The sequence below is a fragment of the Labrenzia sp. OB1 genome (genome assembly GCF_001624695.1).
Taxonomy (GTDB): domain Bacteria; phylum Pseudomonadota; class Alphaproteobacteria; order Rhizobiales; family Stappiaceae; genus Roseibium.
On sequence record NZ_JSEP01000009.1, the window covers coordinates 55,832 to 170,320 of the forward strand.

At 59.2% G+C, this 114,489-nt stretch carries 108 protein-coding genes, 1 tRNA gene and 1 pseudogene (1 of these 110 running past the window's edge); 66 read left to right on the plus strand and 44 right to left on the minus strand.

Going from position 1 to position 114,489, the window contains the following annotated elements; all coding sequences use genetic code 11:
• Together OA90_RS13790 and OA90_RS29775 are read right to left on the minus strand one after the other, a co-directional pair.
• A protein-coding gene (locus OA90_RS13790) for a LysR substrate-binding domain-containing protein (protein ID WP_068412550.1) crosses the window boundary here: on the minus strand, positions 1-282 show its 5' portion. The gene continues 642 nt to the left of window position 1, outside the view; 282 of the gene's 924 nt are visible here — the first part of the coding sequence; the start codon lies at positions 280-282; the stop codon falls past the left edge of the window.
• Positions 283-435: 153 nt separating this feature from the next.
• The gene (locus OA90_RS29775; protein ID WP_279625814.1) at positions 436-564 is read right to left on the minus strand and encodes a hypothetical protein; all 129 of its coding nucleotides are present in this window, start codon (positions 562-564) and stop codon (positions 436-438) included.
• A 27-nt stretch (positions 565-591) separates the two neighbouring features.
• Between OA90_RS29775 and OA90_RS13795 the strand changes: the two genes are divergently transcribed.
• From OA90_RS13795 to OA90_RS13830, 9 genes and pseudogenes are all read left to right on the plus strand, one after another.
• Positions 592-885, plus strand: coding sequence for a (2Fe-2S)-binding protein (locus tag OA90_RS13795; RefSeq protein ID WP_068412553.1), 294 nt, complete (start codon positions 592-594; stop codon positions 883-885).
• A complete protein-coding gene (locus tag OA90_RS13800) occupies positions 882-2,282 on the plus strand; it encodes an FAD/NAD(P)-binding oxidoreductase (protein ID WP_068412556.1) in 1,401 nt (466 codons plus the stop codon). The genes OA90_RS13795 and OA90_RS13800 overlap by 4 nt, the downstream gene beginning before the upstream one ends.
• Positions 2,279-3,409: an FAD-dependent oxidoreductase gene (locus OA90_RS13805; protein ID WP_068412559.1), complete on the plus strand. Its 1,131-nt coding sequence runs from the start codon at positions 2,279-2,281 to the stop codon at positions 3,407-3,409. Before OA90_RS13800 ends, OA90_RS13805 begins: the two co-directional genes overlap by 4 nt.
• A gap of 90 nt (positions 3,410-3,499) precedes the next feature.
• Positions 3,500-5,539, plus strand: coding sequence for a hydantoinase/oxoprolinase family protein (locus OA90_RS13810; RefSeq protein ID WP_068412560.1), 2,040 nt, complete (start codon positions 3,500-3,502; stop codon positions 5,537-5,539).
• A gap of 11 nt (positions 5,540-5,550) precedes the next feature.
• Positions 5,551-7,314, plus strand: coding sequence for a hydantoinase B/oxoprolinase family protein (locus OA90_RS13815; RefSeq protein WP_068412563.1), 1,764 nt, complete (start codon positions 5,551-5,553; stop codon positions 7,312-7,314).
• A gap of 68 nt (positions 7,315-7,382) precedes the next feature.
• Complete coding sequence (locus OA90_RS13820) at positions 7,383-8,921, plus strand: ABC transporter substrate-binding protein (protein WP_068412566.1); 1,539 nt, start codon at positions 7,383-7,385, stop codon at positions 8,919-8,921.
• A 53-nt stretch (positions 8,922-8,974) separates the two neighbouring features.
• Positions 8,975-9,925 (plus strand): ABC transporter permease, encoded by a 951-nt coding sequence (locus OA90_RS13825; RefSeq protein ID WP_068412568.1) that lies wholly within the window; start codon positions 8,975-8,977, stop codon positions 9,923-9,925.
• Between the two features lie 125 nt (positions 9,926-10,050).
• A pseudogene (locus OA90_RS29510) lies at positions 10,051-10,737 on the plus strand (ABC transporter permease); the annotation flags it as partial.
• 129 nt (positions 10,738-10,866) lie between these two features.
• Positions 10,867-12,708, plus strand: coding sequence for an ABC transporter ATP-binding protein (locus tag OA90_RS13830; protein WP_347876836.1), 1,842 nt, complete (start codon positions 10,867-10,869; stop codon positions 12,706-12,708).
• A 133-nt stretch (positions 12,709-12,841) separates the two neighbouring features.
• On the opposite strand, the gene OA90_RS28030 is transcribed toward OA90_RS13830, so the two are convergent.
• Positions 12,842-13,201 (minus strand): excalibur calcium-binding domain-containing protein, encoded by a 360-nt coding sequence (locus OA90_RS28030; protein WP_082837044.1) that lies wholly within the window; start codon positions 13,199-13,201, stop codon positions 12,842-12,844.
• A gap of 49 nt (positions 13,202-13,250) precedes the next feature.
• Positions 13,251-13,739, minus strand: coding sequence for a helix-turn-helix transcriptional regulator (locus OA90_RS13835; RefSeq protein ID WP_082837045.1), 489 nt, complete (start codon positions 13,737-13,739; stop codon positions 13,251-13,253).
• Positions 13,740-13,934: 195 nt separating this feature from the next.
• Between OA90_RS13835 and OA90_RS13840 the strand changes: the two genes are divergently transcribed.
• The 13 genes from OA90_RS13840 (at position 13,935) to OA90_RS13900 (ending at position 22,869) form a co-directional block, all read left to right on the plus strand.
• A complete protein-coding gene (locus tag OA90_RS13840; protein ID WP_068412571.1) occupies positions 13,935-14,246 on the plus strand; it encodes a helix-turn-helix transcriptional regulator in 312 nt (103 codons plus the stop codon).
• Between the two features lie 134 nt (positions 14,247-14,380).
• On the plus strand, positions 14,381-15,223 hold the full coding sequence (locus OA90_RS13845) for a ParB N-terminal domain-containing protein (protein ID WP_068412574.1): 843 nt from the start codon (positions 14,381-14,383) through the stop codon (positions 15,221-15,223).
• Positions 15,216-15,680, plus strand: a complete 465-nt coding sequence (locus OA90_RS13850) for a hypothetical protein (RefSeq protein WP_208986128.1) — start codon at positions 15,216-15,218, stop codon at positions 15,678-15,680. Before OA90_RS13845 ends, OA90_RS13850 begins: the two co-directional genes overlap by 8 nt.
• Positions 15,677-17,836 (plus strand): DDE-type integrase/transposase/recombinase, encoded by a 2,160-nt coding sequence (locus OA90_RS13855; RefSeq protein WP_068412577.1) that lies wholly within the window; start codon positions 15,677-15,679, stop codon positions 17,834-17,836. Before OA90_RS13850 ends, OA90_RS13855 begins: the two co-directional genes overlap by 4 nt.
• 71 nt (positions 17,837-17,907) lie before the next feature.
• Positions 17,908-18,672 carry an AAA family ATPase gene (locus tag OA90_RS13860; RefSeq protein WP_068412580.1) on the plus strand — a complete coding sequence of 255 codons (765 nt, stop codon included), beginning with the start codon at positions 17,908-17,910 and terminating at the stop codon, positions 18,670-18,672.
• A complete protein-coding gene (locus OA90_RS13865; RefSeq protein ID WP_068412583.1) occupies positions 18,672-19,313 on the plus strand; it encodes a hypothetical protein in 642 nt (213 codons plus the stop codon). Before OA90_RS13860 ends, OA90_RS13865 begins: the two co-directional genes overlap by 1 nt.
• Entirely contained in the window at positions 19,310-19,693 is a 384-nt protein-coding gene (locus tag OA90_RS13870; RefSeq protein ID WP_068412586.1) for a transcriptional regulator, read from the plus strand. The genes OA90_RS13865 and OA90_RS13870 overlap by 4 nt, the downstream gene beginning before the upstream one ends.
• The gene (locus OA90_RS13875) at positions 19,686-20,015 is read left to right on the plus strand and encodes a hypothetical protein (RefSeq protein WP_208986130.1); all 330 of its coding nucleotides are present in this window, start codon (positions 19,686-19,688) and stop codon (positions 20,013-20,015) included. The genes OA90_RS13870 and OA90_RS13875 overlap by 8 nt, the downstream gene beginning before the upstream one ends.
• Positions 20,016-20,059: 44 nt before the next feature.
• Positions 20,060-20,515, plus strand: coding sequence for a DUF3164 family protein (locus OA90_RS13880; RefSeq protein ID WP_208986131.1), 456 nt, complete (start codon positions 20,060-20,062; stop codon positions 20,513-20,515).
• Positions 20,512-20,766, plus strand: coding sequence for a hypothetical protein (locus OA90_RS13885; protein WP_068412593.1), 255 nt, complete (start codon positions 20,512-20,514; stop codon positions 20,764-20,766). Before OA90_RS13880 ends, OA90_RS13885 begins: the two co-directional genes overlap by 4 nt.
• Positions 20,763-21,383: a regulatory protein GemA gene (locus tag OA90_RS13890; protein ID WP_068412596.1), complete on the plus strand. Its 621-nt coding sequence runs from the start codon at positions 20,763-20,765 to the stop codon at positions 21,381-21,383. Before OA90_RS13885 ends, OA90_RS13890 begins: the two co-directional genes overlap by 4 nt.
• On the plus strand, positions 21,380-21,823 hold the full coding sequence (locus OA90_RS13895) for a hypothetical protein (RefSeq protein WP_068412599.1): 444 nt from the start codon (positions 21,380-21,382) through the stop codon (positions 21,821-21,823). The genes OA90_RS13890 and OA90_RS13895 overlap by 4 nt, the downstream gene beginning before the upstream one ends.
• A gap of 647 nt (positions 21,824-22,470) precedes the next feature.
• Positions 22,471-22,869, plus strand: coding sequence for a hypothetical protein (locus OA90_RS13900; protein WP_068412602.1), 399 nt, complete (start codon positions 22,471-22,473; stop codon positions 22,867-22,869).
• 276 nt (positions 22,870-23,145) lie between these two features.
• On the opposite strand, the gene OA90_RS13905 is transcribed toward OA90_RS13900, so the two are convergent.
• A complete protein-coding gene (locus tag OA90_RS13905; protein WP_068412999.1) occupies positions 23,146-23,481 on the minus strand; it encodes a hypothetical protein in 336 nt (111 codons plus the stop codon).
• Positions 23,482-23,622: 141 nt separating this feature from the next.
• Between OA90_RS13905 and OA90_RS13910 the strand changes: the two genes are divergently transcribed.
• From OA90_RS13910 to OA90_RS13920, 3 genes are read left to right on the plus strand one after another with little or no spacing between them, the layout of a single operon-like run.
• Positions 23,623-25,194: a recombinase family protein gene (locus OA90_RS13910; RefSeq protein ID WP_279625815.1), complete on the plus strand. Its 1,572-nt coding sequence runs from the start codon at positions 23,623-23,625 to the stop codon at positions 25,192-25,194.
• On the plus strand, positions 25,195-26,067 hold the full coding sequence (locus tag OA90_RS13915; protein WP_068412605.1) for a plasmid partitioning protein RepB C-terminal domain-containing protein: 873 nt from the start codon (positions 25,195-25,197) through the stop codon (positions 26,065-26,067).
• Positions 26,064-26,966, plus strand: a complete 903-nt coding sequence (locus tag OA90_RS13920; protein WP_068412608.1) for a plasmid partitioning protein RepB C-terminal domain-containing protein — start codon at positions 26,064-26,066, stop codon at positions 26,964-26,966. Before OA90_RS13915 ends, OA90_RS13920 begins: the two co-directional genes overlap by 4 nt.
• 621 nt (positions 26,967-27,587) lie before the next feature.
• Here OA90_RS13920 and OA90_RS13925 read toward each other — a convergent pair.
• The 6 genes from OA90_RS13925 to OA90_RS13950 form a co-directional block, all read right to left on the minus strand.
• Positions 27,588-28,034, minus strand: a complete 447-nt coding sequence (locus tag OA90_RS13925) for a GNAT family N-acetyltransferase (RefSeq protein WP_068412613.1) — start codon at positions 28,032-28,034, stop codon at positions 27,588-27,590.
• 217 nt (positions 28,035-28,251) lie between these two features.
• Positions 28,252-28,986, minus strand: a complete 735-nt coding sequence (locus tag OA90_RS13930; RefSeq protein ID WP_199823710.1) for a hypothetical protein — start codon at positions 28,984-28,986, stop codon at positions 28,252-28,254.
• Between the two features lie 7 nt (positions 28,987-28,993).
• A complete protein-coding gene (locus tag OA90_RS13935) occupies positions 28,994-29,851 on the minus strand; it encodes a hypothetical protein (protein WP_156510498.1) in 858 nt (285 codons plus the stop codon).
• A gap of 158 nt (positions 29,852-30,009) precedes the next feature.
• Positions 30,010-31,875, minus strand: coding sequence for a molecular chaperone HtpG (gene htpG, locus OA90_RS13940; protein ID WP_068412622.1), 1,866 nt, complete (start codon positions 31,873-31,875; stop codon positions 30,010-30,012).
• A 405-nt stretch (positions 31,876-32,280) separates the two neighbouring features.
• Positions 32,281-35,718 carry a YhaN family protein gene (locus OA90_RS13945; protein ID WP_082837046.1) on the minus strand — a complete coding sequence of 1,146 codons (3,438 nt, stop codon included), beginning with the start codon at positions 35,716-35,718 and terminating at the stop codon, positions 32,281-32,283.
• Complete coding sequence (locus OA90_RS13950) at positions 35,715-36,953, minus strand: DNA repair exonuclease (RefSeq protein ID WP_068412625.1); 1,239 nt, start codon at positions 36,951-36,953, stop codon at positions 35,715-35,717. Before OA90_RS13950 ends, OA90_RS13945 begins: the two co-directional genes overlap by 4 nt.
• 165 nt (positions 36,954-37,118) lie before the next feature.
• Between OA90_RS13950 and OA90_RS13955 the strand changes: the two genes are divergently transcribed.
• Complete coding sequence (locus OA90_RS13955; RefSeq protein WP_068412628.1) at positions 37,119-37,967, plus strand: ParB N-terminal domain-containing protein; 849 nt, start codon at positions 37,119-37,121, stop codon at positions 37,965-37,967.
• A 321-nt stretch (positions 37,968-38,288) separates the two neighbouring features.
• Here the strand turns inward: OA90_RS13955 and OA90_RS13960 are convergent, their stop codons facing one another.
• From OA90_RS13960 to mnmA, 5 genes are all read right to left on the minus strand, one after another.
• Positions 38,289-39,275, minus strand: a complete 987-nt coding sequence (locus OA90_RS13960; RefSeq protein ID WP_199823711.1) for a DUF2971 domain-containing protein — start codon at positions 39,273-39,275, stop codon at positions 38,289-38,291.
• 424 nt (positions 39,276-39,699) lie between these two features.
• Entirely contained in the window at positions 39,700-41,040 is a 1,341-nt protein-coding gene (locus OA90_RS13965; protein WP_068412631.1) for an FRG domain-containing protein, read from the minus strand.
• A gap of 411 nt (positions 41,041-41,451) precedes the next feature.
• A complete protein-coding gene (locus tag OA90_RS13970) occupies positions 41,452-42,234 on the minus strand; it encodes a hypothetical protein (protein WP_068412634.1) in 783 nt (260 codons plus the stop codon).
• Positions 42,235-42,775: 541 nt separating this feature from the next.
• Positions 42,776-42,852, minus strand: a tRNA-Met gene (locus OA90_RS13975).
• A 112-nt stretch (positions 42,853-42,964) separates the two neighbouring features.
• Positions 42,965-44,146: a tRNA 2-thiouridine(34) synthase MnmA gene (mnmA, locus tag OA90_RS13980; protein WP_208986132.1), complete on the minus strand. Its 1,182-nt coding sequence runs from the start codon at positions 44,144-44,146 to the stop codon at positions 42,965-42,967.
• A gap of 339 nt (positions 44,147-44,485) precedes the next feature.
• Between mnmA and OA90_RS13985 the strand changes: the two genes are divergently transcribed.
• The 9 genes from OA90_RS13985 to flhA all read left to right on the plus strand — a co-directional run bounded on the left by OA90_RS13985 (position 44,486) and on the right by flhA (position 55,725).
• Positions 44,486-46,354, plus strand: coding sequence for a flagellar hook-length control protein FliK (locus tag OA90_RS13985; protein WP_156510499.1), 1,869 nt, complete (start codon positions 44,486-44,488; stop codon positions 46,352-46,354).
• A gap of 31 nt (positions 46,355-46,385) precedes the next feature.
• Positions 46,386-47,045 carry a flagellar hook capping FlgD N-terminal domain-containing protein gene (locus OA90_RS13990; RefSeq protein WP_068412643.1) on the plus strand — a complete coding sequence of 220 codons (660 nt, stop codon included), beginning with the start codon at positions 46,386-46,388 and terminating at the stop codon, positions 47,043-47,045.
• Positions 47,046-47,694: 649 nt separating this feature from the next.
• Complete coding sequence (locus tag OA90_RS14000; protein WP_068412649.1) at positions 47,695-47,970, plus strand: DUF1153 domain-containing protein; 276 nt, start codon at positions 47,695-47,697, stop codon at positions 47,968-47,970.
• Positions 47,971-48,279: 309 nt separating this feature from the next.
• On the plus strand, positions 48,280-49,896 hold the full coding sequence (fliF, locus tag OA90_RS14005; protein ID WP_082837047.1) for a flagellar basal-body MS-ring/collar protein FliF: 1,617 nt from the start codon (positions 48,280-48,282) through the stop codon (positions 49,894-49,896).
• Between the two features lie 2 nt (positions 49,897-49,898).
• Positions 49,899-50,945 (plus strand): flagellar motor switch protein FliG, encoded by a 1,047-nt coding sequence (gene fliG, locus OA90_RS14010; protein WP_068412655.1) that lies wholly within the window; start codon positions 49,899-49,901, stop codon positions 50,943-50,945.
• 29 nt (positions 50,946-50,974) lie between these two features.
• Positions 50,975-51,676: a FliH/SctL family protein gene (locus OA90_RS14015; protein WP_208986133.1), complete on the plus strand. Its 702-nt coding sequence runs from the start codon at positions 50,975-50,977 to the stop codon at positions 51,674-51,676.
• Positions 51,673-52,008, plus strand: a complete 336-nt coding sequence (fliN, locus tag OA90_RS14020) for a flagellar motor switch protein FliN (protein WP_068412661.1) — start codon at positions 51,673-51,675, stop codon at positions 52,006-52,008. The genes OA90_RS14015 and fliN overlap by 4 nt, the downstream gene beginning before the upstream one ends.
• Before the next feature lie 12 nt (positions 52,009-52,020).
• On the plus strand, positions 52,021-53,373 hold the full coding sequence (locus tag OA90_RS14025; RefSeq protein ID WP_068412664.1) for a sigma-54 dependent transcriptional regulator: 1,353 nt from the start codon (positions 52,021-52,023) through the stop codon (positions 53,371-53,373).
• A gap of 168 nt (positions 53,374-53,541) precedes the next feature.
• A complete protein-coding gene (gene flhA, locus OA90_RS14035) occupies positions 53,542-55,725 on the plus strand; it encodes a flagellar biosynthesis protein FlhA (RefSeq protein ID WP_068413016.1) in 2,184 nt (727 codons plus the stop codon).
• Positions 55,726-55,750: 25 nt separating this feature from the next.
• On the opposite strand, the gene OA90_RS14040 is transcribed toward flhA, so the two are convergent.
• The gene (locus OA90_RS14040; RefSeq protein WP_068412671.1) at positions 55,751-56,026 is read right to left on the minus strand and encodes a hypothetical protein; all 276 of its coding nucleotides are present in this window, start codon (positions 56,024-56,026) and stop codon (positions 55,751-55,753) included.
• A 178-nt stretch (positions 56,027-56,204) separates the two neighbouring features.
• Here OA90_RS14040 and OA90_RS14045 point away from each other — a divergent pair, with 178 nt between their 5' ends.
• Entirely contained in the window at positions 56,205-56,816 is a 612-nt protein-coding gene (locus OA90_RS14045; RefSeq protein ID WP_068412682.1) for a GNAT family N-acetyltransferase, read from the plus strand.
• Positions 56,817-56,835: 19 nt separating this feature from the next.
• Here the strand turns inward: OA90_RS14045 and mtnA are convergent, their stop codons facing one another.
• On the minus strand, positions 56,836-57,942 hold the full coding sequence (mtnA, locus tag OA90_RS14050) for an S-methyl-5-thioribose-1-phosphate isomerase (protein WP_068412685.1): 1,107 nt from the start codon (positions 57,940-57,942) through the stop codon (positions 56,836-56,838).
• Positions 57,943-58,183: 241 nt separating this feature from the next.
• On the opposite strand from mtnA, the gene OA90_RS14055 reads away from it, so the two are divergent.
• The gene (locus OA90_RS14055; protein ID WP_068412688.1) at positions 58,184-58,765 is read left to right on the plus strand and encodes a hypothetical protein; all 582 of its coding nucleotides are present in this window, start codon (positions 58,184-58,186) and stop codon (positions 58,763-58,765) included.
• 29 nt (positions 58,766-58,794) lie between these two features.
• On the opposite strand, the gene OA90_RS14060 is transcribed toward OA90_RS14055, so the two are convergent.
• From OA90_RS14060 to OA90_RS29785, 3 genes are all read right to left on the minus strand, one after another.
• The gene (locus OA90_RS14060; protein WP_068412691.1) at positions 58,795-59,724 is read right to left on the minus strand and encodes a metallophosphoesterase; all 930 of its coding nucleotides are present in this window, start codon (positions 59,722-59,724) and stop codon (positions 58,795-58,797) included.
• Between the two features lie 80 nt (positions 59,725-59,804).
• Positions 59,805-59,930 carry a hypothetical protein gene (locus OA90_RS29780; RefSeq protein ID WP_279625816.1) on the minus strand — a complete coding sequence of 42 codons (126 nt, stop codon included), beginning with the start codon at positions 59,928-59,930 and terminating at the stop codon, positions 59,805-59,807.
• Between the two features lie 32 nt (positions 59,931-59,962).
• On the minus strand, positions 59,963-60,085 hold the full coding sequence (locus OA90_RS29785; RefSeq protein WP_279625817.1) for a hypothetical protein: 123 nt from the start codon (positions 60,083-60,085) through the stop codon (positions 59,963-59,965).
• A gap of 175 nt (positions 60,086-60,260) precedes the next feature.
• On the opposite strand from OA90_RS29785, the gene OA90_RS14065 reads away from it, so the two are divergent.
• A complete protein-coding gene (locus tag OA90_RS14065) occupies positions 60,261-60,743 on the plus strand; it encodes an NUDIX domain-containing protein (RefSeq protein WP_082837048.1) in 483 nt (160 codons plus the stop codon).
• A gap of 247 nt (positions 60,744-60,990) precedes the next feature.
• Here the strand turns inward: OA90_RS14065 and OA90_RS14070 are convergent, their stop codons facing one another.
• Entirely contained in the window at positions 60,991-61,965 is a 975-nt protein-coding gene (locus OA90_RS14070) for a glutathione S-transferase family protein (protein ID WP_068412693.1), read from the minus strand.
• Positions 61,966-62,427: 462 nt separating this feature from the next.
• Here OA90_RS14070 and OA90_RS14075 point away from each other — a divergent pair, with 462 nt between their 5' ends.
• Positions 62,428-62,925 (plus strand): N-acetyltransferase, encoded by a 498-nt coding sequence (locus tag OA90_RS14075; protein ID WP_068412696.1) that lies wholly within the window; start codon positions 62,428-62,430, stop codon positions 62,923-62,925.
• Between the two features lie 48 nt (positions 62,926-62,973).
• Here the strand turns inward: OA90_RS14075 and OA90_RS14080 are convergent, their stop codons facing one another.
• Genes OA90_RS14080 through OA90_RS14095 form a run of 4 tightly spaced genes read right to left on the minus strand, consistent with a single transcriptional unit; the run spans position 62,974 to position 69,856 of the window.
• Complete coding sequence (locus OA90_RS14080) at positions 62,974-65,049, minus strand: hypothetical protein (RefSeq protein WP_068412710.1); 2,076 nt, start codon at positions 65,047-65,049, stop codon at positions 62,974-62,976.
• A gap of 8 nt (positions 65,050-65,057) precedes the next feature.
• A complete protein-coding gene (locus OA90_RS14085) occupies positions 65,058-67,877 on the minus strand; it encodes a DUF4159 domain-containing protein (protein ID WP_068412712.1) in 2,820 nt (939 codons plus the stop codon).
• Positions 67,878-67,880: 3 nt separating this feature from the next.
• Complete coding sequence (locus OA90_RS14090) at positions 67,881-68,804, minus strand: DUF58 domain-containing protein (protein WP_068412715.1); 924 nt, start codon at positions 68,802-68,804, stop codon at positions 67,881-67,883.
• A gap of 32 nt (positions 68,805-68,836) precedes the next feature.
• The gene (locus OA90_RS14095) at positions 68,837-69,856 is read right to left on the minus strand and encodes a MoxR family ATPase (protein WP_068412717.1); all 1,020 of its coding nucleotides are present in this window, start codon (positions 69,854-69,856) and stop codon (positions 68,837-68,839) included.
• Positions 69,857-70,231: 375 nt separating this feature from the next.
• On the opposite strand from OA90_RS14095, the gene OA90_RS14100 reads away from it, so the two are divergent.
• The 5 genes from OA90_RS14100 (at position 70,232) to OA90_RS14120 (ending at position 74,221) form a co-directional block, all read left to right on the plus strand.
• Positions 70,232-70,807 (plus strand): DUF1285 domain-containing protein, encoded by a 576-nt coding sequence (locus tag OA90_RS14100; protein ID WP_068413021.1) that lies wholly within the window; start codon positions 70,232-70,234, stop codon positions 70,805-70,807.
• 38 nt (positions 70,808-70,845) lie between these two features.
• Positions 70,846-71,496, plus strand: a complete 651-nt coding sequence (locus tag OA90_RS14105) for a CoA pyrophosphatase (RefSeq protein WP_068412719.1) — start codon at positions 70,846-70,848, stop codon at positions 71,494-71,496.
• Positions 71,487-71,756, plus strand: a complete 270-nt coding sequence (locus tag OA90_RS14110) for a DUF6111 family protein (RefSeq protein WP_208986134.1) — start codon at positions 71,487-71,489, stop codon at positions 71,754-71,756. The genes OA90_RS14105 and OA90_RS14110 overlap by 10 nt, the downstream gene beginning before the upstream one ends.
• Before the next feature lie 4 nt (positions 71,757-71,760).
• Positions 71,761-73,005, plus strand: a complete 1,245-nt coding sequence (locus OA90_RS14115; protein ID WP_068412721.1) for a CCA tRNA nucleotidyltransferase — start codon at positions 71,761-71,763, stop codon at positions 73,003-73,005.
• Positions 73,006-73,108: 103 nt separating this feature from the next.
• Entirely contained in the window at positions 73,109-74,221 is a 1,113-nt protein-coding gene (locus OA90_RS14120; protein WP_068413025.1) for an HD domain-containing phosphohydrolase, read from the plus strand.
• A 27-nt stretch (positions 74,222-74,248) separates the two neighbouring features.
• On the opposite strand, the gene hemF is transcribed toward OA90_RS14120, so the two are convergent.
• Together hemF and OA90_RS14130 are read right to left on the minus strand one after the other, a co-directional pair.
• Positions 74,249-75,175, minus strand: a complete 927-nt coding sequence (hemF, locus tag OA90_RS14125) for an oxygen-dependent coproporphyrinogen oxidase (protein WP_068412723.1) — start codon at positions 75,173-75,175, stop codon at positions 74,249-74,251.
• A gap of 45 nt (positions 75,176-75,220) precedes the next feature.
• Positions 75,221-75,691 carry a tRNA (cytidine(34)-2'-O)-methyltransferase gene (locus OA90_RS14130; RefSeq protein ID WP_068412725.1) on the minus strand — a complete coding sequence of 157 codons (471 nt, stop codon included), beginning with the start codon at positions 75,689-75,691 and terminating at the stop codon, positions 75,221-75,223.
• Between the two features lie 167 nt (positions 75,692-75,858).
• Here OA90_RS14130 and OA90_RS14135 point away from each other — a divergent pair, with 167 nt between their 5' ends.
• The 14 genes from OA90_RS14135 (at position 75,859) to OA90_RS14200 (ending at position 90,738) form a co-directional block, all read left to right on the plus strand.
• Complete coding sequence (locus tag OA90_RS14135; RefSeq protein ID WP_347876835.1) at positions 75,859-77,712, plus strand: ABC transporter ATP-binding protein; 1,854 nt, start codon at positions 75,859-75,861, stop codon at positions 77,710-77,712.
• Between the two features lie 132 nt (positions 77,713-77,844).
• On the plus strand, positions 77,845-78,246 hold the full coding sequence (locus OA90_RS14140; protein WP_068412730.1) for a DUF2177 family protein: 402 nt from the start codon (positions 77,845-77,847) through the stop codon (positions 78,244-78,246).
• A 253-nt stretch (positions 78,247-78,499) separates the two neighbouring features.
• A complete protein-coding gene (locus tag OA90_RS14145; protein WP_199823712.1) occupies positions 78,500-80,332 on the plus strand; it encodes an EAL domain-containing protein in 1,833 nt (610 codons plus the stop codon).
• 380 nt (positions 80,333-80,712) lie between these two features.
• Entirely contained in the window at positions 80,713-81,141 is a 429-nt protein-coding gene (locus OA90_RS14150) for a hypothetical protein (RefSeq protein ID WP_068412736.1), read from the plus strand.
• A 2-nt stretch (positions 81,142-81,143) separates the two neighbouring features.
• Positions 81,144-82,982 (plus strand): ABC transporter ATP-binding protein, encoded by a 1,839-nt coding sequence (locus tag OA90_RS14155; protein ID WP_068412742.1) that lies wholly within the window; start codon positions 81,144-81,146, stop codon positions 82,980-82,982.
• 315 nt (positions 82,983-83,297) lie between these two features.
• A complete protein-coding gene (petA, locus tag OA90_RS14160; protein ID WP_068412744.1) occupies positions 83,298-83,858 on the plus strand; it encodes a ubiquinol-cytochrome c reductase iron-sulfur subunit in 561 nt (186 codons plus the stop codon).
• Positions 83,859-83,883: 25 nt separating this feature from the next.
• Positions 83,884-85,149 (plus strand): cytochrome b/b6, encoded by a 1,266-nt coding sequence (locus OA90_RS14165; RefSeq protein WP_068412754.1) that lies wholly within the window; start codon positions 83,884-83,886, stop codon positions 85,147-85,149.
• Positions 85,150-85,179: 30 nt separating this feature from the next.
• Positions 85,180-86,064 (plus strand): cytochrome c1, encoded by an 885-nt coding sequence (locus tag OA90_RS14170; protein ID WP_068412756.1) that lies wholly within the window; start codon positions 85,180-85,182, stop codon positions 86,062-86,064.
• 69 nt (positions 86,065-86,133) lie between these two features.
• Positions 86,134-86,625, plus strand: a complete 492-nt coding sequence (locus tag OA90_RS14175) for a heme-binding protein (RefSeq protein ID WP_068412769.1) — start codon at positions 86,134-86,136, stop codon at positions 86,623-86,625.
• A 68-nt stretch (positions 86,626-86,693) separates the two neighbouring features.
• Positions 86,694-87,575: an S-methyl-5'-thioadenosine phosphorylase gene (locus tag OA90_RS14180; protein ID WP_068412771.1), complete on the plus strand. Its 882-nt coding sequence runs from the start codon at positions 86,694-86,696 to the stop codon at positions 87,573-87,575.
• A gap of 152 nt (positions 87,576-87,727) precedes the next feature.
• On the plus strand, positions 87,728-88,276 hold the full coding sequence (locus tag OA90_RS14185) for an adenine phosphoribosyltransferase (protein WP_068413028.1): 549 nt from the start codon (positions 87,728-87,730) through the stop codon (positions 88,274-88,276).
• Positions 88,277-88,282: 6 nt separating this feature from the next.
• Positions 88,283-88,945 (plus strand): 5,6-dimethylbenzimidazole synthase, encoded by a 663-nt coding sequence (bluB, locus tag OA90_RS14190; RefSeq protein ID WP_068412773.1) that lies wholly within the window; start codon positions 88,283-88,285, stop codon positions 88,943-88,945.
• Between the two features lie 112 nt (positions 88,946-89,057).
• Positions 89,058-89,537, plus strand: a complete 480-nt coding sequence (locus OA90_RS14195) for a GNAT family N-acetyltransferase (protein ID WP_068412774.1) — start codon at positions 89,058-89,060, stop codon at positions 89,535-89,537.
• Between the two features lie 178 nt (positions 89,538-89,715).
• On the plus strand, positions 89,716-90,738 hold the full coding sequence (locus OA90_RS14200) for a methyltransferase (protein WP_068412775.1): 1,023 nt from the start codon (positions 89,716-89,718) through the stop codon (positions 90,736-90,738).
• A 47-nt stretch (positions 90,739-90,785) separates the two neighbouring features.
• Here OA90_RS14200 and OA90_RS14205 read toward each other — a convergent pair whose 3' ends face one another.
• The 6 genes from OA90_RS14205 to OA90_RS14230 form a co-directional block, all read right to left on the minus strand.
• On the minus strand, positions 90,786-91,265 hold the full coding sequence (locus tag OA90_RS14205) for a MaoC family dehydratase (protein ID WP_068412778.1): 480 nt from the start codon (positions 91,263-91,265) through the stop codon (positions 90,786-90,788).
• Entirely contained in the window at positions 91,262-91,720 is a 459-nt protein-coding gene (locus OA90_RS14210) for a MaoC family dehydratase (RefSeq protein ID WP_068412785.1), read from the minus strand. The genes OA90_RS14205 and OA90_RS14210 overlap by 4 nt, the downstream gene beginning before the upstream one ends.
• 75 nt (positions 91,721-91,795) lie before the next feature.
• The gene (locus OA90_RS14215) at positions 91,796-92,158 is read right to left on the minus strand and encodes a hypothetical protein (RefSeq protein WP_068412788.1); all 363 of its coding nucleotides are present in this window, start codon (positions 92,156-92,158) and stop codon (positions 91,796-91,798) included.
• A gap of 128 nt (positions 92,159-92,286) precedes the next feature.
• Positions 92,287-93,186, minus strand: coding sequence for an NAD(P)-dependent oxidoreductase (locus OA90_RS14220; protein ID WP_068412791.1), 900 nt, complete (start codon positions 93,184-93,186; stop codon positions 92,287-92,289).
• A 261-nt stretch (positions 93,187-93,447) separates the two neighbouring features.
• Positions 93,448-95,223: an SLC13 family permease gene (locus tag OA90_RS14225; RefSeq protein WP_068412798.1), complete on the minus strand. Its 1,776-nt coding sequence runs from the start codon at positions 95,221-95,223 to the stop codon at positions 93,448-93,450.
• 334 nt (positions 95,224-95,557) lie between these two features.
• Positions 95,558-96,244 carry a fumarylacetoacetate hydrolase family protein gene (locus OA90_RS14230; protein ID WP_068412800.1) on the minus strand — a complete coding sequence of 229 codons (687 nt, stop codon included), beginning with the start codon at positions 96,242-96,244 and terminating at the stop codon, positions 95,558-95,560.
• A 194-nt stretch (positions 96,245-96,438) separates the two neighbouring features.
• Between OA90_RS14230 and OA90_RS14235 the strand changes: the two genes are divergently transcribed.
• From OA90_RS14235 to OA90_RS14255, 5 genes are all read left to right on the plus strand, one after another.
• On the plus strand, positions 96,439-97,128 hold the full coding sequence (locus OA90_RS14235) for an FCD domain-containing protein (protein ID WP_068413031.1): 690 nt from the start codon (positions 96,439-96,441) through the stop codon (positions 97,126-97,128).
• A gap of 95 nt (positions 97,129-97,223) precedes the next feature.
• Entirely contained in the window at positions 97,224-98,201 is a 978-nt protein-coding gene (locus OA90_RS14240) for an ABC transporter substrate-binding protein (RefSeq protein WP_068412805.1), read from the plus strand.
• A 69-nt stretch (positions 98,202-98,270) separates the two neighbouring features.
• Positions 98,271-99,032 (plus strand): ABC transporter permease subunit, encoded by a 762-nt coding sequence (locus OA90_RS14245; RefSeq protein WP_068413033.1) that lies wholly within the window; start codon positions 98,271-98,273, stop codon positions 99,030-99,032.
• 19 nt (positions 99,033-99,051) lie between these two features.
• Complete coding sequence (locus tag OA90_RS14250) at positions 99,052-99,819, plus strand: ABC transporter ATP-binding protein (protein ID WP_244274630.1); 768 nt, start codon at positions 99,052-99,054, stop codon at positions 99,817-99,819.
• Positions 99,820-99,828: 9 nt separating this feature from the next.
• On the plus strand, positions 99,829-100,581 hold the full coding sequence (locus OA90_RS14255; RefSeq protein WP_068412813.1) for an ABC transporter permease subunit: 753 nt from the start codon (positions 99,829-99,831) through the stop codon (positions 100,579-100,581).
• Positions 100,582-100,594: 13 nt separating this feature from the next.
• Here OA90_RS14255 and OA90_RS14260 read toward each other — a convergent pair whose 3' ends face one another.
• The 4 genes from OA90_RS14260 to OA90_RS14275 all read right to left on the minus strand — a co-directional run bounded on the left by OA90_RS14260 (position 100,595) and on the right by OA90_RS14275 (position 104,762).
• Entirely contained in the window at positions 100,595-101,863 is a 1,269-nt protein-coding gene (locus tag OA90_RS14260) for an MFS transporter (protein ID WP_068412819.1), read from the minus strand.
• 187 nt (positions 101,864-102,050) lie between these two features.
• The gene (gene ychF, locus OA90_RS14265; RefSeq protein ID WP_068413037.1) at positions 102,051-103,151 is read right to left on the minus strand and encodes a redox-regulated ATPase YchF; all 1,101 of its coding nucleotides are present in this window, start codon (positions 103,149-103,151) and stop codon (positions 102,051-102,053) included.
• A gap of 120 nt (positions 103,152-103,271) precedes the next feature.
• Positions 103,272-104,015 carry an aminoacyl-tRNA hydrolase gene (gene pth, locus OA90_RS14270; protein WP_068412824.1) on the minus strand — a complete coding sequence of 248 codons (744 nt, stop codon included), beginning with the start codon at positions 104,013-104,015 and terminating at the stop codon, positions 103,272-103,274.
• A gap of 123 nt (positions 104,016-104,138) precedes the next feature.
• Complete coding sequence (locus OA90_RS14275) at positions 104,139-104,762, minus strand: 50S ribosomal protein L25/general stress protein Ctc (RefSeq protein WP_068412827.1); 624 nt, start codon at positions 104,760-104,762, stop codon at positions 104,139-104,141.
• 461 nt (positions 104,763-105,223) lie between these two features.
• On the opposite strand from OA90_RS14275, the gene OA90_RS14280 reads away from it, so the two are divergent.
• Complete coding sequence (locus OA90_RS14280; RefSeq protein WP_068412834.1) at positions 105,224-105,793, plus strand: hypothetical protein; 570 nt, start codon at positions 105,224-105,226, stop codon at positions 105,791-105,793.
• A gap of 55 nt (positions 105,794-105,848) precedes the next feature.
• Positions 105,849-107,975: a methyl-accepting chemotaxis protein gene (locus OA90_RS14285; RefSeq protein WP_068412836.1), complete on the plus strand. Its 2,127-nt coding sequence runs from the start codon at positions 105,849-105,851 to the stop codon at positions 107,973-107,975.
• 96 nt (positions 107,976-108,071) lie between these two features.
• Here the strand turns inward: OA90_RS14285 and OA90_RS14290 are convergent, their stop codons facing one another.
• The 6 genes from OA90_RS14290 to lgt all read right to left on the minus strand — a co-directional run bounded on the left by OA90_RS14290 (position 108,072) and on the right by lgt (position 113,940).
• Positions 108,072-109,004 (minus strand): ribose-phosphate pyrophosphokinase, encoded by a 933-nt coding sequence (locus OA90_RS14290; RefSeq protein ID WP_068413041.1) that lies wholly within the window; start codon positions 109,002-109,004, stop codon positions 108,072-108,074.
• A 337-nt stretch (positions 109,005-109,341) separates the two neighbouring features.
• Positions 109,342-109,863, minus strand: a complete 522-nt coding sequence (locus OA90_RS14295) for a hypothetical protein (protein ID WP_068412844.1) — start codon at positions 109,861-109,863, stop codon at positions 109,342-109,344.
• A 93-nt stretch (positions 109,864-109,956) separates the two neighbouring features.
• Positions 109,957-111,114, minus strand: coding sequence for a Xaa-Pro peptidase family protein (locus OA90_RS14300; protein ID WP_068412846.1), 1,158 nt, complete (start codon positions 111,112-111,114; stop codon positions 109,957-109,959).
• A 10-nt stretch (positions 111,115-111,124) separates the two neighbouring features.
• Positions 111,125-111,889 (minus strand): peptidoglycan editing factor PgeF, encoded by a 765-nt coding sequence (gene pgeF, locus OA90_RS14305; protein ID WP_068412849.1) that lies wholly within the window; start codon positions 111,887-111,889, stop codon positions 111,125-111,127.
• Positions 111,890-112,007: 118 nt separating this feature from the next.
• Positions 112,008-113,102, minus strand: a complete 1,095-nt coding sequence (locus OA90_RS14310) for a class I SAM-dependent methyltransferase (RefSeq protein ID WP_068412852.1) — start codon at positions 113,100-113,102, stop codon at positions 112,008-112,010.
• A gap of 4 nt (positions 113,103-113,106) precedes the next feature.
• Positions 113,107-113,940, minus strand: coding sequence for a prolipoprotein diacylglyceryl transferase (lgt, locus tag OA90_RS14315; protein ID WP_208986135.1), 834 nt, complete (start codon positions 113,938-113,940; stop codon positions 113,107-113,109).
• A 168-nt stretch (positions 113,941-114,108) separates the two neighbouring features.
• Between lgt and OA90_RS14320 the strand changes: the two genes are divergently transcribed.
• Entirely contained in the window at positions 114,109-114,375 is a 267-nt protein-coding gene (locus tag OA90_RS14320) for an accessory factor UbiK family protein (RefSeq protein WP_068413047.1), read from the plus strand.
• The last annotated feature ends 114 nt before the right edge of the window (positions 114,376-114,489 follow it).

The following is a 114,489-nucleotide window of genomic DNA, read 5'->3' on the forward strand; positions in this document are numbered from 1 at the left end:
CTGATCCTCGCGCCGGATCAGCGCAATTGCACTTTCCACCTGCCGCACGCCCGCGAAAATGCGTTCCACTTCATCGTAAAGGTGCAGGCTTTGGGTCGTGGGCACCAATCGGCCTTTTTGCCGGGAAAACAGCTGAAGGCCGTTTTCCCTTTCCAACTGCATCAGAAGCTTGCTGGCTGCAGGCTGTGAAATATTCAGGACGTCCGCCGCCTGGCTGACGGTTCCATATTCCATCACGGCCTTGAAGATTTCGATCTGACGAAGATTGAGTGCACGTGCCATTCTATAACTTCCAGAATATGATATGTGATTTTTACTATTGGACATTATAGGTTCTCAATTCTTACCCTTGTCAACAACGGGGTAAGAACATGTTGCAGAATATCGGTTTCATAGCTCTGGAAGCATCTGGTCCGACAAAGGACCGCGATCTGGTTACCGGGTTTGCCGGGCGACAATGGCATGGGCCATCGTCACTGCCGTGCAGCTTGATCGCAGACTGTCTCGGGTACGGGAGGCCATGTCCGGGATCGGGAAAGTCGGCGCGCCGCGATCTGCTGTCATCGACATTTTCCCGTGTGGGGCCGGCCGATGTTTAGAAAGCTGCAGAGCCTCGACGAAGAAGTCACGGTCTATGTGGACGGTGTTGCCGTTCCCGCCGAGGCCAACGAGAGCGTTGCGGCCGTCCTCCTGCGGCAGTCGCCGGTCTGGGCCCGCACTGCTCCCGTATCCTGTTCGCGCCGGGCACCCTATTGCATGATGGGCGTTTGTTTCGACTGTCTGGCGACGGTTGACGGAATTGCCTCTACCCAGACATGTCTGACCCCTGTACGCGACGGCATGCTGGTTTTGCGGCAAAAGGGCCGCCGGAGTGTGCGGCCATGACAGGGGGGCCTGATCTTCTGATTGTGGGTGCGGGGCCGGCAGGCATGTCAGCGGCCGTTGTGGCGCGGCGTCATGGGCTCGACGTTCTCGTGGTCGACGAGCAGTCCGCACCCGGCGGGCAGATCTGGCGGAACATCGAGACGGCCGCCGATACTTCCCGGGCTGGCATTCTCGGTAAGGCCTACAGCGACGGCGCGGACGTGGTCCGCCGGTTCCGTGCAAGCGGGGCCGGCTATCTACCTGGGGCCAGGGTCTGGCACCTCGAACCAGGTCCGCGCGCCTTCATTGCGCAAAACGGAGTGGCGCGTTGCATTGATGCAAACGCTATCCTCCTGGCAACGGGCGCGCAGGAGCGTCCGTTGCCGTTTCCCGGCTGGACCTTGCCGGGCGTGATGACGGTAGGCGCCGCGCAGATCCTTCTCAAATCTTCAGGTCAGATTCCCGATGAGCCGGTCTGGATTGCCGGCACTGGACCGCTCTCCCTGCTTTACGCCATTCAGCTTCTGAAAGCCGGAGGCCGGATTGCCGGGTTTCTCGACACCGCACCGTCCGCAAACCTGGCAGGCGCTTTTCGGGAACTGGCGGGCGCCTTTCTTGGTGCGCCCGGTGACATGCTGAAAGGTTTTGGCTGGCTGATGGCTCTCCGCCGGCAGGTTCGCTTTATCGGCAACGTCAAAGAAATCGAAGCCATCGGCAACGAAGCGCTCGAACGTCTCCGGTACATAACCGCCAACGGCAGGTCGGCAACGGTTGATGCGCGCCTGCTCTTCGTTCATGAGGGCATTGTTCCCACGATCCATCCGACTCTCGCACTTGGGTGCAAGCACATCTGGAATGCTGCTCAGGACAGCTTCGCGCCGGATCTGGACACATGGGGTGAAACCTCCGTATCCGATGTGTTCGTCGCCGGGGATGGTGCGAGGATCGGCGGAGCCCAAGCGGCATGCCATCTTGGTGAGTTGGCGGCCCTGCGAGTTGCTGCCAAGGCAGGCCGTCTTTCCCGTGCGCAGTTGGCCGCCGTGGCCGCCCCGGTTCGCAAGCGGCTGAAAGCAGCCCTGGCCATCAGGCCCTTTCTGGACCGGCTTTATCGTCCACGTTCCGCGGTCTTTGTGCCGCCAGAGGCAACGCTCGTGTGCCGCTGCGAAGAGGTGAGCGCAGCCAGGATACTGGAACAGGCGGCAGCCGGCCGGCCGGACCCCAATCAGGTAAAAGCGTTCACGCGGGCGGGTATGGGCCCCTGCCAGGGCAGGCAATGCAGTTACACTGTCGCCAGTCTCCTGGCGGCGAAGGAGGGACGGACGGTCCCGGATGTCGGCCTATACCGGGTCCGTCCGCCCTTCAAGCCAATCACTCTTGCCGAGCTTGCAGCACTCGACGCGGGAGCTGTGATCCCATGAGCGGACCTGTCCTCGATACAATCATCATCGGTGGCGGCCTGATGGGGCTTTCTGCCGGACTGCATCTTGCGCGCTCGGGAAAACGAGTTGCCATTCTGGAGAAATCCTGGGTGGGCCGGCACGCGTCAGGCGCATCGGCCGCGGGCGTCCGGACACTGAACCGGGCCTTGGAAGAGTTGCCGATTTCGCTGGAAGCGATGGACATGTGGCGCAACATCGAGACGATTGTCGGCGATGGTTGCGGCTTCCACTCCCATGGTCAGGTGATGGTTGCCGAAAAGCGCAGTGATGTTCCGGTCCTTGAAAAGCGGTTGGCAAAAACCCGCAATGCCGGCTGCGGCCACGAGGAACTGATTGACCGGGATGAATTGCTGAGGCTTGTGCCGGCGCTTTCTCCCTATTGCGCCGCGGCGCTGATTGTCCGGACGGATGGGGCGGCGGATCCGCACAGAACCCTGCGGGCGTTTCGGCGCAGTGCCGAGGCGGCGGGTGTCACCATACACGAAGGCTGCGGCGTCACGGCGATCGATCCGCTAGGGTCCGATTGGCGGGTACGCGCCGGCGAGCGGGAATTCGTCGCCCCTACCGTGGTGAATATGGCCGGGGCCTGGGCGAAAACCATTGCCGCTATGGTCGGCGACGATATCCCGCTCGGCCACAAGGCCTCGATGATGATCGTCACAGAACGTGTCGCACCGCTTCTCAAGCCTGTCGTCAGCCTTGTCGGGCGGCCACTCTCCTTCAAGCAGACCGATCAGGGAACTCTGGTAATCGGCGGTGGGCTGCAGGGCCGTGCCGACATCGAAGCCGAGCAAAGCTTTGTCGATTTCATGGAACTGTCCAGGAGTGCGCGGGCAGTGATCGATCTTTTTCCCACGACCGGTTCCTTGCGCATCGTTCGCACCTGGGCCGGCATGGAGGCAAAGACGTCGGATCTTCTGCCCGTCATCGGACCTTCGCCGCGCGCGGCGGGTGTTTTTCACGCATTCGGTTTCTCCGGACATGGATTCCAACTCGTTCCGATCGTGGGCGCCATCATGGCCGACCTGATCATCGCGGGAGGCACCAGGAAGCAGATCGCAAGTTTCACGGCGGAACGGCTGATGCAGAGGCAAGCAGTCGCATGAGGCCGGCCGGATATGCAAAAGCGCCAAAGGTTCCGGACCGGCTTCGCCGGCAGATGGATCCGGCGACGTTAATCAAGGAGCAAAAAGGTAATGTATAGAATTGGCGTCGATGTTGGCGGCACCTTTACCGATTTCGTGATGCTGGATACCGAGGGTGAGTCCACCGCGTTCCACAAGGTGCCCTCGACCCCGGACGATCCTTCCCGAGCGATTGCCGCCGGGATCAATGAGATTCTGGAACTCAACAAGGTGGACCCGGCCAAGGTCGGCTATGTCGGCCACGGCACCACGGTCGCGACCAATATGGTGATCGAGGGCAGAGGTGTGCCCACGGGCCTGCTCACGACGAAAGGGTTTCGTGACGTCCTTGCCATCGGGCGCCAGACCAGGCCTTCTCTTTATGACTGGTCGGTGCGCAAGCCCGAGCCACTGGTCGAGCGCTACCGCCGTATAGAGGTCGACGAGCGCTTGGACAAAGACGGCAATCCGCTGACTGTTCCCGATATCAAGGCGGTCATGGAATTGGTGACAGCGTTGAAGGACAGCGGCGTCGAAGCTGTTGCCATTGGATTTTTGCACTCCTACCGCAATCCGGAGCACGAGCGGGTAGTGCGCGATCTCATCAATGAGATTGCTCCCGATCTCTATGTCAGCATTTCCTCCGATGTTGTGGCTGAGTTTCGGGAATTCGAACGGATTTCAACCACAGCGCTCAATGCCTATGTCGGTCCGCGCACGCAAAAATACCTGCACCGCTTGCGGAGCAGGATCGCCGATGCCGGGATCCGGATAGAACCGCTGACGTTTCATTCCAACGGAGGGTTGCTGCCGGTACAGACAGTCGAGGAACTGCCTGTTCTGACCTGTCTGTCAGGACCGGCCGCTGGGGTGATCGGGTCCGCCCACATCGGCACCGAAATAAGCGAAACGGAAATCATCACCTTCGACGTCGGCGGAACCAGCACCGATGTGTCCCTGATTACCAAGGGACAGCCGCAGTTCACTTCAAGCCGACTGGTCGCGGGCCATCCGGTGCGCATGCCCATGGTCGATATTCATGTCATCGGCGCAGGCGGCGGCAGCATTGCCAGAATTGATGACGCGGGAGCCTTGAAAGTCGGGCCGACCAGCGCCGGCGCGGTACCAGGACCGATTTCCTATTTGCAGGGTGGCGGAGATGTGACCCTGACCGATGCGAATATCGTTCTGGGCCGGCTCAATCCGGTCGCGCTGCTGGAAGGGCGCATGAAGGTCGATCGGGGGCTTGCCGAAGAGGCAATCAAGAAACAGATCGCCGGTCCCCTGGGACTTTCGGTCGAAGAAGCCTCCTACGGGATCCTCAGTATTGCGACGGCCAATATGAGCCGTGCGATCCGGTCGGTCTCGACGGAACATGGTCATGACCTCAGCAATTTCACGCTGTTTTCATTCGGCGGTGCAGGATCGTTGCACGCAGCCGAAGTGGCGGAGGAATGCGGCCTGCGAAAAATCGTCGTGCCGAGGGAGCCAGGAACCTTGTGCGCCCGAGGTGTGTTGCTGTCGGACCTCAGCCGTGACTATGTCCGCACGGCGCTCGTCGTGGCGAGACCGGAAACCTGGCGGCAGGTCGTCGGCCTCGGGGACGAGATGGCGGAAAACGGCAAGGATTGGCTGGCCACCGAGGCGCTCCCCGGAGCCGCTCAGGAGCTGCAGGTTTCTCTCGATGCCCGTTATTTCGGCCAGAGCCACTCCATCCCGATCGCGCTTCAAGAGCTGAACGAGGACGTCCTGGAAGCGTTCGTTCAAAAATTCCATCAAGCCCATGCCGATCAATACGGTTACAGGCTGGACGATCACGGGATCGAGATTGTGAACGTGCGCCTGAAGGCGGTCTGCCACGTGAAAAAGGGCAATGCCGTACCGAGGATCCAGGGTGGCTCTCTTCAGAAGGCGCTTCTTGAAACTCGCAAGGTCTTTTTCGGAACGAGCTGGAAGGACACTCCCGTTTACCGCCGGGCGCTGTTAGCTGCCGGGGTGCCCTTTAGCGGGCCGGCTATCGTCGAGGAGATGAGCGGCACAACCGTGATCCTGCCAGGGCAGACCGCCGAGCTCGATGCGTTCGGCAATATTCACATCTCTCTCAAGAGCTGAGGCGAAAGAACATGAACAAGCAGATTTCTTCAGCCGGAATGATTGGCGGGTTCGACGCGATTGCCATGGAGGTCTTCGCCAACCGCCTGCTGTCCATCACCGAGTCGATGGCCATAAACATGATGCGGTCGTCGTTTTCCACGCAGATCAAGGAACGCCGCGACTTCTCGGTCGGTCTGTTCGACGGATACGGTCGGCTCGTGGCGCAAGGCACTCATATTCCGGTCCATCTCGGCTCGCTCATGGGGGCAGTCGACGCCCTTCTGGCGCGGTATCCCCGCGACCAGATCAGGCCTGGAGATGCGTTCATCTGCAATGACCCTTATGCGGCGGGCGGCACCCATCTGCCCGATATCTCGATTGCGACACCGTTGTTCATCGGAGACAGTCTGGTCGCCTTCATGGTCAATATCGGCCATCACAACGATGTCGGCGGCAGGGTTCCCGGTTCAACGGCGGCAACCGCTGAATCGATCTTCGAGGAAGGTTTGCGGATTCCCTCCATGCGGGTCCGCCGGGAGGGGGAGGTCGACGAGGACCTTCTGAACATGATCAGCTTGAACACACGTCTGCCCGAAGAGCGCGTGCTGGATCTGAAGGTGCAAGTCGCAACCAACGACCGGGGCGGTGAAGAAGCCCGCAAGCTGATCGACCGGATGGGTATCTGCGGGTTTGAGGCGCGGATCCAGGATCTCCTGGACTACACCCGGCGGCGCCTGGAACTGCGTATCGCCGAGCTGCGCACGAGTGCTCCCAGCACCTTCACCACCTATCTGGATGACGACGGCCTCCCAGGTGGAGATCGCGTACCGCTGAAGGTCACCGTCAGCGTCGAGGACGGCAAGCTGATCCTGGATTTCGAGGGCAGCGGGCTGGAGGCACGGGGCGCGTTGAATATCGCCCAGAACGCTCTCAGGGCCACCGCATATTATTGCGTCAAGGCGCTGCTCGATCCGGAGCTGATGGCCAATTCAGGCATGATGGAGTCGATTGTCCTGCGAGCACCGGTGGGCACGATTGTCAATCCGCGCGATCCGGCGCCGGTCGGGTCGAGAACGATTGCCTGTCAACGTCTCGCTGGCGCGATCTTTGGTGCTTTCCAGCCGCTGATCGATCCTGAAGGGCGCATGGCATCCAGTTATGACGTGCTGCCGTCCTACGTCTTTTCGGGGCTCAATCCGCAGACTGGCAAATACTATATTTGCGGCGAGACGATTGGCGGCGGCGGCGGGGCGCGTTGCGACAGCGACGGCATGGATGGCGTTCATGTTCACATCACCAACTCGCTCAACCTTCCGATTGAATCCATGGAAAACGAGTATCCGCTGATCTGCGAGGAATACGCGTTGCTGCAAAACTCCGGCGGTCTCGGCCGGTGGCGCGGCGGTATGGGTATCACCCGTACCATACGGGCGTTGCACGATAATACGACTGTCTCCGCCCGCTCCGACAGACACAATCACGGGGCGCCAGGCGCGGAAGGCGGTGAACCGGGGGGAATGGGCCGGTTGATCCGCAATCCGGGTGCCGACGGGGAGGAAATGCTGCCCTCGAAAGTCACACAGACGATTTTCCGGGCAGGCGACACGCTGCGCATTGAAATCCCGGGTGGTGGTGGTTTCGGTAGACCCACGAACCGGCCGGTCGGGATGATAGCAGCCGATCTGCGCGACGAAATCATATCCGAGGACCACGCTCGCAAAGGTTATGGCGACACTCTCGTCGACGCTGCGCTGGCGCTGCTGCACGGGGGGGAGAAACAGACCGCAGCCTGACCGGAAAATAACAATAACAAGCATACCGGGAAATCCCGGTTACGAAAACAAAGCAAAAGGGGAACATAATGAGTGAATTCATGAAAAACAGCTTCCTGCTCTCCCGGCGGGGTTTTGTCGCCGCATCGGGAGCTGCGCTAGGCACGCTCGCGCTGCCGCGCGTGGTGCGCGCCCAGGATCCGGACGTTTTGAGATACGCTCTCTCAGCCTATCCTCCCGGGTTGGACCCGTTCAAGCACGAAGGCGCGGCGGCAGTCACCGTCAAGCTGCAGGTGTTCCGTGGTCTTCTCGGGCTTGACGGCGATGGGAAAGTTGTCGGCGAACTGGCCGAGAAATGGGAGGAGTCTGGGACTGGATATATCTTCCATATCCGCGAGAACGCGAAGTTCCAGAACGGCGAACCGGTCACGGCGGCAGATGTCATCTGGTCGCTCAAGCAGATCAGCCGGGAAGGATCGACAGCTTATTTCGTCAAGGATCTCAAGGTGATTTCCAAGGTCGACGCTATTGACGAGAAGACGGTGGGGATCACCCTGAGCGATCCGACACCGGCGTTCGCCAAGTTGCTGGCGACCGCCTACGTCCCGATTCTCTCGGAGAAGGCAGGCATGGAAAAGCCTGTCGGTGCCGGTCCCTACAAGATCACCAGTATCGAGGAAGGCGTGTCCATCGATCTCGAGGCCTTCGAGGATTATTACAAAGATGGCTATCCGAAGATCAGGAAAATCAAGATGATCGCCTACAAGGACGAAAGTCTTCGGGTCGCCGCGCTGGAATCCGGCGATGTCGATATCATCGAATATGTTCCCTGGCAGAGCATGACCAAGATCGAGGAAAGTCCAAGCCTGGTCCTGACGGAGACCACCGGGCCGAACATGATCATCAACTTCAATGTCGAACGGCCGCCGTTCAACGATGCCCGGGTCAGGCAAGCGGTTGCCTATGCCGTCAAACGTGAGGACATCGTTGCGGCCGCTTTCTACGGGCGCGGCAAACCTCTTTACGGTCTGCCATTGGACGAGAATTCCGAAGCCGCCAACGACAAGACCGAGCAGCTGTGGGGCTATGATCCGGAAAAAGCCAAGGCCCTGCTTGAAGAGGCGGGTGTGGTCGGACAGAAGGTCAAGCTTCTTTCGAGCTCCACCTACTCGATGCACCAGGACACAGCCCTTATCGTGCAGCAATACCTGAACGCGGTGGGTCTCGAAGTCGAACTGGATCTGCCCGAATGGGGTGCCCGCGTCGAGCAGGGCAACAAGGGCCAGTATCAGTTCGCAATCAACGGCAGCTCTACCGTGGTCAATGATCCGGATGGGCTGACGGCGATGATCGGAAGCGGCACGCCGACCTACAAGCGGTCGTTCGGCTACTCCAATTCGAAGATTGACCTCTTGCTGTCACAGGGACGGCGTGAGCTGGATCGGGAAAAGCGGATCGCGATCTACGATGAAGTCGCGGAACTGGTTCAGCAGGATGTTCCGCTGTGCTCGCTCACTCGGCGCACGCAGGGCTACGGCTTGCGCGATAATGTGCAGGATTTCCATGCTCTTGTCGGCAGCAGTAACTTGTATACCGGATTCGGGCTCGAAGAAGTTACGTTCGGCTGATCTACTTGCCGGGCGCGAAACCGCGCCCGGCCCTTTCCTGGGCGAATTGAACAATGCTTAGCTATGTCATCAAGCGGACCCTGACAGCGGTCATGCTCGCCGTCGCGGTCGCCTCGATCGTTTTCCTGGCGCTCTATCTCGTACCCGGCGATCCCGCCGAAGTGCTCCTGTCGAGTGGTGGGGTCGAACCGCCGGCGGAAGCCGTGCGCGCCTTGAGAGTCGATCTGGGACTGGATCGGCCGATCTTCTGGCAGTATCTGGTTTTTCTCGCAGACCTTATGCGGGGAGACCTCGGACAGTCCTTTAGCAACGGTAACCCGGTTTGGGACACCATCATGGTGCGGCTGCCGCGGACGCTGGAACTGATCTTCTGCGCCACGATCATCTCCTTGATTGTCGGCATTCCCTGCGGCCTGATCGCTGCGATCCGCCAGGGAGAAGCAACAGACCGGGTTCTGTCCCTCCTGGCGAGCGTCGCCATGTCGCTGCCGATCTTCGTGGTCGGAACCGCGATGGTCTATGTCTTCGCGCAGAAATTCCACCTGGTCCCGGCAGGCGGTTATGTGGCCTTTTCCGAGGACCCGGGAAAGCATCTGCTCTTGTTGCTGATGCCATCGATTGCCATCGCAATCGGCTTTTCAGCGACTGTCTTTCGCATGTCGCGCGCAACGGTCGCAATGGTTCTGACCAAGGACTGGGTTCGCACCGCGCGCTCGAAGGGGATCAGCGAACGGCAGGTGATGACCTGGCACATTGTGCGTAATGCACTTGGTCCGGTGGTGACCGTCGTCGGTCTGCAGATGGGCAACCTCCTGGGTGGGTCGGTCCTTGTTGAATATGTCTTCAACTGGCCCGGACTCAGCGGCTATCTCGTCACCGCCATCGAGCATCGCGACTATCCGAGTGTTCGCGGCATCGTGCTCGTGGTCGCGACTCTCTTCATCTTCATCAATCTGGTTGTTGACATGATCTACATGATCCTGGATCCAAGGGTGCGTCACTGATGACTGTGCTGGCAAATCTGATACGCAGGCCCGTTGGCTCGCTCGAATTGAACCTGTGGCTGCTCGGTACTCTGATTGGAGCGGCTGTTCTGGGCCCTTTGATCTGGCGCGTCGATCCGACCGCCATGGATATCGTCGGCCGCTTTTCCGGGCCCTCCGCCAGTCATCCACTCGGCCAGGACGCGTTCGGCCGCGACGAGCTGTCACGGCTGCTGTACGGCGCTCGCACCTCACTGAGCATTGCCTTTCTAACGGCTGTTTTCGCCGGCGTGATCGGAACGCTCGCGGGTGTTGTCGGCGGCTATTTCGGCAGATACTGGGAGTTCGTGACCCTGAGGGTCTCCGATGTGCTGCTGGCCTTCCCGCCGATCCTTATGGCGCTTTTGATTGTTGCGTTGTTCGGACCCAGCGCCACGACACTAATCGTCTGCCTCACGATCCTCTATATGCCCAACTTCGCGCGAATTACCTATGGAGAGACCCTGTCCGTCAAACAGATGGAATATATCGAGGCGCAAAAATCCCTGGGTGCGAGGAGTCCACGTATTCTGCTGCGGACATTGCTGCCTAACATCATGGGTCCCATTCTCGTTCAGTTTTCCCTTACGGCGTCCCATGCGATCATCGTCGAGGCCGGGCTGAGCTTCCTCGGGCTTGGCATCGTGCCGCCGACCCCGTCCTGGGGGCTCATGATCCGGTCCGCGCGGGCGCAGCTTGAGATCAATCCTTTGGGTCTGCTCTGGCCGAGCCTCTGTCTGGTTCTGACTGTCTTCGTCGTTAACCGCTTGTGCGACGCTCTGCAGGCCCGGTTCGACCCGCGGACCGCAACATCGGTAAAAAAAGCTAAATGGGAGAGCCTGAAGGGGGCGGCTTCCGGGCGTTCCGGTGAACTGCCGGACATCAGGGAAGAGAGCGATGAGCGGGACGTGAAGGTGCTGGAGGTGAAAAACCTGCGCACGCAGTTTATGACGCCTGATGGACCGGTAACAGCCGTGGACGATGTCTCGTTCACTATTGAAGCGGGCAAGACTGTGGCGATCGTGGGAGAATCCGGTTCCGGCAAGAGCGTCACCTCGCTCTCTATCATGCGGTTGAACACGCCCGGGTCGAGCCGGACGGAAGGGTCGGTCAAACTCAACGGAAAAGAGTTGATGACCCTGTCGGATGATGAGTTCCGTGCCATCCGCGGCAATGAGATCGCGATGATCTTTCAGGAACCGATGACCGCTCTCAATCCGGTGTTGACGGTGGGGTATCAGATTTCCGAAGCCCTGATCGCCCATCGCGGCCTGTCGCGCGTCGAGGCAAAAGCGGAGGCCGTCCGACTGCTGGAGCGTGTTCACATTCCCTCGGCGGAATCGCGACTCAATCAGTATCCGCATAATTTCTCGGGCGGTATGCGCCAGCGTGTCATGATCGCCATGGCGCTTGCCTGCAAGCCTAAACTGCTGATCGCGGACGAGCCTACCACTGCTCTCGACGTGACAATCCAGGCGCAGATCCTCGAACTCATCAAGGAACTTCAGGAGGAAGAGGGCATGTCCGTCCTCTTCATCACTCATGACATGGGCGTCGTTGCCGAGATCGCCGACAAGACCGTCGTCATGTATGATGGCAAGGTCGTGGAGACCGGCGATACGGTAGATATTTTCGCCCGGCCGAAACACCCCTACACAAGGGCTTTGCTGTCCGCTGTGCCGAAGCTCGGGTCGATGAAGGGCAGCAGGAACCCGATGCGGTTTCCGGTGGTCGACCGGACCACGGGCGAATCCGACGTTCCGGAAATGGTGCCGGACACAGTCAAGCATTCCGAGCCTCCTGTTCTTCTGGTGGCGGATCTCGTCAAGCGCTTTGAAATCCGGTCGGGCCTGCTGTCACCTGTCACGGGACGGGTGCATGCGGCCGAGAAGCTTTCCTTCAACGTGAAAGCCGGCGAAACGCTCTCGATTGTTGGCGAGTCCGGCTGCGGCAAGTCGACAACCGGGCGTGCGGTGACACGGCTGACGGAAGCCGATTCAGGCTCCGTGCGGCTGGATGGCGTCGATGTGCTCAAGCTTTCCCAGCGCGAACTCCGCGAGCAGCGCAGGCATATGCAGATGATCTTCCAGGATCCCTTCGCGAGCCTCACCCCGACCCAGAAGGTCGGCGCGGCGATCGCCGAGCCGCAGATCATCAACAACCTGGCCACAAAAAGAGAAGCCGGCGACAAGGTAGCCGAACTGCTGGTGCGCGTGGGCCTGAAACCGGAGATGGCCAACCGCTACCCGCACGAATTCTCGGGAGGCCAGCGGCAACGCATCTGCATCGCGCGGGCGCTTTCGCTCGAGCCAAGACTGATTGTCGCGGATGAAGCCGTCTCGGCCCTCGACGTCTCCGTGAAGGCTCAGGTGGTCAATCTGATGCTGGATCTGCAGGCCAGCATGGGCCTTGCCTATCTCTTCATTTCGCACGACATGGCCGTCGTCGAACGGGTCAGTCACCGTGTAGCGGTGATGTATCTCGGCGAGATCGTCGAGATAGGGCCCCGAGATGCGATTTTCCAGAACCCGCAGCATCCCTATACGCGCAAGTTGCTGTCGGCTGTACCGATAGCGGACCCCTCGCGCAGCCGGCAAAGGCACAAGGTCTCATATGACGAGATCAAGAGCCCGGTTCGCTCCCCTGACTATGTGACACCGGAGCGTCTCTATCGCGAGGTTTCTGCGGGCCACACGGTCATGGTCGCGGATGAGGAATGGCCAGAACCGGTAACCAGGCCGGAGCCCTCCAGGGTCATGGCCTGATGGCGCTGGACACTTTGCCGCTGCTGATACCCTGCAAGCCGCGCAAGCGTGGTTTGCGACCATGTCTGATTGGCCAAGACAATCCACTTTCTTGGTCAGTCCACTATTTCACTATAAACGAGGCGAGGCAGTGCTAACGTGGAAAAGGCTCACAAGCTATCCCATCGCGATCGGCGTCAAGCTTTGACCAATACCCAGGTTCGCCGCGATTAGCCGGGGCTAAGCCAACGGCGCGGGCGGTATCGCAGTTAGCGAAGGAAACAATGTGGCGCAAGGTGACATTGCGTGGCCAGGGGCTAAATATTGGCAATGCAAAATAAACGGCAGCGACGAGCGCGACGGCTACAGCGAGAAGCTTGATCCAGCCGTGCCGCGCAGGCGAAGCGCTTGAGCGAAAGCTCTTGTTTGATACTGCTTTAAAGCGGTCTTTTAGGCGCCGTGCGTTTCGGTCCGGATGATCACGATCGCGATTTGGTGGTTTTCGCAAGGGCATGGTCAGTTCGTTTTCAACGTTCGAGGACGGCGCTTGGTCTAAATAGCCATCAAGCCTGTTGTTGCCCGGTTTCTGGTGCGACGGCGGTTGCCTTGAGGGATCTTCGGAGGCGAGCTTCGAGCCAGGGAATTAGGCTAAGCAATTCTTCAGTGTCCGACGGGTTTTCTGCGCGCTTAATCAGGGCATTGTAGGCACTGGCCTGTTCGTCCAAGAGAACGTCAGCCGGGAGCTTCACGCTTTCGTCCTTGTAGACTTTGATGACCAGAAGGCCGACCTGGCTGAAAACGGTTTGATCGATTGTTCGAAGGTTTGAGCTGGCCGGGAGTTTCATCGCGTCGGCGAACATTTCTCCTTCGCCTGTTATAAGCCAAGAAATACTCGCGCCGAAGACTGAATTGTATGCCTTCAGTACAGATGCTGATGGCTCTCTTTCTCCTCGCTCGTATCGAGCAAGGCTATTGGCGCTCAAACCCAATTTTTTTGCGAATACGTCACGCTCAAGATCGCCGACTGAACGTCGCACATCGCGCAATCGCATAGCTAGCGGCGTCTGTGGCTCGCTCTCAGGTCTGGCCAATACATCACCAATAAATACCCAAATGGATGTTTACAAAAAATCCAAACGGGTATAAACCTATCTTGTCGGCTCGAACCTTCGCGCCGAGTTGTCACAACAAAACCTAAGAAAACGGCTTGCTGCAACAAACCGTTTTCCACTTCAGAGAGGCCCCTCATGCCAAAGCCGATCGAGCTTCCCCCGAACGGATGGGACAAGGACTACATCATAGGCGAGCTTCACCGTCAGGGCATGACCCTGAGAAGGCTCGCTGAAATCCAGGGCATGCACCCCAACAGCTTTTCCCATGTCTGGACCCGTCCGGTGCGCAAGGCTGAAGCTGCGATTGCAGAGTTTCTGGAAACGCCGCCGCAGGATCTGTGGCCCGACCGGTATCCCATCAGGACCGCTCGAATCCTTTCTAGCAAATACGAGAAGCTGAACGCCAGCCAGAAACGCAGGGCCGCTCCGGACAGGAAGGCCGCGTGACACTGCGGCCTGGGTCCGGACATTCCGGCCCCGCCGTCACGGATTTTCTTCCTCCCCACCTTGCCGGGCGGTCCAAGTGACCGCAGAGCCGCAGCCGCCCGGTCTCTTTTTTTCGAAAAAATCTGAGGTCTGACTTGAGCGCGTATTCCTCCATCAAGGTTTCCCTGATCGATATTCCTGACGGACGGCTTCGGGGCGTGGATCCGGATTGGGCCGAGTGCCTGTCGGCCATGTTCCGGGAGACCGGCCAGAAAACTCCCATCGACGTCGTTGCGAATGGCAAACGTTTTTCGCTTGTTGCCGGTGCCCACCGCCTGGAAGCAGCAAAGCGCGCCAAGTGGCGTGAGATTGAAGCTCGTATTCTGGAACCATCGGCCGAACACGCTGCCGACGAGCTGCGCCTTCACGAGATCCTGGAGAACCTCGGCCGCAAGGATCTCAATGCCCTGGAGCGCTGCGAGGCACTGAGCGAACTGAAGCGGGTCTATGAGGCGTTGCATCCGCAAACAAAGCGCGGCGGCGATCGCAAGAGCCAAGCCGCTAGAAACAAAAAAGAAAATCAAACGGAAATTGTTTCCTTTTGTTTTTCCGCTGCCGAGACCACGGGATTAACAGACCGTGCAATCCGCATGGCTATCGCTATCTTCAACGGCCTTTCCCCGGAAACCCGCGAGCGCCTGAAAGGCAGTGTCTTCGCCGAAAAACAATCCGACCTGAAAGCTCTCGCGGACCTCGACGCCGAAGTCCAGGCGAAGGTCCTGGACCTCATCCTGGGCGAGCTCCCCAAAGCCAGGACCATCGCAGACGCCTTGCTGATACTCGACGGCCGCGACCCGGAAACCGCCACCGACCGGGTGTTGCGGTCCGCCTGCGACAATCTCAGCAAGCTGCCCAGAGCCGGCCGCATGGTCGTCTTCAAGCTCCACCGCAAGGAGATCGTCGAGCTGGTCAGGCGGGAGGGCTGGCTCGATGAGTAGAAAGACCCCGCGCGACGACTTCACCATCGACATGTTCAACGGCTGGAAGCCACCGAAAGTGTCGGTTGGATTTGAACCTGGAACAATCTCCGGCAACCGGCTGTCCTCGCGGATCAGCCGCGCCATCGCCAAAGCTCTCAAGGAGTGCGGCAAGGACCGGATCACCGTCGCCGGGCTGATGAGCGCGCGGCTCGGGCATAAAGTCACCAAGGACATGCTGGAGGCCTATGCCTCGGAAGCGAAAACCGGAAACAACATCACGGTGGAACGCTTTCTGGCGCTGATCCACGCCACCGGCAAGACGGAACTCCTGGGCTTTATCGCTGAGGACTTCGACATGGCGGTGGTGCCGCGCAAATACGAAAACGTCATCGAGCTGGCCTTGATCGAAGACCACGAGCGCATGGTCGCGACCCGCAAGAAAACACTCCAGATGCAGATCCGGAGTGCCAAATGAAGCTCTGGCTGACCGCTCAGGAAATCGCCGATCTCAGACTGGAGGGCTTTCCGGCAACCAAACGCGGTGTGCAACTGATCGCGGCGCGGGGCAACTGGGCGGATAGTCCGCTTGCCCGCAAACGTCAGGGCAGGGAAGGGGGCGGTGGGCTTGAGTACCACATGAACCTTCTGCCCCAATTCCAGCGACTGGATTATGCCGCCACCTTCGTGCGCATCGAGCCACAAGACTATCGGACAGAGACCAGCCGGGATCTGACCACGCGCGAGCGCAACACACGCGATGCCAAGCTGGTTGTCCTGAAGGTCGCCGATCGCTTCAAGAAAAGCTGCGAGCTGACCACCAGCCCTTCCGACGATCTGTTCGCGGAGCTTTATGAGGACGGCAAGGTCCCGGTTCCCGAATGGGTCAGCGAGCTCGTCAAGCGCCTTTCCGGCCGCACGCTTGCCCGTTGGCGCAAGGACATGCGGGCGGACATTAATCGCCTTGCGCATGATCCGTCCAAGGCCCGCAAAGGAACAGGGATTCTCGATACGGCCGAAGGTGGACAGCTGCGCGCCTATTGTCTGGCGCTTTATGTCTCCAATCAGTTCCTGAGCGCCAAGCACATTCGCACCACGGCGATCGCGAAGTTCGGCGAAACGGTTCTGGTGGAGACCGCCAAAGGTCAGGTCCGCAAAAAAATGCCGCCTTTAAGGACCTTTCAAAACGCTCTTAAAGTCTGGAAAGAGGGCGACAGAAACGCTCTCCTGAAGATCACCGATCCGGATGCCTACAAGTCCAAGGTCCGGTTTGCGGCTTCCGGCGCAAACCGGGTCGACCGGCTGAACGAGCGCTGGGAGATCGACGCCTCGCCGTCCGATGTCATGACCACCGACGGGCGCATGAACATCTATGTGGCGATCGATCTTTATTCCCGGCGCACCATCATCATGGTGACCACCACCCCGCGCGCCGCCGCTGTCGGTCTCCTGATCCGCAAATGCCTGATTGCCTGGGGCGTGCCGGAACTGATCAAAACCGACAACGGCTCGGATTTTTCTGCCCATGCAACGGTTCGGTTGCTGGATGCCCTCGGCATTGAACAGGACTTCTCAACGCCCTATTCGCCCGAGCAAAAGGGAATGGTTGAGCGCGTCATCGGCACCTTCCAGCGCGATTGCGCCGCGACCCTGCCCGGGTTCATCGGCCACTCGGTCGCCGATCGGAAGGTGATTGAGGCGCGCAAGGCCTTCTCCGCGCGGCTCGGCACCGACGATGCCAAGTTGTTCAATGTGACCCTCTCAGCCCTTGAGCTTCAGCGCGAGGCTGACCGTTGGGCGGAGGAGCAATACGCACACACGCCCCACGAAGGCTTGAAGCGCCAAACCCCCTTTGAGGTTGCTGCCCGTTGGTCCGGGCCAATCCGGGCGATCGACGATCAGGCGGCGCTCGATGTTCTGCTGGCGCCGGTCGCCGGCCAGGACGGCAAGCGCCGCGTTACCAATCAGGGCATCCGGATCGACGGTGAATTCTATTACACCGGCGATGTCATGCCCGGCCGGGATGTTCTTGTCCGCCACGATCCTGAAGATCTCGGCCGGGTCTGGCTCTTTGAGCCGGATGGAGAAACCTACCTCGGACAGGCGGTCAATCCGATGCTGGCCGGTCTCGACCCGGCTGCAACGATCGCCCAGGTCCGCGCCAAACAGAAGGCGTTTGAAGACGGTGCGCTTGCCGACATCCGCAAGCAAAAGCGGCTCATCACGCCGCGCACCGTCGCGGAGGCACAGCGCGCGGCCTATCAGTCCAACGCCGACATTCTGAGCTTTCCAAAACTCACCGAGAAGCACGAAACGGCAAAGACAAGGGCCGCTGCCACCGTCAAGGAAAAGCGCGCTCCCAGGCCGCTGTCAGACGCCGAGCAGAAGGTGATGGAGCAGTTGAGCACCACCCCTGTCACCTCGGCCAATGTGCGGCCTCTCAAATCAAAGGAAACAGCGGAAGACCGCTTTGAACGCGCCAAGCGCTTCAAGGCGCGGATCGCCAACGGCGAAGCCTTGAGCGACCCGGATGCGATCTGGCTGACCGGCTATCAGGCCGGACCGGAATACCGTGCGCGCAACCTCCTCTGGGAGGAAAGCAAGAAGCGCAAGGCAAACGTACCGCCCGCGTAAGCCTGGGCAAGAGAAAGGCCCCGAAAGCTGCAACTTCCGAGGCCCGGCATTCAAGTTTGAAGGACTGAAGAATGACGAACGCAAACCCTGAAGTCAATCGGGTGACAAGCTCAGGAGGCCTGGCAGCCCTGAAGAACGTCGCCCGCTGTCTCACCCTTGTCGAAACCTTGCGCACCCGTGGACCGCATCTGCCCGGCCTTGGCGTCTTCCATGGCTATTCCGGCTTCGGCAAGACCTATGCCGCGCTCTACGTCCAGAACATCACCGGTGCGCTTCGGGTTGAGGTTGGCGACAGCTGGACCCGGAAGTCCCTGCTGCAAAACATCTTGCGCGAAGCCAACCAGGAGCCGCGCGGCACCATCGCCCACATGACCGAATGCGCGATCATGGCGCTCGGTGATGACTTCAACCGCCCCTTGATCATCGACGAGGCGGACAAGCTTGCCGACAAGGGCATGCTGGAGCTTGTCCGGGAAATCCATGAGCACAGCCAGGCGCCGATCGTTCTGATCGGCGAAGAGCAGCTGCCGGCGAAAATCCTGCAGGTGGAGCGGGTTCACAACCGGGTTCTGGACTGGGTGCCGGCGGAACCCTGCGATCATGAGGATGCGCGTGCCCTGGCGGATCTGTTCTGCCCGAAGCTTTCCATCTCCGATGATCTGATCGACCTGCTTGTTCAGAAGTCCGCCGGCAAGGCACGGCGCATTCACGTCAATCTGAACCGGATCCTGGAGCACTCCCGCCGGTCAGGCGAAGACAGCTTTTGCGTGGGGTCCTTTGAACAGGGCTGGTTCTTCACCGGCGAGCCGCCGCGCCGCATCCGGAGGGCTGCGTGATGCCGATCCAGATGGAACTGAAGGTCACGAGCGGCAAACCGATCTACCGGGGCCACGATCACTATTGGAGCGTGATCAAGGATCTGGGCAAGGACAACAAGCTATTCACCCGCCACGAAGTCGCCCTTCGCTCGAACGACCGGGATGATTATTCGGTCGCCGATTACATCAAGCGGCTGCATGCGGCCGGCTTTCTGGAAATGATCGAGCAGCGGCTCCAGGTCAATCGCGGTGCCGGCAACTCGGTCTATAACGTCTACCGGCTGATAAAGCGCCAGGCCCTGGCGCCGGTCGTCAACCGGGACGGGACGCTCGGAAAACAGGGGCTTGCCCAGCTTCAGATCTGGAATGCGATGCGGGCTCTTCCAGGCTTCTCCCTGGTGGAACTTGCTGTCACTGCCTCAACGCCTGACGTTGAGATCCCGCGCGAGACCGCCAAACGGTATGTGACCCATTTGAACCGGGCCGGATATCTGCAGGTGCTGCGGGAAAGCAGCAACCGGGTGCAAGGCATGTGGCGGCTGAAGCCTTCGATGAACACCGGTCCGAACCCGCCGAAAATCCTGAAGACCAAACTCGTCTACGATCCCAACCGCAAGGAAATCATGGGTGCTCCCTTGGCTGAGGAGTGCGCCGCATGAGCACCGCTTCCAACATGCAGCAAAAGGCCGAGGCTGCCTGGGGTGGAACCCCGCCGGACTGGATCGCCGAGCTTGCCCGGTTGGCAGCCGCCAGGGGCCTGAATGCCTGCGCCCAGCGGCTTGGCTATTCGCCGACCACCATCAGCCAGACTCTCGGCAACAAGTATCCGGGCGATCTCACGAAGGTCGAGGAGAAGGTGAGGGGAGCCCTGATGGGGTCCACCGTCGCTTGTCCGGTTCTGGGTGTTATCGGCCGGCACACCTGCCTCGACTGGCAGGCCAAGCCCCGTGCCGTCACCAACTCGACCCGCTCCAAAGTCTACCGCGCCTGCCGGAACGGCTGCCCGCACTCCCGCCTGAAAGGATCTCATGATGCTTAGCTCTGATCTGCGCCTGCTTTCGCGCCAGCTCAACGAGTGGAAAGATGACAGGGGTGCGCTGAGCCTCTGCGCGCAAACCGCCTCCCGGGTCGAGCAGATCCTCGACGAATGCATCTCCATTGCCCGGCACCTGGAGGCCTCAAGGGTTCAGCGCTCGCCCATCATCATCGATCTGTCCGATCCGAAGATCGCGCTGTTCCCGATCGCCCGCCGGCCCATTCCGGTCGTGGAGCCGGTCGCCCCCGGGACCACCCCGGTCTCGGCCCCTGCAACGGCCACCCCTGTCACGCCGAGCTACTTCGACGACGACGGCGCCGCTTAAGCCTTTTTGTTCTGCGTTTAACGAGACTGCAAAAGGACTTTGAAATGACTGCTTCAATCCTCTCCACCCTCGTCCCCGAAGAAGGCATCAACACGGCCGGCACCGGCATCGAGGTCATCAACGGCCAAAACTACATGCGCGATGCCAAGGGCAACCTGGTGCCGCTGGAAAACGTCAAACCCCAGCACAAGCTGGAAGACGAGACCGTGCGCAAGATCGTCGGCTTTGCGGAAACCCTCTCGGCCCAGATCAGCCGGTTCCGCACTCACACCTTTGCCGATCTGCTGAGCCTGACAGCCTTGCTTGCCCAGGAATACAACTCCACCAAGGGCGGGCGGAAAGGCAACTCGACCTTCCAGACCATCGACGGCTGCCTGAAGGTCCAGGTGCAGGTCTCCGACTTCATCGACTTCGGCCCGGAGATCCAGATCGCCAAGAGCCTGATCGATGAGTGCCTGAATGAATGGGCTGCCGATACCCTACAAGGATTGAGACCATGAGTTACCGCGAACGCATTGCCTTTGCGATGTTCAAAACCTCCTATCCGGACAACATCGCCGCAAATATGTCGCTTGAGAGCATGCCGGTCACCCGCACCCGGATCGACGCCCACCTGGTTCAGGAAGTCGATACCCGCCTCGACTGGGGAAAGAAGCGGGATCGCTATCTCAAGCTTGCCGATGCCGCCCTTCTGGAGATCGACGCACTCGCACATGAGGCCGATCAAAACCGCCAGGGAAGAAAACAATGACCGCACTTGCCAAGATCCATGTCCTCAAATCCAAAGCCTGTCTCGATGACGACACCTATCGCGACATCCTGGAGCGGGAGACCGGCAAGCGGTCTTCCAAAGGTATGAACCAGGTCGAGCAGCTCAAGGTGATCACCGCCCTTCAAGCCATCGCCCCCAGGCAGGTCGGCCAGACGGTCGCCGGGTCCTTTGCGAAGAAGCTGCAGGCGCTCTGGATTGCCGGCTACAATCTCGGTGTCGTCGATGACAGGTCGGACAAGGCCATGGTTGCCTTCCTGAGACGGCAGACCGGGCTGGACCATCACCGCTTCCTGCAAGATCCGGCGGACGCCAACAAGGCAATCGATGCGTTGAAACTCTGGATCCGCAGGTCCACCGGCAATCAGGATCTCTTCACAAGGGATCAGAGCCAGCCGGCGCTTTACAACGATCACCGCTTCCAGGTGTGCAGTCACATCTGGTCAGAGCTGGTCAAACAGGACCGGACGCCTGTCGGGACATTGACCGCGTATCTGGTCGAGCGCAGCGGTCACAGCGACATTCTTCAGCAGACGTCCTCCGACTGGATCTCGGCCATGAACGCCCTTGGCACCTTGTTGAGGGCGTGCAAGCGGTGAGCGACGAGCTTCCAGGCCTGCTCGGTGATCTCGCCAGGATCGTCGGACTTGCGCCTGCCCTTGCCATCGCCGAACGTGTGGGCGGCACGCGGGTCTCCATCCCGGCGCGGGCGCCCCAGAACCACTGGCTGGTGGAGACGGTCGGCCGGGATGCGGCCGACACGATCTGCGACTACTTCCGCATCCTGACACCCGAAGGCCGGGAGAGCGGCGCAAGTCATGTGGTCATTCCCCGCGGCCCAACCGGCTGTCTGGCAAAAGCCCGGCGACGCCTCGCCCGGGAACTGGATGCCGGCACAAGCGCGAGAGAGGCAGCCCGGCGCGCAGGTGTCTCGGAGCGGGCTGCGTTCCGCATGCGGGCGCGCCGGCGCACTGCCGATGATGGGCAGGGAGATCTGTTCCTGCAAGATATGGGAAAAGTAAGTGACGGGAGGACGTGACCCCTCGCGGTCGCATTCGACCGGCACCATCGACTTTGCGCCGCCACGCATAACAAGATGCCCTGATTTTCTGGTCCTGGCAAATCCAGGTCAAAAGGCGGCATTGCACTGCCAGACCAAGACCCCCGAAAAAGTCGCCGTGGAGGCCGTTTGTGTTGCCGGTGGTCCAATGCCCTATAAAAATTCATGAACGCGCTCGGTGCTGTTTAATGCCTGTTTAATTTTGATCCTGTTCGTGGACCTCGACTGCAACAGACGACATTCTGATATTCCAGTGCTGCAAACACGCAGTGAAGGTCGCTGAAGGCCGACACACCACCTGCGGACAACGTCCTTCGAAAAAATCGCCGTGGAGGCCGCTTCCAGGTGTCGGAGGTCCAATCCCCTATAAAATTCCCTGAAGGCGCTCGGCGCTGTTCAAACCCCGTTTAAAATCGATCCTGGTCGCCGCCTCCACCTGCAATTGTCAGCTGGCGCTCTCAAATCCGGTCTGATAGGGTCAAACTCTTCCTGAAATTGTGAATTCTCCACCTTGGCTGACGACCGTCAGCCCTGACATCTGTCATCCGTCCGCTAGCGTTCTGACATCGCAAACGGGCCGCTCTCGTTTGCGGCTTTCCTCAGACAGTCAGAATGGAGCCCGTCCGATGAACGATGACCTTCTTCCAGGTGTCCTTGGTGAAATCGCAGACGTTGCCGGCATCCCCGCAGCCTTGGCACTCGCGGATAAGGTCGGCGGGACCAGGATCAATATTCCGGCGAGAGCCCAGGACGATCATTGGCTGGTCGAGACAGTCGGGCGTAAGGCTGCCGATGAGATCTGCGATTACTTCCGCACACTCTCCGCAGAGCACCGGGAAGCCGGCGCGCGGCATATCGTGATCCCGCTTGGCGCTACCGGGCCGATGGCGCAGGCGCGGCGGACGCTCATCACAGAGCTGGAGAATGGCACCAGTGCGCGGCAGGCGGCGCGCAAGGCAGGCGTGTCGGAGAGGACGGCGTTCCGGATGAGGGCGAATTTGAAGGAGGGGAAGAGGGCGGCGTGAGGCTGGTTGTTTAATGGTTGGCGGTAAATAGAGCAATTTGTGCAGATGCTGTTGCTCGTCGCTGTATGACAGACCGTGGCACTGGAGAATACTAGGGTTGGAAATGCTACAAATAGCATTTTTGTAATTCAATGAGTCTAGAATTACTCGTGCTACTGCACCTGTCTGCTCCTGTGAAATTTAATTTTCTTGTGAGAAGATTGGCACACGCGAATATTGGTCTTTGGCGCACAAGATGAACGTAATCTGCTTTGGCTTAGGGCCTTTGTCCGACCTCTAGTAGCTCTCGTGGCGCGGTACGTCCAACACGCTGTCGATGGCTGCAATCGCGGCAACGAGTTTCGCTCGGACTTGCAAGAGCTGGAAATCAACGATCACACGCTCCCGCCCGGCCATAATAAGGAAGGCTTCGAGAACAGTATCCGAGTGCTGCGCCAGCATCGCCAAGTGCGGGCCGCTTGGTCCCGTTTCTGCATTAAGCCAGTTGGTTGCTGTCCGTTCTGCTGCTCCAGTCCACCTGCGGATCGTCTTCACAGCCCTATGGGTTTGCCCGAGCTCTGACTTCAGTGCTGATGCGACAATAGCGGCGTAGGAATCGGGTGTGTATGGCATCGTCAAGACCTCCTGCAAAAGGTTGCCTGTTTTCTGCAATATGTTACCGGCGCCCAGCGGTTATGATTGACGCCACGGCGGTCACACGCAGAGCCCCATTCACCTCGAGCTCGTGTCCGTAACGAAGACTGGCGAGGCGACGTGTCCAACTTTGACCGTAACGCGCATAGAGACAACACGCATGACGCCGGTTTTGTGCGGGCGGTCGAATATGTCCGCATGTCGACCGAACATCAGAAATATTCGACCGAAAATCAGTCCGATGTAATCCGCCGTTACGCGGCAAATCGAGGCTTTGAGATTATCCGCACCTACAAGGATGCGGGGCGCAGCGGCTTGAACTTGGCTGGTCGCTCCGGTCTGAAGCAATTGATTGCAGACATTGAAAGCGCGAAAGCCGATTTTTCAATTGTGCTCGTCTATGACATCAGTCGTTGGGGACGTTTTCAGGATGCGGATGAAAGCGCCTATTATGAATATCGCTGCCGGCGTGCGGGTGTGCGTGTCGAATACTGTGCCGAACCATTTGAAAATGACGGTAGTATCGGCTCCGACGTGCAAAAGGTCGTCAAACGGAGCATGGCTGCTGAATACAGCCGAGAGCTCTCGACAAAAGTGTTCGCGGGCCAGTGTCGCTTGATTGAGATGGGTTATCGCCAGGGCGGCATGGCCGGGTTTGGCCTGCGTCGCGAACTGCGCGATGAACATGGTCGCCCCAAAGCTATCCTCGCACTGGGAGAGAAAAAGAGCATTCAAACAGACAGGGTTGTACTTGTCCCTGGTCCTGCAGAAGAAGTCGCTATCGTCCGCTGGATTTACCGACGTTTTGTCGATGATAGGCGCAATGAAGCGCAGATTGCGGACGAGTTGAACGAGCGCGGTGTTGTTACTGACCTGGACCGGCTCTGGACCAAGGGCACGGTGCACCAAATTCTCACCAACGAGAAATACATCGGCAACAATGTCTGGAACCATAACTCGTTCAAGCTGAAGCAAAAGCGGGTTTCAAACGACAGCGCCATGTGGGTGCGGGCCGATGGGGCCTTTGCCGCGATTGTTGAGACGACGGAGTTTGATGCAGCACGTTCAATTATCGAGGCGCGCACGCGGCATCTTACAAACGATGAATTGCTGGGTATGCTCCGCAGCCTGTATGAGCGGACGGGCATGCTCTCTGGTCTGATTATTGATGAAGCAGAGGATTGCCCTCCCAGTAGCGCATTTCACCACAGGTTTGGGGGGCTGCTCAAAGCGTATCAGCTTATTGGCTACACCCCGAAACGCGACTACCGCTTTATTGAAGTCAACAAGGCATTGAGAAAGCGGCACGCCGTCGTGGTTGACGAGACTATCCAGGGAATTGAACAAGTAGGTGGAACGGTGCGACGTGACCCACTGACCGATATTCTTACGATCAATCGAGAGTTTACTGTGTCTCTCACAGTTGCGCGTTGCCTACAAACGCAGGCGGGCTCACTGAGGTGGAAAGTGCGTCTGGATTGCGGTCTCGTACCGGACATCACGCTTGCCGTGCGCATGAGCTCAGAAAACAGCGCCGTGCGGGATTACCTGATTTTGCCGATGTTTCAGATGAATCGCTCTGTCTTGCGACTTGCGGAACGAAACGGGATTTGGTTCGACAGCTATCGCTTTGACACCCTTGACCCTCTGTTTGAGTTGGCTGAGCGCCTACCAATTCCGGAGGCCGCGTAGATGGATCTCCAGGACAAACGGATCGAACTAATTCCACTTGATCAAATTGCGATCCTCAATCCAAGAGATCGCAACCAAAAGGTTTTCCGTGAAATTGTTACCAGCATTGCCGAGGTTGGCCTAAAGCGACCAATCACGGTCACAAAGAACGGCAGCACTTATGCGCTTGTTTGCGGACAAGGGCGACTTGAAGCACTCCGCGAATTGGGTCAATCCGAAATCCCGGCCTTTGTCATTGAGGCCGACACCCAAACCTCGCTCATCAAAAGCCTGGTGGAAAACTGCGCCCGGCGCCACCATCCGGCGTTAGATCTTTTGCACGATATCGGCGGTATGAAAGAGCGCGGCTATTCAAACAGTGAAATCGCAAAAAAGACCGGCCTCTCACAAGAATACATCAAGGGCGTCGGTAAGCTTTTACGGCACGGTGAACAGCGGCTTTTGCATTCGGTCGAGGCAGGACAAATCCCGGTCAGTGTCGCTGTGGAAATTATCGATGCGGATGATGTCGGTATTCAGGAAGCACTACAGCAAGCCTATGAAAGCAACGTTTTGCGAGGCAGAAAACTGTCTATCGCTAAACGAGTGATTGAAAACCGGCATCGCAAAGGTAAAGGGCTCGCTCGTCCTAGGCGTGGCAGCCAAAAAGTTTCTTCGAACGCACTCGTGAAGGCTTATCAGGAAGATACGGACAGAAAGAAAATCCTGATCCGCACATCGGAAGCGACACGCAGCCGTCTCCTTTTCATCACACATGCGTTGCGAGAACTCTTGCAAGATGAGGACTTCCTTGCTGTGCTGGAGATCGCCGACCTTGGGACAATTCCCAAGCGATTGATTGATCGCATCGAGACGCAAGAATTGAAGCCATGAGCAATGCTGTAGTGCAAGCAGTTTCACTTGCGTTCGAACGGGACACTGTGACTTTGGCGCTGTCTGACATTGTGCCGCTTCGTTTGGTCTCGAATACGATCAAGAAATCCGCGAAATACGCGCAGATACGCTCCTCTATCTTTTATTCCGGCCTGGCTGAACTACCAGTCGTCGTGCGCAATCAAAATGATCAGGGCAAGTACCTTCTCTTGGATGGTCATATCCGGCTAGCTGTGCTTCAGGAATTTGGCGAGGATCATGTGACCTGCCTCGTTGCCAAAGACGATGAAGCTTACACATACAATAAGCGCGTGAATCGGCTTGCCACGATTCAGGAGCATCAGATGATCCTGAAAGCCCTTGAAAAAGGTGTGTCCGAGGAAGTTCTAGCGAAGGTCTTGAATGTCAATATCGGGAATATACGCAGAAAGCGGACTCTATTGCGTGGCATTTGCGTGGAAGTCGCAGAACTCTTGAAAGACAAGCATGTTCCGATCAATACGTTCAGAGAGCTGCGGAAGTTAAAACCTCTGCGTCAAATTCAAGCGGCAGAACTGATGATTGCTATGAACAAGTATTCCAATAATTTCGCAAAATCCTTTGTCGGCGCGACGCCTGCACTGCAACTCGTTGAGCCTGAAAAATCGAAAAAGATTAGCGGCCTTAGCGATGAGCAAATTGCGCTCATGGAGCAAGAATCAGAAAAACTGGATCGGGAATTCCGCCTCCTTGAGGAGACATTCGGACAGGATAACCTAGATTTGGTCGTTGCAACTGGTTACGTGAAGCGCCTGATCGAAAATGCGCAAGTCGTCAGGTATCTCGCAAAGAACTTTCCGGAACTGTTAGCCGAGTTTCAGAAGATTGCAGACAGTGCCGACTTGAATGGGATGGCGTAAGTCCACTCGCGCCGAATGTCTGGATGAAGCGATTTGCGTTGTCGACAGTTTGGAGCGCAGAGCCGAATTCAGATGTGACAGATCAAGAGACGACAACAGCCTTTCGTAGCAATTTACAGCAATCGCCCAAGCCATTGCCGGGCATCGACCGTACGAACTTGCCGACGCGCCACTAGGACCTGCTCATTGCCCGAATCAGGAAACCTTGGTGGAAGTACAGGTTTTCTAGGGCGGGACCTCGACACTGGTTCGCTTTCGCCACTTTGAAACCGTCTTCGGATCTGTCCCGTAAGTCGTGCTCAGTTCACTGGCAGAAGCTGTCAATCGCCGTGTTTCCGCTTTCTTCACAACGCAGTATTCGACACAAAGTCAGGTGACATACCTTTTGCAGCGGCTTGAACGAAGGACAAGAAGGGGCTCGACAGCTGACTGGCAGGTCTCGGCTGTCGATCCGAAGAAACAGACATTCAAAGGAGCGGCGGACACCGTCACTTCCGTCCCTAATCGGTCATTCGCCTACTGATATTCTGCTGCACTGCAATTCGCTGAAGCCGACATTCGTTACAGCCGCGAAGACGATTGTCCGCCAGATGCCGGCAGTGAGGGCGGAACTGCCAGTCATCAAATAAGAGGCTTCTCGAAATACACGCGATTGAAGCCGTTTTCGCATCTCCGAGCCACCTCGGAATATCCAAGTCTCAGATAAATCGACAGGTTCTCCTCCATCTTCTCGTTCGTATAGAGGCGGACTGCGCGTTTTCCGCTATTCCGCGCCTCCCTTTCACAGAAAGCAATGAGGGCCTTACCCACCCCACTGCCTGCTGATCTTGGCAAAACGGCAACGTTCTCCAAGAGAATATGATCGCCCTCAGCGTAAAAAACGATGAAGCCTTGGAAATCGCCTTCGTCAGTTGAGGCTATATAAACCTGACCAGACCCGATCTGCTCAACGAAGTCAGCGACCATGGGTGCAGGCTTGCGCCCAATTAGCGGTACATAGCGGGCATACGCCAGTTCGGCGCATTCCCTGATTCTCAGTTCGTCGCTGGCTGTGGCCTTCCGGATCATGGGCGCTCTTTTGTGTTGAAGTGGTGTCTTTCTGTGCCGGCAACTCTGCTGTAGCAATGATTGCTATCGGGCCTGAACTGCCGTTCACTGCCAATTCACGATGCTAAAACCAGCCGCAATAAATAAGACCCTATTTGACCATGACATGAGAGCGTTCCGCGAGGAGCGTGTCGCAGGGCGATGCGGGGCATCGGCCAAGACGCGCGACACTGCGCCATCAGACCACAACGTCAACAATCGCCTCTTCTCCACTGTCAGTCGTCATGAAGGTCATTGAGACGGCTTGCGCTTCACTGTCCGAAAGCCGATTGAAAATTCTGTCGCGACTGTTGGCGGGATGCCCGTCGATATAGAACTGAGAGGTCAGGACCTCTCGTCCGTCCTCGAATACTTTAACGTGAATGTGCGGCGTGCGGCCGGGATAGGTCACGGGCTTGATCGTGCGAAATTCATAGCTGCCGTCGAGGCCGGAGATATCGTGACCAAAACCCTGAAAAGCCGGATCGAAATCAATCGCTTGGCGGTCGTCAGTATGAAGGTACCTGCCGTTCATATCGCATTGCCAAATCTCGATCCGCCGATCCACAAGTGGCGCGCCGGACCTGTTGAGCACACGGCCTTTCAAGACGAAGACCTCGCCACCAGCCTCCTGGACGGTCCCTAGAATTTTGACAAGATCATTGTCCACATCGGCCCTTCGCATCGCAGAGGTCGGATAGAAAGGCCCTTCGGTCGCTCGTGGCGTCAGGTCGGCAGCGAGCGCCGGTTTCGCCAAAGCCGAAAGGCCGAGAACGCCAAGGGTTCCACCGACAAAGCTACGGCGCGATTGATTTGATTTTTCCATCTCTTGATATCCGGGCTGACGCGAGTGGGTCTTATACCATCCGCATTTGATAGGAAGCCATTCGGGAGTTGTCCGCCGTCTTGCAGCAAAAAAGACGGCCCAGGCCATCGTCAAATCATTTCAATCCGTTCCAATAGTCTGACGCAGAACCGGTTCCGGACATGGAGAAAAAGACGCCGTTATCGCTCTCAGCGCTCTTTGGCTTCTGCCGGTACTTGATCCTCAAAGCCTCTGCTGCAATCGAAGCCCCAACCTCAAGGTTTGAATGGTGTTCACCCAGGTTTGGATCAATCAGGCCATGCTGGTAACGGTCGACAAGCGCTTCAGGGAGATCAACCAGCCAGAAGTTTTCATCCGAATGGAAGGACAGAAGGATCGTATAAGGCTCAATCCCGTGCTCTTTGATCATTGCCTCAAGCAAAACCGTGCCGTCATCTCGTGAAAGGCCCAGCTCATCTCGAATGGTCTCGGATGCCACTGTGTATCTGTAGGCGGGTGGCGCCTTGCGCGGCAGTCGAAAGAACAACGGTGGCTTTTCAAGCAGGCTGGGGCAAAGGGCACCGACCTTTTCGATGAAGACGTTTCCGACGCCGAAGTCATCTCCATGAAGGGCAACCATGTGCTCAACCGATTTGTAGGCAATGTGTTCGTGCCCCGCGAATTCGGCTGAATTCCCGTCGCCGATCCAAACGTCGTTCTGGTAATCGACATCCAAAAGCGTGAATTCACATCCGGTGATCCCGATGCTGAAATTCCATTGGTGCTCGAAAAGCCGGTTTTCGTCGCCCGGATTGGACATCAGGATCTTGATCCCGACGACACCAAAGGGCGCTTCGCGTGAGATCATTTTTTCAACGGCGCCGTCCCGGGTATCAAAGCTGGTGGAGGTGTTCCACAAGTCGATGAGATGAGATTGGAACTCCGAGGCGATCGTATCAATCAGTCTCTCGACGCGGCCCTTACTTGCTGACACATCAGTCTCCGGCATCTGTTTTGTGAGCAGCTGGTATGCAGTTGTTTCCGGCCCATTCCCATCATTCGCATAAAATGAAGCGTTTGTCTGGTGTTGTTGTTTTCCCGTCCGCCATGGATCGGGCAGGGCGAGCCACTCCTATGGAAGGCCGTGCCGCCTCACAAAGCCCTTGCCATCACGGATCCCATGCGCCGAACAAACTCCACAGGTTCCAACGGATCTTCTCCCTCGACAATTCGAGCTTGATCCAACAACAAATGTGCTGCGTCCGTCAGAAGGTCGTCTGACTTTGCGTCATCAGAATTGGCGCGTTCAGCAAGTTTCATGATGATCTGATGGTTCGGATTTAGCTCGAGCACGCGCGGCATGCCTTGCTGCAACTGCCCGTGCTTCTTGAGCAGCCTTTCAAGATTCACATCCATGTCGCCTTCATCGGCGATCAGGCACACCGGGCTCTCCGTGAGGCGCTTGGAGGAACGCACATCCTTGACCGTGTCACCCAGCTCCAGCTTGATTGACGCGATCAGCGCCGTCAGACCTGCCGAATCCGCCTCATCCTTGTCATCGTCAGTTTCAGTCTCGGATTCGATCTTGTCCAGATCCGCGGCGCCGCGCGTGATCGACTTGAACGGCTTGTCCTCGAACTCGGTGACATGTTGCAGCCAGAACTCATCCACCTGATCGGACAGCAGCAGCACTTCGACACCCTTGGCCCTGAAGCCTTCAAGATGCGGGGATTGCTGAATCTTGGCAGCATCTTCGCCGGCAATGTAATAGATGGCGTCCTGCCCGTCCTTGCACCGGCTGACGTAGTCGCTCAAGGTGGTCAGAGCGCTGTTTTCCGTGGAGGCAAAGCGGCAGATCTCCAGAATTCGGTCGCGCAGCGCGGGGTCTTCAACCAGCCCCTCTTTCAACACAGCCCCGAAGTTGCCCCAGAACGCAGCGTAGTCCTCAGGTGTTTTGCCGGCCTTTTTCTTGAGTTCGCTCAGGACTTTTTTTGTAATCGACGTCTTGATTTTAGCCAGCATCGGATCCGTCTGAAGCATCTCACGGGAGACGTTCAAGGACAGGTCCTGTGAATCAACAATACCGCGCAGGAACCGCAGGTAGGTCGGAATCAGGTCCTTGGTGGTGTCGGAAATGAACACCCGGTTCACGTAAAGCTTCACATGGCTTTTGCGTTCGGCATCGAACAAATCGAATGGGGCGGTTGAGGGGACGAACAGCAGGGTCGTATGGTTGACCGCGCCTTCGACCTGATTGTGCATCACGTGCCACGGCTCATCGAAAGCGTGCGCGGTGTGGTGGTAGAACTCGGTATATTGTTCCCTGGTGATCTCTTTTGAAGGACGCACCCAGATCGCAGCGGCTGAATTCAGGCTTTCATCGCCCAGTTTCACCGGAAAGCTGATGTGGTCCGAGTAGGTTCGGATGATGTGCTTGACCCGGATCTCTTCCAGGAACTCCCTGGCATCCTTCTTAATCTTCAAGAGAACAGTGGTGCCGCAGGTTTCCCGGTTGCCGGGCTCGATGGTGAATTCCCCTTTGCCGTCCGAAGACCAGAACCAGCTTTCTGCTTCACCAGCCTTGCGCGTCAGCACATCCACGCGTTCGGCGACCATAAAGGCCGAATAGAAGCCAACGCCGAATTGGCCAATCAGACCAACCTGATCTTTTTCTTCCGCTTTCAGCGCTTCCAGAAACGCCCCTGTTCCCGATTTTGCAATTGTTCCCAAAGTCGCCAACAGGTCTTCATGGTTCATGCCGATGCCGTTGTCAGCCACCGACAGCGTCTTGGCCTTGCTGTCGATCTCCAGCGTAATCGCCATTTCCTCCGATCCTTGCGACAGGGCGGTGTCTGTCAGCGCAGCATAACGAAGCTTGTCACACGCATCCGAAGCATTGGAGACCAGCTCACGGAGGAAAACCTCGCGGTTGGAATAGAGCGAACTGGCCACAATATCGAGAAGCTGACCCACCTCTGTCTGAAACGAGAATGTCGTTTTCTTGTTGTCGTCGCTCATTGTTCGTTCCTTCGCGTTCTCTTATGGGGTCAGCCTAAAGCAGCGCGAATATAGGAAAATTGATCGATTGTGCAAGAAGGTGAAACCAACCGTTAGGGGAGGCAGACAGCTGAGGTTGCACGGTACCGCAAGAGTCATGATCGCTGTGTCTGGCCCATTCCGGTCATTCGTTCAGTTTGCAACTAGGGACTGCTCTCCGCCCATCCGGTGAATTCGCTGCGCCCTAAATGAACGTCAGCTTTCAGGACCCAATTGAGAACCGTCGAACGTCCGATTGGGAGGCGCGTTGCTCACAGAGTGCAAACGCCGGAACCGGCTGATCAGATCCGGGACCGTTTGCCGATATGCTGGTCCAGGAAACGAAATGGAGCGACTGCCAGTTTAATGGATAGCTGATTGTGCCTTTCAAAGCTCATGCACCGCCACACCGTCCCCACAAACCTCTCTGGCAATATCCACGACATGCCGATGGTGGGTCAGATAGATCGCCTGCCCGGTCCGGCCGATCGTTTCCATGACCTTGCAGGCGGACCGGGTTCTGTCCTCGTCAAATGTCTCAAAGATATCGTCACAGAAAAACGGCAGGCACACGCCCTGGCTGGTGAGTTGCTCATAGGCGGCGGCCCGAAGTGCGAGGAACAGCTGGAAGCGTGTGCCCTTTGACAGGTCGCTTGCCTGTTTGGCCGTACCGGCCGCATCGATTGCCTGCAGGATTTCAGAGGAGCCTTCCGGCCGCGTCTGCAATCGAGCGTAGGCCCCGTTGGTGAGATCCGCGAAGGCCTTCTCGGTGGCCTCCATCATGCCGCTGCGATGACTGTCCCGGTAGCGGCGAATGGCTTCTTCGGCCAGTCGCAACCCGAAAGCCGTTTCGAGATACGACAACGCGGCCTCTTCCAGCTCGATTTCCAGCGTTGCCTTTTGTTCGATCAAAGCGGCGACGTCAGCGTCACCCGTCACGGCGGTAAGGTCCTTTTGTGCGGCCGTGCGTTCTTCAATCGAGGTTTCAAGGCGCGTTTCAACGGCGGCCAGATCTTCCTCGAGACCCATCAACGAAGCGGCCAGATCCGTCGCTGTTGTTCCTTCGAGCTTTGCCCTGGCGGCTTCAAGATCGGGCACCGCCAGGTCCGTTCGGATCGAGCCGGAGAGTTCCGTCAACCGCGCTCGCTTTTCGATCACTGCCTGGGCCTCGCCGATCGCTTTGCGCAAGTCTTGCAGTGAGCCTGTCGGAACGCGATCCGGGAACAGCGCAGCCAAATCGGCCGCTTTCCTCTCGATGTCTTCAAGGGCTGTCTGGGTCTCGCTTAATGCGTCTTCTGCCGCCTGGAGATCCTTGGACAGCGTCTCAAACTGTTGCTCTGCTTCGTCGGCTGCCTGGGCCATATCCTGTATGGCTTTATAGGCGTCCAAGGGAGGTAAGGAGGCGTCTATGCCCACGGCCTTTGCCAGGCGCGCAACCTCCCGCGCAAAATCCTCCTGATCTTTTTCCATCGCCTCGACCTGGCGCTCCGCACCAGCCCGGCGCCCATCCATTTCCCGGAGCTCACGCAGTGGCTCAAGAGACTGGATCACTCCTTCCGGGTCGAGAGCAGATCCGAAGAATTCAGAGATCAGTGAGGTCCAGGTTTTCTGATGTGCTTTGTGGCTCTCTTGCAGGCTGCTCATGGATTGCCGTTGGCGGACGAGCTCGGCTTTCAAGTTCTCGCACGTATCAATCGCTGCCTTGCGTTTGTCTTCCAGTGCGCGCTCTTCGTCCCGCCGCACACGCGCCTCGGCGATCAGAGTGTCGAAGTCCTCGGTTTCAAGGTGCAATGCTTCTCGTAGGTCCTCGATTGCGCGCTGGGCATCCGCGAGCGTGGTCTCATGTTCCTTCTCCAGGCGTTTGCAGTTCGTGTCAGCCTGAATCGCTGCTTCGAGCTTTCCAACCCACACTGAGAATATTGCTGGGCTGACCGGGTTGCTCAAGCCGCAGCGGCCGGCGTAGCCGTCAACGGTTTCGCTGACGGCGGCCAACTCTTCATCCAGCTTGGCGAGGCGTTGCTTTGCGGAGGACAGCTCGGTTTCGAGTTCGCTTTGCCTGTGCTCTTCGGCTCTCAGCCGGCCGAGCTCGGCCGCATGATCAAGCCGGGTCTCCGATACCTGATCGACCTTCTGCATGGCGGTTTCGAAGGTGCTGGCAGAGGAGGGATCAAGAGTGGATTTATGGGCGGCCCAAAGTTGATCGCGTTCCGTCTTTGCTGCCTGTGCTGCCGCGTCATCCACGACACCTGATCCCGACTTGAGAGCGGTGATGCGGTGTGCCCCCGCGCTCAGGTCGGCTTTCAGATCTTCGCAGCGGTCGGAGAGTTTGGAGCGTTGGTCCTGGAGGGCGCGATGCTTCTCTGCGAGCTCTTCGGCTTCGACCGAAGAGATTGCCGCTGGTGGAACCGCGTCGAAGACCTGGCCGGAGACTGTCAGGGCGGAGAGAGCATCCTCCCGGGCAGACGAGGCAGAGCGAACTGCCTGACGAGCCGTGGCATAACGCGGGGCAAGGCTATCGATAGAATAGCGGGACAAGATCGGCCCCACGAGGATGGTGACCGGATCGTCGTTTTGGAACTTGGTCAGTTCCTGTTCAGCGATCTCAATACGCTCCAGAAGCGCTTCAATTTCCTTTTCCATATTGGCGAGGTCGCGGGTGGAGGTTCGCAGACTATCCCTGGCCGTTTCCAGCTGCCCCATCTGACCGTGCGATAGCACCAAGGTCTTTGGGTCGATGCTTTCGGCGGCATCCAGATCCCTCGCTGCCCGGAGCATATCGTGATGAATGTCAGCGAGTGCTCTGCGACGCTTGTCGAGATCCAGATCAGCTGTCGTATAGCGACTACGCAGAACATCGATCCGCTCCAGATCGTCCGAGACCGACAAGTGTTCCGGGTGGCGCTGCACCTGAGCCAGTCGGTCGCGCAGGTTCGCTGTCTCCTGGTCGATCCGGTCTTTGTCGGCAAGGTGCCTGTTTTGCTCTGTCAGGAGCGTCACCAGCGCTTCCGGATTGACATCCAGGTATGTCGGATAGTCGGAGTACTCGGTCAGTTCGGCTTCCAGGGCATCGATCTCGGCGAGCTTCGGTAAAGCCGCTTTAAAGGCTTCTAAATCTGCCATTGAAGTCAGCAATGCGCTTCGTTCTTTTCGCGCGCTTGCCTCTTCCACCTGGGCGGCTTCCAGCACCTGTTTCAGTTTCTTGTAGGCGCTGACGGGAACGTCCGTTTCCCTGATCTGGCGCTCTACTTCGGTCAGGTCTCGCTTCAACTGCGCGATCCGGGTGGAGGTGGCACGTTTGCGGTAGATGCCGTCGGCCTTGTCGCGGAACTGCTCAAGCACCCCGGTGAGATCACTGACGCCCGCCGCTGCCGAGAACAGGAGCCGGCCGATGTCTCCCTTGCTGCTGACAATTTCTTCGCCGCCTTTTTCGATGGTTCCGTCATCAAGGCAAAGCAGCTGCCGGTAATCTGTTTCTGACAGGCCGCCCAGGTGTGCGGCCAGAGCCGTTTCCGGCAAGGGCGTGTCGTTGAGATCGCGCAGTGACGGATCGCGCGTGGACAGTCGGGAGAGCTGGAGCTGCGCGCCATTGATGTCCAGGACACCCGAGACCCGCAGATTTTTGCGCTGGTGCAGAAAGTCATATTGGTCCTGGTGAGGAAACCCGTACAGCAGGCGCAAGAAGGCTTCCATCGTCGTGGTCTTGCCGGCTTCGTTCGGTCCGTAGATCATATGGAAATCCGATGAACCCGCCTTGGCCCCGAAGTCATAGGACTTGCCGGTGAAGTGGCCGAAGAGATCGAGGTTGAGTTTTTGAAGGCGCATCATTCGCTTGCGCCCTTCATGGCAGCAAGGATGCTTTCCGCGCCGGCTTCAGACAGGGACCTTGTGAGGTTTTCGGCAGCCTCCGCATTCGGCAACAGCTTCGACCTTCGAGCTGGAGGGATTTCGCTGGCCACAGTTTCCAGTAATTCCCGCATCTCAGCGGCGATAGCGGGTTCATCGCGGATTTCCGCCATCAACCGTTCAAGCTCGCCAACAGCTGACTTGCTGTCAGCTCTCTCCGCTTTCCCGGTCAGATCGAATTTGACCTTTTCAATCCAAAGCCGTTCGGTGCCCCGGGCAAGTTCCGCGATGATTTCCACCCAGCTGTCCTGGTCCCGCAGCACTTGCCATTTGCGGCCTGTCTGACCGCTGAGAGTGAGCCGGACAAGTCCGGCATCGGCAGAAAGGCCTTCCGCCATCTCCTGCAAGTGCCGGCGGACGTGGCCTCGGATTTCATCATCCGTCTCAAAGCTGCCGATATCGACCGTGAGTTCCAGGAACTCCGCGGCGGATGTCGGGACCTCTGAGACCGAGATTGTCTTGTCTTCGATCGTCAGCAGAGTGGCGGACTTCGGACCAGCCTCGCCAATGTCTCGGCCCTGCGGGATGCCCGGCATGACAATCCAGGGAGCACTGGAATGCACCTGGCGCTTGTGCACATGGCCGAGCGCCCAGTAGTCGAAGCCCATCGCTGAAAGCTCTGCGACAGAGCAAGGGGCATAGGTATCGTGCCCCTGGCTGCCGGCCAGGGAGGTGTGCAGCATGGCGATGTTGACCGCATCGGGTTCCGGTGAGCCGAATTTCGGCAACAGACTGTCAGGTGCCTGACGTCCACTGAAGCTCACCCCGTGGATCCAGACATCCGTCTCACCGAGTTGCTCCCGGCGGCCACGGCCGTCAAAGACATGGACATTCTCCGGCAGGCTGACTTCGCCGGTTAGCGGGTTTTCCGCGTCGTGGTTCCCCTTGATGTAAAAGACGGGAATACCGGCTTGCTTCAGTCGATCCAGTTGCCCGGTCAAGAATGCAGCTGTCTTGGCGCTTCGCTCCGCACCGTCAAAGAGATCGCCTGCGATCAGCAGCGCCGAGACATCCTCGGCCAAAGCAAAGTCGACCAGCCGCGTGAATGCCGTCCTGGTCGCCGTGTGAACGGTGCTTTGCAGACCTTCATCGCGAAGCGCGAGCGACTTGAGTGGCGAATCGAGATGGACGTCGGCAGTATGCAAAATCCTGATCAAATGCTGTTTCCCAAAACGAAGACCTGAAATCTCAATCCCTGATGGTTGTTTCTTTAAACCACTCCGGACAGGAAAAGCACAAACCCTTTCCCGGTCCACGACCAGAAAACCAGCTGCACTCGCTTGGCCGACACGAGCTGCCGTTCTCAACAAACGAGGCACGATTTGAGCGTTTATCAGTCCATTAAACTATCCCTTATCGACATCCCCGAGGACCGAATTCGGGACGTGGATCAGGAGTGGGCCGAGTGCCTTCGAGACATGTTCAAGGAGATGGGCCAGAAAACGCCGATCGACGTGGTCGAGGACGGCAAGCGCTATTCGCTGGTCGCGGGAGCCCATCGCCTTACGGCAGCAAAGCTTGCCAGGTGGCGAGAGATCAACGCGAGGATTCTGGAGCCTTCATCCGGGCACTCTGCCGACGAAATGCGCCTTTACGAGATCCTGGAGAACCTCGGTCGCAAGAACTTCAATGCGCTGGAGCGGTGCGAGGCGCTGAGTGAGTTGAAGCGGGTGTATGAGGTTCAGCATCCGGAAACCAAGCGCGGTGGCAAGCGCGGAAATCAGTATACCGGCGGACAAAAGAGGCAAGGGGAAATTTTTGCGTTTTGCCAAAACGCAACTGAAACCACTGGCCTTTCCCGTCGCTCTGTCGAACTGGCAATTCAGATTTTTCGCGGTTTGAGCCCGCAATCACGCGAGCGATTGAAGGGCACGCCATTCGCGGAGAAGCAATCCGATCTCAAGGCCCTGGCCGACGTCGACGATGATGTTCAATCCAGGGTGCTCGATCTCATTCTGGGAGAACCGCCGGAAGCTAAATCAGTCGCAAATGCGTTGACTATCGTGGAACGCGGTAGGCTGTTCACAACGTCCGAGCGTCTTCTCAGGACAGTCTGCGACAGCATGGTGAAACTTTCGAAGGCCAGCCGGGCGGCCGTGTTCCGTCAGCACAGATGGGAAATCGTGGAGCAGGCGAAAAAGGAGGGTTGGCTCGATGAGGAGAATGGTTGAGCGAGGCGGTGGGAAATTGGCTGCTGCCTGTTTGATCTAGCCCAAGTCTAGAAAAGCGTTCGATGCCGCGCGATGGAATGACAGGTTCGGGGCCGACTGCTGACTAGCGGCTTGTGAACACACAAGTTACCTACGCGGGCATTCGCACAGAGCTGGTTCACTGTAACTTCCGGCCCTAAGCTGCCGTCGGGCACCGTCTCAATGAACGACGGCTTCGCGCGCCCTTCACAGTCGTTCAGCGATGAAGCGACGGATCCCAAAAGCCGCCATCCGAGGAGACACGAGAAAGCGGGTGCGGCATGACTTGACTGATCCTTCGAATTACGGCGAGCGGGCGGTTCGCAATCGACGGTCCAGATAGCGCTTATGATATACCTCGCGTCCATTACGAAGTTTGAACGTCGTCCAGATGTAAAGCAATTCCTTGTGGGCGTTCGAAACGTCGACGTCTTCAATCTTCTCGACGTTGGGCCTACGTGCGATCTCTGTGCACTGGTCGACCAACGCCTCCAGCGACACGGCCAGGAAAGATTCGAGCTCGGCGGGATCAGAAATGATGTTGGCGGGAACGAACCTCCCGGCGCCAACACGCTCGCATTCCTCTAGCGGGCGCGCCGGCTTTATGATGTTAAAGGCCAATTCGAAGCCGTGTATCTCGCCCTGCAAAACCTCGATCGGGCGATGGTCGAGCAAATCGCATATCTGCTTGGCGTGAGCCGGGTTGATGCAAGGCCCCAAGAAAACACGGCTGAGCGCGTCATCGACATAGTGTTTCCGTCCAAGCGCGCCGGTGATGAAACGCCATTCCTTCTCGTGCGCCCATTCCCTGCGTTTTCGTGTGAAGCGTGCGATCACGGCTTCTTGGAGTCGATCCCGCGTCATGTCGGCCACAGTCAGCGACGGCAAAGCGTTTTGGGCGTAGGTGACTTTTCGTAGCTGCTCGTTTTGGAAGTCTCCTATGTCGAGTTCGGACGTCGAAAATTCGAGGCACATGCCGGCGAAGTTGCTGGCGTAATAGGCCCACATCGGCAGATCGAGGTACGTGCCTGCGAGCGAGACCAGTGCAAAGCTGTCGATCGTATCGGAGAGCATCTCGTACATTGCCTCGACGCTTTTTCCGGCAGAAGCGAGAATCGAATTGATGAAGCGGTCGTCTGAGGCGCCCGTCTTGTAGAAAGCTTCCATTGGGTCGTTCATCTTGGCGAACGGCGCCGCGTAGAGATATGCCCCTCGGAGAGCGTCCAACTCGCGGCAGAACAATGCATCGTCCAGCGGACGATAGCGATATACTCTTTCGGGAACTTTCATCGTTGACCTGTGCAATTAATGTGGGCCGGGCAGATTCGCGCCAAACGACGGCTCAGTAAATTCTTTACCTGAAACCCGTCGGGCCTCTTACGGCCCGCAGCCGACTTGCGGCACCTTCTCAACGAATGACAATTTCGCGCGCCACCTCGGCCGTTCAGCTCCCTGCCCCCGAAATCTGCCTTTACGCCGAGGTGCGGCTGACGTCTGAAATGGGCTGGACTTCCGCCAGTCCACTTCTAGCTGCTGAGCTGGAAAGGCGGCCAGTCAGGCAGCAACAACGTTACTGCATTAGTCGATGAAGGTTAAATGCAACCACGGGACTTCTGCTGGAGTTGATATCCCGCTTGCCTGCCTTAGAGAACGTACCGATGATCATCGCGTCCACTTGCGGGACATGGCTGGTCGACGAGCAGACCAGGGTAGTTTAAACCAGTTCGTGCTTTTTAGCGATATCGCTCGCGGCCTTCTCTATGCCTGGATAGATGGTGCTCGCCTTGATGTTTAGCTTGTCGAGTTGAGTGAGTATGCCGGCCTTGTTCCGGACGCGTATTCGCGACACTTCGATGTTGCTGTACCCGGTTTCAGGGAGGATCGCATCCTTACCAAACAGCAGAAACGCGCCGGATTGGGAAATCATTCGCTCATGTGTATTACGTGCACGGACGAACACGATCTTTTGCAGATCTCCCGGGACGATACGGCCCTCAAAGTAGGGCTTCTCACGCTTGATGAAATGAAGAAGCTTTTCGACGACGGGCTCTCCGTTGAAGGCCGTGATATCCATAGTCACGTCCATTGCGTCCTTCTCTTCCTCCTTCATCAGGCAGAGGTTTGAGATGCAGCTCACGCGATCTGAATCGAAATGGAGAACGTCGTCGCTGGGCGAGCGAAGGATGATGACCTCACCGTCGATTTCGTTCCCTTCGGCATCCGTTTTGGTTGTGGAACAGCAGAAGTAAAGCGCTACAAGTGGGTTGGAGCTGACATCGAGTAGACGGGTCGGCAGCCCGAAATGCTGCATACGCACCAGCCTGTCCAGCATTGAACGGTCATTGGAAAACTGCGCGTCCTGGACGCTTAGTAGTTCACGAACCATCACTTCTTCTTTCGGAAGGTACTTGTAGCTGCCAGCCTCATTCCTGCGAAACAGGGAGGGCGCCAGCAGATAGTTAAAGTCCGAGTGTCCGCGATAAAAGATCTCTCCGCCGAGCTTCTCCTCGAGCCCGAGCACCTGCGTCATAAAGGCTTGCAGCGTCTCAACCGGCTCGATTGGCTCCTGGGATGGCTCGGGAGGTGCCGGAGCCGCCGTGACGTTGGTCATATTCGGCGGCTGCGGGACAATGTCGGTTAGAACAGTGCTGAGATCCGCGGATTTGATCGCCCAGTGTGTGCGGTGTAGCTCAAAAGAATTCATCCGGAGCGCCTTGCGGAAGGCCTCGCGGTCCGCAACAGGGACTTCCCCAAAATCGTGCGAGAGTTCAAACGTGTAGGAGATCTCGCCCGCGTCTACAGAGAGTTCCGAGACCTTGCCGATACGCATACGAAAGAAATAATTCTTGTCGTTATCGCGATAGAGCTCACTCATGAAGAGAGTGGGCAGCTCAGCAAGATAAGCGAGACTGGCGGCCGTAATGGGCTTGAAGCTCGCGACAATCGACGGGTCCGTGTACTCAAGGAAGCGCGACAGCGCGAAAGCGTCGCTGTGCGCCTCGCCGACCGGTACGTTCCAGCGTGAATCATTGCCTGCCATGACTACACTGAACATGTTCGCCGCCCCTTCGGTCAAAAAATGCTATCGCGCATTGAGGATGCTCGCACCGCTTAAACAGCGACGACAAATCCCGACGCCAAGAAATTCCTCGCTTCTAAGATTAGCTGCTGATTGTCCTTGCGAAAAGAGCCAGTCGATTCTTTCAAAAGCCGCCGGGCCGCTGTCAGCGTCTTATCTGCGGAGTTGCGGGAACAGGTCTCCTCAGAAGGCAGCTTGCAGAACGCGGCTGAATCGTTCGGATTGTCCACACTAGGGCCTGGAGCGGTCTGACGATAATGCGTCTGAACGGCAACTATTCCGGAAAGGGTTCAGAAAAGTGACTGTTCTCCTTCCGGCACCGAGCTAATCTTATACAGCAGAACTGCGCTCAGGCTGTCGTAATTGGAACGGTAGCGGTGGGCTCTCTCAAATCTGAGGAAGGGTTTCGAGTTCGGCCATCATCTTCTCGGACAACTCTACAACGGTACTGATATCGTTAATCATCTGAGGGTGGAAACGAACGGGCGACCCATCATTGTCGGCCGGGCCATAGGAGTGCATCATCCAAGGCTCGAACATACCCAAGTTCCTCTGCTCGCCTAACAGTTTGGCGAATTTGTCGAAATCACTCTCCTGTAGGGCGCCCCCTTTCGCATCCTCGAGCTCATGATACCGCTTGGTCGTTGCCTCGTCTAAGCACTTCGGTGGGATATAAAGCGGAATTCGATGCGCGAGCGCGTGCCGGTAGTTTTCTAAATAGTCGAACCACCCGTCGGTAGTCACCAGAAATTCCTGGAAAGGCTGCGATAAGCTCGCTCGGACAACCTTACATCCCGACGTCAGGCCGATCCATTTTTGCGGCAATGCACCACCGTTGGGCTTTGTGAGGTCCGTTTCCCAGACCCATATCCGAGCTAAGTTGTCGACAGCGCCGTATGTGTTGATAATAAACGACTGCAAGAATATTTCTGCGTCATTAATGTGCTCACGTTGCGGGTTGGCTGCGTCCAGTGGAACGAGATTGTACACCTTCTTCATACATCGGGCCATGGTCTCGACGCGCCGGATCAAACCATGATTGGCCAACGTGCGTGTTACATCCTTACGGTATACGTGGGTGATGATGCGTGTTGTCAGGTCGCCTTGGCGATCCATCCATTTTTCATACTGCTCGACGAATTCCTTGATCTGCTCGACGCTATAGGCCATCAGGCGGTTCCTTGGGAAAGGTACTATAGGCCGATCAGAATTTGTGCCTGGAACCAGCCTGTTTTGAGCAGTTTCGTCGGATTTTACCTTCTTTGGCAACTGGCAGCCATATATCCCCGTTGTTTACAAGCGGACAGGCTGCACTCAACCCCTTTCGGTCATTCGTTCCGACTGCAGCGAATGTCGAGTTCCCGCCCTCATCAGACTTTCCGTCGCGTGCAACGAACGGCAGCTATCATACAGTGCCCCCTTGCAGCTGAACGGCCGAAATGGCCGTGCAAAGCGGTCGCATCACAAAAACCTTCCGAAGGACGCTCCAGCCCAACTTCTCTCATAACTCTATCTTTGAAGGTCTGATCAAAGAGTTTTAAACAAGGCGAATTTAATCGCCGAAAAAGGCTCCATATGGAAAAAATTTGGGTGCCAAGTGAAGTTGCGCGAAATGCCAAACGAAGTTGCGCGCTACACTACAACAATTCGCCAAAACGGCAGAGCTCAACATTCGGCGCTTGCCGGGTTTACATGAAACTATTGGGAAAAGTGGTAGCGGAGGAGGGACTTGAACCCCCGACACGCGGATTATGATTCCGCTGCTCTAACCAGCTGAGCTACTCCGCCATCCATGCGGCATGGGCCGAAAGGCCTGCGCGACGTGGGGTGCTTATAGTGAGGCTGCGGGCGGGCGTCAAGCGTGGAATTCGCGCCTGCCCGGATTGTTTTGCCGTTGCCCTCAGGCCGCGGAAACCGGGCTTTCCACCTGGGGAAAATCGATTGCCCAGGTGCCGGTTCGCTCGGTCTTGTGGATCCAGCCGCCGCCCAGCACGCGGGCGGTTTCGTCGTCATTGTTGAAGAAGACGCAGGCCTGGCCGGGGGCAACGCCGGTTTCGCCGTTGGCGAGGTCGACAAAGGCCTTGCCGTTGAGCATGCGCACGGTCGCCGGCGCCGGTGGGCGGGTTGAGCGGACCTTGGCGAAGACCTCGATTGCATCGCCCTCGTCAAGCGGCTGGTCGCCGATCCAGTTGAGCTCGCGCAAGAGAATGGTGCGCGTTGCCAGTGCTTTCCTGGGGCCGACGACGACGCGCCGGGTGTCGGGGTCGAGACGCACGACATAAAGCGGCTCGCCGGTCGCAACACCGATACCGCGGCGCTGGCCGATGGTGAAGTGGATGATGCCGTCATGGGTGCCCAGCACGCGGCCGTCCATGTGGACGATGTCGCCGGGCTCGGCCGCATTTGGGCGCAGCTTGCGGATGACGGCGGCATAATCGCCGTTGGGTACGAAGCATATGTCCTGGCTGTCCGGCTTGTTGGCAACGGAAAGGCCGAATTCGGCGGCAAGTTCGCGCACCTTCGCCTTCGGCATGCCTCCGAGAGGAAAGCGGACGAAATCCAGCTGCTCCTGGGTGGTTGCGAAGAGGAAATAGCTCTGGTCCCGGTCGAGGTCGGCCGGGCGGTAGAGCGCGCGTCTGTTGCCCGCTGCCGCGGAGCGCACGTAATGGCCGGTGGCCAGCGCGTCGGCACCCAGATCCCGAGCGGTCTTGAGAAGATCGGTGAACTTGACGGTCTGGTTACAGGAGACACAGGGGATCGGGGTTTCACCGGCAATATAGCTGTCGGCGAACCGGTCCATCACCTGTTCCTTGAAGCGGCTTTCGTAATCCAGCACATAGTGGGGAATGCCGATTGTCTCCGCGGCGCGGCGGGCATCGTGGATATCGACCCCCGCGCAGCAGGACTTTGCCTTGCTGACGGCCGCGCCATGATCGTAGAGCTGCAGCGTGACGCCGATGACGTCATACCCTTCGGCCTTCATCAGCGCCGCAACGACGGAGCTGTCCACACCGCCGGACATGGCGACAACGACCCGCGTGTCTTCCGGGCGGCCGGGAAGGTCCAGACTGTTTCGCATCAATTACACTTCCAGAAGTCTTCGTTTTCCGACCGGCAGGGCTGCGCCCGAACGCGTTGTCTTGCCCTTGCGCCGTCAAGATGCGGCGCTGCGGTCCGTTTTCAAGTTGGCGGCACTATACAGATAAGCTTGGCTGCTGCCAATTCCATGGTCCGCATGGCAGGCACGCATTGCCGCATGGGCAAAGCTTGCCGCCCGCTGCGCGTTCTTGCGGTGTGTGAAACCAGAAAACCTTCAATGAAAACAGCTGTCTCCATGGGTGACTTAAACTGGCCCGGTGCTTGCTTACCAAGGCGGTGACGAAATGCGTCCACGAGGTGGGCGAAGAGATCGGGGGCGCAAGTGCTGCCATTTGGATTGACGACCGATGTTTCCGCCGGAGCTCTGGCGGCCGGAAACGGCGCCTTGCAGGGCGCCGGTCAGAAGCAGGGCAAAGCTCCGGGCGGTGCCGGGTTCGCCGCCGAGCTCGGCGCGGCCGATGCCGGCCGGGGTCCGGACGCTTCAGGTGCCCTGCCGGGCAAGGGCGCGCAGGGAGTGGAAGCGGTTGCGGACACCGTGCCCGGGATCAAGGCCGGTCCTGACGCGCCGCGGGTTGAGGATATGCTTCAACTCCCCGTTGGAGAGGTCGCGGCGGATCCTTTGCCTGTGGACGGCCAGGAGATATTGAGCGGAGCTTCCGGAGAAGTTGCCGACGCGGCAACGGATGAGAGCCTGCCGACAGACGACGCGATTGCGAACGGATCCGAACCGTTGCCGGGCGCCGGACTGCCGGGACTGGCCGCAAACACGCCGCTTCCGGCCGGGGACGCCGCGCTGGCGCGGGCAAATTCCATTGTCGGGCCTGTTTCCGGACCTGCAGGTACGGAGAGCTCCGGACTGGCGGGCGGTAGCCCGCAAGGGAGCGGGGGAGCGGCTGGCGGTCCCGGACAGGTGCCTGCGAATGCTTCGGGATCCGGTTCTTTCGGCGATGTTCTGGCCTCCGCAACCGCCGGGGCAGCGCCTGCGGGGTCGGTGGAGCGCAGATGGCAAAGCGAACTGCCGAGGGAACTCAGGGCGCAGGCTTCGGTGGCACCGCAATCCTCGGCACCTGTCCGGCAGGAGCCGGGGACCGCGGGCGTCGTTGCAGATGCTCTGACGGCGCGGCCGGGAAATGAAACCGGAGCCGGGGAGCAGGTGAAGGGACCCGGGTTGCCGACAGGACCTTCCACCGCCGGGCAGGACGTGACTTTGTCCGGTGGACGCAGCCAGACCTTCAGCGCGGGCAAAGCAGGTGAGGGAACCGCACAAGGATTGCAATCCGGCGAAGTTGCCGAGGCCGGTTTGGCGGCAAAGTCTGGCGTGACGGCGCAAAACCGCTCAGGTGATGGGCCTGTGCCGCTGCAATCTCCGGCGGCTGGCGCCGGCGCTCGCCGGACGGGCGAGGCAGGTCTGAGCGAGGCCCTTTCTGGGGATGAGGCGGCCGGTCTCAAGGGAGCGGCGGACACAAAATCGCCGACCGTTGCAGACAGGATAGCGGACCGCGCCACAGGCGGTCAGTCCGCAACTGACGCTTCGTCGCGGCCGGAAGCTCGCCTGGCGGGCGCGAACGCAGCTGCATCGACGGCTGCCGGCCTTCCCTCAACCGCCTTCACGATGGCAGGCGGCGACGCCGAGCTGATTGTGAACGGGGCCGATTTGAGCCTCACCGGTGAAGGTGGCGCGGCGACTGTGCGCGGCGGCGACCTTTCAGGAGCGATGCGGACGGACAGCCTGCAGGCTCCGAACCAGAGCCAGTCAGGTCATGTCGCCACACAGGTGGCTGCGGAGATCGCCCGCAATCTGAAGAACGGCAACACCCGTTTCCAGATGCGTTTCGATCCTCCGGAGCTCGGACGTGTGGAGGTGAACATGAAGGTCTCCTCGGACGGCAGCGTGCATGCGCATCTGATTGTCGACCGCCCGGAGACGCTGGATATGTTCCTGCGCGATCAGCGCGGTCTCGAAAAGGCCCTGGAAGCCGCGGGCCTCAATCCGGATTCGGAGAATATGCAGTTTTCGCTGAAACAGGACGGCGGACGTGAATTCGCCTCCGGTGACGACAGGCAGGATCAGGGGCCTGAAGGCGGTCAGGAGCAGGCCGTGGGCACAGCAGCAGAGATCGACCCAATGGTGGAAGAGATCGTCCGGATGACACTCGCGGAACAGCGCGGCGGACTGGACCTCAAGATTTAAAACAGGGCGGGATCCGCCTTTGGAGTGAAGCATGACAACGGTTACCTCGGCATCGTCCGCCCTCGCACAGACCCAAAGCGCCACCAGCCAAGAGGGGTTGATGGCCAACTACGATCTGTTCCTGAGCATCCTGACCACGCAGATCCAGAACCAGGATCCGCTCGATCCGATGGATTCGGCCGAATACACCAGTCAGTTGGTTCAGTATTCCACCGTCGAGCAGGGCATTCAGCAGAACAAGAACCTCGAGAACATCATTGCCACGCTGCAAAGCAATCAAAGCATGAGCTATGTCAGCTATATCGGTAATGAAGTCTCGGCGGATGCCTCCACCACGCTGCTGTCGGGCGACGTGGCGAGCTGGGACTACGAGATCCAGGAGGATGCGTCAGGAACCTACGAAATTCGCGATGCCTCCGGCGACGTCGTCGCCAGTGGCGATATTGAGCTCGCTGCGGGCTCTGGCACCTTCATGTGGGACGGGCAGAAGGATTCCGGAACGGAAGCCCTTCCCGGTTCCTACACGATCTCTTTCGACATGCAGGACGCTTCCAGCCGCAGCGAGAATGTCAAGACAGAGATCAAGGGTATTGTTGACAGCGTCGACTGGTCGAGCGGGGAACCGGTCCTGAAAGTCGACGGGCGCAGCATTCCCGTAAGTTCGGTGACATCGGTTTCAAGCCCGAGCTAGCGAAATATCAATGCATCTGACGGAGAGCCGGCATCACTGCCGGCTCTCTTTTTTTGCGTCCTGGCGAGGGAAAGCAGGCCTTGACGTTGTCTGCTTGTGTTTTTCAACGGGCGGCGAGCCGTCTGCGGTCCTGTCAGAAGACCTGCGGCAATGCGGCTTGAACGCAAGGCGATGCGCGCCCGGTTGCGGGCCTCGGCATTCCATGCGCGCGCCTTCTGATGCAGGTGAAGACGGACTTGAGGAACGGGAGGGAGCCGCGGCATCTCGGACGCCAGTTTGGCGGGCCTCCTGGTTATTTTTCACAATAATTTTTTATCCGTGCGTCGCCCTTGCCCCTTGTTCGCGGCTCCAGATTGCGCTTCGGAACAGGAAAGATCCGCTCATCGCAGCGGCCTGAAGAGCTGATTGCGTCTCTCGCGTTCTGCGCAAGTACTTCGAATTGCGTCGCAAATTGCATCCGTTCTTTTTATGGTTAACAAATTCATGTAATGCGGTTAAGCATTTGAATAGTTTTCTTCGCCAAATCCTAATTATCATTCATTAAATTTAGATTTTATAGTTAATAAAAACACAATTTTGCTTTAGGCGTTTGTTAAGCGTCCTACTGTAGCCTGAAGACTACATTGGTCATGGTTAGTGTGAGAGTACAATGACCGAACAGATTCGTTCGCGTGTTAAATATGTTATCGGGCCTGACGGCAGTCCGCTTACTATTGCAGACTTGCCGCCCACATCCACAAAGCGATGGGTAATCCGTCGCAAGGCGGAGGTGGTCGCTGCTGTCCGAGGGGGGCTCCTGTCCCTCGAGGAGGCCTGTCAAAGATACACTCTGACGGTTGAGGAATTCCTCTCCTGGCAGAGTTCGATCGAAAAGCACGGCCTGGCCGGGTTGAGAGCGACCCGGGTTCAGCAATACCGGAACTGATCCGGACGGCGAAATACGAGTGGCGCACGCATGGTGCGTCTGAAAGGGGTCGGCTGTGCCGGCCTTTTTTATTTCCGTTTGTCTTCTGCAACTTATCCAAACATTAATGAAGTAGGCAGTTTTTCCCCACTTCAATTGCGTTTTGCAATATGAAGAAGCCCGGTAAGCCGCCATTCCGCGCCGGGCCCAAGAGATCTGTTAACCTGTTGTTAACCATCAGGGCGGCAAATTTTGCCCATCGAAGGTGTGGCATGTCTGACCGACTCCAATAATAACGGCAGAGCATGTTTCAGATGCGGGCGGGCATTCGTGAACGGACTGGTAGAATTCATCAGAACTTTGGGCGCGGCACGTATTGCCGCGATGGGCGCTGTCGCAGCGATCCTGATCGGGGTGTTCGCCTTCATCATCATGCGCGTGACCGCGCCGCAGATGACGACCCTCTACAATGAAATGACGCTTGAGGATTCCGCTGCGGTCGTCTCCCAGTTGGAATCCCAGGGAGTCCAGTTCGAGCTGAAGCGTGAAGGCTCGACCATTCTGGTGCCCCGCGAACAGGTTGCCCGGCTGCGCATGCAGCTCGCCGCGGAAGGGCTGCCGACCGGCGGTTCCATCGGCTACGAGATTTTCGACAAGACCGATACGCTGGGAGCGACCAGCTTCGTTCAGAATATCAATCATCTTCGCGCCATGGAAGGCGAACTGTCACGGACCATCGGAACGCTGGACCGCATCCGGTCGGCACGGGTCCATCTGGTCATACCGGAGCGGCAGCTGTTCCAGCGTGACCGCCGGCCGCCTTCCGCGTCCATCGTGCTGAACGTCCGGGGCTCTCTCGGGCCGGGTGAAATCCGCGCCGTCCAGCATCTGGTGGCAACCGCAGTCGACGGACTTGATCCCGACAAGGTTTCGATCGTCGACGAAAGCGGACGCCTGCTGGCCTCCGGCGCCGGTACCGACGAGGACGGCATGATGTCCGCTTCGCTTCAGGAGCGGACCGTGGCCGTCGAGAGCCGGCTGCGCAACCAGATTGAAGAGATCCTGAATTCCGTCGTCGGCCCCGGCAGGGCCCGGGTCCGGGTGAACGCGGATATCGATTACAACCGGCTGACGGAAACCACCGAGACATTCGATCCGGATGGTCAGGTTGTCCGCTCGACGCAATCGAAGGAAGAAGCGTCTTCCGCCGTCAGCCGGAACGGTCAGGTTACTGTTGGTAATGAGTTGCCCAATGCGCAGGAAGGCGACAATGCGGGCGGCAGGGACACCAGCAACCTGATCGAGGAAATCGTCAACTACGAGATTTCCCGTTCCACGCGCACCGAGGTCATGGAAGCCGGTCAGGTGGACCGCCTGAGTGTTGCCGTCCTCGTTGACGGCACCTATGTGCCGGATGAGGACGGGAACGCCGTCTATACCCCCCGGGATCAGGAAACGCTGGACAGGATTGCCGTTCTGGTGCGTTCCGCCGTCGGTTTTGACCAAAACCGGGGGGATGTGGTCGAGGTCGTCAACCTGCAGTTCGCATTGCCTCCGCAGGACGACCTGCTGGCCGAGGGTGACGGCCTGTTCGATTTCACACGGGACGATATCGTCCGTTTCGCGGAATTGGGCGTTCTCTCCCTGATCGCGATCCTGCTGTTGCTCTTCGTGGTCCGTCCGCTGCTGCGCCGGATCGTGACGCCGGAGGAAAAACAGCCTCAGGAACTGATGATCGGTCCGGATGGCACTCTGGTGGTCGAGACGGAAGTGGCCAAGGACGAGGATCCGGAAGACGAATTCGTGATCGAGTGGCTGGAGCAGGCCAAGCATGAAGGCGCAATGCAGGCGAGCTCGATTACAAAGGTTGGTGAAATGATCAAGGATCATCCGTCCGAAGCGGTCACGATTGTCCGCGGCTGGCTGGATCAACAGGCGGCGGCTTAACAGTGAGCGATGTACTTCAAAAACAACTGCAGGTCAGTGCCGACGAGGAAGACCGCGAACTCAAGGGTGCCGAACGCGCAGCGGTTCTGCTGCTTGCTCTCGGAGAGGCCCACGGCTCGCCGATCTGGCAAAAGCTCGATGAAATCGAAGTGCGCCAGGTCTCCACGGCGATGGCCAATCTCGGGCCGGTCACACCGAACATGCTTGAAGATCTGTTCAAGGATTTCGTCCGCCGGGTCAGCTCCACGGGTGCGCTCACCGGAAACGTCGACGCGACCGAACGTCTTCTGGCCAGTTTCCTGCCGGGCGACAAGGTCTCCGTCATCATGGAGGAAATCCGCGGTCCGGCCGGTCGAAACATGTGGGAGAAGCTTTCCAACGTGCAGGAGAACGTTCTCGCGAACTATCTGAAGAACGAATACCCGCAAACGGTCGCGGTGGTGCTGTCGAAGATCAATTCCGACCACGCCGCACGGGTGCTCGGCATTCTGCCGGAAGAACTGGCGCTTGAGGTGGTCAGCCGTATGTTGCGCATGGACGCGGTCCAGAAGGAAGTCCTGGAGAAGGTGGAGCAGACACTGCGTGTCGAGTTCATGTCGAACCTGACCAACACCTCGCGCCGGGACAGCCACGAGATGATGGCCGAGATCTTCAACAACTTCGACAGGCAGACGGAAGCCCGGTTCCTGGCGGCCCTGGAAGAGGACAATCGCGAAGCGGCGGATCGCATCAAGACGCTGATGTTCACATTCGACGATCTGCTGAAACTGGATGCAGCAAGTGCCCAGACCTTGCTGCGGCATGTCGAGAAGGACCAGTTGGCAATCGCCCTCAAGGGCTCCACCGATGCGGCCAGGGAGTTCTTCTTCGGCAACATGTCCTCGCGCGCGGCGAAGCTGCTCCAGGACGACATGGACGCGCTCGGACCCGTCCGCCTGCGGGACGTGGACGACGTGCAGACGAGTATGGTCAACAAGGCCAAGGATCTTGCCGCCAAGGGCGAGATCATGATCTCCAAATCGAAGAGCGATGATGAAATTATCTATTGATGCGTCAGCCGGCAGGTAGCGACAACACAATGCGCAGCATGAGCAACCCGCCGAAATTTCTGTTCAATGTCGACTTCGCCGAACCGGAGGAGCCGGAAGTCGTTGCGCCAATCGAACCAGAGATTCCGATGATCACGGTCGCCGAGCACGAGAAGCTTCTGGAAAAAGTGCGCACCCAGGCGCTCGAGGAAGGGCGGGTGAAGGCGCTTGCGGATCTGCAGACGAAGCAGGAAACGCTGTTGACAGCGGAAGTCGGTCATCTGACTGAGGCCGTCGGTGAAGTGCTCAAGGGGCTTGACGATCAACAGGTCGTTCGCGAGCAGGAAGCCGTCAGCCTTGCATTTCTTGTGGCTAGACGTCTCTGCGCCCACCTGATTGCCCGTCAGCCGCTGGCGGAAACCCTTGCATTGGTGTCAGAATGCCTGGGGCCGCTGCGCAAGGCGCCACATCTGGTGATCCGTATCGCGGAAAAGGATGTCGAGGCACTGAAAGCCCAGGTCGATCCCATCATTCACGAAAAGGGGTTCGAAGGCCGGCTTGTGATCCTCGGTGAACCGGAAATCAGCCGCGGCGACTGTCATATCGAATGGGCGGATGGCGGTATCCGGCGCGACCGCAAAGCGCTTGAAGGCACGATCGACACGAGCATCAGGGCCTATCTGCGGGCACGCGCCGCAGCCAAGAACGAACAAACGTCCGCCCCGTCGGCGGAGAAGGAAACTGGCGCATGAGCGACGAACAAGACACCAACATACAGCTTGACGAGCTTGAGGTTCCTCAGCGCGAGGAAGGTGAGGCTGAAGCCCAGGTGCCGCAATCGGCCGCGGATCTGGAAGCTGTGTTCGACGTGCCTGTCCGGATTTCTGCGGTTCTCGGACATTCGAAAATGCATGTCTCGGACCTTTTGAAACTGGCCTCCGGAACCGTTCTTGAACTGGACCGGAAAGTCGGAGAAGCCATTGATATCTATGTAAATGACCGGCTGGTTGCACGTGGCGAGGTTGTCCTGGTGGAAGACAAGCTCGGCGTGACCATGACGGAAATCATCAAGACCGATCGATAGGAAAGATAGCGAATGCGCCTGTTAATTGTCGGAACCCTAGGAGGCCAGTTGACGACCGCGTCGAAGATGGCAATGCAGGGCGGTGCGCAGGTAACGCATGCAGATGACATCGAAGGGGCACTGAAGGTTCTGCGGTCCGGCCGCGGAGCGGATCTGCTGATGGTCGAGGTCCATCTCGACATCGCGGGGCTGATCGTCAAACTTCAGAACGAACGGGTTCATGTTCCGGTGGTGGCCTGCGGCATCGAAACCGATGCACAGGCGGCCGTCTCGGCAATTCGGGCCGGAGCGAAGGAATACATACCCCTGCCGCCCGATCCGGAGATGATCGCTGCCGTTCTGGCCGCCGTCGCCCAGGAACGCGGAGACCTGATTTACCGTGACGAGGCCATGGCGTCGGTGGTCAAGCTTGCCGAGCAGGTGGCGCCCTCGGAGGCCTCCGTGCTGATCACCGGCGAGTCGGGAACAGGCAAGGAAGTGATCGCGCGCCACGTGCACAAGTGCTCCAACCGGGCATCGAAGTCGTTCATTTCGATCAATTGCGCGGCCATTCCCGAGCATCTTCTGGAGTCCGAGCTGTTCGGCCATGAAAAAGGCTCCTTTACCGGCGCGGTTGCGCGCCGCATCGGCAAGTTCGAGGAAGCCGACGGCGGAACGCTTCTTCTCGATGAAATTTCAGAGATGGATGTGCGCCTCCAGGCCAAGCTGCTGCGTGCCATCCAGGAACGGGTGATCGACCGCGTGGGTGGAACCCGGCCGGTGCCGATCAATATCCGCATTCTGGCAACCTCCAACCGGGATCTCGCGGAAAGTGTGCGTCAGGGCCAGTTCCGCGAAGATCTGCTGTTCCGTCTGAATGTCGTGAACCTGAAGCTGCCGTCCCTGCGGGAGCGTCCGGCTGACATCATGGAACTCGCGCAATTCTTCATAAAACACTATTCGGAGACGAACGGCGTTCCGGAGCGGCCGCTGGCGGCGGATGCCCGCCATGCGCTGATGACCAACCTCTGGCCCGGGAACGTGCGTGAACTGGAAAACACGATGCACCGGGCCGTGCTTCTGGCGTCTGGCGAGGAGATCGGCGTCGAAGCCATCCGGATGCCGGACGGGTCTCCCCTGTCGGCCGCCAGCGGACCGGCCGAGCGGGCTGCGCAGACGGCGGAGGCCGTCAGCCGATCCTTCGTCGGGCGGACGGTGTCCGATGTGGAGCGGGATCTCATCCTCGATACACTCGATCATTGTCTGGGCAACCGGACGCATGCCGCAAAAATTCTGGGTATTTCCATACGGACCCTGCGCAACAAGCTGAATCAATATACTGATGAAGGGGTCAGTGTTCCCGGACCGGGAGAAGCCCGGGCCTGACGACACCTTGAAGGATACGGCCATCGGAATTTGGCCGGACGACGTACGCTCAAGGGCCTCCTGTCTGCGCAAGAACGCGGAGACGATGCTCCAACAGATTAGGACCGATCAACTTTACCGCTTTTCCATGAGCAAGGATGCGGGTTGATCCAGGAAGCGAACAGCACAATGTCGGACACGGCAGCAGGCGGACAGGGCGGGTCGGGTGGACCTCCGGCAGAGCAGCAGGCGGTAGCAGCGCCGGCTGCTGCTGCTCCGGCTGTCGGCGGCTTTCCGAGTATCCGTGAGCTGATCGACACTCTGCGCACCGGCGATATCGGTCTGGCCACCGGTATTCTGGTGATCCTGACCCTGCTGATCCTGCCGATGCCGCCGGTGATGCTGGACATGTTCCTGGCGGTGTCGATCATTTTTTCGGTCATGGTTCTGATGACCGGCCTGTTTATCCAGAGACCTCTGGAATTCTCGTCGTTCCCGACCGTTCTTCTGATTGCGACCATGTTGCGTCTGGGTCTCAATATCGCGTCCACGCGCCTGATCCTGGCGAATGGTCATGAGGGGACGGCCGCGGCTGGCAACGTCATCCAGTCCTTCGGCAATCTTGTCATGGGCGGGAATTTTGTCATCGGGATCATCGTATTCGCAATTCTGGTGATCGTTAACTTCGTCGTCATCACCAAGGGTTCCGGCCGTATCGCCGAGGTTGCCGCGCGCTTCACGCTCGATGCGATGCCCGGCAAGCAGATGGCGATCGACGCGGATCTGTCCGCCGGTCTGATCGATGAAACCGAGGCCAAGACCCGGCGCAAGGTGCTGGAAGACGAAAGCTCGTTCTTCGGTGCCATGGACGGTGCCTCCAAATTCGTGCGCGGCGATGCGATCGCCGGCCTTCTGATCACCTTCATCAACATTCTCGGCGGTATCTTCATCGGCGTCGCCCAGATGGATCTGACGTTCTCCGAGGCGGCCAACAATTACACACTGCTGACGATCGGTGACGGTCTGGTGTCACAGATCCCGGCGCTGATCGTCTCGACAGCAGCCGGCCTGCTGGTGTCCAAGGCCGGCGTGCATGGCGCGGCCGACAAGGCGCTGACCAGCCAGTTCACGGGATATCCCAAGGCGCTCGGGATGTCGGCTATGGTGATGGTCATCCTGGCAATGTTGCCGGGCATGCCGATGGTCCCGTTTCTGGGTCTCGCCGGTCTGGCCGGATATCTGGCCTATCAGGTCGGGGCAAAGAAAAAGAAGGAAGCGACAAAGGTCGCGGAGAAAAAGGCCGTCGACGACGCGCCCAAGCCGCCGCCGGAGCCGCCGATTACCGACGCCCTCAAGATGGACGAGTTGCGGATCGAGTTGGGCTACGCCCTGCTGCCACTGATCAACGGCAAGGCGCAGGGGGACAGCGATGTCCTGACCGAGCAGATCAAGGCTCTGCGCCGCCAGATCGCCGGGGACATGGGTGTCATCATGCCGCCCGTGCGCATTCTCGACAATATTCAGCTCGGCGCCAACGACTATGTCATCAAGGTCAAGGAGGTGGAGGCCGGCCGCGGTATTCTCTACCCGAACCATTTCATGGTCATGGATCCGGCAGGCGGTCAGGTGAAGCTTCCCGGAACCCATACCACCGAGCCGACCTTCGGCCTGCCCGCGACCTGGGTGGAAGCGCAGTACCGCGAGGATGCCTCCCTACGCGGCTATACGGTTGTCGATCCGGCGACGGTGCTGTCCACCCATCTGACGGAAACGATAAAGGCCAATATCAGCGAGCTGCTGACTTACGGCGACGTTCAGAAACTCCTGAAGGAACTGCAGGGCGAACAGGCCAAGCTTGTCGAGGATCTGGTCCCCTCGCAGATCACCGTCTCCGGCGTTCAGCGGGTTCTTCAGGCGCTGCTCAACGAACGCATCTCCATCCGCGACCTTGGCACGATTCTGGAAGGGGTCTCCGAGGCAACCGGCATGAGCCGCAATACCGACACCATCGCAGAGCATGTGCGTTCACGGCTCGGGCGGCAGATCTGCGCCGCCAATCTCGCGCCTGGCGGCTATCTGCCGCTGATCGCCCTGTCACCGCAATGGGAGCAGGCCTTTCTGGAATCGATTGTCGGTGAAGGGGACGACCGTCAGCTGGCCATGCAACCGAGCAAGCTGCAGGAATTCGTCGGCAAGGTGAGGGACGCTTTCGAGGAGGCCGCACAGGTGGGCGAAGTGCCCGTTCTGCTGACCTCGCCGCTGACACGACCTTTCGTGCGCTCGATCGTCGAGCGCTTCCGGGCACACACCACGATCATGAGCCAGGCGGAAGTTCATCCGCGGATCAAGCTGAAGACCATCGGGTCAATCTGACGGAATTTTTCTGAGAGGCAGCACTTCAGACCACGACATTGATGCGGGACATGACCGCTGTCGGACTGGCATAGATGCTCTGGCTGCCGATTGACTGTATCACCAGAGACGTGTTTGTCTGCGAGGCAGCGGTGGCGATGTTGGTGAAATTTGCGGCAATCGAACGCACATTCTGCATTTTCTCAGCAGCGGCTGCCCGCCGTGAACCCCAGGACTTGTTGAAGTCCGACCAGGTCGACTTTTTCTTCGAGCTGTAGGTTCCGTGGTAGTCTCTTTGAACGTAATTTCCGACTTTTGCCATCAGCGCATCTTTCCTGGATACCTGAAAACCCTCCCACAATACGGTTAACAACGCATTAACCTGTCGCATTGTGCGAATGTACATAGACCCTGCGATGCGAGAGGCAGTCAAAGGCACTTGGTATCCTTGCGCACAGCTGATAAGCGCAGAAAGACCGCAACCGGCCTTTGGAGACAAGATGCACGGACAGACGCTCGACATGAATGGCTTTTGGGATGTCCCGAAAGGGAAAGTCGCTGTTGTGGTGACTTATCTCGAAATGCTGAAATCGCCAGGAGCACCGCTTGCCCCGGCGAGGGACGATCTCACGCTCGAACGGTGGTCGTCGCCGGATATTGATGCCTATCGACGGCTCTTCCGCCAGATCGGCGAGGACTGGATCTGGTTCGGACGGCTGATCCAGGAGGACGCCGCGCTGGAAAACCTGCTTTCCGAACCGGCGCGCGAGAATTTCCTGCCCATGCGTGATGGGATCCCTGTCGGAACGCTTGAACTCGATTATGCGAATCCCGAGGAGCCGTCGGTTGCCTATTTCGGCCTGATACCGGAGGCTATCGGCGGCGGTGCGGGCCGTTGGCTGATGGCGCAGGCGGTGGACATGGCCTGGTCGCGGCCGGAAACCAGACGGCTCTGGCTGCACACCTGTACCGCGGACAGCCCGCAGGCACTGAGGTTCTACATGTCCTGCGGTTTCAGTCCCTACAAGCGGGCCGTCGAAATCGCCGACGATCCACGCCTGACGGGGCTTCACCCCAGGGAGAAGGCGCCGCATGTGCCGGCGATCGGCTGAGACCCGGCTCAGTCAGAATTCAGGCGCTGGCCTTCACCCGTTCGGGGAAGGCTTCGGCGATGGATTTCCGGTTCGCGTCAAGAACGCCGCGCTCGGTGATCAGGCCGGTGACCAGACGGGCCGGGGTAACGTCGAATGCGGGATTGCCGACGGGCGATCCTTCCGCAACGATGTTGATGGTTTCCACGCCGCCGCTATCTGTCCTGCCGGTCATGCGGCTGACTTCCGAGCCGCCGCGCTCCTCGATCGGGATCTCCCGAACGCCGTCTGACAGGGAAAAGTCGATGGTCGGCGAGGGCAGGGCGACATAGAAGGGCACATCGCAGTCCTTTGCCGCCAGCGCTTTCAAATAGGTGCCGATCTTGTTGCAGACGTCGCCTGTTGCCGTTGTGCGGTCGGTGCCGACGATTACCATGTCTACCTCGCCATGCTGCATGAGATGTCCGCCGGCATTGTCGACGATCACCGTATGCGGCACGCCATGGTGGCCCAGTTCCCAGGCGGTCAGGAAAGCACCCTGGTTGCGCGGGCGGGTTTCGTCCACCCAGACATGGACCGGTATGCCGCCCTCATGGCACATGTAGATCGGCGCGGTCGCCGTACCCCAGTCGACCGTTGCCAGCCAACCGGCGTTGCAATGGGTGAGGATGTTGACAGGTTCACCCTCGCGCTTTGTGCGGGCGATTTCGGCAATGAGCTCCATGCCGTGCATGCCGATGGCCATGTTTATGGCGATGTCTTCGTCGCAGATGTCGGAGGCGAGCGTGAAGGCCGCTGCCGTTCGGTTTTCCGGCGCGACCCGCAGGAGCGATTTTCGCGCCAGATCGAGCGCCCAATGCAGATTGACGGCGGTCGGACGGGTTTCCAGCAGCGCCGAGCAGGCGGCATGAAGGGAGGCGTCGGACGGATCTGCGCGCATGGCCAGCGCGACGCCGTAGGCGGCGGTTGCGCCGATCAGCGGCGCACCGCGCACCTGCATGACGCGAATTGCATGGACGGCGTCTTCCACGGTGTGGAGTTTCGCGATCTCGAATGCATAGGGGAACTTTGTCTGGTCGATGATTTCGACAGATGCACCGTCCTCCGCGAGCCAGATTGTGCGATATTTCTTTCCGTCGACATTCATGGCGAAACTCCCGGAAAACAGCGAATTGTTTCTGCATAACCCATGAATAAGTCACAGGCCAGTCCGGTGCTGCTGGTCTCAGAGTTAAAAATCTCCTAATCTCGGTTAACTATGAATAGATCATTGCCGGTGGATAGCCTGAGGAGAAGGCCTGCAAGCCTGTTTTTCCAACGTGGGAGTCGGATAGGACTCTCGGGTGTGGACCCATAAATCAGCGGCAAAAAACGGAGTCAGGCGCCTCATGTCTGAAATGCAGGATAACGTTGTCCCCCATACGCGCATGCGGTCCTTGCGCGATGCGATCCGCAAGGTTCAGCTTGGTGAAGTCGAGCGCTCGGACGTGGTGGTCGAACTGCAGGAAACAGAGCGGGCCCGGCTGGATATGCTGGCGGACGAGTTGAAGGATGTCTTTTCGGAGATCCCCGACGACGACGATCAGTTTTCGCTGCAGATCATCTCCGGTTCAACGCCGCGCCTTTGGATCGACGCCACCAGCCATGTGGCTGTCGGTGGTGACCGGCGCACCTACCGGTTCCTGAAAGACACACGTCTCGGCCGTGTCGTGATCCTGGAGACCGCGGACATCGACGACATGGCCGATTGCCTGACCGAGTATATCGCCGAACGGGTTCTGGAGCGGGAAAAGGCGCTTGAGGGGGATTGGCTCAACACGCGGCTGCGCGAAGTTGCGCTCGACTCCAAGGTGGTTCGGGTCAAGGAAAGCCGCACATCCTGGCTGGCAGTCGCCGGCGCCTTCGGCATCGGCGTTGCAGCAGGTGTCGTCGGTCTGGTCGCCTTCGCCTGGTTCGCCAATCCGTTCTGAAGTCGGTTGGCTGCCGGAGACAACTGACGTCAGGCCCTGTCCGGAATGGTCAACTGACGGTCCTGCAACAGCGTAACCGGCATGTCCGGCTCGGCAAAGCCGAGTTCTGCCATATGGCAGGTCCAGCCGTGACCGGTTTTTTCAATCGTGAAGAGATTGTAGCGGGCTGCCGGTTTCTTGCCGCCTGGCGTGCTGGTGGCCGATGGCACGCCGATGACCGGGACCGGGCCGTTCGGTCCGTCGATACTGTCGATGCTGGCGATATGGGTATGACCGTGCAGGATCAGTTCGGCGCCCGCCTGCTTGACGACAGCCCGTACCCTCGAGGCGTCGGAAAGCCGTTTGTGCCAGTGCGTGGCGTTCTTGAACGGCGGGTGATGCAGCATAACGACCCGAAAGAGGTCCTCTTTGCCGAGCTCTTCCAGTATTTTCTTCAAGCGTTTGCTCTGGCGGCTGCCGACCCTGCCCGTCGCGAACCAGGGAGCGCTCGCACGGCCGGTCGTGACACCGACAAGGGCAACACCGTCACGTTTGCGGATATAGGGGAAGGTGGCTTCAGGCCTGCCGCGTTCGGAAGGCGCGTCCTGCGCGTCGTCGCCTGACATATAGGGCCACCAGGCCGTGCGCGCCTTGCGAACGGCTCCGCGGACATAGGCGTCGTGATTGCCCGGGACGACGGAGACATTTTCCGGCTCGCCGACCTCTTCCAGCCAGGTTCTTGCGCCCGAGATTTCCAGAGGAAGGGCAATGTTCACCAGATCGCCGGTGACCGCGATGTGATCCGGCGCCTGGATCTTGATGTTTTCGACAAGCTGTTCCAGATAGCTGCCGCCCATGATCCTCGAGCGGTTCCGGTGCCAGTTCAGGTACCCGAGCAGACGTTTGGAAAACAGCTGCAGGAGTTTGGGATCCGGCAGCGGACCCAGATGCGGGTCGGAAAGATGGGCAAGCTTGAACATGGGAGCGCATCTTCAAAGCATAAAGCGCCGCGTCAAGGAAAATAACGCAGCGCCTTGAATTTAACGGCAAACTTGCTGGATCAGCCGGAAGTTCTGGAGCGTTTGACCTGAGACTTCGAGGTCTTGCCCGTTCCGGAACCGGAACCGCTGACAGCGCGGGTGGTCTCGCGCAATGTGGCGCCGACTACATTAACAAAACCGAACATCGGTTCTCTCCGTGTGAGATTCTCGACCAGACTTAGTAGTTGGTCGGGAAGGTTGCCAAGGCTGCAGCAATGCGCGGATTGCTGAGATCGATCGCCGGTTTCCACTGATAGTGGCTGCGGCGGATACGGCGTTTGCCAAACAGGGCGCTGAACATGGGTTTTTCCTTTTAGGTTGGCAAACGCTTCGATTGCCTTCGAATTCATCAAGTTGCATGTTATGTAGGCAAGTAACGCACAAATGAGTAGCGTTATTCTGATCTGCCTGCCCTGCAAGAAATGCATGGGTTAATTAAGTTTTACTTCACAATTGCGTCTTGTAACCTCAGGTGAATGTTGACGATCCTGACCTATCTGCCGCCCCGATGGACCACGCGGCTGCTCCTGGGAATCGGCCGTGTCCGCAATCCCTATACGCTTGGTGTCCGGGTGATCGTCGAGGATGCGCAGAACAGGGTCCTGCTGGTCCGGCACAGTTATGTCGCGGGCTGGTATCTGCCTGGTGGCGGTGTCGATAGAGGCGAAACCATGGAGGAAGCGGCCTGCCGGGAAATCCGGGAAGAAGCCGGCATCGCCTGTGCCGGGCGGCCGGTCCTGCTGAATGTCTATCTGAACGAGCAGGCGTCGGGCCGTGATCATGTCGGCCTGTTTCACCTTCAGGACTGGACAGAAGGCTCCGGGTTCCTGAAACCCAACGCGGAAGTGCTGGAGGCCGTTTTTTTCGCGCCGGAACAATTGCCGGAAGACATCAGCGGAGCGACTGTCCGGAGGCTGGCGGAATTTCAGGCAGGGGAGTTCCCGTCAGGCCGATGGTAGGTCAGGGCGCGCACCTGAGGTGTTTTCATGCGAGTTACTGCCGGAAACGCGCTGTTGTCCCCTGGCCTGCCGTGTCATCTGTCAGCTTGTGAAAAGGGCAGTCCCGGCCTTGAGCCGGGACCATGCCAGGAGCGTTGGAGGTCCCGGCTCAAGGCTGGGACGGCAGCGCGTTAAGGCTTATGGCCTCTGAAGACAAATCGGCCGTTCTGCATGGGCTCTCAACGGCTTTGCCTCATTTTCCGGGTCTTCAGGCAGCCGTTTGCAGGCGGTCCCGGTCATGCGGTCTCATGAAGTCGAGGTCCGGGCCAAGGGGAACAATGCGGTGCGGGTTGATGCTCTCGTGGGAGCCGAAGTAGTGCTGCTTGATCGTCGTCATATCCACCGTGTCGGCAACGCCCGGCACCTGGTAAAGCTCACGCAGGTAGTTTGACAAGGCGGGATAGTCCTCAATGCGGCGGATGTTGCATTTGAAATGGGTGACATAGACCGCATCGAAACGCACGAGCGTGGTGAACAGACGCCAGTCGGCTTCCGTCATGCGGTTTCCTGCCAGATAGCGCTGCCTCTTGAGCCGGTCTTCCAGAAAGTCCAGCGTTTCGAAGAGGGCTGTTACTGCTTCCTCATGGGCGGACTGGGTCGTGGCGAAGCCGGACTTGTAAACGCCGTTGTTGACGGAGTGGTAGACGCGCTCGTTGATCGTGTCGATTTCCTTGCGCAGGTCCTCGGGGTAGAGGTCCTGCTTGGAGCCCGTGAGAGCGTCGAAGGCTGTGTTGAACATGCGGATGATCTCGGAAGATTCATTACTGACGATGGTGTTCTCCCGCTTGTCCCAGAGGATCGGAACGGTCGTGCGGCCGGAATAATGCGGGTCGGCCTTCACATAGATGTGCCAGGCAAATTTCGCACCTGTGTGCGGATCGATCTCGGCGAACTCCCAGCCGTTTTCCAGCATCAGCGGCTGGACAGCCGACAGGGACACCAGATCTTCCAGTCCCTTCAGCTTTCGGAATATCATGGTTCGGTGCGCCCAGGGGCAGGCGTAGGAGACAAACAGATGATAGCGATCCGGCTCGGCTTTGAAACCGCTGGTGCCGCTGGGACCGGCGCTTCCGTCAGCCGTGATCCAGTTGCGGAAAGAGGACTCCTTTCGGACAAAGCGCCCTCCGGTTGACCTTGTATCGTACCACTGGTCCTTCCAGACGCCGTCGACCAACAAACCCATTTCTCTCTCCCTGAACCCGATCCGGTTTCGTGCGCTGACAGCGGAAACCGGTCCGCCCGGTTTCAACATTTTGAAATTTCGATCGTCCTGCGACTGCCGAAACGCTGTCCTTCAATACCGCAGTACTTTGTGCGCGTACCGCGAAATTCAATCGGCTGAATGGTTTGTTCGACAACACTGAACAATCCCGACGCGCAAAAAGCGCTGGACCTGCCATACAATTGCGTGGTAACCGCTTGGCCCTCATACGAAGGAAACGCCGGGGGCATATCGAAACCCCCGCGCGATTTTACGAGACTGGGAAAAATGACCGCAGGTCTGACACTCCGACGACGAACCGGCCGACGAGACATTTCTCGTCCGCACCGTCGCGGCTGACCTGATCCCGGACTTCTTGATATGTTTCATCTGGGCCATCGGCAGGCGCGCCTTTCCTGAAGACTGCCTGCTGAGTACAGAAAAATGAAACAGACCACCTGGGTTATCCGGCCCGAAGACGCATCCGATGTCACCGCAATCGACACCCTCCAGGCCGAAGCTTTCGGACCGGGCAGATTTGCACGGACCGCATTCCGTATCCGGGAAAACATGCCGCACCGCGCCGACCTGTCCTTTGTCGCTCTGGTGGGAACGCAGGTTGCGGGTTCGATCCGCCTGACGCCGATCAGCATCGGGGAAAGCAACGCGCTTCTTCTGGGGCCGCTGACAGTTTCACCCGATTTCAAGAACCGCGGTCTAGGCAAAGCGCTGATGCGCACCGCCATGGATGCCGCCGAAGCTGCCGGCGACACGGCCGTGCTTCTTGTGGGAGACGCGCCTTATTACAGCCCGTTCGGCTTCCAGCAGGTGCCTTTCGGGCGCATCACCCTGCCGGGCCCTGTCGATCCTGCCCGCCTGCTCATCGCGCCGCTCAACGGCAGCGAGATGCCTGAGGGCGCGGTGCATGGCGGGCAGCTTTAGGGACCGGGCTCTGCTGTCCCGCGACCGGGGACGGCTGGAACTTCTCCTTTAGCGCCCTTCGCGGTACCAGGTGAGCGATAGGGCTCCAAGGAGCAGGGCGAGACCGAGAAGGCCGATCATCAGGGGATAGCGGTCAACGCCATTGAGGACACTGGCCTCCGTCGCCTTCAGCCCGATCCAGCCGTTCCCGGCGTAGCTTGCCGACTGGCGCATGGAGACGACGCGCGGCATGTCCAGTTCGCCACCGATATCGCGCAGGCGCTGTGAAACGCCACCTGTCGCTTCGCTGATCGGGTCAAGAACTTCGGTCGTGGACAGGACATCGGTATATTCGCGCGGATTTTGCGGTCCGACGTGAATAAGCGCATTCATTTCCCCGTCCGTGACGGCAAAAAGGCCTGTTTCGCTGACCGGCAGGCTGCCATGCCACAGGCCGGGTTGCTGTTCGCTCATGGAGATGTCCCAGCGTTCGCCCGTGGGCGAGACGACGCTCACATCGCCGACAGTATCGCCGAGTGTCTGGCGCTCGATGACCAGCTCCTGGCCGAGAAGCGATACATTCAGCGCCTCTTCTTCCAGATCAGGCTCCTGCATCAGCCAATGGGCCAGGCGGCGCAGCAGCGGCACATGCGGTCCGCCGCCCTCGAAGCCGCGCGCCCACAGCCAGACGTGATCTGACAGCAGCATGGCGACGCGTCCTTCGCCCTCCCGGTTCAGCACCAGGAGCGGTGTATCGCTCGGCCCGGACATCAGTGCCTGGCCGGCGTCTAGCTCGGTATCGACTGCCCGGAACCAGCGGCTCCAGGCCGGCGGATCCTGTTCCGCTCCGGGAAGGCCGCGTGTGACGGGATGGCGTTTTCCAGTGTCGGCCAGCGTGGCATGGAAGGGTTGTTCCAGGACGGTGCCGGTCGGCCGGGCGGGAAGGATTGGGGCAAGAGGCGTTCTGTAGAGGCTGCCGCCTTCTGCGTAATCGGGGCCACCTGCGAGCAGCACCGCGCCACCGTCGCGTACATAGCGGGCGATGTTGTCGAAGTAGAGCATCGGCAGCACGCCACGACGCACATAGCGGTCGAAGATTATCAGGTCAAACTCATCGATCTTTACGGAAAACAGCTCGCGGGTCGGGAAGGCGATCAGCGACAACTGGTTGATGGGGGTGCCGTCCTGCTTTTCAGGCGGGCGCAGGATGGTGAAATGGACGAGGTCGACCGAGGCATCCGATTTCAGCAGATTGCGCCAGGTGCGTTCACCTGCATGGGGGGAGCCGGAAACCAGCAGCACGCGCAGGTTTTCCCGGATGCCGTCGATGGTGACCACGACCCGGTTGTTCAGCGTGGTCAGTTCATCGTTCAGGGGCTCGGCATCGAATTCGAAGATATTGTCGCCGCCATGGGCAATCTCGACGGGAATATCGATCTTCTCACCCGTACGGGCGATGCGCTGGGTGACGACGTCGCCATCGCGCTTGACGGTGACGCGCACCTGATCGCCCGGTCCGGTGCCCTGGCCCTGGTCGACCACGGTCATGCTGACAGTTTGCTCCGATCCCACGAGACCGAACCTGGGGGCCTTGTCGAGCACGAGACGCCGGTCGCGCTCGTCGGGCGTTCCTGTAATCAGGCCGTGCACCGGGGCGTCGAAGCCAAGGGCGCCTGCATTTTCCGGAATGTCGTGGATCTGGCCGTCGGTCACGACGATGACACCGCCGACCCGTTCGGGCGGCACATCCGCCAGCCCGTTGGACAGCGTGTGAAAGACTTCCGTTCCGTCCCCGGATCCTGAATTACGGGCTTCCAGCACCCGGGTTTCAAAGCCCTCCAGGGCTCCGATCCGGTCCTGCAGGAGCTCGGCTGCTTCTTCTGTTGTCGACTGGCGGTCGGCAAGACGCTGGCTCTGGCTCTTGTCGACGACAAGTGCGACGACACTGGTCAGCGGTTCCCTGTCCTCGCGCTCGACGGCCGGATTGGCCAATGCCACGAGCAGCAGAGCCATGGTGCTTGCCCGCAGCACCCAGCCGCGCAGCTTCAGGAAACCTGTTACCGCTGCGACAAGGAAGGCGACGGCAATGCCGGCGTAGAGCGCCCACAGGGGCAGCAAGGGGTCGAAGGAGAGGGACCAGACCATCGGGGTTCCTATTGTCCAAGCCGTTCGAGCAGGGCAGGGATATGCACCTGATCGGCTTTGTAGTTGCCGGTCAGGCCGTACATGACGATGTTGACGCCGGACCGGAAGGCATAGTCGCGCTGCGACAGACTGTTCGGCACCGTCGGAAACATGAATTCGCCCGTTTCGGAAATCGCCCAGGCGGCAGCAAAGTCATTTCCGGTGATCAGTATGGGGGACACTCCGTCGCCGGCGCGCACCGGCCGGTCGCCCCTTGCCGTGCTTTCCTCCAGGCTTTCCACCCACAGCGGGCTTGTCGCATAGCGGCCGGGAAATGAATCCAGCAGATAGAAGGCCTTGGTCAGCACATGATCGAGGGGAACCGGTTCCAGGGGGGGGACATCCAGATCCTCAAGAATTTCACGCAGTTTGAGCGTTGCCGGTGTTGAGGCAAATTCGTTGGCGGTCGCGTTTATATGGTCGCGCGTGTCGAACAGGATCGTGCCACCATTGCGCATGAAGGTGTCGATGCGCGCGATTGTCGTGTCGTCGGGTTTGTCCGCGGCCGGATCTATCGGCCAATAGAGCAGGGAATAGAAGGACAGTTCGTCTCTGGCGATATCAATTGCAATCGGCGAGCCAGGTTCAAGAGCGGTGCGCTCGGCAAGGAACTGGGTCAGGCCGGAAAGGCCGGCGGCGCTGGTGTCGTCAATTTCAGGATTGCCGGTCAACACATAGGCGAGCCGTGTCTGCAGGGTCGACTCCAGAGCCTGCAATTCCGCCGATGTGGACTGCGCGCGTGCGGCATCGGGCGTGATGGTCGCCAATGTCATTCCGCCGACTGCGATGGCAAACGCCATGCTGGCAGCCCTGCCGCGCAGCCCGAGACGGCTCAGGCCGCCTGCCAGCAGGAAGACGGCGATGGCGTCAACGACCATCAAAAGGAAAGCCAGGGTGAAGAACACGGATCTGAGGTCCAGAGGATCGGAGGCGGGATAGGGGGCTTCGGTGGCGTCGCCTTCGAAGGCGGCAAGGTCAAGCGGCATAAGCGCGTCGTCGCTTTGCATCAGGTTCAGCGCGCGGAAACCGTCCTCCGTGCCATAGAGGCCCGGCGGTGTCCTGCGGCTGGCTTGCGCTTCGCGGAACGCGGCGGCGCCGACCGGCGTGACTTCAACCGGTGGCGGGCCGAAGCGGCCATAGCCGTCGAGAAGGCGCAGCGGCGGCAGAACACTCTGGGACGGTGTGCCGTCCTCGGCGGTTTCTGAAGCCGCGGCAACATTGGAGACAGCAAGAATCCGGCGCAGCATGTTCAGGAAAACGCCGGACAGGGGCAGGTTTGACCAGGAGGAATCCGCCGTGACGTGAAAAAGCACCACACTGCCGGCTCCGATGGAAACTGCGGTCACCAGTGGTGTGCCGTCCTCCAGCATTGCCCAGGTTCGGTCGGGCAGATCGGAAGTGGGCTCCGCCAGGACCTGACGGGTTACGGCCACTTCCTCTGGCACCTTCAGTCCCGAGAAGGGCGAGCCTTCGGGGAAAACCGCGAGATGTTGAGGCTGTTTCCAGGACAAGGAACCGCCGAGTGAGCGGTCTCCGGCTCTTAGGCGTACGGGGATCAGCTCGTCGCTGCCACCGGCGGTCCGGGGGCCGGCAAAACGAACCAGAGTGCCGCCGTTCTGTACCCATTCGCGCAGGGTTTGAACCGTCGTGTCGGGCAGGCGGCCAACATCGGCGAGAACCAGAACCGAGATGCCCTGGTCGATCAGGGCGGGCACGGCCACGGCGATGTCGCTGTCCCGGGGGCGGCGGATGTCCGAGAACGGAGCAAGTGCGCGCTCAAGGTAGTAGACCGGCGACAGAAGCGGCTGATCGAGGTCGCCGGACTGGCCGGAAATCAGCCCCACGGTCCGGCGGCGCCAGCTGTCGTCGACAAGCTGCACGGCCCCGGCCGCGGCCTGCCCGGAGATTTCCACCCGGGCGATATCGTTGCGCAACTCGCTCGGCAGGTCGAAGCTGGCCCTGGTTTCGGTGGCGCCGGCGTCAAAGCTGGCCTGAACCTCTCCGAGCACGAGCCCCTTGAGATCGAGAGCGCGCAAGGTCGCGGAGCTGAGTTGCTGGTCAGGATGGCGGACAACCGTCAGCGAAAGTGCGTCGGCGTCATTCGCCAGATCTTTCAGGCCCATGGGTGTTTCGAGACCGGTCAGAACCGTGACGGGGACCTGACCGATGGTCTGCGCGAGGTCGGTCAGAAAGCTGTCCCTGGTGCTGGTGCTGTCGGAAAGCCAGACGACGGCGCCGGGAGGCGATGAGCGGGCCGCTTCGCGCAGACCGATATTCAATTCGCTGCGTCGTGGCGGATAGGGCCGGGGTTCCAGGGCACGCAGTTTTTCCAGGGCGCTTGCAGCGGCCTCCGGGGTAAAATTCTGCGCGGGCCCCTCGGCGGTGGCGGCAAACAGAACCGGTTGACTGTCCTGTTCGGCGGCCATGAGGATCTGCTCGGCCGCGCTCACCTGCGCGTCCCAGCCCCTTGCGGAGGTCCAGCCGTTATCGACCAGCATCCAGAGCACACCTTGTCCGGTTTCGACCGGATCGGCGGAGCGCCACACAGGGCCGGCAAGGGCGATGATCAGGATGGCGGCCAGAAGCAGCCTCAGCAGCGTCAACCACCAGGGGCTGCGCTGCGGCGTTTCCTCATGCTGATCGATGCCGAGCAGCAGACGTGTGGGTGGAAAGGCAATTTCACGCGGGCGCGGCGGGGTCATCCGCAACAGCCACCAAATGACCGGCAAAAGGGCGAGCGCCGCCAGGATCAAGGGCGCGGTGAACGTCAGGGGCAGACCGGCTAACACGGGTCAGACGCCTCCTCTCTGCATGACATCCAGCGCACCCGAAAGCGCGCTGTGCAAGACCAGCAAGGGTTCGGACGCCGGCCGGTCCGTATGATGAAGAACATAGGTCCATCCGGCCCTGCGGGCCATGTCCCGGATTTCCGCCCTGTGGGCTTCCAGCTTTTTCCTGTAATCCTCGCGCCAGTTCTCGGCCCGTCCGGCTGTCAGGCGGATGCCTTTTTCCGGGTCGGTAAACTCGACGCGGCCATCAAAAGGAAAGGTTTCCTCTATAGGGTCGAGCACCTGGACCAGATGACCGCGGGCGCCGGTGCCCGCCAGCCTGGCGATCCATTCGGCGATGTCCTCGATGGGATCAAGGAAGTCGGATATCAGGACCACATCCGCGAAGCGTTTCACCGCGATGGTGTCCGGCAGTGCGACAGGTCTGGAAAGATGGGTCAGGGCATCGGCGAGCCTTTCGGCCGCGCGGCGGTCGGAAAACGGCCGTGTCAGACCCGGAAGACCGATGCGTTCACCGGTTTCCGCCAACATGTCGGCCAGCGCCAGAATGAGTACGATGGCCCGGTCGCGCTTGCTGACGCCCGCGAGACGGGACTGGAAGACCATCGACGAGGACAGATCGGCCCAGAGCCAGACCGTATGGGCGGCTTCCCATTCCCGTTCGCGGACATAGAGGCTGTCGTCCCGGGCGGAACGCCGCCAGTCGATGCGCTTGGCCGGTTCTCCCATGTTGAACGGGCGGAACTGCCAGAAGCTTTCACCGGGGCCGGCGCGGCGGCGGCCGTGCCATCCGGAGATTATGGAGCTTGCGACATGGTTGGCATCGACCAGCAGATCCGGCAGCGCGTCCGCGACTGTGCGGGCTTCGCCGATCACATTCGGCCATGTGCCCTGGTCAATGCCTGCCGTCGTGCTGCTGGGATCCATTCCGTCTGGCTCCTGGGAGAGTGGGTTCGGGGTCAGGCGATCTTTTCTTTGACCCGGCTGATAACATCTCGGACCGTGTGCCCGTCCGCCCGCGCGGCGAAGGTCAGGGCCATGCGGTGCTGCAGGATCGGTTCGGCAAGTGCCAGAACGTCATCCACGGAAGGAGCCAGGCGGCCATCCACCAGCGCCCGCGCCCGCACTGTCAGCATCAGGGCCTGACTGGCGCGTGGTCCGGGTCCCCAGGCGATCAGGTTGGTCACGTCCGAGGCGGCTGCACCTTCTTCCGGGCGCGCTGAACGCACGAGCTTGAGGATCGCTTCAACGACTGATTCCCCAACCGGCATGCGGCGTACGAGCTGCTGGTATTCGGACAGCTCCTCGGCTGTCATCGCCGTTCTGGCCTTGGCCTGGTCGGCGCCGGTGGTTTCCAGAAGGATGCGGCGTTCTGCGTCCAGATCGGGATAGTGAACGTCTATCTGCATCAGGAATCGGTCGAGCTGGGCTTCGGGCAGGGGGTAGGTGCCTTCCTGCTCCAGCGGGTTCTGGGTCGCGAGCACATGGAAAGGCCGTGGCAGGTCATGGGGATTTCCCGCCACCGTGACGTGATATTCCTGCATGGCTTGAAGCAATGCCGACTGGGTGCGCGGGCTGGCGCGGTTGATCTCATCGGCCATCAGAAGCTGTGAGAATACGGGGCCGGGGATGAAACGGAACGAGCGGCCGCCATCCGAACTCTGCTCCATCACCTCCGCACCGAGAATGTCGGAGGGCATCAGATCCGGGGTGAACTGGATTCTGCGGGCGTCGAGCCCGAGCACGGTGCCGAGCGTTTCCACGAGCTTGGTCTTGGCGAGGCCGGGAACGCCCACCAGAAGCCCGTGGCCACCGGCGAGGATGGTGACGAGGGTCTGCTCGACCACGGTTTCCTGCCCGAAGATGATCCGTGCAATGTCTGCCCTGGCGTCCGTGATGCGATCGACCGCACGCTCGGCGTTCTCCGCGACAGCGGCGAGTTCCTGTTCGGTCGGGGTGTTGGGGGAAACAACGCTCATTAATCACCTTTCCCTTTTTTCATCTTCCGGCGGCCGTGCCGAATTGGAAAGCGCCCTGGTCAGGCAGCTGCGACTCGAACACTCTGACACCATATGAAAGGGTAGATAAGGCGCAAATGTGCGCCATACAGTGGAAAGATCGAAGAATCTTCCCATGCTTTGGGGAAAACTCCCGCTTTCGGTGGGGTGAAAGAGGGCAATGACAATTGCGAGAGGATCGGAACTGTTAAATTTCGCGGTGTCCTGCACCCCGACTTGCAAGGGTTTCCTGTTGAATAACGATACGGGCAGCGAAAAAGCCGCCAGTGAAAACCCCACAACCTGCCGGAGAAGAAAAGATCCATGACGGAGCGTTCCACCGATATCGGCAAAAGGATGCCGGAAGGCCTGAAAGCGCTGATGAGCCGCGCGGATGGCGCGGACCGCGCGCCGCCTCCGGTAGAAAAATGGAACCCGCCTTTTTGCGGAGATCTCGACATTCGCATCGCCCGGGACGGAACCTGGCACTATCTCGGTTCGCCTATTGGACGCGAAAGGCTCGTCAGGCTGTTCGCATCTGTCTTGCGCAAGGATGAGGACGGCAGGCACTACCTGGTCACCCCGGTGGAGAAAATCGGCATCACCGTGGAGGATGCGCCGCTGCTTGCCGTCGAAATGGCGGTGGAGGGCAAGGGGCAAGACCAGGCCGTGACGCTCCGGACGAATCTTGGGGATCTCGTGACCGTTGGCCCCGATCATCCGGTGCGGTTTGAAAAAGAAACGGACAGCGGAGGTCTCAAGCCCTATGTTCTTGTCAGAGGCAGGCTCGAGGCGCTCTTTACGCGCGCCCTCATGTATGAGCTTGCGGACATGCTGGAAGAACGAGAAGAGGGAAATGGTGTGGCATTGGGGGTCTGGAGCGGAGGTGCGTTTTTCAGCCTGCCTCGCGATCTGCTCGACGCGCTGGAATGAGTACCCGATCCCTGAAACGATACCAGACGGCTGACTTCATGACTGCTCCCCTTGTGAACACTTCAAGTACCGGATCCGACTGGGCGCAGTACCTGCGGGAACGTCTTGCGGATGCCTCCGGGCGAAACCGCGAACTGGAAACGGGCGACCACATTCTCAACCCGGATCTGGGGCCCTATGCAAGATGGGAGGGCCCACCCCGGGATGCCGCGGTTCTGATCGGACTGGTTGACGGCCGGGATGGGCCCAATGTGATCCTGACCCAGCGCACCGGGCATCTGAATTCCCATGCGGGCCAGATCGCCTTGCCCGGAGGCAAGATCGATCCGCAGGACGAGGGGCCTGTCGCAGCGGCACTGCGGGAGGCGGAGGAGGAAATCGGTCTCCAGCCGAGGCGTGTCGAACTTCTCGGAAGTCTGGCACCCTATCTGACCGGCTCCGGCTATCGTGTCGTACCGGTCGTGGGAGCCGTTACGGAGGCAACCGCCTTGCGTCCCAATCCTGAGGAAGTCGATGACATTTTCGAAGTGCCGCTCGCTTTTCTCATGGATCCCGCCAACCACCAGAAGCTGAGCCGGAACTGGGAGGGGCGTCGGCGTTACTTTTACGCGATGCCCTTCGGTGAACGGTATATCTGGGGTGTTACCGCCGGTATCATCCACTCATTTTACGAAACGGTATGTCGCTGATGCTTCGAATTGTCCTTACGCACCTGTTTCTGTTTCTGTTGCCGTTCTTTTGCTACGCCCTGTGGCTGTGGCTCAGCAAGCGGAGCAGCCATCCGGATCGCTGGTCCAAGGGGCCTATCGCATGGCTGACGCTTGCCGGGCTCGTTCTGGTCATCTCGGGTCTTGCCGGAATGGCCTTGCTCGAGCGCAGTCCTCAAGGCTTGAACTTCATACCGTCCGGAATGCAGGACGGCGTTTTTGTTCCCGGACGGTTCGAATAACACCATGTCATCGGCTGCGGACGAGATACTTGCCCGGGCGGACTGGCTGCAGAGCGCGGCTGTCCAGGCCGTGTTCGCCGCCATCGAACAGGATGGCGACGAGGCACGCGTCGTGGGCGGGGCCATCCGCAACACGCTTCTGGGGCATCCGGTGCCGGACGTCGATATCGCGACGACTGCTTTGCCGCAGAACGTGATGGAGCGCGCGCGCGTGGCGGGCTTGAAAGCCATCGGAACCGGCCTTGACCACGGAACGGTAACTGTCGTGAGCCGCGGTCTTCCGTATGAGGTCACCACCTTGCGCGAAGACGTCGAGACCTTCGGCCGGCAGGCGCGGGTTGTCTTCGGCACGAACTGGGTGAGGGACGCCGAACGCCGGGACTTCACCATGAACGCGCTTTATGCCGACAGGAGGGGCCGTCTGTATGACCCTCTTGACGGCCTGGAGGATTGTCTCGCCGGGCAAGTCCGCTTCATCGGAGATCCAGATGCGCGCATCCGGGAGGACTATCTCCGCATCCTGAGGTTCTTCCGGATCTTCGCCGCCTACGGAGAGGGCGACATGGACGCGGACGGATTGGGGGCCTGCCTGCGGCAGAGAGAAGGCCTGCGGCAATTGTCCGGCGAACGGATCGGCCACGAGATGCGCCGCCTTTTGCGTGCGCGGCGGGCCGCCCCGGCCCTGCGCCTCATGAACGATTGCGGGCTCTGGGAGATCGCGACGGGCGGACTTGCGCGCACAGAAGATTTCAACGCCTTGCGGGGGCTGGAGGATCTGGCCCCGGAAACCAGGGATCCTGAACTCGCACTGGTCGTTCTTGCCGGTTTCGTCCGCGAGGATATTGAACGGGTCTGCGACCGGCTCCGCCTTTCCAATGCGGAACGCAAAAGGATGAAAGCTGCCTGGGCGGTCATGAAACGGTTGAAGGACCCGGTGAATCTGCCATCGGCGGCTTCGCTTCTTTACGAGTTCGGCCGCCTGGGGGCTGTCGACGGGTTGCTCGCGGTCTGGGCGGATCTGCGTGCCCGGAAAACCGCTGACGATCACAGGTTTGCAGAGCTGCTTTCAGGTTTGCGGACAGAGCCGGTGCCGGAGTTCCCGCTGAAGGGGGCTGATCTGATCGCGGCAGGACATCCGCCTGGTTCGGGACTAGGTAATTTTCTCAAGTGTCTGGAAGAGGAGTGGCGTGAAAGTGGATTCGGGCTCAGCAAAAGGGAACTTATGAGGCGCATTACGGAATGCCTTTAAGCGTATTTTAAAGAAAATTGCGCGATCTCTTCCAGAGTTTGTTCATGATTAAACGTGTAGACTTGATTTGAACATTTAGATGGGTGCGATTGGGGGGCAGAGAGTGGAAATTGTTCTGATTTCAGACGGACCTCTTCCAGTCGATTCACCCGCGCGCAAGCTGCCGTTTTTCTTTGCCGCGCGACTGGTCGATATGATCACTCTGTCGCCGCAAACGGTTGCCGACGCAAAAATTGCTGTCGTGGAGTTACAGAACGCAACCGAGCCGGGATTAAAGGTTCTCAAGGCAATCTGGGAAGACCTCGCCTCCGTTCCGGTCATTTGCCTGGTTGACAGGAAGTCCCGCCGGGAAAGCATTCAGGCAGCGGCGCTCGGAAATGCGCACTTGTGCGATCGCGATATGCCACTGGTCCTGCTGCTGAAACGGATCAACAGTCTCGTCAACGAAGACCTGTGTGCTGCCCTGCCTGAGAATGCGCCCGCGCAAACCGTTGAAGCCTACCGGAAAAGCAACGCGTTTCTGCAAAGTCTCTGCCTTTCGACTGTGGAAGATTCACCTATCCAGATCAAACTTCTGAACGACAGCGCCGAAGAATTGCTGACGGCTCTCTCGCTCAACGGCCTTTCCACCTGGCTGGAGGCCGTGCACACCCATCACAGCGGGACTTACAGCCATTCCCTGATGGTGGCGGGTGTTGCGGGCATGTTCGCACTGCACCTGGGCTGGACGGAAGAAGAGTGCAAGGAAGTGATCGCCGGGGGCCTGGTGCATGATATCGGCAAGATGCGCATTCCGCTCTCCATCCTCGACAAGCCGGATGCGCTGACCGGGGAAGAGCGCAAGCTCATATACAAACACCCGGTATTCGGCCGCGACATTCTCAAGCCACGTATGGAAGTTTCGGTCGGGATCAAGAAAATCGCGATCCAGCATCATGAATACATGGATGGTTCCGGCTACCCGCTGGGACTTGATGGCAGCCGGATTTCCCCGCCGGTTCGTCTGATGACGATCAGCGATATCTTCTCCGCGCTGACCGAGATACGGGCCTACAAGGATGGCGCTCCGGCCCGGGTCGCCATCGATATCATGAGGAAGATGGGTCCGAAACTGGACCAGGAGATGCTCTCCAGTTTTCAGGATATGGTTCTGAAGCGGGATCTCGGCGACGTGAAGCGGCAATCGATACACGCCAGTGGCGGTGCCGCCGCCTGACAGCGGTCTTGTTTGTTGAAGTTGGTATTACGGCCATTTCACCAGCGGCGGCATTGAGGACAGGATGGACGCGACGTTTCCGCCCGTTTTCAGGCCGAAAATCGTCCCCCTGTCGTAAAGCAGATTGTATTCCACGTATCTGCCGCGCCGGATGAGCTGTTCCTCGCGCTCCGCGTCCGTCCAGGTCTTCTCGAAGTTCCGCCGCACCAGTTCCGGATAGACATTCAGGAACGCCAGCCCGACGTCTTTGGTGAAGGCGAAATCGTCGTCCCAGCCGCCACTGTTGAGGTAGTCGTAGAAAATGCCGCCGATACCACGCGGCTCGTTGCGGTGTTTCAGGTAAAAATAGTCGTCGCACCAGGCCTTGTAGGCTGGGTAGTCCGCAACCTCATGGGCGTCGCAGGCGGCCTGCATTGCCGCGTGGAAGGTTGTCGTGTCCGGGTCGTCCTGAGTGCGCCGGGCATCCAGAACCGGTGTCAGGTCCGCGCCGCCGCCGAACCACTGGCGGGTGGTCACGACTATTCTGGTGTTCATGTGGACCGCGGGAACATGCGGGTTGCGCGGATGGGCAATCAGGCTGATGCCGGAAGCCCAGAAGCGCGGGTCTTCCTTGGCGCCGGGAATCTGGCCGCGGAACTCCGGCGAAAATTCACCGTGAACTGTCGAGATATGCACGCCTGCCTTCTCGAACACGCGGCCATGCAGCATGGACATCACGCCTCCGCCGCCCTTGGCGCCCGAGCTGTCGGTCCGCTCCCAGGGAGTGCGCTCGAACCGGCCCGCGGGCTGATCGGCGCAAGGGCCGGTGAGGGAGCCAATATGGTCCTCCAGATCCTCGAAGGCCTTGCAGATCCGGTCTCGCAATTGCTGGAACCAGTCCGGGGCAGTGATCTTCTTTTCTTCGATACCGTCCGGGACCGGACCGCCACGAGTTTCAGGAGAGGCAGCATTCATGTGATCGGCCTTGAAGGTTCTGGTCTGTCATGGACGGAAACTGGATTATTCCGGCGTTTTAGGAAATGAGTCCGTTTGCCGCAAGGCCTCGCCCAGCACCATCCCGGCGGAAACCGCCACATTGATGGAGCGCATGCCCTCGGCCATGGGAATTCTGAGCCGGGCGTCGGCGACCTGATGCACCTCCTGCGGAGCGCCGCTGCTTTCACGGCCCATCAGCAAAATATCTTCATGGCTGAAGGAAAAGCCCGTATAATCGGTATCCGAGCCTGTGGTCAGCAGAATGAGGCGCCGGTCCCTGTCCCTGCGCCAGGTGTCGAAATCCTCAAAACAGGTATGGCGCCGCATTGACGCCCTTTCCAGATAATCCATGCCTGCGCGTTTGAGCGCGCTGTCGGAGATCGGAAAGCCAGCAGGTTCGATCAGATGCACGGTGACCCCCATGCAAGCGGCAAGACGCAGGATCGTGCCGGTGTTTTGCGGGATATCCGGCTGAAAGAGGGCTATGTCGGGCATGGGATCCTGGGCAACTGACAACAGGCTGCGGGCATAGCAGCGGCGGACGTCCTTGTCATCGGTACGGCCCCGGTCGTTACATTATTTCCCATGTCGTTTCATTCCCATTTATGAAACCACACCCTAGCATGTGAGCAAGATTCGCTCCTGCCTCCATGGAGACGCCTGTGTCCCCGATTTTTCGTGTCTTTGAAACCTGGATCGATCCGTTCCGGGCCCCGCCCAGCAAGGATATGCCGCGAAGCGGCATCGCCTTTCTAATGTATTTCATCAGCCAGGTCCGCTGGCCCTTTGCCGCGATGCTGGTGCTTGGTGGCGCCGTGGCCTTTATCGAGGTCGGGATTTTCAACTTCCTTGGCGATATCGTCGATCTGCTGGACAGCGGAAACAAGGCGACTTTTTTCACCGACAACGCCTGGACGCTTCTGGGGATGGTTCTTGTCGTGCTCGTGCTGCGGACGGTCACGCTGACACTCATGGCGCTTGTTGAAGAACAGACCATCATTCCGGGATTTTTCAACATGGTGCGCTGGCAATGCCATGGGCGGGTCATGAAACAGGGCCTCGGCTTTTTTCAGGACGATCTGGCCGGGCGGCTGTCGCAAAAGGTCATGCAATCGGGCTATTCCGCCGGAGACTTCATGGTCAACCTGCTGCAGGTCGTCTGGTTTATCCTGGTTTACGCCATCACCACACTGATCCTGGTCACGGAGCTGGATATGCGGCTCGGTGCGATTGTCGGGCTCTGGCTGATCTGTTTCGTTGTGATCGCATGGGCCTTCGTGCCACGCGTCCGCAATGCGTCCAGGGCCGCCGCCAATTCCTATTCCGGTGTGATGGGCCGTCTCGTAGATACCTATACCAATATCCAGTCCGTGAAGTTGTTCGGCTCCACAGTGGAGGAGAGCCAGGGTGCCAAATCCGCGGTAGAGGCCTTTATCGGCAAACTGCAGGCATTCACCCGGCTCCTGACCACGGTCCGTATGACCATGGTCATTCTCAACGGGGTGATGATCGTCGCGATCACCGGCATGGCGCTCAAGGCCTGGCAGGATGGAGCCGTCAGCACCGGCCATGTCGCCTTTGCGCTCAGTCTGGTCCTGCGGCTGAACATCCTGCTCAACCGGCTGTTCAATCAGCTCAACGGCCTGTTCCGCCACTTCGGATCGCTTCAGGACAGCATGGAAACCATCGTCAAGCCGATAACGCTTTCCGACGTGCCGAATGCCCGGAACCTAAATGTACAGGCAGGCGCGGTGACATTTGAGAACATCCGTTTTCACTACGGCAAGAAGAACGGCGTGATCGATGATCTGAGCCTGAAGATCAATCCGGGCGAGCGGTTAGGTGTTGTCGGGCCGTCGGGCGCGGGCAAAACCACCCTGGCAAGTCTTCTGCTGCGGTTCTTTGATGTGGAATCCGGGCGGATCCTCGTGGATGGCCAGGACATCAGGGACGTGTCGCAAGATACCCTGCGCCGAGCCATCGGCATGGTGACGCAAGACACGTCCCTGCTGCACCGCTCGATCCGGGAAAACATACTTTACGGGCGGACATCGGCAAGCGAAGAGGAACTGATCGAGGCCGCCCGCAAGGCGCATGCCCTCGATTTCATCCGGGGCCTCGAGGACAAGCGGGGCCGGAAAGGGTTTGACGCATTCGCGGGTGAACGCGGTGTCAAGTTGTCGGGCGGCCAGCGTCAGCGTATCGCCATTGCACGGGTGCTCCTGAAGGATGCCCCGATCCTCGTGCTCGACGAGGCGACCTCGGCTCTGGATTCGGAAGTCGAAGCGGCTATCCAGGAAAACCTGCAGGGATTGATGGCCGGAAAGACAGTGATCGCCATTGCCCACCGCCTGTCGACGATTGCCGCCATGGACCGCCTGATCGTCATGGACAAGGGGCGGATCGTGCAGGGGGGGAGCCATGAAGCCCTTCTGGCCAATGAAACGGGTCTCTACGCGCAACTCTGGCAGCGTCAGTCCGGTGGGTTCCTGAAAACGGAAACCGAGCCGGCCTGAGGGCATGGTTGAAGCGAAGGGAAGGGGCTCACATCCGGGCGGTAACCGTATGACACCGCGCTTCGGGCAGATAACCGCTGATCCGCCACGGCTTCCAGTCCGTAGACCTCCCGCAATCCAAAAGAGGTTTCCATGCCACAGCTCGTTATCGCCTATTTTCTTACGGTTTCGGTTTTTCTTGCCGTGGACTTCATCTGGCTGTCGCAGATCGCCACCCGGTTCTATTTCGACCGGCTGGGGCATCTGATGATGGAGAAGCCCAATTTGACCGCTGCGGCGGTGTTTTATGTTGTCTACGTTGTGGGGATCATCATCTTCGCGGTGGGGCCCGCGCTCAAGAATGGCAGCATGGGGACTGCCGTCGTCTATGGTGCCCTGTTCGGGTTCTTCACCTATGCGACTTATGATGTCACCAACTTCGCGACGCTCAAAAACTGGCCGCTGAGCGTTGTCGCCGTGGATATTGCCTGGGGCACCACCTTGTCGGCCTTCTCCGCCGGTTCAGGCTATTTTCTGACCCGACTGGTTTCCTGAAAAGGCGTCATGCAGCTTTATAAGGTGCAACCGGCATAAATTTTCGCCAGTTCTCAGTCTAGATCCTGTCGTTTTTTTACAATTTTCGCCGAACTTACAGGTTTGAGGGCAAGTAATTATTGATATTAATGACAATATTCATTAGGTGATTTCCTGATTAGAAATTGTATGTGGATTTTCCAATAAGGTAAAATCCGATTGTTCCCTGAAGTGAAGGCGGGTTATGTCAGGATTTTTGGCGGGATTGCCAATTTTGGATCTGATAATCTGTCTGGTGGCGGTGGTTGTTTTCTTCGTCATCGGGTATTTAAGTGGGCTCAGAAGGAACGCTGCGGCGCAGGATACGGGTGTGTCCGAATTCGGCAACGATGCCGCCATCCTGAAACTCGTGGTGGAACATGCCCATGAGGGCCTGGTGATGCAGGACATCTACGGGCGTATTGAATGGACCAACCCGGCTTATTCCCGCATCACAGGCTATTCCGCCGAAGAAATCCGGGGGCGGCGGCCGCAGGAATTCATTCTCGCGCCAGAGAGCCAGATTCCTCCGGAAGAAATCGAGACCTACAAGTTCGATTTGACAAAATACCAGTCCGGTTTCGAGGAGCTGATCCGGAACAGACGCAAGAACGGGGAGTATTTCTGGAACCAGCTGACCTTCGCGGTTTTCGAAGGAAAGACTTCGGAAGCCTCGAAAATAATCGTAATTTGCCGTGACGTCACCAGCCAGGTTGAGCACATGAAAGAGCTGGAACTGGCTCGCAAAACGCTCAAGCACCAGGCCGAACATGACGATCTGACCGGCATAGCCAACCGGGCCAAACTGTCGAAGTTTCTTCAGGAAGCCGTCTCGGCGGCCAATGAGGCGGAGCGGAACATCGGCATCATTCATTTCGATCTGGACCATTTCAAGGAAATCAACGACAGCCATGGCCACGGGGTGGGAGACGCCGTCCTGCGGCACGCCGCCAATGTGCTCAAGTCAGTGCTGGGGGACAGGGGGCTTGCCGCAAGGACTGGCGGTGATGAGTTTATCGCGGTCGTTTGCGAGCCGTGCAGCCGCGAGGAGTTGCAGGCGCTGGGCAGCCGGCTCCTTGATGGCCTGGCAAAACCCGTGAAGGTGGACAGCCTGAGCCTGCAGGTGAGCGTCAGTGTCGGGCTGGTGCTCGCCGAGAATGCGAAGTCGAGTGCTTCCGAATTGATCAACCGCGCCGACATGGCGCTCTATGCCGCCAAGAAATCGGGACGCAGCCGGATCGCCTGGTATACGGATTCCCTTGGAGCGGCACATCGCCATAAGCGCATGACGATGGCGCAGCTCGACCAGGACCTGGAATCCGGCCGACTGACCCTGCTTCTGGAGCCGCAATACAGTTTCGAACACCAACGGATCATAGGTTACGAGGCATCCGCTTGCTGGCTGCATCCTTCACAAGGGCTGGTCGACCCGGTCGAGATGCTGTCCGTGCAGGAAGATTTCAAACGCATAGCCAGAATTGAACATTTTGCGCTACGCGGCGGGATTACGGAGATCAAGCGGCTCCGGGAAACCTCGAACCATCCCTTTTTCCTGTCCGTCAACCTGACGGGCGCGAGCCTGAAGGACGCGGGCTTCAAGGATGCTGTCGCGGACCTGTGCGAGGAGAACCTGTTCGCTAGGCAGGACATCGTCGTTGAGTTGGACGAGAGTATAATCCGGCTCGACGAGCCCGAGGGTCTGGGGGATCATCTCGGCAAGATTTCCGAGTTGGGCTGCCAGATCGCACTGGACAAGTTCGGCAGCGGAAATGGCGGAGCCGGTCAGCTCATTCATCTCAATGCCAACAGAGTGAAGATCAGTCCGTTGCTGATTTCGGGCCTCAGGGACGGGACAAGTCAGCAGCAACTGGTCGAATCGATCATCCGGCTGGCCGTCACGCTCGGGCTGGAAACATCCGCGGCAGGTGTGAACACGCCGGAAGAGGCGGGGATCCTGAGAAAGTCAGGTTGCGCGGTGATCCAGGGAGAGGTGATCTCAAAGCCGATGACCCCGAGACAAGCGGAGTTGCATTTCCAGGATTTCATGCCGCAGTTCGAAACGCATTAGAGTCATGTGGAAGCGGTTGTGTCCCAACGGCAACAGTCGCTCCGTCATGCTGCATTTGGTCGCATTTTTTCTTTTCAACGCCTGCGATTGCGGTTACCAACGTAGCCAGTCAACCGTCGATGGTTGGCTTTTCAACCCAAGCAGCCGCCCGGCTGCGCAACCAGGAGGGCTTACATGATAGATCGTCGCATGATCCACCCATCTGCCGCCTTCATGGGTTGTCCGGGTTCCGCTGTCCGCTTCCGCTAGGAAGCCACAGCCCCTCTCCATTCTTCAAGACCTTGCGGTGACCGGCTCAAGCCGTTCCGTACGTGCTGCACGCGTGTTGTACCCGTGTCTGCCGTCACCAGTATAACGATCCCGTTTCGGAGCTGATTCCGATGTCTATTCAATACGCACCGCACGTCGCTGCCCTGGCAGAGCGTTCGGATTTCGAAGTGCCGCCTCCGAAAGAGCCCCAACCGGGACTTTTTCGCCGTATCCGCCGCATTGCGGTGGCCGGTGGAGTCTTTTTGGCACTGACTTTCGCGATTGCCGTGATGTTTTTCATTCCGGTGCTCGTTTTCAATCTGGGCCGGATCGAGGCTCTGGAAGTTGCGGGTGAGCTGATCCCGGTGACGGTGTTCGCCGACCAGCTCGCCGCGCTTTTCTGGGGGACGTTCATCCTTGCCCTTACATTTACGTGTCTGGTCGCCGGCTCGCGTCTGTGCGCTCCCGACAGCTTTGTTCGCCCGGTTCAGCAACCGCCGCTTCAAGACAGTTCACTGCATCTGGTCTCTGTTCTGCGGTTGATCGGGTCTGAGAGGTAAACATGTTTGACCGGTTCGAAAAACTCGTTGATCCGTTTGAAAAAACGGACCTCGATGTGCCTCCGAACGGATTTTGGGCCTTCTGTTGGTATTACACCAAACCTGTGTGGCCGATCCTGGCCGCGGTCTCGGTTCTGGGCGCGATTATCGCGTTCCTGGAAGTGATGATCTTCACGTTTCTTGGCGAGCTGGTTACCTGGCTCGGCACGGAAAACGCGGAGACATTCTTTCAGGACAACTGGCCGCAACTGATATGGATGGGATTGGTGGTCGTCGTGTTGCTCCCGGGCTGCGCCGCCATCTGGGAAATCCTTTTCCATCAGGGTCTGATGGGCACTTATCCCATGTCGGTACGCTGGCGGGTTCACCGCTATCTGCTTCGGCAGAGTATATCGTTCTACCAGAACGATTTTGCTGGCCGGATCGCCAACAAGCTTATGCAGACGGCGCTTTCGGTTCGGGAAGTCGTGACCCGCATCGCCGACATTCTGGTTTATGTCGCGGTGTATTTCATTGCCGCCCTGTTCGTGGTGGCGGATGCAAGCCTCTATTTCCTGATCCCGTTCGCAGCCTGGTTCGGGTGCTACATGGTGACCATGCGGATCTTCATTCCGCGCTTGAAAAATGTTTCCAGGGAGCAGGCGGATACGAGGTCGCTCATGACCGGGCATGTCGTCGATGCCTACACGAACATCTCGACGGTCAAGCTGTTCTCCCACGCCGAACGCGAGGAGGAATATGCCAGGACGTCGATGACGTCGTTCCTGAAAACTGTCTTTCGGCAAATGCGGCTGGTCACGGGGATGAACATCACCCTGACGATGATCAACATGTTGCTGCTGTTCTCGGTGGCGGCGATGTCGATCGGACTGTGGCAGGTCGGGCGGGTGACCACGGGTGAAATTGCGGTGGCGGTTGCGCTTGTCCTCAGATTTCAGGGCATGTCGCAATGGATCCTGTGGGAAGTGTCGGGACTGTTCGAGAATATCGGAACGGTTCAGGACGGCATCAACACCATCGCGCGGGAGCGGGATGTCGTCGATGCTCCGGATGCCGTCGGACTTGCGGTTCCCGCAGGCGAAATCCGCTTCGAGGGGATCTGCTTCCATTACGGCAAGCAGTCAGGTGTCATCGAGGATCTGGACCTGACAATCCGCTCCGGAGAGAAAATCGGCCTGATCGGCAGGTCCGGCGCCGGAAAGTCCACGCTGGTCAACCTGCTGCTGCGGTTCTACGACCTGGAGCGTGGCCGGATACTGATCGACGGTCAGGATATCGCCAAGGTGCGCCAGGACGATATCCGCGCCAATGTTGGTGTCGTGACGCAGGACACATCGTTGCTGCACCGGTCGATTTTCGAGAACGTTGCCTATGGCAAGCCGGACGTCAGCCGTATCGAGGTGGAAGCTGCGCTCGAAAAAGCGCATGCCCACAGCTTCGTGCGGGACCTGTCGGACCTCAATGACCGCACCGGGCTGGATGCCCATGTCGGCGAACGGGGTGTCAAGCTTTCCGGTGGTCAGCGCCAGCGGATCGCGATCGCCCGGGTGCTGTTGAAAAACGCGCCGATCCTGGTTCTCGACGAGGCGACTTCGGCACTCGATTCGGAGGTGGAACTGGCGATTCAGGACAGCCTGTTCGACCTTATGGAGGGTAAGACCGTGATCGCGATTGCCCACCGCCTGTCGACCATCGCGGCCATGGACCGGCTGATCGTCATGGACGAAGGCCGAATCATCGAAGAGGGCTCGCATCAGGAGCTTCTTGAGAAGAACGGTCTTTATGCGCAGCTGTGGCAGCACCAGTCCGGCGGGTTCCTCTCGTCCGTCGTTGCGGCCTAATATTAACAAAGAAGAAACGCGGGACCGAGATTCAGTTGAATTACGGTCTTGCGCTTCTTAACCAAATAAGGGCAGAAAAGCGGCAAGGCGGAGCTTTTGGCTGCGACATATATGTTTCGAGGCGTTTGTTGAACTGGACAAGCGTTTCGAAGGGTGCAAAAAGACAAACCGCTTGACCGGCGCGGAGAGAGTGCCGTACCCGGTCCCCGAGAAGCCCGGCATCGTTCCGAGCCCCTTCTTTCCTGAAAAGAAGGGTCTCCCGAACGTTATGCGGGCTTTCGGTACAGGTTGAACAGGTTTCGAGAGGACGCGACCTTGGTACATTCGGAACAGGCGGAACCGACCCGCCGCGATTTCCTCTACATTGCGACTGGCGCCATGGGCGTTGTAGGCGCCGGCGCGCTGGTATGGCCGTTCGTCGATCAGATGAACCCGGATGCCTCCGCATTGGCTCTGGCTTCCATCGAGGTCGATGTGTCTGCCGTCGAAGAGGGCCAGTCAATTACAGTCAAATGGCGCGGGAAGCCAGTTTTCATCCGCAACCGTACGGAAACGGAAGTGGACGAAGCCAAGGCTGTTCCCGTGGACGATCTTCCGGACCCGCTGGCGCGAAACGCCAACCTTCCGGCGGATGCGCAGGCAACCGACCCCAACCGCGGCGTCGCCGGTCAGGAAAACTGGCTGGTTCAGGTCGGGATCTGTACCCACCTGGGCTGCGTGCCAATCGGCGATTCCGGCGATTTCGGTGGCTGGTTCTGCCCGTGTCACGGTTCTCACTATGATACCGCCGGCCGTATCCGCAAGGGCCCGGCTCCCGAGAATTTGCTGATTCCGCCGCTCGAGTTCGTCAGCGGCTCGACGATCAAGATCGGCTAACGGCAAGAAATTTCAGGAGACAGCCATGGCTGGACATTCAAACTATGTACCGCAGAGCGCCGCGGCAAAGTGGCTGGAGAGCCGCCTGCCGGTCATTTCGCTCGTGCGCGGCTCTTTTGTCGATTTCCCGACCCCGAAGAACCTGAATTACTGGTGGGCCTTCGGCGGCATCCTTTTTTTCGTGCTGATCGCGCAGATCATCACCGGCATCGTCCTGGCGATGCACTACACGCCGAACGCGGGCCTCGCCTTCGACAGTGTCGAGCATATCATGCGCGACGTGAATTTCGGCTGGATGCTGCGCTACCTGCACACCAACGGCGCGTCGATGTTCTTCATCGCCGTATATATCCATATTTTCCGCGGTCTCTACTACGGCTCATACAAGGCGCCGCGCGAGATCTCCTGGATCCTCGGCGTGATCATCTTCCTGATCATGATGGGCACGGCCTTCATGGGCTACGTGCTTCCCTGGGGCCAGATGTCCTTCTGGGGCGCGACGGTTATCACCAACCTGTTCTCGGCCATCCCGATGGTCGGCGAGGCGATCCGCACCTGGTTGTGGGGCGGCTTCGCGGTCGATAACGCGACGCTGAACCGCTTCTTCTCGCTGCATTACCTGTTGCCGTTCATGATATTCGGCGTGGTTATCCTGCACGTGTGGGCATTCCACACGACGGGCAACAACAACCCGACCGGTGTGCAACCGAAGACCAAGCAGGACACCATTCCTTTCCATCCGTACTACACGGTAAAGGACCTGTTCGCGATCGTCGTCTTCATGATCTTCTTCTCCTGGTTCGCTTTCTATGTGCCGAACTACATGGGCCATCCGGACAACTATATCGAGGCGAACCCGCTGGTGACCCCGGCGCATATCGTACCCGAATGGTATTTCCTGCCGTTCTACGCGATCCTGCGCGCCGTTCCCGACAAGCTCGGCGGTGTTGTGGCGATGTTCGGTGCAATCGCGATCCTGTTTGTCCTGCCCTGGCTGGATACATCCAAGGTCCGCTCCGGCACCTACCGTCCGCTGTTCAAGCAGTTCTTCTGGATCTTCGCCCTGAACGCGGTGGCGCTCGGTTATCTCGGCGCGATGCCGGCGGAAGGAACCTATGTTCTTCTCTCCAGGATCTGCACCATCTATTACTTCGCCCACTTCCTGATCATCCTGCCGATGCTCGGGTTCCTCGAGAAACCGCGGCCGGTGCCGACTTCCATTTCCGAAGCGGTGCTGAAGAGCGGGGCCGGCAAGCCGGCCGGTGCGACAGCCGCACCGGACACGAAGTAACGCGAACCGGATCAGGAGTTAGTTGAGACAATGAGCACCATGATCAAAATGGTTCGTTCCTTCGCCACGGTGGCGGCCCTTGCCGCCGCCACCCCGGCTCTTGCCGCTGGTAACGCGCCGCATATCGAGCGTGAGCAATGGTCCTTCTCCGGACCATTCGGCTTCTTCGATCGCGGCCAGTTGCAGCGTGGCTTCAAGGTCTACCAGGAAGTCTGCGCGTCGTGCCACGGCGTGCGGCAGCTCGCCTTCCGTAACCTTGCCGATTACGGCGGGCCTAGCTTTACCGAGGATCAGGCAAAGCAGATCGCGTCCGAGTATACGGTCGTCGACGGTCCCAACAGCGATGGCGACATGTACGATCGTCCGGGTATCCTGGCGGACAAGTTCCCGTCACCGTTCCCGAACGAGGAAGCCGCACGTGCATCCAACGGCGGAGCCTATCCGCCGGACTTCTCGCTGCTGGCAAAAGCACGCGCCGGACATCGCGGTTTTCCGTGGTTCGTCTTCGATGCGTTTACCCAGTATCAGGAGCAGGGCCCGGACTACATCTACGCGCTGCTGACCAGCTATCCGGAAGAAAATCCGGCGTGTCTGGGAGAGGATTTCAGCGGTTACTACAACCCGAAATTCCTTGGCGGTTCGGTGACTGCGGAAGAGTGCGCGCATGAGCATCTGACCGGTGGCCCGATCGGCATGGCGCCGCCGCTTTCGGAAGAAATCGTCGAATATACCGACGGCACGCCGATGACGGTCGATCAGTATGCACGCGACGTTTCCGCGTTCATGATGTGGGCTGCAGAGCCGCATCTCGAAGAGCGCAAGAAAATCGGCTTCCGCGTGATGATCTTCCTCATCTTCTTTGCCGGCCTGCTCTACTTCACCAAGAAGAAGATCTGGAGCAACGTCGACCATTGATCGAACGTTGACACAGTGCATTATGAAAGCCGCCGGTTCCCGGCGGCTTTTTCTTTGAGAGGTGACGGAATGCGCCGCATATCGATTTTCCTGGGCGTGCTGCTTTTTCCCGCATCGGTGTTTTCCCAATCCGCGGCAATGCATTCGGTTGCTGTTCTGGACCTGCAGATCGCCATGAGAGCCGCACTGCGGGCGGTCGAGGTCTGCACCGAGGCCGGACATCAGGTCGGCGCGTCGGTTGTCGATCGCTTTGGCGTCGAACAGGTGACGCTGCGCAGCAACATGGGCGGGGCGCATGTGGCCGAAACGGCACGGCGCAAGGCCTGGACGGCGGCAAGCTTCAACATGCCCACGCTCGATATGGATACGCTCGCCGAACCCGGCAGGGCCTGGGGCCTTGCGACCGTCCCGGGCGCGGTGACGCTTGGCGGCGGGCTGCCGATCGTGTCCCAGTCCGGTGAACTGCTCGGCGGCATCGGCGTTGCCGGCGGTGGCGGCGGCGACAACGAGGCGCAATGCGCCAAAGCCGGCCTTGACGCAATTGCCGATCAACTGAAATAAACCACGCGGATTGTTGTCCGGCGCTGAAACCCAGGGCCGGATGGACCGGATATTTATCAGGAGCGGGCATGGCAGACGCAGTCTTGGGCATCATCGGCGGGTCGGGCATTTACGATTTGCCGGGTCTTGAGAATTCGGAGTGGATCAGTGTCGAAAGCGCATGGGGAACACCTTCCGATCAGGTGCGGATCGGCACCGTTGACGGACTGAAGATCGTCTTCCTGCCGCGTCATGGCCGGGGCCATGTCTATTCGCCGACCTCCATCAATTACCGCGCCAACATCGATGTCATGAAGCGCTGCGGTGTCACCGACCTGCTGTCCGTCTCCGCATGCGGTTCGCTCAAGGAGGAACTGGGGCCGGGAAGGTTCGTGCTTGTGGATCAGTTCATCGACCGGACGATCGCGCGGGAAAAGAGCTTTTTCGGTACCGGATGCGTCGCCCATGTGTCCATGGCGACCCCTGTCAGCCCGAAACTCGTCGATGCCGTTGCCGCCGCAGCAGAAGCCGAAAACCTCGCCTACACCAAGGGCGGGACCTATCTTGCCATGGAAGGGCCGCAGTTTTCCTCACTCGCCGAAAGCAAGCTTTACAGATCCTGGGGTTGCGATGTGATCGGCATGACAAACATGCCGGAAGCCAAGCTCGCCCGCGAGGCCGAGATCTGTTACGCGACCGTTGCGATGGTCACCGATTACGACAGCTGGCATCCGGACCACGGTGAGGTCGACATCCAGGCGATCATCAAGGTGCTGCACGAAAATGCCGACAATGCGCAGCGTCTCGTTGCCCGCGTTGCCCGCGACCTGCCGCGCGAACATCAATCCTGCCCGGCCGGTTCCGACACGGCGCTGGAGTTCGCCATGATGACGGCGCCGGAAAAACGGGATCCGGAACTGGTCGCCAAACTGGACGCCGTTGCCGGACGCATTCTGAACAAGGCCACCTGAGCGGGGGCCAACTGCGGACGCGAGTGAAATGACTTCGACCGGCGGCCCAAACTTGCTATAAACCACGGCCGGACCCGGTCCCGGTCCGGCGTCAGATCAAAAGCCCGGCCCAGTTGCCACTGTTCCGGGAACCGCACCAGAAAGAGAGTTCGATGACCGAACAGACGATCCAGGATGAATTGATCTCGTCGATACGCACGATCAAGGACTATCCGAGCGAAGGGATACTGTTTCGCGACATCACCACGCTGCTGGGCGATGCAAGGGCCTTCCGCCGTGCGGTGGACGCTTTGGTGCAGCCGTGGGCCGGATCGAAGGTCGATCAGGTTGCCGGCATCGAGGCGCGCGGCTTCATTCTGGGCGGCGCGGTTGCCCATCAGGTTTCCTCGGGCTTCGTTCCGATCCGCAAGAAGGGCAAGCTGCCGCATGAGACCGTGCGCATCGCCTATTCGCTGGAATACGGCCTGGACGAGATGGAAATGCACAAGGACGCCATTCAGCCGGGGGACCGGGTCATCGTGGTGGATGACCTGATCGCCACGGGCGGGACCGCGGAGGCGGCCTGCAAGCTGCTCAGGTCCATGGGTGCGAATATCGAGGCGGCTGTCTTTATCGTCGATCTGCCGGATCTGGGCGGGCGCAAGAAGCTGGAAGCGATGAACGTTCCGGTGCGCACCCTGGTGGAATTTCCGGGTCACTGAGCGCTCATGCAGGGAGGAACCGGCACAGGGGGCGGCAAGCCGGAATTTTCGCAGGCGTTTCAGCGGGACTTCGAAACCCTGCTGAAGTGGCGCCGCGATGTGCGCCGCTTCCGGACCGATCCTCTTCCCGAGGGTGTTCTCGATCATCTTCTCGCTCTGGCCGATCTTGCGCCGTCCGTCGGCAACAGCCAGCCCTGGCGGATCGTGATCGTCGACAGCCCGGAAAAGCGGGCAGGTATCGTCACGACTTTCGAGACGGAAAACGAAGCGGCCGCGCGCCGCTATGACGAGGACGCGGCGCAGCGGTACCGGCAGCTCAAGCTTGCGGGCCTGAAGGAAGCACCCGTTCATCTGGCCGTCTTCTGCGATGGTGAGCCCGCACAGGGACATGGCCTCGGACGGGCCACCATGCCGGAGACACTCGCCTATTCCACTGTCAGCATGATCCACACCTTCTGGCTGGCGGCGCGGGCGGAGGGCGTCGGTGTCGGCTGGGTATCGATCCTGGATCCGGGCGCCGTCGGGAAAATCCTCAAGGTTGACGAGGACTGGCGGCTCGTGGCTTATCTATGCGTCGGTTTTCCGGAAGAAGAGCATATCGATCCGGAACTTGAACGCGCGCAGTGGCAAGCGCGCAGTCCTGTGGAGACGCGGTTGTTTCGGCGTTAGAGCATCCCGGGTTCGGACGAACCCGGTATTGCTGCACTTGTGTTTCAAAAGCGGTCAACGCTATTGCCGTCGTGTATTGCCGCATGACGGCAGGTTGATCTGGGAGCGATTAATGCCTGTGATCATTCGACATACCGAAGACAGAGACCATGCGGACGTGCATCAGCTGCTCACGGACCGCTGGACCGCGCCGGAGATCATGCTTGATAACGAGATGCTCGATGCTTCGCGCCTGCCCGGATATGTCGCCTATGACGGCGCTGAACTTGTCGGCCTCGTCACGCTGGTCAAGCGCGAGGGCGAGTGGGAAATCCTGACGCTGGATTCGATCAACCGTTGGGGCGGGGTTGGCAGCCAGCTGCTCGATGCGGTGATCAGTGAGGCGCGGTCGAAAAACGTCCCGAGGCTGACCGTGCGCACCTCCAACGACAATCTGGATGCCTTCCGCTTCTACCAGCGCCGCGGTTTCCGCCTGGAGCGGATCGGCCAGGGGGTTATCGACGAAGAGCGGAAACAGAAGCCGGCCATTCCGCTGCGCGGCGACTACGGTATCGAGATCCGCGACGAAGTGCTGTTCGCCCGAACTCTCTGAACCGGATTACCCTTCAAGAGTTGAGCGCTGACGGAGCTCTTCCGCTGTGAGCGCCGTCTCCGCGTGCCAAGTTGCACTGCAGCGAACAATAGTTATAATTGCCATATCCCACCATCATCTCCCTCGTTCGAGGGGGACCCGACCCTGTTTTGCTCAGAATTTCTGAGGAAGGAATTTTATGCCTGAAGTCAAGTCGCTCGAGTCAGCTGAAGACATCTCGGAAATTGCTTTCGGATTCATGGGGTCAAAAGCCCTTTTTTCTGCTCTGCATGTGGGATTGTTTTCAACTCTTTCCGAAGCGACTTTAACTCCGGAAGAAGTCGCTGCGAAAAGTCTTCTTGATCTCGACCGTGCGACGACATTGCTGACGGCGCTGACAAGCCTCGGACTGGTGCGCCGGGATGGGGACGGGTTCACCAATTCTCCAGCGGCCGAAGCGTTTCTTGTGAAAGGGCGCAAATATGATTTCGGTGATTATCTGCGGTTTCAGATCGACAGGCAGATGTATCCGTTCATGACCCAGCTCAACGATGCGCTGACCGACAGTCTCGACAAGGATCAGGTTGCGTCCTACGAGGACTGGTTCAGCGACCCGGAAGAAGCGCGGCTCTATTCGCGCTCCCAGCATGCCGGTTCACTCGGACCGGGGCGCGGGCTTGCGAAAATGGTGGATCTGTCCAAGGTGAAAACGCTTCTGGATGTCGGCGGGGGAACCGGCGCGTTTTCGATTTCCCTGTGCAAGGCCTATCCGCAACTGACGTCGACCATTCTTGATTTTCCGAATGTGGCCGGGGTTGGCGAGGAATTCATCGCGGAAGAGGGACTTTCGGGCCGGATCACCTACCGCCCGGGCAACGCGCTCAAGGACAGTTGGCCGGAAAGCGCGGACGCGGTGCTGATGTCCTATCTTTTTTCCGGTGTTCCGGGAACGGCGATCCCCGGTCTGGTGCGCAAGGCCGGTGAGGTGCTTACACCCGGCGGGCGTTTCATGGTGCATGACTTCATGGTCGACGAGAACCGTGAAGGTCCGAAACTTGCCGCGCTCTGGCAGCTTCAGCATACCGCTTTCAATCCGGAGGCCCGATCCATCACCAGCGACTATGTGGCTGGGCTGATGGAAGCGGCCGGATTTGACGAGGTCAGAACGGAAGTGATGATCCCCGGCATGACCATGCTCGTGCATGGCCGCAAGCCCGCCTGATACGTCGCCGGTCCGATTTCATCTGTCTGTTTTTTCCTGGCCGGCGCTCAGCTCTTGCGCCGCTCCACGAAGACCGTTCCCTTGAAGGAAAACACCAGATTTCCATTCTGATTATGCGCCAGCATGTCGGAATGGATCAGGCCCCACTCGGGGCGGCTGCGGCTTTCCGTCTTGCCGGTCACGACCCGGCTGTAGTGCAAGGTATCGCCGGCAAAAACCGGCTTGATCCACTTGAGATCCTCAAAGCCGGGGGAGGGGCCGAGCTTTGCCGGCGTCCGCCCTTCTTCAAGTGCCTGCCGGTGAAGCGCCTGATGCGTGGCGACAAACAGTTTCATGAATACTGATGCCGTGTGCCAGCCGGAAGCGCACAAGTGGCCGAAATGGGTTTCGGCTGCGGCTTCTTCGCTCAGATGGAAAGGCTGGGGATCGAACTTGCGCGCGAACCGGACAATCTCGTCGCCTGTGAAGGTATACGCGCCAAGGTCCAGCGTTTCGCCGACGGCGATCTCTTCGAAAAATGCGGTCATGCCTGCTGATCCCTTTTGGCGAAAAGGATAGGGTTCTCCCACTGGATGACGTTGGCGCCGGCCTGGTTGGTCGTTGTCAGCCGGATGGTCACAAGACCAAGATCCTGCCTGGAGCGCAGGCTCTTGGCTCGCACGACTTCAACTCTGGCCGAGAGCGTGTCGCCGGGGAAAACCGGGCGCATCCACTTGAGACTGCTGATTCCGGGAGACCCCTGGCACGTGCTCTTGTTGAGCAGGCCCTTGGCCAGCAGGCTCATGACCAGGCTGCCGGTATGCCAGCCGGAGGCCGCCAGTCCACCCAGCAGTGAGGCCTTGCCAGCCTCTTCGTCCACGTGAAAGGGCTGGGGGTCGAACTCACTTGCGAATTCGACGATGTCTTCCTTGCTGACGGTCACCGAGCCGAGATCAAACTCCTGCCCCGGTTCGAAATCTTCAAAATGAATCAGGTCGGGCATGGATTCCGAAGGCTGTCGTGATTGGTCGGGAACGCGACACATCCGCATTCCGGTGTGATGAAGAGCGACAAAAGGTCAGTCGTAATAGACCTCGTTGTCGTCCATGTAGACATTGCTGGCTGCGCATATGTCGATGCTGATGGGGTCATCCATCACTTCGCTGCCGTCGTCACCCAGCCAGCCGATCTGAAGGGTCTGATCGCAATTGCCGGTATCGGCCAGGAATTCGGCTTCGGCGACTTCATCCGGTGCGAGCGCGTCGGCGAGCCAGTTGTCGCTCCAGCCGTTGCCGTCATTGGTGTAGAAGCCGACAACGATATTGTTTGCCGTGTTGTTGTGGATCTGAAAATAGCCTTCCGACCCCGTCCCCTGAGCAAATGCGGTCATTGAACCGGCCAGAAGAGCCAGGCCGGTGACGGTCACTTTCATGAGTTGCATCTGTTTTCTCCCCCGGCAATCGCTGCCCTTGTCTTGATGACGGCTGCCGAGCCTAGTTCTCACCGGGGGCGAAGTAAAATCCTTTCGCGTCAGGACATCGGGCGAGCGGAGCGTCGCGACGTCCGGTTTCACGTTGTCACATGCTTGCGCCAGTCATGTTCCTCGCGAAAGCCAAGGACTTCGCGGATCTTCCGGTTGGAGAACAGCGCCTCGTGCTCGCCGAGTTCGCGGCTGAGCGGAACCTTCGGGAAAAAGCGCTTGAGGATTTCGGTATTGGGGATGTCCACGGAGTTGGTGTCGTTGCCGGCGTTGAACACCTGATAGCCGAGTCCGTCCTTTTCCAGGCACAGATCGACGATCTGGCCGAGGTCGCGGGCGTCGATGTAACAGAAGATGTTGCGCCGCCGCTGCGCCGGGTTCTTGAAAAAGTCCGGGAAGCGGTCGTATTCGTGCGGCTCGATGACATTGCCGATCCTGAGGGCGTAGATGTCGAAGCCGGAGCGCCGCTGGAAGGCGCGCGCCGTCTGTTCGTTGACGACCTTGGAGAGCCCGTAGCTGTCCATCGGGTCGACATCGTAGTCCTCTTCCACCGGCAGAACCTTTGGGTCGGCCACGCCGTCCGCGAAGCAGACGCCGTAAGTGGTTTCCGAGGAAGCGATGATGATCTTGCGGATGCCCAGCTTCACCGCTGCCTCGATCACGTTGTAGGTGCCGATCGTATTTACCTCGAAAGTCCGGTTGTCCGGATTGATCAGGATGCGAGGTACGGCGGCGAAATGCACGACGGCATCGAAGGAGGGGACGCCGTTGCCCGGTTCCAGCTCATCGAAATTGGCGTAACTTGTCATGACGTTGAACATCTCGCCCGACCGGGTGATGTCGGCGGTGAGATTGTCGACACCCGGATGGTCGAGCGGTTTCAGGTCGACATTGACCACGCGGTGGCCCCGATCCAGCAGGTAGGGAATGACGTGCTTGCCGGCCTTGCCGGTGCCGCCGGTGAACAGGATCCGTTTTTGTGCGCCCATCTGTGTGCCCTCCCTAATTGTTAGATTTGCGTATATCATGCTGAAATCGTGCCGGGATACCAGTGGTTGATTTTATCCTCACAGGTAAATCACCTTTTCAGGTGATCCCGGACCGTATTCGCTGCTGGGGCCATTGCCAGAAAATCCGGGTGTGGCTTGTCGATGGCATCCCCGGCCTTGAGCCGGGGGGCTCGTTACAGATCCCGGATCATGTTCGGGAGAGGGCAACCGGGCTTGTTGCAGCCGCTATTGCGACAACAATTAGAGTGGCCAGAAAATCAGGATTGCCGGTATGGCGACCGCCAGAACGAGAATTTCCAGTGGCAGGCCGATGCGCCAATAGTCGCCGAACCGGTAGCCTCCCGGTCCCATGATGATAGTGTTGTTCTTGTGGCCGATGGGCGTCAGGAAAGCGCATGAAGCGGCCACAGCGACACCCATCAGGAAAGAGTCCGGATTCACGTTGAGCGTGGTGGCGATCTGAACGGAAATCGGTGCGGCGATCAGGCAGGTGGCGACATTGTTGAGAAAATCCGACAGCGTCATCGTGACCGCCATGAGGACTGCCAGAGTGATCCAGGCAGGTGCGCCGGCGGTGGCCGCGACGATGCCGTCAGCCAGGAGCTGCGCGTTTCCTGCCTGTTCGAAAGCTTCGCCGAGCGGTATGAGCGACCCGAGCAGGACAATCACCTTCCACTCAACCGCATTATAGACTTCCGAACCGCTGACGAGGCCGGTTGCCGCGTAGAGAACCACGCAGGCGGCCAGCGCGACGGGCAGATAGGCAATCCCGGCCACCGCCGCAGTGATGGCGGCCACGAAACCGGCAATCGCCAGCCAGGTCTTGTTGCGCTGGATCATGCCGGTCTGACGGCCTTCCAGCGGCAGAACGCCAAGCCAGGTGCAGGCTTCTTCCAGCCGGTCCGGCCTTCCCAGCATCAGGAGGACGTCGCCCGGACGGATCGGTTCGTGGCGGACGCGCTTCTGAATGCGCCGGCCCTGGCGGGATATGCCGAGCAGTGTCACGCTGTGATTGTTCAAAAGCCGCATGTTGAGGGCAGAGCTGTTGGCGACGCGTGCGTTGTCGGGCACGATGGCTTCGACAAGCGACAGGGCGTCGCCGGCGAGGCCGCCCTTGTGACGCTCCGACCCGGCGAAGCCCAATTTCGCCGCTCCCATAAAGCCTTCGATAGCTTTGGGGTCGCCCTCGACCATCAGGAAGTCGCCGTCCTTCACGGGTTCGCGGCGCGCGAAGCCCCTGATCCGGCGTCCATTCCGGATGAGACCGATTATGGCGACATCCTTCTCGTCTGCGGCGGGATAAAGATCACCGACGGTGAGGGATTTCTCTTCCGAATCCGTGCTGACTTTCAGTTCGGCCACGTAGAGACTTTCCGCGAAGTCTGCCTGTTTTTCCGTCGCGCGGAAGCGTTTTGGCAGGAGGCGCCAGCCCAGCAGAGTGACAAACGCGATGCCGCTGACGGCAACGGCAAGACCCACCGGGGCGAAGTCGAACATGGAAAAGGGCGTGCCCAGGGCATCCGCCCGATATTGGGCGATGACGATGTTGGGCGGCGTGCCGATCAGGGTAATCATCCCGCCGAGAATTGTGGCAAAGGACAAGGGCATGAGCGAAAGGCCCGCGGAGCGTCCGGCTTTTTTCGCGGCCTCCAGATCCAGGGGCATAAGCAGGGCCAGCGCGGCGACGTTGTTGATGATGCCTGAAAGTGCTGCGCCGACGACGGCCATCAGGCCGATATGGCCGGACAGGCCACGCGAGGCCGACAGGAGGCGCCCGGCGATCAGTTCAACTGCGCCCGAGTTCATCAAGCCTCTCGAGACGATCAGCACCAGGGCAATGATGACGACCGCCGGATGTCCGAAGCCCGAGAAGATCCGGTCCGACGGGACGAGCCCGAGAAACGCACCGGCGATCAGGGCAGCGAAGGCGACCAGGTCGAAGCGGATGCGGCCCCAGACCAGAAGGGCAAAGACGATGCCGAAGAGGATGAAGAGGGCAATCTGGTCGAATGTCACGGACGAAAGGCTCCGTTGGAAAGTGCCGGAAACTGACCTGGCACGGGTTCAGCAGACCATGACCGAAGTTTATTCCCAAGGCCAGTCATCCTTGAGTGTCACTCCCCAGGTCTTGAAACAGCGGTTGGGCAAGAGACATGCGAACGCGAAAGGTTGTGAATAGCAATCGGCGGCTCAGCCGTGTTTCGTTGAGCTCAGATGAAGGTGTTCTGCTCCGGCAAACGCTGTTGCCGTCATCCGGTTCCCGGCCGGATGTAACAACGCAAAAACCCCGCCGGGGAACCAGCGGGTTTTTCGTTTTGTCTCGTGTAGAGCCGGGTAGGAGACTCTGGTTCTAGACCACCTTGACGGAGAGCTTGGGCAGATCCGCGATCGCGACTTCCAGCACATCGCCGCGCTCAACCGGGCCGACCCCCGCCGGGGTTCCGGTCAGAATGACATCTCCGGCGGCCAGTTCGAAATAATTCGAGAGGTAGGAAATCATTTCGGGGACTTTCCAGATCATCTGGTTGAGGTCGCCGTCCTGTTTGACCTCGCCGTTCTGGGTAAGCCTGATCGAACCGGCGTCCTTGTGGCCGCACTCGGCGACGGGGACCAGGTGGGTTATCGGAGCGGATTTCTCGAAGGCCTTTCCGATTTCCCATGGGCGGCCCATTTTCTTGGCCACGCCCTGCAGGTCACGGCGGGTCATGTCGAGCGCGGTGGCGTATCCGTAGACGTGATCAAGCGCGTCGTCGATCTTGATGTTGGTGCCGCCCGATTTGAGAGCCACGGCCATTTCTGCCTCGAAGTGCACGTCTTCTGTCTGGACCGGGTAGGGAAACTCGTTCGAGACAACAAGGTTGTCCGGGTTCTTTTGAAAAAAGAAAGGGGGGTCCTTGTCCGGGTCGTGTCCCATTTCGATCGCGTGCGCGGCGTAGTTCCGGCCGATGCAATAAACTCTTCGAACCGGAAACCGGCTATCGGTTCCCTTAACGGGCAAAGTAGCGGCCTGTGGCGGCTCGATCACAAACTCAGACATTCAACACCTCTGCTTGTTCTGGTTCTGCATTGAGACGAACCCTTACCGATTTTCAGATCAATCACAACCAATTTCTTTTATTTGGATTTCTTCTTGCAATATAGCAATGATTGAGGATTAATCAGATGATTGATCCTTAAATTGGTTGATCAATTTACTGATTGACCGCAGATTTTGAGCGAAAGGAAACGCTGGTGCTCACCCGTCCGGAAACGGCAGCCCGCAGTGAAGCGGTCAGGCTCCTCAAGGATTTCATCGCTGAGCACAGCTTTGCGCCCGGAGACAGATTGCCGGCCGAGCGCGAGCTTATCGGCCGGCTGGGCATGACGCGGAGCAGCCTGCGAAAGGCGCTGGACAGTCTTGAGCACGAAGGGGTTATCTGGCGCCATGTCGGCAAGGGTACGTTCATCGCGGGCCAGGACGACGGGATGGACATCGGGCTGCTGTCGGACATCGGCCACCAGATTACACCGGTCAAGATGATGCGGGCCCGGCAGTGTATCGAGGCGGTAATCGCCCGGGAAGCGGCGATCAACGCCTCCAGGCAGGCCGTCAGGAAGATCATACAGATCAAGGATCGGGCGAAGGCGGCGTTGAGCTGGGAAGAATACGAGGCCCAGGACGACCTGTTTCACTACGCGATCGCCGAAGCCACGGACAATATCCTGCTGCTGGCCCTTTTCGATCAGCTCAACAAGGTTCGCCGTGCCGTGGCGGTCAACACCGTCATCCGCGAGACCACGCGGCCGCCGGAGCACCATACAAGTTTCGAGGAACACGACCGGCTCTGCAAGGCGATCGAAGAGCGCGACCCCAAGGCCGCGCATGATGCCATGTGGCAGCACATCAGCTCCGTTTCCGCGCGTCTGTTCGGGGAAATGTGAAGACACGTTTTTTCGGGGGGCACGACCGAGCCAAAGAAGCCGGCGGCCGTCACGAAACAATCGGACCCGAGAGGTCCACATTCGGGAGGAGAACCATGAAAACTTTCTTGCGCAAACTGGGTGCGGCTGCAGCGGCCATTCCGCTTGCGGTGGCCCTGCTGGCAAGCCCGGCCGAAGCTGCCGGCAAGATCAAGATCGCGCTGGCGGAAACCCCTTCGGACGAGCTTGCGGCCTTCTTTGTCGCCCTCGACCGGGCGAAGGCCAACGGCCTCGATTACGAATGGACCGCTTTCTCTGACGAGGAACTTGCCATTCAGGCGGTGCTGAGCGGCCAGATGGACATCGGTTTCGGTACGCCCTATGCCGCCATGCAGCGGTCCAAGGCGCCGATCCGGATCGTGTTTCAGTTGTCGAAGCTGAAGTTCTTCCCGGTCACGTCGAAGAAATACGACACGCTGGAAGACCTGAACGGCAAGCCGATCATGCTGCATTCGCGCGGCGGCGGTACGGACTCCATCGCCAATGTGATCGAGGACAAGGTCGGCATCGAGTTCGGTGACCGCTCCTATGTGCCCGGTTCGTCAAACCGGGTGGCGGCGCTTATGGCCGGTCAGACCGATGCGACGATCATCGATCTGTCCAACAAGAACAAGATCATGAAAATCGCCGGGGAAAAATTCAACGTCCTGCCGATGTTCGAGGTCGAAGCCAGCGACGAAGCGCTTTTCGCCAACCTTGACTGGATCAAGAACAACGAGAAGGACGTCGATCTCTTCGTCAATGCCCTGCTCAGCGTCTGGCAGGACATGGCCAAGGATCCGACGATCATTTCAAAGGAAACCGATCCGAACGGGCCTATCGGCCAGCTTCCGCCGGAAATCCTCGGCAATCTGGACGAGTTCTACACGGCGGCTGTCGAGGGCGGTCTCTACGACCCGAATGGCGGCGGAGCGAAAGCGGCCCAGGCGGATTTCGACTGGTATTCTCGCGCCGGTCAGCTTGAGGGAGATCTCTCGTCGCTGAACGTCGAGAATTTCTGGTACCTCGAGCCGCTTAAGAACGCGGCGAAATAAGCTGCTTGCCCGGCCGCCGGCCTGTCCGGCGGCCACCTTTCCAAATCAGCGAAATCAGGAATGTGGCTTATGATGCGCCGTTCCCTCTGGCTCAAGATCGTATCCGCCGTGGTGCTCTTCGGGGCCTGGCAGATCGCGGGAATGATCCCGGTCAGCTATGCCTTTCCGACCTTCTTCGAATCCATGGCGGCGCTCATCCGCATGGCCGGCGACGGCACGTTGCTCACCGCCTATATCGAAACGCTCCGCCCTCTGGTGGTCGGCGTCGGCATCTCCGCCTTTCTGGGGATCGGCCTGGGTTTGTGGATCGGGTTGAGCGCAAAGTTCGACTGGCTGTTTTCACCGATCTTCATCGTCATGCAGGCTGCTCCGCTGGCGGCGCTCATCCCGCTTCTCGTCATGGCCTATGGTATCGGGCTGACCTCGAAGGTGTTTGTTGTCTGCATCATGGCGATGCCGGTCATCGTTCTCAACACGGCCAGTGCGGTGCGTAACACCCCCGCCTCCCTGAAGGAGATGGGCAGATCCTTCATGGCCTCCGATACGAAGATCATGCTCAGGATCATCATTCCCGCCGCATCGCCCGTGATCTTCAGCGGTCTCAGGCTCGGGGTTTCCGCCGGCTTCATCGGGGCTATTCTCGCCGAATTGAAAATCACGCCGACCGGTGTCGGCGATATCATCACCTACAGCCGTTCGATCGCGGATTACCCCGCCATGTATGCGGCAATCTTCTCCATCATCCTTCTCGCCGTCCTGTTCCTGAACTTCCTGGAGCGGCTCGAAGTGTATCTCTTTGAAGGAAATGTCCGTGGTTATGCCTCAGATTAAAGAAGCCGACGTGCCCGACATGCCGCCGCAATCCGACAACGCCGTCGTAGCCCGGGGGATCTCCAAGACCTACGGCTCCGTGGAAGCGCTGAGAGATCTCTCACTGGAATTTCCCCGTGGTCAGCTCACGTCCCTGCTCGGGCCGTCGGGCTGTGGTAAGACAACGCTGCTGAAGATCATCGCCGGGCTCTTGAAGCCCAATTCCGGCGAGATTGAAGTCAATGGCAAGCCCGTAAAGGGGCCAGGGCCGGATCGTGCCTTCGTCTTTCAGGATTTTGCGCTGATGCCCTGGGCGAATGTCCTGCGTAACGTGGCCTTCGGCCTGGAGTTGCGCGGGGTGGCAACATCCGAACGCGAGGCAATTGCCGAGAAGTATATCGCCGAGGTGGGGCTTGCGGGGTTCGAGAAAAGCTATCCGCACCAGCTTTCCGGCGGCATGCGCCAGCGTGTCGGTCTTGCCCGCGCCCTGTCTGTCGATGCGGATGTGCTGTTGATGGACGAGCCGTTTTCCGCCGTCGACGAACAGACGAGGCGCAAGTTTCAGGAAGATCTGCTCAACCTTGTGCAGAATGAGAACAAGACCTTCATTTTCGTCACCCACTCGATTGAGGAGGCGGTCTATGTCTCGGACCAGATCGCGATCCTGCTGCCGCGCCCGAGCCGGGTGTCTGAAATCATCCGTCCGACCGACCTGAGGCACAAGAATGTCGACAATATCCGCCGTGATCCTGAATACCTGGATATCGTCGACAGCATCTGGGCCTCTCTGCGCAGCTACGTGGAATAGGAGGGACCAATGACACTCTTCGGATATCGCCTTCCGGCCATGTCGTCGCTGCTCCTCTGGGCTTTGGTCTGGGAAATTGTCGGCCGGCTGGATCTGACCTTTTTCGTGCCGCCGCTGTCGGAGGTTCTGGTAACGCTGACCGCGGTGATCGGCACGGCGCCGTTCCTGAAAGCGCTGTCGGAGACAGCACAGGCGTTTGCGGCGGGCGTCTCGGCCGCCGTGCTGATCGGAATTCCGGTCGGCATCCTGATGGGCAAGAGCCGTCTGATCGACGAGTTGCTGCTGCCCTGGGTGAACATGTTCCTGAGCGCACCGCTGACGGCGCTTGTGCCGGTGCTGATGGTGCTGTTCGGGTTCGGCATGAAATCGATCATCATCACCACGACGCTCTTCGCCATCTGGATCATCATCCTGAATGCGCGGGCAGGGGTGTTGCAAATCAACCGGTCCCTGGTGGAAATGGCGCGCAGTTACGGCGCCAACCCGTTCCAGGCCTTTTACAAGATCTATTTCTGGGCCGCGCTGCCTGAAATCCTTGGCGGGGTGCGCATCGGCGTGATCCGGGCGGTCAAGGGAGTGATCATCGGACAGTTGCTGATCTCGATTGTTGGCTTCGGAGCGCTGTTCGAGCTCTATGCCAACAACTTCCTGATGGCTCACTTCTGGGCGGTGCTGATCGTGCTCTTCGCTCTTGCGTTCTCGGTCTCGGAAATCCTCGCCTATCTGGAGCGGCGGGTATCCTATTACGCGGCGAGTCGATGAGCCCGTGACCTGGTCAGTCGTCTTCCAGGTCTTCAGTGTCCGGCATGAACAAGACGACAAGGAAGGTCAGAACGCCGGCCGCAACAAGATAAAAGGCCGGAGCGAGCTGAAGATGGGTTTTGTCTATCAGGAAAGTCGCCACAAGCGGCGCGGTGCCTCCGAAGATTGCGAGCGGAATGTTATATCCGAGGGAGTAGCCCGTAACCCGGATCGATCTTGGGAACTGGGCGATCATCGCGGTCATCAACGGCGCGAAAAAGAAGGCCAGAACGATGGTCAGACCGAGTTGCCCGGCAACCACCATGAGCGTGTCAGGATGGTGCAGCAGCCAGAACATCGGCCAGGCAAGCACCGCTACACCGCCAGAACCGATCAGCATCAGGCTTCTTCGGTTAGTGCGGTCCGCGAGATAACCGACGCAGGGTAGGATCAGCATGAAAACGACCATGACGCCTGTGTTGATCGTCAGGGCACGGCTCTCCGTCAGCTTGCTGTAGTCGACCAGATAAGAGGTAAGGAATACGAAGGTCAGATAGAAACCAACGCCGTTGAGGATATTGCAGGCGATGGTCCTCAGGAGAGCCGGGGTGTGATTGCGGACGACTTCCTTGACCGGGACGCTGACCGGATCGTGTGGCGAGGGCGGCAGGTCCGTATCGTCAAGGCTGCTGCGGCTGCGGATCATGAAACCCGTCAAGCCGACCAGAAGGCCGAAGGCAAAGGGAATGCGCCAGCCCCAGGTCCCCAACTCATCCGCCGGTAGCAGGCCTGTTGCCAGAGCCGCGACACCGGATCCCAGGAGTATCCCGAAGACCGCGCCCACAAGGGCCCATGAGACAATGAAACTCCGCCGTTGCCTTGGCGCGATTTCATAAAGATAGACGGACGAGCCGGTATATTCCCCTCCGACGGACAGCCCCTGCAGAAGCCTGAGGAGAGTGAGCGCGATCGGCGCACCGATGCCGATGGTCTCGTATGTAGGAAGAAACGCGATCAGGGTGGTCGGTATGGCCATCAGGGCGACGGACAACAGCAAGGCACGGCTTCGCCCCGCCTTGTCAGCGATATGACCCAGCAGCAGGCTGCCGATGGGACGCATGAGAAACCCGGCGGCGAAAACGCCGAAGGTGCTGATAAGGCTTACGGTCGGATTGCTGTTTGGAAAGAACTGCTGGGCGAGGATCGGTGCGAGATATCCGTAAACGGCGAAGTCGTACCATTCGAGCGTGTTGCCTACTGTGCCGGCAACGATCTTTCTGGTGTTTGAATTGCCCGCCGCCATGTCATTTCCCCCAGGACGTTCGTTCTGCACTGGGAGAATTTAGTGGCTAACTCTTTACCATCCGTTTCGCAAAGCCTTGCGGCCAGGCCGGCTTGCGGGACACCGGCCCGCGCTGAAAAAATCGTCAGCCGCTTTTCGCCGCGCGCCATCAATCCGCACGACGTTGTTGCACCGGCTTTTTCGCGGTTCAGGTATTGAACTTGAAGAGCAGGATGTCGCCGTCCCTGACGATGTATTCCTTACCTTCGTCGCGCGCCTTGCCGGCTTCCTTGGCGGCGGATTCGCCGCCAAGCGAAACGTAGTCGTCATAGGCAATGGTCTGCGCCCGGATGAAACCGCGCTCGAAATCCGTGTGGATCACGCCTGCCGCTCCCGGCGCCTTGGTGCCTTCGGTGATGGTCCAGGCGCGGGTTTCCTTTGGGCCGGCGGTGAAATATGTGATCAGGCCGAGCAGATCGTAACCGGCGCGGATCAATCGGTCGAGACCGGGCTCTTCCAGGCCGATGGTTTCGAGAAATTCTTCCTGTTCGGCGTTGTCGAGCTGCGAGATTTCTGCCTCGATGGCAGCGGAGATCACGACGCATGCAGCGCCTTCTTCCCTGGCTCTGGCGGCAACCTTTTCCGAAAGCGCGTTGCCGGTCCCGGCGGAGGCTTCGTCCACGTTGCAGACATATAATACCGGTTTGGACGTCAGGAGGTTCAGGCCCTCCAGCAGCCGTGCTTCTTCCGCGTCGGCCACTTGCAGCAGGCGCGCCGGTTTGCCGTCCTGCAGAAGCGCGAGGGCGCCCTCCATGATCGGCAGCACAACCTTGGCTTCCTTGTCGCCACTGCTGGCCTTCTTCTTCAGCGGGGTGATGCGGCGCTCCAGGCTCTCCATGTCGGAGACCATCAGCTCGGTTTCCACCGTTTCTGCATCGGCCAGCGGGTCGATCGCGCCTTCGACATGGGTGATGTCGTCATCCACGAAACAACGCAGCACATGTGCGATGGCATCGACCTCGCGAATGTTGGCCAGGAACTGGTTGCCCAGGCCCTCGCCTTTCGATGCGCCGCGCACCAGCCCGGCAATGTCCACGAAGGTGATGCGGGTCGGGATGACCTCCTTGGAACCGGCAATCTTGCGGATCGCGTACAGTCGCGGGTCCGGAACGGCGACTTCGCCGGTGTTCGGTTCGATGGTGCAGAACGGATAGTTGGCAGCCTGGGCCGCTGCGGTCTTGGTGAGCGCATTGAAGAGCGTGGACTTGCCGACATTCGGCAGTCCGACGATGCCGCACTGGAAACCCATGAGAGGTCGCTTTCGGTTCGTGTCTTGAAACTGTTGCAGCGCTACATGCCCGAGCGCACCGGGGAGGTCAAGGGGCTGGACCGGCCGCCGCGCAGCAAGCAGGGCGGACCGCAGCATTCATCAATTCTTGTCGCCCCCCAGAAGCCTCTTGAGCATGTCTGCCATGGGCCCCGATTTGGGTGGGCTGACCGGCTTTGGCCGGCGTGCCTGGTGGATGTGGCTTTGGCCCTTGGATCTTGCGGGTTTCGGTGTGTCCTCTTCTGCCCCGGCTTTCGGCTTGCGCCTTGCTTTTTCCGGTTCCAGCGCCAGGGTCAGCTTGTTGGCGAACTGGCTGTCCTTGCCATCTGCCAGAAGGCCGGCGTGGTCGGCGATTTCCGCCAGGAGCGGCTCGAGCCAGTCCCGGTCCGACTTGGCGAAATCTCCCAGAACATGATTGGAGACCAGTTTCTTGTCGCCCGGATGGCCGATCCCGAGGCGCAACCGCCGGTAATCGGCGCCGATATGGGCAGTGATCGACCTGAGGCCGTTGTGGCCGCCATGGCCACCACCTGCCTTCATGCGGAATTTCGCCGGCGGCAGGTCGAGCTCGTCGTAGAGCACGACAATGTCTTCCGGTTCAATCTTGTAGAAACGCATGGCTTCGCCGACGGCGCGGCCGGATTCGTTCATGTAGGTGTTCGGTTTGAGGAGAAGCACTTTCTGTGATCCGAGACGGCCTTCGGATACCTGTCCCTGGAAACGCATGCGCCAGGGCTGAAAGCCGGAGTGGCGGCGATGGATTTCATCGACAGCCAGGAATCCGATATTGTGCCGGTTGCCTTGATATTTCGAACCCGGATTGCCCATACCGACGATCAGTTTCATGGCACGCCTTTCAGGATCCGTCTTGAAACGAAAAAGCAGCCGGAGCGGCTGCTGACAAAGGGCTCTCCGTGAAGGAGAGGAGGCAGCGTGCTGCCTCCCGCATTTTTATAGCAGACCGCGAACTTATTCGCTTGCCTCTTCTTCGGCAGATTCCGGAGCCTCGTCTTCGGTCTCCTGAACGCCTGCCGGCGCGGCGATCGTCGCGATTGTGAAATCACGGTCGGTGATCGTCGGATTGCAGCCTTCGGGAAGCTTGACGGCGGAAATGTGCAAGCTGTCGCCCGGCTGGGCCTTCAACAGATCGATTACCAGAGCCTCGGGAATGTTGTCGGCCGGGACGGTCATTTCAACGGTATGACGTACGATGTTGAGAACGCCACCCTTCTTGATGCCCGGGCAATCTTCCTCGTTGAGGAAGTGTACCGGCAGGTCGACGGTCAGCGTCGCGCCCTTGGCGACACGCAGGAAATCAACATGCAGGACTGTGTCTTTCACAGGGTGCAGCTGAAAGTCCTTGGCGATGACCTGATGCTTTTCACCGTCGACTTCGACAATACCGATATGAGTCAGAAAACCGCCCTTTTTCAGGGTGAGAGTGGTTTCCTTCATGGAAATGGTAATCGGCAGAGCCGGTTTTTTATCGCCGTAGATCACGGCAGGTAGAAGGCCTTCTCGACGCAGTGTCCGTGCGGCCCCCTTGCCCACCCGGTCCCGTGCCGATGCCTTCAGCTCATAGCTGGCAGCCATGGCAAAACTCCTTGAGTGTATGATAACGGACCGGCGATCCACCGTGGGGTCTTGGGAAAGACTTCGGATGTCCGGAATCGGTCCAGAAACGCCTCCTCCAGGGGTGCAGGCGCGAGCGCGCATATAGCGGAAATGTCCGCCGCACGCAAGAGCAGGCGGATTTCCGCCATGTACATTTGTCTCGCCGCCGCCGCCTTGAGTCTCCCGTCATTCAGAAGCGGTCAGATAAATTGGCTCTGTCAAGGCGGTGTCAAAAGAGGGTGCTTTGTGAGTCTGAAGCTATAGGTTGAATTAGTTTATGTAAATTTACAGTATTTTCTGATTTTTTATTGTTATAATTGCCAATAATTTTTTCTTTATCATATAAATTTATGTAACCGATGCTATCAGTTTGAATACGTACATATAATTTTAAGAAAAGTTATGCATGATAAATCTTGGTAAACTCATGGGAGTGAGCAATGAAGTATTTAATTCAAACGACTGCGCTTTGTCTTTTCTTTGCCGGTTCTGCCTTCGCGAACGAATTCGAGAGCGAACTCAAGGATCTCGCCTCTGGCAAGATAGCGGAAATCGCGGCATCGGAAGAAGTTGTGTCGGCTGTCATCGCGCAAAACGGTGACACCGCGTCCTACGATCAATCTAAGATCGATGAACTGGATGCGAAATGGCGTGAGGAAGCCGATGCCGTGGATCAACCGATGATCGATGAGGTTCTGGAAAAACCCTTGTCCGTCTATCTGGCGGACACCCAGGACGCGAGCGACGGTCTCTTCACCGAGATTTTTGTCATGGACGCCAAGGGGCTGAACGTTGGTCAGAGCGATGTGACTTCGGATTTCTGGCAGGGTGACGAAGCCAAGTGGCAGGAAACCTATTCTGTCGGCAAGGGTGCGGTCCACGTCAGTGAGCTGGAAGAGGATGACAGCACGCAAACCCTGCAAAGCCAGGTGAGCGTCCCGGTCTTCGATCCGGCAAGCGGTGACGTCATCGGTGCCATCACCTTCGGTGTGAACGTCGAAAACCTCTGAACAGAAAAAGATAAAGCGGGAAGGCATCGCTTTCCCGCATCTTCCAGGAGGAAGTATGAAAGTCTCCGTGAAACTTCCGGCACTTGTGCTTGGCATCGCGCTTTTATGTTCAGGTGGCGTGGGTGTGGCAAGCTATATATCGGGCGCAAACACCGTGCGTGGACAGGCGGAGCAACGTCTGATGGCGCTCGCCGAGGGCCGCAGGGACAGCCTGCTGGAGTTTTACCGGAGCAAGGAAATATCCATCGACAGTCATGTGGAGGGAAAAGCTCTCCGGGCTGCCTATAGCGACCTGGCAGGGGCCTGGGCAAAATACGGTGACAAGGCATTCGATACGCTGACGAAGATTTATGTCACGGACAATCCCCACCCGGTCGATGAGCGGGACCAACTGGTCAAGGCCGGGCGCAAGCCTTACGACAAGGCCCATGCGAAGCATCATACGTCCCTCAGGGATTACGCCGATTCAAACGACCATCCGGATATCATGCTGATCAATCTGCAGGGGGATGTCATCTACAGTGTCCGCAAGCGGGCGGACTTCGGTGTGAATGTGCACTTCGAACAGTGGCAGGGAACGCCGCTGGCCGCAGGGTTCGACCGGATTGTGTCCGGGGAAGCCGAAACCGTTCTGGGCTACGATCCGGTGCTCTACCCGGGTAAGGACAATGAGCCGGCGGGTTTCTGGATCGCTCCGGTCGTCGTTGGATCGAAGACCATCGGTGTGATCGTTTACGAGACGCCGATCAACAAGATAGATTCCCTGCTGGGGAAATACGCCGGCCTCGGCGAAACCGGAGACATCTATCTGCTGAATGAAGACGGTCTGGTGCTCAACGACAGCAAGCGCACCGCGGATGTGTCTGAGATGCTGAGCGCGAATTTCGGCGCGCCGGAAATCATGTCCGCGATGGCGGGAGAGGCGGCTTTCAGGCATTTGCCGGACTACAACGGACGGGATGTCTTTGCGGCGATGGTGCCCTTTACGGCCCTTGGCAACAAATACACGCTGGTGGTCGTTCAGGAAGCCGGTGAAGTGCTGGCGCCCCTGTCATCCCTGAGGCTCTGGATTTTCGGCATTGCTCTGGCGTGTGCGGTTGTCGCGTGCATTTTCGGGTTGCTTTTGGCGCGAAATCTGTCGGGCCGGATCAATGGACTTGGCGAAGTCATGAGCAGGCTCGCCGGAGGCGAAAATGCCGTCGAGGTGCCTGTGCAATCCGCTTCCGACGAAATCGCCGCAATGGCCACCACAGTGGAAGTGTTCCGCGAAAACGCCCTGGCGCGTGAGCGGCTGGAAGCAGAACAAAGGGAATCCGGTCTTGCGCAGGAACGCCAGGCTGCTGAAGTCTCCAGAATGATTGCCGACTTCCGGTCGGAGGTCACGCAGATGCTGGACGCGGTATATAGCAACAGCGAGCAGATGCGGCGCGCAGCCGAGGAGCTGAACAGCGTTGCTGACGAAACTGCGGGCGATGCCACAAATGCATCATCTGCCTCCGAGGAGGCATCGACGAATGTGCAGACGGTGGCTTCGGCCTCCGAGGAATTGTCGGCTTCTATCCAGGAGATTCGCAGGCAAGTTCAGTCGACCACCGAAATTGTCCAGAACGCTTCACAGGCTGCGGTGCAGACCAACAACAAGATCGAGGGACTCGCGGAGTCCGCGCAGCGTATCGGCGATGTCGTCAATCTGATTTCCGCCATCGCCGAACAGACCAATCTTCTGGCGCTGAATGCAACGATCGAGGCAGCAAGGGCCGGAGAGGCCGGGCGAGGGTTCGCGGTTGTGGCTTCGGAGGTCAAGGAACTCGCGACGCAGACCGCCAAGGCGACGGAAGAAATCGAAGGTCAGATTGCGGAAGTGCAGGCGGCGACAAAAGAGGCTGTCACGGCAATTGCCGGAATCACCCAGACAATGAGCCAGGTTGACGAATATACCGGTTCGATTGCTTCGGCCGTGGAGCAGCAGGGAGCTGCGACCAACGAAATTTCCGGAAATGTGCAGGAAGCGGCCAGAGGCACGCAGGATGTTGCGCGCACCATCGTGACCATCTCTGAAAAGACACGTGTCACGAGTTCGTCCGCCGGACAGGTGCTGTCTGCTTCGACAGATGTCAACGGCAAGACGAATGCGTTGAGAGAAACGGTTGACCGGTTCCTGAATGCGGTGGCAGCCGCCTGACAGAACGCCCGGACGGATCAGCCTGCTTTCATGAAAACAGGCTGATTTATCGGTCGCGGGGTCCGCGTATCTTCAATTTGTCTTGTGACCGTATACTCAGCTGAACAGGCTGGAGACCGATTTCTCCAGGGCCGTACGGTTGATGGCTTCGCCGATCAACGGAGCGATCGAGATGGTGCGGATGTTGGCCGCAGCCGTGATCGCCGCCGTGGGTTCGATCGAATTGGTGATCACCAGTTCCTTTAGCTTTGAAGACGTGACGCGCGCCACGGCTCCGCCGGACAGAACACCGTGAGTGATATAGGCCGTCACCGACTTGGCGCCCTTGGCGAGCAGGGCCTCGGCCGCGTTGCAGAGCGTGCCGCCGCTGTCGACGATGTCGTCGACCAGAATGCAGTCAAAGCCGTTCACTTCGCCGATGATGTTCATGACTTCCGACTCTCCAGGCTTGTCGCGGCGCTTGTCGACAATGGAGAGCGGCGCCTCAATGCGCTTGGCAAGTGCCCGGGCCCGGACCACGCCGCCGACATCGGGAGAGACTACCATGACATTGTCGGTGGCATAGCGTTCCTTGATGTCGCGGGTCATGACGGGAGCGGCAAACAGGTTGTCGGTCGGCAGATCGAAAAAACCCTGGATCTGTCCGGCATGGAGATCCAGGGTAAGAACGCGGTCAGCGCCGGCTTCCGTGATCAGGTTGGCCACCAGCTTCGCCGAAATCGGCGTTCGGCCGGACGCGCGGCGGTCTTGCCGCGCATAGCCGAAATAGGGGAGAACCGCCGTGATACGGCGGGCGGAGGACCGGCGCGCCGCATCGATGATGATGAGCAGCTCCATCAGGTGATCGTTGGCCGGGTAGCTTGTCGGCTGAACGACGAAAACGTCCTCGCCGCGCACATTTTCCTGGATTTCAACGAAGATTTCCTGGTCGGCAAACCGCCGGACCTGGCATTTGGCGAGAGGAACTTCGAGATATCCGGAGATTTCCTCGGCCAGGGCTCGGTTGGAATTGCCCGCGACGATTTTCATAAGCCGCAAGTCCTTCTGGTGCGACAGCGGATCAGCAGGCAGGTTCATTCCTGCTGAAACGCGGAAAGGGCCAAGAGCATACTGCGTTCATGTCAACACAGACTTCTCTAACACTTTAAAATCGATCAGCTTTCCGTCTCTCATACGATGCCGCATGTGAGCTGGCCGAATCGAGGTCTTAACACGTTGCCGGATGCCGGAGGCCCGAATGGAAAGCCTTGGCAGGCGGCGGCGTTGTAACAACCAACCACCCGGACCACAACAGGCGTTCGCCGTTGGGACCCGCTTTTTTTGAATTTTCGTGGCGCTGCACCTTCATTATCCGGCTAAAGGGAGATTAGCGGTTGAGCCAGGCCTTGATTTCCACCATCGACCGGTTGGCAACACGTGACAATGTTCCCGATCCGACTGCTTGCCAGGGGTCACCGGAAGCGCCGCCTGTATCTTCCGTGCCCGAGATTCGTTTCACTCGGCGGCCGGAGCTGTCAACAATGTCGAAGACATAGAAGACGGTGCCGTTGGAAGGCTGGCCGGTGGCCGCGAGATATCCGTTGACGCGGTAGGTCGCCGCTGCGCCTACGCGGCGGACAAGAGTAATTCCCTGCTTGCGGGCTTCCGCTCCGATCAATTCAGACAGTTCGTCGGAAATGTTGCCGGGAGCGCCGGTAAAGGGTTCGAAAGCAAGCGTTACGCCCTCTTCCTGATCGATCTGGCCGGAAATCGAGGGTGTGGGGGTCGTCGTCGCGATGGGGCCCGGGGGCTGTGGCCCCGACTGACAGGCGGCCAGACCGCCCAGAAGCAGGAGGCAGGCGATCGATCGCAGGGTCGAAAAGGAATTCTGTCTGGAAAAGGTGAGCATATAGGCGCCTGGCTCTGGTAATCGATTTCGACATGGTGCGGATCGTCTTCCGACAATGCAAGAACGGAAGCGGCCCGCTGAGTTGCAGTTTGTTTAGCCTGACTTGACCGGCAGGTCGAGAGGCAGGGTGGATAAGCACTCCGGAGCGCCATCGGTGGTCAGATAGGTCTGCCCCAGTGTCATCGCGGTTCCGGTAATGGAATCCATCAGGATCATGTGCATGAAGATCACCATGTCCGGCTTCACCTCGGCCGGATTGGCCTTGTAAGCCATCGGCATGTCCATCCAGCTCGGTGTGAAACGCGCACCCAGCGAATAGCCGCAGGCATTCAGCCTGTGGGGCATCATGTCATGGGCATCCACGCGTTCGGCATGGGCGTCGAATACGTCTCCGAAGGTCCGGCCCGGAACAAGCCGGGTTTCAACGGCAGCCAGCGCTTCGCGCGCGGCGGTGTACATCTCGTGGTGCCTGTCGCTCGGTGTGCCGATGATGACGGTTCGCATCAGCGCGGCATGGTAATGGCGGTAGCTCCCTGCCCATTCCAGCGTGAGCTGGTCCTGAGCGGACAGGTTTCGGCGCCCGGCCTTGTAACGGCACAAAAGCGCTTCGGCACCGGAACCGATGATGAATTCATTGGCGGGATAATCTCCACCTCCTTCGAAAATAGCTCCCTGCATGGCGGCAAGAATGCGGCCCTCGTCGGCACCGGGGCGGATTTCTTCCAGCGCGGCATAATACGCCTTGTCGGCAAGTTCGGCGGCCTTGCGCACATAGACGATTTCTTCCGCGCTCTTGACGGCACGCAGTTGCGGGATCACTTCGGACGCGTCGGAAATATCGGCGAAACTTGTCAGTTCGGCATTGATCTGCAGTCCGATCCTGCCGGTCATGCCGTGGGTGTCATATTCGATGCCGATACGGCTGCCGAGGAGATCCATGTCGAACAGCAGATCCTTGAGCTGCCCGACCGGGCTGGCCGAACCGCGGTCGATCCAGATGCGGATGTCGGCGATGTTCGAGGTCTGCCTGGCCTGACGCTGGTCGGCGGAGCGGGTGAGGAGCACTATTTCTCCTTCCCTCGTGACGACAAGACACTGGAAAAAGCAGAAGCCGAAGGTGTCGTAGCCGGTCAGCCAGTACATGCTTTCCTGTGCGAAAAGCAGCATGGCATCGAGTTTTTCCGCCTCCATGGCGGCTTTGAGCTTTTTGAAACGGCTTTCGAACTCAGCTTCGGAAAAGTGCAGTGCCATCGGTATCTCCCTATCTCAGAACGATTGAGCTGATCTGGCGGCCATAATCGGGTTCCTTGCGGTGAGTGGTGCGGCGGTAGGAAAAGAAACGGGTCTCGTCGCCGTAAGTGCACAGAGCAAGGTCTGCGACCTGGCCGAGGTTCAGCTGCTCAAGTCTGTCCATGATGAAGGCGGGCAGGTCGAACATGAAATGGTCAGCCCGTTCTGAAGGCTGAAAATATCCTGTGTTGACGGAGGCGTTCTGGCGGAAACGGTCGAAAAACTCCGGACCGACTTCATAAGCCTTACGGGATATCGTCGGCCCGAGGACCGCTGTGATGCCGTCTCTGGTGGCGCCGAGCGCTTCCATGGCGGTGACTGTATTTTGCAGAACTCCGGTCAAGGCGCCTTTCCAGCCCGCATGAGCGGCCCCGATGACGCGAGCAGCGGGATCGGCGAAGAGGACAGGACCGCAATCTGCCGTCAGCACCCCGATGCCGAGCCCCGGCGTGCTTGTGACGAGCGCATCGGCTTTCCTGTCCGCACTGTCCTCCCAGGAGGCGCTGACGGTGATCACGTCCGGTGAATGGATCTGATGGGGAGAAAGCAGGTTCTCAGGGACAACGCCAATTGCATCGGCGGCCCGTCTGCGGTTTTCCAGAACCCTGCCACGGTCGTCATCCGATCCGAGGCCGAGATTCAGACTTGCATATATGCCGTTGGAGACGCCGCCCTGCCGCGTGAAAAAGCCGTGGCCAAGGCTCTCCAGCTTCAATGCGTCTGCCTCAATTTTCATTCGTGTCTCCGGACCGGTTCGATCTGCTTGTCACTGGAGCACCAAAAAGCGGTAATCTGATCGCTCTCAAGATGCTCCAAACGGGATTCGGTTTCGCAGCGAATGATCCTTGTAGGGATCACGACGCGCTGTCAAACGGCAGAAACGATATTCCCGCGCCCGTCACAGCCAGAACCTTGAAGAGATCGCCCATTTCTGCGGGAGCGGCCAGGCGCTCGACTGCGTCATGGATCGCTTCCTGCTCTTCACGGGATTTTCCCGCACCGAGCGCTCCGGCCCGCTCCAGAAGTCCGGACCTCAAGAGAAAATCCCCCTGTGTCATTGGCGGAAGTGCGGTCGCTCCGCCTCTCGCCGCCGCCGCCGCCAGTGCCTCGAAATTCACATGTGCCGTCAGATCCGCTTCGCCGGGATGCGCCAGGACGTCGTCGAATTCATGTCTGTAAAGCGCCTGCAGCGTGTCACCGGGGCCGGTTTCGAGATAGCCGTAATCGATGAAAATCGCGGCCCCGCCGGGTTTGGCAATGCGCGCGCCGATGTCTTCGGCTATGGCGTTCGCGGCTGGTTGCGTTTCCAGGATCGTTCCTTCGGCAGATCCGGCAATCCGGGGCGGGACGGCGTCATCGGGAAGCCTGGCGGTGCCCGCGCCGAAGATGAAGCCGCCGTCCGCCGACAGGCCAACCTGGCGTTCGCGCCAACCGTCGCTGGTTTTCACGAACTGATGGATCGGCAGCGCGTCGAAGAATTCATTGGCAATCAGGATCAGCGGACCGTCTGGGATATCCGCGAATGTTGTCCGGAAGTCCGGTTTGAGCGGAGCCCCGGCCAACGTCTCCTGCTGGATTTTCCGCAGACGCGGGCTTGTCTCGACAAGATGCAGGCTGGCTGCCTTCAGGAACGCCGGGCGCAGTGTGCAGACGCGCAGCAGGTCAGCCATCAGGGTTCCGCGGCCCGGACCGAGCTCCACGAGTTGAAACCGGTCCGGAGCGCCCATGGCTTCATAGGCGGCCAGGCAGGACGCGCCTATCAGTTCGCCGAACATCTGGCTGACTTCGGGCGCGGTAATGAAATCGCCGGTCGCGCCGAAGGGCTCCCGTGTCGTGTAGTAGCCCGCCTCGGGATCGCCGAGGCAGATCGCCATATAGTCGGCGACCGAAAGAGGACCTTCGGCGGAAATCTGGGCCTTGATCCTGTCCTTCAGAGCGCGCGCCGGCATGGTCTCACCCAGTTGTGGCGGCGGAATTGCGGCGCGAAGCCCAGACCATCGCGGCCAGTCCGCCGAGGATCATCGGCAGCGACAACAATATGCCCATGGTGAAAAAGCCGCCCAGATAACCGATATGGGCATCGGGAACCCTGAACAGTTCGGAGATCGAACGGGCGATGCCGTAACCGCATGCAAAGGCTCCGGCAAGAAATCCCGGCTTTTTCAGCAACTTGAAACGGTGGCTGAGCAGGCGCAGCACCAGAAACAGGACAAGCCCCTCAAGCGCGGCTTCGTAGAGCTGGCTGGGATGGCGGGGATCCGGACCGGCATTGGGAAAGACAACTGCCCAGGGCACATCCGACGGGCGGCCCCATAATTCGGAATTGATGAAATTGGCAATCCGTCCGAAGAAAAGCCCGATCGGCGCCGCGCAGCCTGCCAGATCGAACAGGGTCCAGACGGAAACGCCGCGGCTCCAGGCGAACAGCAGCATGGCGACCACCGTGCCGGCGAACCCGCCGTGGAACGACATGCCTCCGGTCCAGATCGCGAATGCGTCCATCGGATTGGCGAGATAGTGGGCCGGATTGTAGAAAAGCACGTAGCCAAGACGGCCGCCGACGATGATGCCGAGCGTGCCCCACAGGACGAAGTCGTCGAGCTGGGCCAGGGAAGGCCTGCCAACACTGCCCCAGAGCCGGTGGTTGAGGACCAGGGTGCGCATGTAACGCCAGGCCAGAATGATGCCGATGATATAGGCCAGTGCATACCAGCGCAGGGCGAAGGGGCCGAATTCAACGATGACCGGGTCGATGGCGGGGAACGGCAGGACGAGTAAGGGCGGCACGGAATAACCTTCTTTGTTTCTGTCCTGAAAGAGCAGGGCAAAGCCCGGCGCAACGCATGCGCGATCTTGTTCGATCCGTCAAGCACGAGGGCGGAATTGGTTCTTGAAGTTCAGGCCATTCCCACATACCTCTCAGGTGTAAGTTTGTTCCTGACCAAGGAGGGTCACATGACCCAGGGCCCGAACCGTATTCTCGATGATTTCGCCAAGCTGATGACAGACGCCGCCGGTGTCGCGCAAGGCGCGCGGCGCGAAGTGGAAACCGCATTCAGGGCACAGGCCGAGCGTTTCCTGTCCGACATGGATATGGTGTCGAGGGAAGAACACGAGGCCGTCAAGGAGATGGCCGTGCGTGCGCTCGACAAGGCGGAAGAGCTCGAATCACGGCTCGCCAAGCTGGAAAAAGCCGCTTCCGCAGGCGGCAAGGGCGCCTGAGGCGGTCGGCTGACGCGGATGTGACCGATTTCTGTTCATAGTTCATGACAGATATGCGACGAGTGCACTTGGCGGAAAAGCGTTGCTTTTGAGCAATGTGATGAAAATTGGTGC

Bases quoted from the DNA above. Each gene is read 5' to 3' on its own strand.
- OA90_RS14150 (WP_068412736.1), top strand. From the start codon at position 80,713: ATGTCTATTCAATACGCACCGCACGTCGCTGCCCTGGCAGAGCGTTCG.
- OA90_RS14075 (WP_068412696.1), top strand. From the start codon at position 62,428: ATGAAACAGACCACCTGGGTTATCCGGCCCGAAGACGCATCCGATGTC.
- OA90_RS14230 (WP_068412800.1), bottom strand. From the start codon at position 96,244: ATGTCTGAGTTTGTGATCGAGCCGCCACAGGCCGCTACTTTGCCCGTT.
- OA90_RS14275 (WP_068412827.1), bottom strand. From the start codon at position 104,762: ATGGCTGCCAGCTATGAGCTGAAGGCATCGGCACGGGACCGGGTGGGC.
- OA90_RS14295 (WP_068412844.1), bottom strand. From the start codon at position 109,863: ATGCTCACCTTTTCCAGACAGAATTCCTTTTCGACCCTGCGATCGATC.
- OA90_RS13990 (WP_068412643.1), top strand. From the start codon at position 46,386: ATGACAACGGTTACCTCGGCATCGTCCGCCCTCGCACAGACCCAAAGC.
- pgeF (WP_068412849.1), bottom strand. From the start codon at position 111,889: ATGAAAATTGAGGCAGACGCATTGAAGCTGGAGAGCCTTGGCCACGGC.
- OA90_RS14175 (WP_068412769.1), top strand. From the start codon at position 86,134: ATGCGCCGCATATCGATTTTCCTGGGCGTGCTGCTTTTTCCCGCATCG.
- OA90_RS13870 (WP_068412586.1), top strand. From the start codon at position 19,310: ATGAGCACCGCTTCCAACATGCAGCAAAAGGCCGAGGCTGCCTGGGGT.
- OA90_RS14200 (WP_068412775.1), top strand. From the start codon at position 89,716: ATGCCTGAAGTCAAGTCGCTCGAGTCAGCTGAAGACATCTCGGAAATT.
- OA90_RS13865 (WP_068412583.1), top strand. From the start codon at position 18,672: ATGCCGATCCAGATGGAACTGAAGGTCACGAGCGGCAAACCGATCTAC.
- OA90_RS14320 (WP_068413047.1), top strand. From the start codon at position 114,109: ATGACCCAGGGCCCGAACCGTATTCTCGATGATTTCGCCAAGCTGATG.
- OA90_RS29775 (WP_279625814.1), bottom strand. From the start codon at position 564: ATGACAGCAGATCGCGGCGCGCCGACTTTCCCGATCCCGGACATGGCC.
- OA90_RS14100 (WP_068413021.1), top strand. From the start codon at position 70,232: ATGCCGGAAGGCCTGAAAGCGCTGATGAGCCGCGCGGATGGCGCGGAC.
- OA90_RS13880 (WP_208986131.1), top strand. From the start codon at position 20,060: ATGACTGCTTCAATCCTCTCCACCCTCGTCCCCGAAGAAGGCATCAAC.
- OA90_RS13885 (WP_068412593.1), top strand. From the start codon at position 20,512: ATGAGTTACCGCGAACGCATTGCCTTTGCGATGTTCAAAACCTCCTAT.
- OA90_RS14250 (WP_244274630.1), top strand. From the start codon at position 99,052: ATGCCGCCGCAATCCGACAACGCCGTCGTAGCCCGGGGGATCTCCAAG.
- OA90_RS14210 (WP_068412785.1), bottom strand. From the start codon at position 91,720: ATGCCCGACCTGATTCATTTTGAAGATTTCGAACCGGGGCAGGAGTTT.
- OA90_RS14095 (WP_068412717.1), bottom strand. From the start codon at position 69,856: ATGAGCGTTGTTTCCCCCAACACCCCGACCGAACAGGAACTCGCCGCT.
- OA90_RS13795 (WP_068412553.1), top strand. From the start codon at position 592: ATGTTTAGAAAGCTGCAGAGCCTCGACGAAGAAGTCACGGTCTATGTG.
- bluB (WP_068412773.1), top strand. From the start codon at position 88,283: ATGCAGGGAGGAACCGGCACAGGGGGCGGCAAGCCGGAATTTTCGCAG.
- OA90_RS13840 (WP_068412571.1), top strand. From the start codon at position 13,935: ATGCCAAAGCCGATCGAGCTTCCCCCGAACGGATGGGACAAGGACTAC.
- OA90_RS13925 (WP_068412613.1), bottom strand. From the start codon at position 28,034: ATGATCCGGAAGGCCACAGCCAGCGACGAACTGAGAATCAGGGAATGC.
- OA90_RS13890 (WP_068412596.1), top strand. From the start codon at position 20,763: ATGACCGCACTTGCCAAGATCCATGTCCTCAAATCCAAAGCCTGTCTC.
- OA90_RS13835 (WP_082837045.1), bottom strand. From the start codon at position 13,739: ATGCGATTGCGCGATGTGCGACGTTCAGTCGGCGATCTTGAGCGTGAC.
- OA90_RS13970 (WP_068412634.1), bottom strand. From the start codon at position 42,234: ATGGCCTATAGCGTCGAGCAGATCAAGGAATTCGTCGAGCAGTATGAA.
- OA90_RS14280 (WP_068412834.1), top strand. From the start codon at position 105,224: ATGAAGTATTTAATTCAAACGACTGCGCTTTGTCTTTTCTTTGCCGGT.
- OA90_RS14000 (WP_068412649.1), top strand. From the start codon at position 47,695: ATGACCGAACAGATTCGTTCGCGTGTTAAATATGTTATCGGGCCTGAC.
- pth (WP_068412824.1), bottom strand. From the start codon at position 104,015: ATGAAACTGATCGTCGGTATGGGCAATCCGGGTTCGAAATATCAAGGC.
- OA90_RS13800 (WP_068412556.1), top strand. From the start codon at position 882: ATGACAGGGGGGCCTGATCTTCTGATTGTGGGTGCGGGGCCGGCAGGC.
- OA90_RS13915 (WP_068412605.1), top strand. From the start codon at position 25,195: ATGGATCTCCAGGACAAACGGATCGAACTAATTCCACTTGATCAAATT.
- OA90_RS28030 (WP_082837044.1), bottom strand. From the start codon at position 13,201: ATGCCCTTGCGAAAACCACCAAATCGCGATCGTGATCATCCGGACCGA.
- OA90_RS14185 (WP_068413028.1), top strand. From the start codon at position 87,728: ATGACCGAACAGACGATCCAGGATGAATTGATCTCGTCGATACGCACG.
- OA90_RS14260 (WP_068412819.1), bottom strand. From the start codon at position 101,863: ATGGCGGCGGGCAATTCAAACACCAGAAAGATCGTTGCCGGCACAGTA.
- OA90_RS13820 (WP_068412566.1), top strand. From the start codon at position 7,383: ATGAGTGAATTCATGAAAAACAGCTTCCTGCTCTCCCGGCGGGGTTTT.
- OA90_RS14110 (WP_208986134.1), top strand. From the start codon at position 71,487: ATGTCGCTGATGCTTCGAATTGTCCTTACGCACCTGTTTCTGTTTCTG.
- OA90_RS14165 (WP_068412754.1), top strand. From the start codon at position 83,884: ATGGCTGGACATTCAAACTATGTACCGCAGAGCGCCGCGGCAAAGTGG.
- OA90_RS13920 (WP_068412608.1), top strand. From the start codon at position 26,064: ATGAGCAATGCTGTAGTGCAAGCAGTTTCACTTGCGTTCGAACGGGAC.
- OA90_RS14290 (WP_068413041.1), bottom strand. From the start codon at position 109,004: ATGAAAATCGTCGCGGGCAATTCCAACCGAGCCCTGGCCGAGGAAATC.
- OA90_RS13960 (WP_199823711.1), bottom strand. From the start codon at position 39,275: ATGAAAGTTCCCGAAAGAGTATATCGCTATCGTCCGCTGGACGATGCA.
- OA90_RS14025 (WP_068412664.1), top strand. From the start codon at position 52,021: ATGCGCCTGTTAATTGTCGGAACCCTAGGAGGCCAGTTGACGACCGCG.
- OA90_RS13850 (WP_208986128.1), top strand. From the start codon at position 15,216: ATGAGTAGAAAGACCCCGCGCGACGACTTCACCATCGACATGTTCAAC.
- OA90_RS14310 (WP_068412852.1), bottom strand. From the start codon at position 113,102: ATGCCGGCGCGCGCTCTGAAGGACAGGATCAAGGCCCAGATTTCCGCC.
- mtnA (WP_068412685.1), bottom strand. From the start codon at position 57,942: ATGAATGTCGACGGAAAGAAATATCGCACAATCTGGCTCGCGGAGGAC.
- OA90_RS13805 (WP_068412559.1), top strand. From the start codon at position 2,279: ATGAGCGGACCTGTCCTCGATACAATCATCATCGGTGGCGGCCTGATG.
- OA90_RS29785 (WP_279625817.1), bottom strand. From the start codon at position 60,085: ATGTTCAGCGCCCTGTTTGGCAAACGCCGTATCCGCCGCAGCCACTAT.
- OA90_RS14220 (WP_068412791.1), bottom strand. From the start codon at position 93,186: ATGGGCGCACAAAAACGGATCCTGTTCACCGGCGGCACCGGCAAGGCC.
- flhA (WP_068413016.1), top strand. From the start codon at position 53,542: ATGTCGGACACGGCAGCAGGCGGACAGGGCGGGTCGGGTGGACCTCCG.
- OA90_RS13900 (WP_068412602.1), top strand. From the start codon at position 22,471: ATGAACGATGACCTTCTTCCAGGTGTCCTTGGTGAAATCGCAGACGTT.
- OA90_RS14205 (WP_068412778.1), bottom strand. From the start codon at position 91,265: ATGACCGCATTTTTCGAAGAGATCGCCGTCGGCGAAACGCTGGACCTT.
- OA90_RS14045 (WP_068412682.1), top strand. From the start codon at position 56,205: ATGCACGGACAGACGCTCGACATGAATGGCTTTTGGGATGTCCCGAAA.
- OA90_RS13965 (WP_068412631.1), bottom strand. From the start codon at position 41,040: ATGTTCAGTGTAGTCATGGCAGGCAATGATTCACGCTGGAACGTACCG.
- OA90_RS14115 (WP_068412721.1), top strand. From the start codon at position 71,761: ATGTCATCGGCTGCGGACGAGATACTTGCCCGGGCGGACTGGCTGCAG.
- OA90_RS14300 (WP_068412846.1), bottom strand. From the start codon at position 111,114: ATGGCACTGCACTTTTCCGAAGCTGAGTTCGAAAGCCGTTTCAAAAAG.
- OA90_RS13810 (WP_068412560.1), top strand. From the start codon at position 3,500: ATGTATAGAATTGGCGTCGATGTTGGCGGCACCTTTACCGATTTCGTG.
- OA90_RS14240 (WP_068412805.1), top strand. From the start codon at position 97,224: ATGAAAACTTTCTTGCGCAAACTGGGTGCGGCTGCAGCGGCCATTCCG.
- OA90_RS14170 (WP_068412756.1), top strand. From the start codon at position 85,180: ATGAGCACCATGATCAAAATGGTTCGTTCCTTCGCCACGGTGGCGGCC.
- OA90_RS13860 (WP_068412580.1), top strand. From the start codon at position 17,908: ATGACGAACGCAAACCCTGAAGTCAATCGGGTGACAAGCTCAGGAGGC.
- OA90_RS14245 (WP_068413033.1), top strand. From the start codon at position 98,271: ATGATGCGCCGTTCCCTCTGGCTCAAGATCGTATCCGCCGTGGTGCTC.
- OA90_RS13825 (WP_068412568.1), top strand. From the start codon at position 8,975: ATGCTTAGCTATGTCATCAAGCGGACCCTGACAGCGGTCATGCTCGCC.
- OA90_RS13905 (WP_068412999.1), bottom strand. From the start codon at position 23,481: ATGCCATACACACCCGATTCCTACGCCGCTATTGTCGCATCAGCACTG.
- OA90_RS14180 (WP_068412771.1), top strand. From the start codon at position 86,694: ATGGCAGACGCAGTCTTGGGCATCATCGGCGGGTCGGGCATTTACGAT.
- OA90_RS29780 (WP_279625816.1), bottom strand. From the start codon at position 59,930: ATGTTCGGTTTTGTTAATGTAGTCGGCGCCACATTGCGCGAGACCACC.
- OA90_RS14195 (WP_068412774.1), top strand. From the start codon at position 89,058: ATGCCTGTGATCATTCGACATACCGAAGACAGAGACCATGCGGACGTG.
- OA90_RS14055 (WP_068412688.1), top strand. From the start codon at position 58,184: ATGTCTGAAATGCAGGATAACGTTGTCCCCCATACGCGCATGCGGTCC.
- OA90_RS13930 (WP_199823710.1), bottom strand. From the start codon at position 28,986: ATGGCCTGGGCCGTCTTTTTTGCTGCAAGACGGCGGACAACTCCCGAA.
- OA90_RS14090 (WP_068412715.1), bottom strand. From the start codon at position 68,804: ATGGATCCCAGCAGCACGACGGCAGGCATTGACCAGGGCACATGGCCG.
- OA90_RS13875 (WP_208986130.1), top strand. From the start codon at position 19,686: ATGCTTAGCTCTGATCTGCGCCTGCTTTCGCGCCAGCTCAACGAGTGG.
- OA90_RS14080 (WP_068412710.1), bottom strand. From the start codon at position 65,049: ATGGTCTGGTCCCTCTCCTTCGACCCCTTGCTGCCCCTGTGGGCGCTC.
- OA90_RS14155 (WP_068412742.1), top strand. From the start codon at position 81,144: ATGTTTGACCGGTTCGAAAAACTCGTTGATCCGTTTGAAAAAACGGAC.
- OA90_RS14255 (WP_068412813.1), top strand. From the start codon at position 99,829: ATGACACTCTTCGGATATCGCCTTCCGGCCATGTCGTCGCTGCTCCTC.
- OA90_RS14140 (WP_068412730.1), top strand. From the start codon at position 77,845: ATGCCACAGCTCGTTATCGCCTATTTTCTTACGGTTTCGGTTTTTCTT.
- OA90_RS14105 (WP_068412719.1), top strand. From the start codon at position 70,846: ATGACTGCTCCCCTTGTGAACACTTCAAGTACCGGATCCGACTGGGCG.
- OA90_RS14070 (WP_068412693.1), bottom strand. From the start codon at position 61,965: ATGGGTTTGTTGGTCGACGGCGTCTGGAAGGACCAGTGGTACGATACA.
- OA90_RS14285 (WP_068412836.1), top strand. From the start codon at position 105,849: ATGAAAGTCTCCGTGAAACTTCCGGCACTTGTGCTTGGCATCGCGCTT.
- ychF (WP_068413037.1), bottom strand. From the start codon at position 103,151: ATGGGTTTCCAGTGCGGCATCGTCGGACTGCCGAATGTCGGCAAGTCC.
- OA90_RS13945 (WP_082837046.1), bottom strand. From the start codon at position 35,718: ATGATGCGCCTTCAAAAACTCAACCTCGATCTCTTCGGCCACTTCACC.
- OA90_RS14130 (WP_068412725.1), bottom strand. From the start codon at position 75,691: ATGCCCGACATAGCCCTCTTTCAGCCGGATATCCCGCAAAACACCGGC.
- OA90_RS13815 (WP_068412563.1), top strand. From the start codon at position 5,551: ATGAACAAGCAGATTTCTTCAGCCGGAATGATTGGCGGGTTCGACGCG.
- OA90_RS14015 (WP_208986133.1), top strand. From the start codon at position 50,975: ATGCGCAGCATGAGCAACCCGCCGAAATTTCTGTTCAATGTCGACTTC.
- OA90_RS13855 (WP_068412577.1), top strand. From the start codon at position 15,677: ATGAAGCTCTGGCTGACCGCTCAGGAAATCGCCGATCTCAGACTGGAG.
- OA90_RS14215 (WP_068412788.1), bottom strand. From the start codon at position 92,158: ATGCAACTCATGAAAGTGACCGTCACCGGCCTGGCTCTTCTGGCCGGT.
- OA90_RS14060 (WP_068412691.1), bottom strand. From the start codon at position 59,724: ATGTTCAAGCTTGCCCATCTTTCCGACCCGCATCTGGGTCCGCTGCCG.
- hemF (WP_068412723.1), bottom strand. From the start codon at position 75,175: ATGAATGCTGCCTCTCCTGAAACTCGTGGCGGTCCGGTCCCGGACGGT.
- fliN (WP_068412661.1), top strand. From the start codon at position 51,673: ATGAGCGACGAACAAGACACCAACATACAGCTTGACGAGCTTGAGGTT.
- htpG (WP_068412622.1), bottom strand. From the start codon at position 31,875: ATGAGCGACGACAACAAGAAAACGACATTCTCGTTTCAGACAGAGGTG.
- OA90_RS14065 (WP_082837048.1), top strand. From the start codon at position 60,261: ATGTTGACGATCCTGACCTATCTGCCGCCCCGATGGACCACGCGGCTG.
- OA90_RS14040 (WP_068412671.1), bottom strand. From the start codon at position 56,026: ATGGCAAAAGTCGGAAATTACGTTCAAAGAGACTACCACGGAACCTAC.